The organism is Mesorhizobium sp. M8A.F.Ca.ET.207.01.1.1 (assembly GCF_004794715.1).
GTDB lineage: Bacteria > Pseudomonadota > Alphaproteobacteria > Rhizobiales > Rhizobiaceae > Mesorhizobium.
The window spans coordinates 1-113939 of the sequence record NZ_SRUS01000006.1 but is presented as its reverse complement, the minus strand read 5'-3'; the positions used below and the strand labels follow the sequence as shown (position 1 = coordinate 113939).

105 protein-coding genes, 4 tRNA genes and 2 pseudogenes (1 of these 111 running past the window's edge) are annotated in these 113939 nt (G+C 63.3%); 50 read left to right on the top strand and 61 right to left on the bottom strand.

Features of this window, described 5'->3' with window-relative positions; all coding sequences use genetic code 11:
- Positions 1-203, top strand: partial view of an ATP-binding protein gene (locus EN850_RS18900; RefSeq protein ID WP_127872652.1) — the 3' end only. The gene continues 688 nt to the left of window position 1, outside the view; only the last 203 of its 891 coding nucleotides appear in the window; the start codon falls outside the window, past its left edge; the stop codon is at positions 201-203.
- A 28-nt stretch (positions 204-231) separates the two neighbouring features.
- On the opposite strand, the gene EN850_RS18895 is transcribed toward EN850_RS18900, so the two are convergent.
- The gene (locus EN850_RS18895; protein ID WP_136092012.1) at positions 232-1053 is read right to left on the bottom strand and encodes an AraC family transcriptional regulator; all 822 of its coding nucleotides are present in this window, start codon (positions 1051-1053) and stop codon (positions 232-234) included.
- Between the two features lie 113 nt (positions 1054-1166).
- On the opposite strand from EN850_RS18895, the gene EN850_RS18890 reads away from it, so the two are divergent.
- Positions 1167-2057 (top strand): NAD-dependent epimerase/dehydratase family protein, encoded by an 891-nt coding sequence (locus tag EN850_RS18890; RefSeq protein ID WP_136092179.1) that lies wholly within the window; start codon positions 1167-1169, stop codon positions 2055-2057.
- Between the two features lie 112 nt (positions 2058-2169).
- On the opposite strand, the gene EN850_RS18885 is transcribed toward EN850_RS18890, so the two are convergent.
- From EN850_RS18885 to EN850_RS18825, 13 genes are all read right to left on the bottom strand, one after another.
- A complete protein-coding gene (locus EN850_RS18885) occupies positions 2170-3702 on the bottom strand; it encodes a peptidoglycan DD-metalloendopeptidase family protein (protein WP_136092011.1) in 1533 nt (510 codons plus the stop codon).
- Between the two features lie 166 nt (positions 3703-3868).
- Positions 3869-4528, bottom strand: coding sequence for a protein-L-isoaspartate(D-aspartate) O-methyltransferase (locus EN850_RS18880; protein WP_127872656.1), 660 nt, complete (start codon positions 4526-4528; stop codon positions 3869-3871).
- Positions 4525-5283, bottom strand: a complete 759-nt coding sequence (surE, locus tag EN850_RS18875) for a 5'/3'-nucleotidase SurE (RefSeq protein WP_127281111.1) — start codon at positions 5281-5283, stop codon at positions 4525-4527. The genes EN850_RS18880 and surE overlap by 4 nt, the downstream gene beginning before the upstream one ends.
- A complete protein-coding gene (gene serS, locus EN850_RS18870; protein ID WP_135915770.1) occupies positions 5283-6587 on the bottom strand; it encodes a serine--tRNA ligase in 1305 nt (434 codons plus the stop codon). Before serS ends, surE begins: the two co-directional genes overlap by 1 nt.
- A gap of 99 nt (positions 6588-6686) precedes the next feature.
- Positions 6687-7562, bottom strand: a complete 876-nt coding sequence (gene tatC, locus EN850_RS18865) for a twin-arginine translocase subunit TatC (RefSeq protein ID WP_136092010.1) — start codon at positions 7560-7562, stop codon at positions 6687-6689.
- Positions 7559-8269 carry a Sec-independent protein translocase protein TatB gene (tatB, locus tag EN850_RS18860; RefSeq protein ID WP_127872659.1) on the bottom strand — a complete coding sequence of 237 codons (711 nt, stop codon included), beginning with the start codon at positions 8267-8269 and terminating at the stop codon, positions 7559-7561. Before tatB ends, tatC begins: the two co-directional genes overlap by 4 nt.
- A gap of 30 nt (positions 8270-8299) precedes the next feature.
- On the bottom strand, positions 8300-8521 hold the full coding sequence (locus tag EN850_RS18855; protein WP_015317533.1) for a twin-arginine translocase TatA/TatE family subunit: 222 nt from the start codon (positions 8519-8521) through the stop codon (positions 8300-8302).
- A gap of 179 nt (positions 8522-8700) precedes the next feature.
- Positions 8701-9468, bottom strand: a complete 768-nt coding sequence (gene scpB / locus EN850_RS18850) for an SMC-Scp complex subunit ScpB (RefSeq protein ID WP_127280243.1) — start codon at positions 9466-9468, stop codon at positions 8701-8703.
- Positions 9465-10268 (bottom strand): ScpA family protein, encoded by an 804-nt coding sequence (locus EN850_RS18845; protein ID WP_127872728.1) that lies wholly within the window; start codon positions 10266-10268, stop codon positions 9465-9467. The genes scpB and EN850_RS18845 overlap by 4 nt, the downstream gene beginning before the upstream one ends.
- A 62-nt stretch (positions 10269-10330) precedes the next feature.
- Positions 10331-11350 (bottom strand): beta-N-acetylhexosaminidase, encoded by a 1020-nt coding sequence (nagZ, locus tag EN850_RS18840; RefSeq protein ID WP_136092009.1) that lies wholly within the window; start codon positions 11348-11350, stop codon positions 10331-10333.
- A gap of 163 nt (positions 11351-11513) precedes the next feature.
- A complete protein-coding gene (locus EN850_RS18835) occupies positions 11514-15011 on the bottom strand; it encodes an SPOR domain-containing protein (RefSeq protein ID WP_136092008.1) in 3498 nt (1165 codons plus the stop codon).
- A 103-nt stretch (positions 15012-15114) separates the two neighbouring features.
- Positions 15115-16872: an arginine--tRNA ligase gene (argS, locus tag EN850_RS18830; protein WP_135866828.1), complete on the bottom strand. Its 1758-nt coding sequence runs from the start codon at positions 16870-16872 to the stop codon at positions 15115-15117.
- Positions 16873-16933: 61 nt separating this feature from the next.
- A complete protein-coding gene (locus tag EN850_RS18825; RefSeq protein WP_135866826.1) occupies positions 16934-18148 on the bottom strand; it encodes a deoxyguanosinetriphosphate triphosphohydrolase in 1215 nt (404 codons plus the stop codon).
- A 76-nt stretch (positions 18149-18224) separates the two neighbouring features.
- On the opposite strand from EN850_RS18825, the gene erpA reads away from it, so the two are divergent.
- The 4 genes from erpA (at position 18225) to EN850_RS18805 (ending at position 20162) form a co-directional block, all read left to right on the top strand.
- A complete protein-coding gene (gene erpA, locus EN850_RS18820) occupies positions 18225-18572 on the top strand; it encodes an iron-sulfur cluster insertion protein ErpA (RefSeq protein WP_127279920.1) in 348 nt (115 codons plus the stop codon).
- Positions 18573-18579: 7 nt separating this feature from the next.
- Positions 18580-18972, top strand: coding sequence for a VOC family protein (locus EN850_RS18815; RefSeq protein WP_127872664.1), 393 nt, complete (start codon positions 18580-18582; stop codon positions 18970-18972).
- 7 nt (positions 18973-18979) lie between these two features.
- The gene (xth, locus tag EN850_RS18810) at positions 18980-19774 is read left to right on the top strand and encodes an exodeoxyribonuclease III (RefSeq protein ID WP_127872665.1); all 795 of its coding nucleotides are present in this window, start codon (positions 18980-18982) and stop codon (positions 19772-19774) included.
- A gap of 88 nt (positions 19775-19862) precedes the next feature.
- On the top strand, positions 19863-20162 hold the full coding sequence (locus tag EN850_RS18805; protein WP_136092007.1) for a hypothetical protein: 300 nt from the start codon (positions 19863-19865) through the stop codon (positions 20160-20162).
- Between the two features lie 164 nt (positions 20163-20326).
- Here EN850_RS18805 and EN850_RS18800 read toward each other — a convergent pair whose 3' ends face one another.
- The 8 genes from EN850_RS18800 to EN850_RS18765 form a co-directional block, all read right to left on the bottom strand.
- Positions 20327-21175: a tetratricopeptide repeat protein gene (locus EN850_RS18800; protein ID WP_127279924.1), complete on the bottom strand. Its 849-nt coding sequence runs from the start codon at positions 21173-21175 to the stop codon at positions 20327-20329.
- Entirely contained in the window at positions 21162-22886 is a 1725-nt protein-coding gene (gene ilvD / locus EN850_RS18795; RefSeq protein ID WP_127872667.1) for a dihydroxy-acid dehydratase, read from the bottom strand. The genes EN850_RS18800 and ilvD overlap by 14 nt, the downstream gene beginning before the upstream one ends.
- A gap of 289 nt (positions 22887-23175) precedes the next feature.
- Positions 23176-24414, bottom strand: coding sequence for an OmpP1/FadL family transporter (locus EN850_RS18790; RefSeq protein WP_127278526.1), 1239 nt, complete (start codon positions 24412-24414; stop codon positions 23176-23178).
- Between the two features lie 357 nt (positions 24415-24771).
- Entirely contained in the window at positions 24772-27555 is a 2784-nt protein-coding gene (locus EN850_RS18785) for a valine--tRNA ligase (protein ID WP_136092006.1), read from the bottom strand.
- 322 nt (positions 27556-27877) lie between these two features.
- A complete protein-coding gene (locus EN850_RS18780; protein ID WP_135880544.1) occupies positions 27878-28714 on the bottom strand; it encodes a PopZ family protein in 837 nt (278 codons plus the stop codon).
- A gap of 255 nt (positions 28715-28969) precedes the next feature.
- The gene (locus EN850_RS18775; protein ID WP_136092005.1) at positions 28970-30355 is read right to left on the bottom strand and encodes a TolC family outer membrane protein; all 1386 of its coding nucleotides are present in this window, start codon (positions 30353-30355) and stop codon (positions 28970-28972) included.
- Between the two features lie 181 nt (positions 30356-30536).
- The gene (locus EN850_RS18770; RefSeq protein WP_135915762.1) at positions 30537-31205 is read right to left on the bottom strand and encodes a protein-L-isoaspartate O-methyltransferase; all 669 of its coding nucleotides are present in this window, start codon (positions 31203-31205) and stop codon (positions 30537-30539) included.
- A gap of 90 nt (positions 31206-31295) precedes the next feature.
- Positions 31296-31369 (bottom strand) — tRNA-Cys (locus EN850_RS18765).
- A gap of 216 nt (positions 31370-31585) precedes the next feature.
- On the opposite strand from EN850_RS18765, the gene EN850_RS18760 reads away from it, so the two are divergent.
- On the top strand, positions 31586-31831 hold the full coding sequence (locus tag EN850_RS18760; protein WP_136092004.1) for a hypothetical protein: 246 nt from the start codon (positions 31586-31588) through the stop codon (positions 31829-31831).
- 41 nt (positions 31832-31872) lie between these two features.
- Here the strand turns inward: EN850_RS18760 and EN850_RS18755 are convergent, their stop codons facing one another.
- On the bottom strand, positions 31873-32133 hold the full coding sequence (locus EN850_RS18755; RefSeq protein ID WP_127872671.1) for a hypothetical protein: 261 nt from the start codon (positions 32131-32133) through the stop codon (positions 31873-31875).
- A 222-nt stretch (positions 32134-32355) separates the two neighbouring features.
- Between EN850_RS18755 and EN850_RS18750 the strand changes: the two genes are divergently transcribed.
- Positions 32356-32430, top strand: a tRNA-Asn gene (locus tag EN850_RS18750).
- 308 nt (positions 32431-32738) lie between these two features.
- Here EN850_RS18750 and EN850_RS18740 read toward each other — a convergent pair.
- From EN850_RS18740 to EN850_RS18730, 3 genes and pseudogenes are all read right to left on the bottom strand, one after another.
- Complete coding sequence (locus EN850_RS18740; protein ID WP_127872729.1) at positions 32739-33038, bottom strand: DUF982 domain-containing protein; 300 nt, start codon at positions 33036-33038, stop codon at positions 32739-32741.
- Positions 33039-33084: 46 nt separating this feature from the next.
- On the bottom strand, positions 33085-33537 hold the full coding sequence (locus tag EN850_RS18735; RefSeq protein WP_136092003.1) for a hypothetical protein: 453 nt from the start codon (positions 33535-33537) through the stop codon (positions 33085-33087).
- 68 nt (positions 33538-33605) lie between these two features.
- A pseudogene (locus EN850_RS18730) lies at positions 33606-34087 on the bottom strand (Hsp20 family protein).
- A 323-nt stretch (positions 34088-34410) separates the two neighbouring features.
- Between EN850_RS18730 and EN850_RS18725 the strand changes: the two are divergent.
- Positions 34411-34842 carry a cupin domain-containing protein gene (locus tag EN850_RS18725; RefSeq protein WP_136092002.1) on the top strand — a complete coding sequence of 144 codons (432 nt, stop codon included), beginning with the start codon at positions 34411-34413 and terminating at the stop codon, positions 34840-34842.
- Positions 34843-34917: 75 nt separating this feature from the next.
- Here EN850_RS18725 and EN850_RS18720 read toward each other — a convergent pair whose 3' ends face one another.
- Positions 34918-35373, bottom strand: coding sequence for a carboxymuconolactone decarboxylase family protein (locus tag EN850_RS18720; RefSeq protein WP_127872673.1), 456 nt, complete (start codon positions 35371-35373; stop codon positions 34918-34920).
- Between the two features lie 105 nt (positions 35374-35478).
- Positions 35479-35907, bottom strand: a complete 429-nt coding sequence (locus tag EN850_RS18715) for an SRPBCC domain-containing protein (protein ID WP_127279182.1) — start codon at positions 35905-35907, stop codon at positions 35479-35481.
- 202 nt (positions 35908-36109) lie between these two features.
- Between EN850_RS18715 and EN850_RS18710 the strand changes: the two genes are divergently transcribed.
- A complete protein-coding gene (locus tag EN850_RS18710; protein WP_189521750.1) occupies positions 36110-36868 on the top strand; it encodes a copper homeostasis protein CutC in 759 nt (252 codons plus the stop codon).
- Positions 36865-37353: a GNAT family N-acetyltransferase gene (locus EN850_RS18705; RefSeq protein WP_135880552.1), complete on the top strand. Its 489-nt coding sequence runs from the start codon at positions 36865-36867 to the stop codon at positions 37351-37353. Before EN850_RS18710 ends, EN850_RS18705 begins: the two co-directional genes overlap by 4 nt.
- 31 nt (positions 37354-37384) lie before the next feature.
- Here the strand turns inward: EN850_RS18705 and EN850_RS18700 are convergent, their stop codons facing one another.
- From EN850_RS18700 to EN850_RS18685, 4 genes are all read right to left on the bottom strand, one after another.
- Complete coding sequence (locus EN850_RS18700) at positions 37385-38410, bottom strand: acyltransferase (RefSeq protein WP_136092001.1); 1026 nt, start codon at positions 38408-38410, stop codon at positions 37385-37387.
- A gap of 263 nt (positions 38411-38673) precedes the next feature.
- The gene (locus tag EN850_RS18695; protein WP_136092000.1) at positions 38674-39471 is read right to left on the bottom strand and encodes a xanthine dehydrogenase family protein subunit M; all 798 of its coding nucleotides are present in this window, start codon (positions 39469-39471) and stop codon (positions 38674-38676) included.
- Positions 39472-39580: 109 nt separating this feature from the next.
- The gene (locus tag EN850_RS18690) at positions 39581-41926 is read right to left on the bottom strand and encodes a xanthine dehydrogenase family protein molybdopterin-binding subunit (protein ID WP_136091999.1); all 2346 of its coding nucleotides are present in this window, start codon (positions 41924-41926) and stop codon (positions 39581-39583) included.
- A 109-nt stretch (positions 41927-42035) separates the two neighbouring features.
- Positions 42036-42536 (bottom strand): (2Fe-2S)-binding protein, encoded by a 501-nt coding sequence (locus tag EN850_RS18685; RefSeq protein WP_127279187.1) that lies wholly within the window; start codon positions 42534-42536, stop codon positions 42036-42038.
- A 62-nt stretch (positions 42537-42598) separates the two neighbouring features.
- Between EN850_RS18685 and EN850_RS18680 the strand changes: the two genes are divergently transcribed.
- The 3 genes from EN850_RS18680 to EN850_RS18670 are packed head-to-tail and all read left to right on the top strand — an operon-like array spanning position 42599 to position 45338.
- Positions 42599-42817, top strand: coding sequence for a hypothetical protein (locus EN850_RS18680; protein ID WP_136091998.1), 219 nt, complete (start codon positions 42599-42601; stop codon positions 42815-42817).
- A gap of 29 nt (positions 42818-42846) precedes the next feature.
- Positions 42847-43983, top strand: coding sequence for an FIST signal transduction protein (locus EN850_RS18675; RefSeq protein WP_135866799.1), 1137 nt, complete (start codon positions 42847-42849; stop codon positions 43981-43983).
- A 14-nt stretch (positions 43984-43997) separates the two neighbouring features.
- Positions 43998-45338, top strand: coding sequence for a hybrid sensor histidine kinase/response regulator (locus EN850_RS18670; protein WP_127872681.1), 1341 nt, complete (start codon positions 43998-44000; stop codon positions 45336-45338).
- Positions 45339-45353: 15 nt separating this feature from the next.
- On the opposite strand, the gene EN850_RS18665 is transcribed toward EN850_RS18670, so the two are convergent.
- Positions 45354-46037, bottom strand: coding sequence for a response regulator transcription factor (locus tag EN850_RS18665; RefSeq protein ID WP_127872682.1), 684 nt, complete (start codon positions 46035-46037; stop codon positions 45354-45356).
- Between the two features lie 221 nt (positions 46038-46258).
- Here EN850_RS18665 and EN850_RS18660 point away from each other — a divergent pair, with 221 nt between their 5' ends.
- Both EN850_RS18660 and maiA read left to right on the top strand, forming a co-directional pair.
- The gene (locus EN850_RS18660) at positions 46259-46957 is read left to right on the top strand and encodes a fumarylacetoacetate hydrolase family protein (RefSeq protein WP_127280440.1); all 699 of its coding nucleotides are present in this window, start codon (positions 46259-46261) and stop codon (positions 46955-46957) included.
- A 10-nt stretch (positions 46958-46967) separates the two neighbouring features.
- The gene (gene maiA, locus EN850_RS18655; protein WP_127872683.1) at positions 46968-47618 is read left to right on the top strand and encodes a maleylacetoacetate isomerase; all 651 of its coding nucleotides are present in this window, start codon (positions 46968-46970) and stop codon (positions 47616-47618) included.
- A gap of 2 nt (positions 47619-47620) precedes the next feature.
- Here the strand turns inward: maiA and EN850_RS18650 are convergent, their stop codons facing one another.
- On the bottom strand, positions 47621-48865 hold the full coding sequence (locus EN850_RS18650; protein ID WP_136091997.1) for an MFS transporter: 1245 nt from the start codon (positions 48863-48865) through the stop codon (positions 47621-47623).
- A gap of 99 nt (positions 48866-48964) precedes the next feature.
- On the opposite strand from EN850_RS18650, the gene EN850_RS18645 reads away from it, so the two are divergent.
- Together EN850_RS18645 and EN850_RS18640 are read left to right on the top strand one after the other, a co-directional pair.
- Positions 48965-49426 (top strand): helix-turn-helix domain-containing protein, encoded by a 462-nt coding sequence (locus tag EN850_RS18645; protein WP_135866789.1) that lies wholly within the window; start codon positions 48965-48967, stop codon positions 49424-49426.
- A 116-nt stretch (positions 49427-49542) separates the two neighbouring features.
- Positions 49543-50583, top strand: coding sequence for a zinc-dependent alcohol dehydrogenase family protein (locus tag EN850_RS18640; RefSeq protein ID WP_136091996.1), 1041 nt, complete (start codon positions 49543-49545; stop codon positions 50581-50583).
- 18 nt (positions 50584-50601) lie between these two features.
- Here the strand turns inward: EN850_RS18640 and EN850_RS18635 are convergent, their stop codons facing one another.
- Positions 50602-51492, bottom strand: coding sequence for a DMT family transporter (locus EN850_RS18635; protein WP_127280262.1), 891 nt, complete (start codon positions 51490-51492; stop codon positions 50602-50604).
- 106 nt (positions 51493-51598) lie between these two features.
- Between EN850_RS18635 and EN850_RS18630 the strand changes: the two genes are divergently transcribed.
- Positions 51599-53002 (top strand): PLP-dependent aminotransferase family protein, encoded by a 1404-nt coding sequence (locus EN850_RS18630; protein WP_136091995.1) that lies wholly within the window; start codon positions 51599-51601, stop codon positions 53000-53002.
- A 4-nt stretch (positions 53003-53006) separates the two neighbouring features.
- Here the strand turns inward: EN850_RS18630 and EN850_RS18625 are convergent, their stop codons facing one another.
- Positions 53007-53897, bottom strand: a complete 891-nt coding sequence (locus EN850_RS18625) for a LysR family transcriptional regulator (RefSeq protein ID WP_136091994.1) — start codon at positions 53895-53897, stop codon at positions 53007-53009.
- A gap of 131 nt (positions 53898-54028) precedes the next feature.
- On the opposite strand from EN850_RS18625, the gene EN850_RS18620 reads away from it, so the two are divergent.
- Entirely contained in the window at positions 54029-55486 is a 1458-nt protein-coding gene (locus tag EN850_RS18620) for an MFS transporter (protein ID WP_136091993.1), read from the top strand.
- A 142-nt stretch (positions 55487-55628) separates the two neighbouring features.
- Here the strand turns inward: EN850_RS18620 and EN850_RS18615 are convergent, their stop codons facing one another.
- From EN850_RS18615 to EN850_RS18605, 3 genes are all read right to left on the bottom strand, one after another.
- Positions 55629-56126: a MaoC family dehydratase gene (locus EN850_RS18615; RefSeq protein ID WP_136091992.1), complete on the bottom strand. Its 498-nt coding sequence runs from the start codon at positions 56124-56126 to the stop codon at positions 55629-55631.
- A 257-nt stretch (positions 56127-56383) separates the two neighbouring features.
- Positions 56384-56812 (bottom strand): phasin family protein, encoded by a 429-nt coding sequence (locus EN850_RS18610; protein WP_127280147.1) that lies wholly within the window; start codon positions 56810-56812, stop codon positions 56384-56386.
- A gap of 104 nt (positions 56813-56916) precedes the next feature.
- Positions 56917-58212, bottom strand: a complete 1296-nt coding sequence (locus EN850_RS18605; protein ID WP_136091991.1) for a DUF445 domain-containing protein — start codon at positions 58210-58212, stop codon at positions 56917-56919.
- A gap of 271 nt (positions 58213-58483) precedes the next feature.
- Between EN850_RS18605 and rirA the strand changes: the two genes are divergently transcribed.
- A complete protein-coding gene (gene rirA, locus EN850_RS18600) occupies positions 58484-58948 on the top strand; it encodes an iron-responsive transcriptional regulator RirA (protein ID WP_127278767.1) in 465 nt (154 codons plus the stop codon).
- A 31-nt stretch (positions 58949-58979) separates the two neighbouring features.
- Here rirA and EN850_RS18595 read toward each other — a convergent pair whose 3' ends face one another.
- The 5 genes from EN850_RS18595 to hemP are packed head-to-tail and all read right to left on the bottom strand — an operon-like array spanning position 58980 to position 63111.
- Positions 58980-59768, bottom strand: coding sequence for a heme ABC transporter ATP-binding protein (locus EN850_RS18595; protein ID WP_135866777.1), 789 nt, complete (start codon positions 59766-59768; stop codon positions 58980-58982).
- Between the two features lie 26 nt (positions 59769-59794).
- Positions 59795-60895, bottom strand: a complete 1101-nt coding sequence (locus EN850_RS18590) for an iron ABC transporter permease (protein ID WP_135866775.1) — start codon at positions 60893-60895, stop codon at positions 59795-59797.
- 5 nt (positions 60896-60900) lie between these two features.
- The gene (locus EN850_RS18585; protein WP_136091990.1) at positions 60901-61809 is read right to left on the bottom strand and encodes a hemin ABC transporter substrate-binding protein; all 909 of its coding nucleotides are present in this window, start codon (positions 61807-61809) and stop codon (positions 60901-60903) included.
- 10 nt (positions 61810-61819) lie between these two features.
- Complete coding sequence (locus tag EN850_RS18580) at positions 61820-62881, bottom strand: hemin-degrading factor (RefSeq protein ID WP_136091989.1); 1062 nt, start codon at positions 62879-62881, stop codon at positions 61820-61822.
- A 23-nt stretch (positions 62882-62904) separates the two neighbouring features.
- Positions 62905-63111 carry a hemin uptake protein HemP gene (gene hemP, locus EN850_RS18575; protein ID WP_027051401.1) on the bottom strand — a complete coding sequence of 69 codons (207 nt, stop codon included), beginning with the start codon at positions 63109-63111 and terminating at the stop codon, positions 62905-62907.
- A 200-nt stretch (positions 63112-63311) separates the two neighbouring features.
- On the opposite strand from hemP, the gene EN850_RS18570 reads away from it, so the two are divergent.
- The 4 genes from EN850_RS18570 to EN850_RS18555 all read left to right on the top strand — a co-directional run bounded on the left by EN850_RS18570 (position 63312) and on the right by EN850_RS18555 (position 67467).
- Entirely contained in the window at positions 63312-65501 is a 2190-nt protein-coding gene (locus EN850_RS18570; RefSeq protein ID WP_136091988.1) for a TonB-dependent hemoglobin/transferrin/lactoferrin family receptor, read from the top strand.
- Between the two features lie 6 nt (positions 65502-65507).
- Entirely contained in the window at positions 65508-65945 is a 438-nt protein-coding gene (locus EN850_RS18565) for a hypothetical protein (RefSeq protein ID WP_136091987.1), read from the top strand.
- A 98-nt stretch (positions 65946-66043) separates the two neighbouring features.
- A complete protein-coding gene (locus EN850_RS18560; RefSeq protein ID WP_246689249.1) occupies positions 66044-67093 on the top strand; it encodes a TonB family protein in 1050 nt (349 codons plus the stop codon).
- A gap of 59 nt (positions 67094-67152) precedes the next feature.
- Entirely contained in the window at positions 67153-67467 is a 315-nt protein-coding gene (locus EN850_RS18555) for an antibiotic biosynthesis monooxygenase (RefSeq protein ID WP_127872698.1), read from the top strand.
- A 12-nt stretch (positions 67468-67479) separates the two neighbouring features.
- Here EN850_RS18555 and putA read toward each other — a convergent pair whose 3' ends face one another.
- Positions 67480-71088 carry a bifunctional proline dehydrogenase/L-glutamate gamma-semialdehyde dehydrogenase PutA gene (gene putA / locus EN850_RS18550; protein ID WP_136091986.1) on the bottom strand — a complete coding sequence of 1203 codons (3609 nt, stop codon included), beginning with the start codon at positions 71086-71088 and terminating at the stop codon, positions 67480-67482.
- A 162-nt stretch (positions 71089-71250) separates the two neighbouring features.
- Between putA and EN850_RS18545 the strand changes: the two genes are divergently transcribed.
- On the top strand, positions 71251-71703 hold the full coding sequence (locus EN850_RS18545; protein WP_135880573.1) for an Lrp/AsnC ligand binding domain-containing protein: 453 nt from the start codon (positions 71251-71253) through the stop codon (positions 71701-71703).
- Between the two features lie 58 nt (positions 71704-71761).
- On the opposite strand, the gene EN850_RS18540 is transcribed toward EN850_RS18545, so the two are convergent.
- Positions 71762-72961 (bottom strand): cytochrome-c peroxidase, encoded by a 1200-nt coding sequence (locus tag EN850_RS18540; protein WP_136091985.1) that lies wholly within the window; start codon positions 72959-72961, stop codon positions 71762-71764.
- A gap of 7 nt (positions 72962-72968) precedes the next feature.
- Complete coding sequence (locus tag EN850_RS18535) at positions 72969-73418, bottom strand: FixH family protein (protein WP_136092177.1); 450 nt, start codon at positions 73416-73418, stop codon at positions 72969-72971.
- Positions 73419-73569: 151 nt separating this feature from the next.
- On the opposite strand from EN850_RS18535, the gene EN850_RS18530 reads away from it, so the two are divergent.
- Positions 73570-74493 (top strand): sugar kinase, encoded by a 924-nt coding sequence (locus EN850_RS18530; RefSeq protein ID WP_136091984.1) that lies wholly within the window; start codon positions 73570-73572, stop codon positions 74491-74493.
- Positions 74494-74498: 5 nt separating this feature from the next.
- Here the strand turns inward: EN850_RS18530 and EN850_RS18525 are convergent, their stop codons facing one another.
- The 3 genes from EN850_RS18525 to EN850_RS18515 form a co-directional block, all read right to left on the bottom strand.
- Positions 74499-75521 (bottom strand): aldose epimerase family protein, encoded by a 1023-nt coding sequence (locus tag EN850_RS18525; protein ID WP_127872702.1) that lies wholly within the window; start codon positions 75519-75521, stop codon positions 74499-74501.
- Between the two features lie 86 nt (positions 75522-75607).
- Positions 75608-77065, bottom strand: a complete 1458-nt coding sequence (locus EN850_RS18520; protein WP_127280496.1) for an NAD-dependent succinate-semialdehyde dehydrogenase — start codon at positions 77063-77065, stop codon at positions 75608-75610.
- A 182-nt stretch (positions 77066-77247) separates the two neighbouring features.
- Entirely contained in the window at positions 77248-78198 is a 951-nt protein-coding gene (locus EN850_RS18515; protein ID WP_127280495.1) for an AEC family transporter, read from the bottom strand.
- A gap of 106 nt (positions 78199-78304) precedes the next feature.
- Between EN850_RS18515 and EN850_RS18510 the strand changes: the two genes are divergently transcribed.
- The 10 genes from EN850_RS18510 (at position 78305) to EN850_RS18465 (ending at position 89010) form a co-directional block, all read left to right on the top strand.
- Complete coding sequence (locus EN850_RS18510) at positions 78305-81325, top strand: caspase family protein (protein WP_136091983.1); 3021 nt, start codon at positions 78305-78307, stop codon at positions 81323-81325.
- Positions 81326-81425: 100 nt separating this feature from the next.
- A complete protein-coding gene (locus tag EN850_RS18505; RefSeq protein ID WP_127872704.1) occupies positions 81426-81974 on the top strand; it encodes a histidine phosphatase family protein in 549 nt (182 codons plus the stop codon).
- A 230-nt stretch (positions 81975-82204) separates the two neighbouring features.
- Positions 82205-82278: transfer RNA gene (locus tag EN850_RS18500), tRNA-OTHER, on the top strand.
- Positions 82279-82280: 2 nt separating this feature from the next.
- A tRNA-Leu gene (locus EN850_RS18495) sits at positions 82281-82349 on the top strand.
- A gap of 358 nt (positions 82350-82707) precedes the next feature.
- Positions 82708-83850, top strand: a complete 1143-nt coding sequence (locus EN850_RS18490) for a slipin family protein (RefSeq protein ID WP_189591167.1) — start codon at positions 82708-82710, stop codon at positions 83848-83850.
- 230 nt (positions 83851-84080) lie between these two features.
- Positions 84081-84374, top strand: coding sequence for an acyl carrier protein (locus EN850_RS18485; RefSeq protein WP_135931944.1), 294 nt, complete (start codon positions 84081-84083; stop codon positions 84372-84374).
- A 55-nt stretch (positions 84375-84429) separates the two neighbouring features.
- Positions 84430-85620 (top strand): beta-ketoacyl-ACP synthase, encoded by a 1191-nt coding sequence (locus EN850_RS18480; RefSeq protein ID WP_135931943.1) that lies wholly within the window; start codon positions 84430-84432, stop codon positions 85618-85620.
- 50 nt (positions 85621-85670) lie between these two features.
- Entirely contained in the window at positions 85671-86948 is a 1278-nt protein-coding gene (locus EN850_RS18475) for a beta-ketoacyl-ACP synthase (protein WP_127279729.1), read from the top strand.
- Between the two features lie 36 nt (positions 86949-86984).
- Positions 86985-88013: a zinc-binding dehydrogenase gene (locus EN850_RS18470; protein ID WP_127279730.1), complete on the top strand. Its 1029-nt coding sequence runs from the start codon at positions 86985-86987 to the stop codon at positions 88011-88013.
- 13 nt (positions 88014-88026) lie between these two features.
- Positions 88027-89010 (top strand): lipid A biosynthesis lauroyl acyltransferase, encoded by a 984-nt coding sequence (locus EN850_RS18465; RefSeq protein ID WP_189343747.1) that lies wholly within the window; start codon positions 88027-88029, stop codon positions 89008-89010.
- Between the two features lie 70 nt (positions 89011-89080).
- Here the strand turns inward: EN850_RS18465 and EN850_RS18460 are convergent, their stop codons facing one another.
- Complete coding sequence (locus EN850_RS18460; protein WP_127278311.1) at positions 89081-89509, bottom strand: L,D-transpeptidase; 429 nt, start codon at positions 89507-89509, stop codon at positions 89081-89083.
- Between the two features lie 217 nt (positions 89510-89726).
- Between EN850_RS18460 and EN850_RS18455 the strand changes: the two genes are divergently transcribed.
- The 5 genes from EN850_RS18455 (at position 89727) to EN850_RS18435 (ending at position 96114) form a co-directional block, all read left to right on the top strand.
- Entirely contained in the window at positions 89727-91007 is a 1281-nt protein-coding gene (locus EN850_RS18455) for an acetylornithine deacetylase/succinyl-diaminopimelate desuccinylase family protein (protein ID WP_135915727.1), read from the top strand.
- A gap of 161 nt (positions 91008-91168) precedes the next feature.
- Positions 91169-92647, top strand: coding sequence for an ABC transporter substrate-binding protein (locus EN850_RS18450; protein ID WP_127872707.1), 1479 nt, complete (start codon positions 91169-91171; stop codon positions 92645-92647).
- A gap of 34 nt (positions 92648-92681) precedes the next feature.
- Entirely contained in the window at positions 92682-93629 is a 948-nt protein-coding gene (locus tag EN850_RS18445) for an ABC transporter permease (protein WP_135880582.1), read from the top strand.
- On the top strand, positions 93626-94495 hold the full coding sequence (locus EN850_RS18440) for an ABC transporter permease (RefSeq protein ID WP_136091982.1): 870 nt from the start codon (positions 93626-93628) through the stop codon (positions 94493-94495). The genes EN850_RS18445 and EN850_RS18440 overlap by 4 nt, the downstream gene beginning before the upstream one ends.
- Positions 94492-96114 carry a dipeptide ABC transporter ATP-binding protein gene (locus EN850_RS18435; RefSeq protein ID WP_136091981.1) on the top strand — a complete coding sequence of 541 codons (1623 nt, stop codon included), beginning with the start codon at positions 94492-94494 and terminating at the stop codon, positions 96112-96114. Before EN850_RS18440 ends, EN850_RS18435 begins: the two co-directional genes overlap by 4 nt.
- A gap of 97 nt (positions 96115-96211) precedes the next feature.
- Here EN850_RS18435 and EN850_RS18430 read toward each other — a convergent pair whose 3' ends face one another.
- Positions 96212-96643 (bottom strand): TerB family tellurite resistance protein, encoded by a 432-nt coding sequence (locus EN850_RS18430; protein WP_127278305.1) that lies wholly within the window; start codon positions 96641-96643, stop codon positions 96212-96214.
- 119 nt (positions 96644-96762) lie between these two features.
- Between EN850_RS18430 and EN850_RS18425 the strand changes: the two genes are divergently transcribed.
- From EN850_RS18425 to EN850_RS18410, 4 genes are all read left to right on the top strand, one after another.
- The gene (locus EN850_RS18425; protein WP_127278304.1) at positions 96763-97548 is read left to right on the top strand and encodes a TSUP family transporter; all 786 of its coding nucleotides are present in this window, start codon (positions 96763-96765) and stop codon (positions 97546-97548) included.
- 51 nt (positions 97549-97599) lie between these two features.
- Positions 97600-97770, top strand: coding sequence for a hypothetical protein (locus EN850_RS18420; RefSeq protein ID WP_127872711.1), 171 nt, complete (start codon positions 97600-97602; stop codon positions 97768-97770).
- Between the two features lie 103 nt (positions 97771-97873).
- The gene (locus EN850_RS18415) at positions 97874-98704 is read left to right on the top strand and encodes an AraC family transcriptional regulator (protein WP_127872712.1); all 831 of its coding nucleotides are present in this window, start codon (positions 97874-97876) and stop codon (positions 98702-98704) included.
- A gap of 72 nt (positions 98705-98776) precedes the next feature.
- Entirely contained in the window at positions 98777-99196 is a 420-nt protein-coding gene (locus tag EN850_RS18410; RefSeq protein WP_136091980.1) for a VOC family protein, read from the top strand.
- A gap of 3 nt (positions 99197-99199) precedes the next feature.
- Here EN850_RS18410 and EN850_RS18405 read toward each other — a convergent pair whose 3' ends face one another.
- Together EN850_RS18405 and EN850_RS18400 are read right to left on the bottom strand one after the other, a co-directional pair.
- Entirely contained in the window at positions 99200-100675 is a 1476-nt protein-coding gene (locus EN850_RS18405) for a cobyric acid synthase (RefSeq protein WP_135866744.1), read from the bottom strand.
- Positions 100675-101289, bottom strand: coding sequence for a dimethylsulfonioproprionate lyase family protein (locus tag EN850_RS18400; RefSeq protein WP_136091979.1), 615 nt, complete (start codon positions 101287-101289; stop codon positions 100675-100677). The genes EN850_RS18405 and EN850_RS18400 overlap by 1 nt, the downstream gene beginning before the upstream one ends.
- A 136-nt stretch (positions 101290-101425) precedes the next feature.
- Here EN850_RS18400 and EN850_RS18395 point away from each other — a divergent pair, with 136 nt between their 5' ends.
- Positions 101426-102592 (top strand): isobutyryl-CoA dehydrogenase, encoded by a 1167-nt coding sequence (locus EN850_RS18395; RefSeq protein WP_127279364.1) that lies wholly within the window; start codon positions 101426-101428, stop codon positions 102590-102592.
- Positions 102593-102619: 27 nt separating this feature from the next.
- A complete protein-coding gene (gene mmsB, locus EN850_RS18390; RefSeq protein WP_136091978.1) occupies positions 102620-103504 on the top strand; it encodes a 3-hydroxyisobutyrate dehydrogenase in 885 nt (294 codons plus the stop codon).
- Between the two features lie 281 nt (positions 103505-103785).
- Here the strand turns inward: mmsB and EN850_RS18385 are convergent, their stop codons facing one another.
- From EN850_RS18385 to EN850_RS18365, 4 genes are all read right to left on the bottom strand, one after another.
- Positions 103786-104430 (bottom strand): cytochrome c oxidase assembly factor Coa1 family protein, encoded by a 645-nt coding sequence (locus EN850_RS18385; RefSeq protein WP_127279362.1) that lies wholly within the window; start codon positions 104428-104430, stop codon positions 103786-103788.
- 105 nt (positions 104431-104535) lie between these two features.
- Positions 104536-104901 (bottom strand): hypothetical protein, encoded by a 366-nt coding sequence (locus tag EN850_RS18380; protein ID WP_127279367.1) that lies wholly within the window; start codon positions 104899-104901, stop codon positions 104536-104538.
- A gap of 123 nt (positions 104902-105024) precedes the next feature.
- Positions 105025-106404, bottom strand: coding sequence for an aspartate aminotransferase family protein (locus tag EN850_RS18375; RefSeq protein ID WP_136091977.1), 1380 nt, complete (start codon positions 106402-106404; stop codon positions 105025-105027).
- A 245-nt stretch (positions 106405-106649) separates the two neighbouring features.
- Positions 106650-108725 carry a prolyl oligopeptidase family protein gene (locus EN850_RS18365; RefSeq protein ID WP_136091976.1) on the bottom strand — a complete coding sequence of 692 codons (2076 nt, stop codon included), beginning with the start codon at positions 108723-108725 and terminating at the stop codon, positions 106650-106652.
- A gap of 122 nt (positions 108726-108847) precedes the next feature.
- On the opposite strand from EN850_RS18365, the gene EN850_RS18360 reads away from it, so the two are divergent.
- On the top strand, positions 108848-109399 hold the full coding sequence (locus EN850_RS18360) for a hypothetical protein (RefSeq protein WP_136091975.1): 552 nt from the start codon (positions 108848-108850) through the stop codon (positions 109397-109399).
- Between the two features lie 19 nt (positions 109400-109418).
- Here the strand turns inward: EN850_RS18360 and EN850_RS18355 are convergent, their stop codons facing one another.
- Positions 109419-110579 (bottom strand): MFS transporter, encoded by a 1161-nt coding sequence (locus EN850_RS18355; protein ID WP_127278735.1) that lies wholly within the window; start codon positions 110577-110579, stop codon positions 109419-109421.
- Between the two features lie 96 nt (positions 110580-110675).
- On the bottom strand, positions 110676-111851 hold the full coding sequence (locus EN850_RS18350) for an MFS transporter (RefSeq protein ID WP_136091974.1): 1176 nt from the start codon (positions 111849-111851) through the stop codon (positions 110676-110678).
- Between the two features lie 256 nt (positions 111852-112107).
- Here EN850_RS18350 and EN850_RS18345 point away from each other — a divergent pair, with 256 nt between their 5' ends.
- Positions 112108-113685, top strand: a complete 1578-nt coding sequence (locus EN850_RS18345; protein WP_136091973.1) for a trimethylamine methyltransferase family protein — start codon at positions 112108-112110, stop codon at positions 113683-113685.
- A gap of 150 nt (positions 113686-113835) precedes the next feature.
- Here EN850_RS18345 and EN850_RS37855 read toward each other — a convergent pair.
- A pseudogene (locus tag EN850_RS37855) lies at positions 113836-113939 on the bottom strand (IS110 family transposase); the annotation flags it as partial.

Below are 113939 nucleotides of genomic sequence, written 5' to 3'. Positions count from 1 at the left end.
TCGGCTTCCACAAATGTTCGCAGGACGAATATCTCGACATGGTCAACGGCTATGCCAGCCATCATGGCCTCGACATCGATCCCGAGCAGCTGCGCGCCGAAGCGCTGGAATGGGCAACGACGCGCGGCAGCCGCTCCGGCCGCGTCGCCTGGCAGTTCACGCAGGATCTGGCCGGCCGGCTTGGCAAGCCGTTGAAGGATTGATGGGTTTGCTCGCGTCGCGGGTCCAACGTCATCCGGGCGGTTGAGCCCGTCGCAGATCGCCCGGCGTTTGGCCGATCTCGCGGCGCATCCAGTGCGCCAGGTGTGACTGGTGCGCGAAGCCGGTCAATTCCGCCACTTCACTTGTGCTGAGATCGCCTCGCAACAGCAGAACGCGTGCGCGTTCGACGCGACGTCGCAACACGTAGCGGTGCAGTGTGACGCCCGTCGCCACCTTGAACCATGTCCGCAAATGCGAACTGCTCGCCCCGGCAACCCGGCTTAGTCGATGGGTCGAAAGCGGTTCGTGGAGAGCCGCCTCGATGTACTCCAGCACGCGTTTCAGCTGGGTATCCGACAAACGGTTCGTTCGACCGATATCAGGTTCGCCGAGGCCAAGCAACCTCACCGCCAGTGCGGCGCCAATGCTGTCGGCAAACAAAGGGTCACTCGGCGAGTTCGACTTCAATTCGCTCTCGAGCGCCCGGGCGAGATGTCCGATGCGCTGGTCACGAAGCAGGTGACGCGTGTCGAACCGCACTGCTTGTGCCTTGCCGCCAAGTTCCGCCGCCACCCTTTCCATCAGCGCCGGCTGCAACGCAATCTCTATCGTGTCGAACGGGGTTTCGGCCTCGAAGCCGCCTTCCTGGCCGGCCGGCACCAGGTCGATATCACCGGCGCGCCTGACGAAATACCGTCCGACCTGATTGCAGTAGGAACGCGTCGCCGCGCTGGCATGCACCATGATGCGATGGTGTGGCGCCCGGGACAGACGATGGACGCCAGCTTCGACATGCCGGGAGGCCATTGTTACGTCGGACGCGGCTTGGGCCGAAGCGTATTGCGAACGCATGCTCTCTCGATTCATGGCAAAACCTGTTCAAGATTTGGCAATTCCCGCGCGATTTTCAATGCCGTGGACCTGTACTCACGCCTCTCCATCAAACCTGGAAGAGAGGCTATGCCATGAGTTTCTATGTTGTTGTCGGAGCCGGCCCGGTCGGTCGCGAAACCGCTCGCCTTCTTGGCGAGGAAGGACATGACGTCGTTCTCACCAGCCGAAGCGTCGGTTCGAACGGATTGCGGAATGTGCGGGCCGTACAAGCCGACGCCACCGATGCCTCGGACCTCGCGCGTGTCTGCCAAGGCGCCGATGCCATCTTCATGTGTGCCATGGCCACCTATCACAGGTGGCCGACCGACTTCTTCCCCATCATCGACGGTACCGTGCGCGCGGCCGAAACGGTGCGCGCCAAGCTCATCGTACTGGGAAACCTGTATGGCTATGGGGAAAATGCCGACAGCCCGCTTCGCTCCGACCTTTCCCTGGACCCGACTTCGAAGAAAGGAACCGCCAGGACGATCATGTGGCAGCGGGCGGTTCGGGCCGATGTACCGGCGATCGAAGTGCGGTCGAGCGACTATCTCGGACATGGCGCCATCAGCTACTTCTCGCTTGTTGCGCTGCCTTCCATCATCGAGGGGAAACCCACCGCTTTCATTGGAAACCTCGATGCGACGCATGCCTGGGCCTTCACCAAGGACGTCGCCAGGGCGCTTGTCGCGGCCTCCCGCTACACGGGCGAATGGGGGCGCGCGTTTCACGTTCCCTCGCAATACGCCTCACCCAGGGAGCTCATCCAGAAAACCGCTGCGATGCTTCGGCGAGAGATTTCAGAAACGCGTTCCTATTCCATCGCCGAGATGGAGGCATTGGGCATGCATGAGCTGATCGAGATGAGTTATCTTTTTGAGAACCCCTTATTGGTGGATTCTTCCGACGCGGAGGTCCTTCTCGGCATCAAGGCCAGCAGCCTCGAGGCCATGATCGCCGACACCCTGCGCGATCACCTTTGAGCCTTGAGCAACAGGCATCCGACAAAACTGAAAAAGCCCGCTCCTTTCGGGGCGGGCCTGAGCCGGCGGGCTGGACTGGAGGTCAGGCGGCCCGCAAATCGCTTTTTTTATTCTATTCGAGATAACCTGACGGGTCGACCGGAGCCGAGTTCTTGCGCACTTCGAAGTGCAGCTTCGGCGAGTCCGTCGTGCCGCTCATGCCGGACAGGGCAATTTCCTGGCCGCGCTTGACCTTCTGGCCGCGCTGCACCTCGATCGAGCTGGCGTGGCCATAGACGGTGACCAGACCATTCTCGTGGCGCACCAGCACCGTGTTGCCGAATTCCTTGAGCCCATCGCCGGCATAGATGACGACGCCGTTCTCGGCCGCCTTGACCGGCGTGCCTGACGGCACGGCGATGTCGACGCCGTCCTTGCCGGATCCGAAACCGGAAATCACCCGGCCGCGAACCGGCCAGCGCATCTTGCCGATCCCCGTGGCACCCGGCGCCACCGCGTCGTCGTCCTCAGCCTGCTGGATGACCTTCGCGTCCTTCTTCGGCGGCGTGTAGGAAGCCAGCGTTTCCGACGGCGTGGCCTTTGCCGCGGGCTGCGTGGTGGCCGTGGTCACCGGATCGATCTTGGCCGGCTTGGCGCTGGCGACTGTCGCCGTTCCGCCGGCCGGCACCTTCAGCGTCTGGCCAATCTTCAACAAGCCATCCTTCATGCCATTGGCCTGCTTCAGCGCGACGACGCCGACACCGGTCTTCCTGGCGATCGAGGACATCGTGTCGCCCGACTGAACCGTGTAGGTACCGGCGGCGCCGGTTGCCTTGGCCGCCTGCGCCGGCTTGGGCTCCTTGGGCAGGCTCGCGGCGGCCGACGCATCGACCTGAGCGGCGGACTTGCCTTCCTTCAGCTTCGGTTGCTGCGGCAGCACGGCCACCTTGTCCGGCGCGGAAGCCGGGAGATCGTGCTTGCCGTCCTTCACTGGCTTTGCGTCGGCAACCTTCGGCTCGCTTTTGCTTGAATAGGCATAGGCCGGGATGACGATCTTCTGACCGGACTTCAGCCCCTTGGTCGGGCTCAGGCCATTCACCTTCATGATGACATCGGCCGGCACCTTGTAATGCGTCGCCAGGCCGGAAATGGTCTCGCCGTCCCTGACGACGATTTCGGTGGCGTGCGGCGTGCCTGCCTGGGCCATCTTCGGCTCGTCGGGCTGGGCATTCTTGAAAGGCTTCGCGGCCGGCGCGACGGTGCCGGTCGTCGTCCTGTCGACGTGAGGAGCGGGCCGAACCAGGGCCGGCGCCGATGCGACACGCACCGGATTGGCGGCAGGCGCGAGCGCTGGAGCCGGCTGCGCCTGCGCGGAAGCCGGCGGCGGCAATGGCCGGCTCGAAACCGGTTCGAGACTGGAGCGGCTCACCGACTGCGTGTGGGTGCCGTCGAGCGGAGCAGCCGAGACATCGCCCGGATAGGGCTGCGCCGCATCCTGTTTGTTGATGATGGCGCGCTGGTTGTTCGTCGAGGAGGTAAAGACGTCATCGACACTGTTGAACCGCGAAGCCTGGGAACTGCATCCGGCCGCCGCGCCCGCAATCATCAGAACAGCGCAGCCCCGCGCCAGATTGCGACTATTTGCCTTCAAAACACTGAGTTGCATCGCACTAACCCGCACAAAACGCTGCACCAACTGGACAGGATTAAAGCGCGTTAATGTTACTGGGCGGTTAACCCATTAGAATCCGACGAAAATTTTCTTAAAACATTTGAGGATGGTCAGCGATACGGATAGCTGGGCCGAAATGAGATCCGCAGCCTGTCCGAAACTAGATAACCGCTGCCATGCTGCGCAGGATTGGTTGCAGCCGCACCATGCCGATATCCTCGCGTTCGAAACGGCTGCCGACCTTGGTGAGCTTGGCCAGCACCTGCTCGCCCTCTTCCGGCCCGATCGGCGCGATGACGATGCCGCCGCTCGACAACTGGTCGAGCAGGAAGCGCGGCAGGCTGTCGAACGCCGCCCAGGCCACGATGCGGTCGAACGGCCCTTCATTGGGCAATCCGTTGGAGCCATCGGCCTGGCGCACGATGGCATTGCCGATGCCGAGCGCCTCGAAACGCTGCCGGGCTTGCTCGACCAGCGTCTTGTAGCGATCGACGGTCACAATGCGCGCCGCCAGCCGCGACATGACAGCCGATGTGTAGCCGGAACCGGTGCCGATCTCGAGCACACGGTTTCCCGTTTCGATGGCGAGTGCGGCGATCACCGCCGCCTGCATGTCGGCGCCTTCGATCGCTTCGCCGCATTCGATCGGCAGCATGCGATCCGACCAGGCGATCTGGTGGAACTGCGCCGCCAGGAAACCGCGCCGCGGTGTCGCTTCGAAAGCCGCGATCAGTGCCTTCGGCACCGTTCCCCTGCCGCGCAGGCGCAGCAGGAAAGCGGCAAATCCTTCGCGATCATCGATTGGAAAGCCTTGGTTCATGCAAGCGCCTTGCTCAGCTGGTCACGGATCTCATGCGCGGTAAGGTCAAGCTGCAACGGCGTTACCGACACCAGCCGGTTGCGCAAGGCAAAGAGGTCGGTGCCTTGTTTGCCTTCGACCGGCTCGCGGCCGAAGCGAAGCCAATAGTAAGGCAGGCCGCGCCCGTCTCGGCGCTCGTCGACCCACAGGCTGTGCACCAGCTTGCCCTGCGTGGTGACCACTGTGCCGGCCACCTCCTCGGGAAGGCAGTTGGGGAAATTGACGTTGAGCAGGACGCCGTCGGGCAATGGCGTCGCCACGAGCTTCTTCAGCAGCGCCGGCGCCAGCGCCTCGGTGGTCTCGTAAGGGACGACGCGGTCCTCGCCGACATAGCTGTAGCCCTGGCTGAGCGCGATCGACCTGATGCCGAGCAGCGCGCCCTCCATGGCGCCGGCGACGGTGCCGGAATAGGTCACGTCGTCGGCGATGTTGGCGCCCGAATTGATGCCGGACAGGATCAGGTCGGGTGCACCGGGCAGGATCTTCTTGACGCCCATGATGACGCAATCGGTCGGGGTGCCGCGCACGGCAAAATGCTTCTCGCCGATTTTTCGCAACCGCAGCGGCTCCGAAATCGACAGCGAATGCGCGTAGCCCGATTGGTCCTGTTCGGGCGCCACCACCCAGACATCGTCGGACAGTGTGCGGGCGACGCGCTCGAGCGACGCCAGGCCCTCGGCATGAATGCCGTCGTCATTGGTCAGAAGAATGCGCATTATTTCGATTCGATCTTTTCCAGACCGCCCATGTAAGGCCGCAGCACTTCAGGAATGGTTACGCTGCCATCCTCATTCTGGTAGTTTTCGATGACAGCAATAAGTGCGCGGCCGACAGCGGTGCCCGAACCGTTGAGCGTATGGACGAAACGGTTGCCCTTGCCATCCTTGTCCTTGTAGCGGGCGTCCATGCGGCGCGCCTGGAAATCGCCGCAGACCGAGCAGGACGAGATTTCGCGATAGGCGTTCTGGCCGGGCAGCCAGACCTCGATGTCATAGGTCTTGCGGGCGCCAAAACCCATGTCGCCGGTGCACAGCACCATGGTACGGAACGGCAGCTCGAGCCGCTTCAGGACCTCCTCGGCGCATTGCGTCATCCGCTCGTGTTCGGCGAGCGAGGAGTCCTGGTCGGTGATCGACACCAGCTCGACCTTGTAGAACTGGTGCTGGCGCAGCATGCCGCGCGTGTCGCGTCCCGCCGAGCCTGCCTCCGAACGGAAGCAGGGCGTCAGCGCGGTGTAGCGCAGCGGCAGCTTTTCATGCGCGGTGATTTCCTCGCGCACGAGATTGGTGAGTGGCACTTCGGCGGTTGGGATCAGGCCAAGCCTGCCCTCCCCGTGTGGCGTGAAGAACAGATCCTCCTCGAACTTCGGCAACTGGTTGGTGCCGAACAGAACGTCGTCCTTCACCATCAACGGCGGGATGATCTCCTCATAGCCGTGTTCGGTCGTGTGCAGGTCGAGCATGAACTGGCCGATCGCGCGTTCCATCCGCGCCAGGCCGCCCTTCAGCACGGTGAAGCGCGAGCCCGACAGCTTTGCCGCGCGTTCGAAATCCATCATGCCGAGCGCTTCGCCGATCTCGAAATGCTCCTTCACCCAGTTCGGCCGCGTCGGCGCCTTGCCGACAATATGCCTGACGACATTGTCGTGCTCGTCCTTGCCGACCGGAACATCGTCGAGCGGCACATTGGGCAGCACCGCCAGCGCGTCGTTCAGCGCCTTGTCGAGCTCTCGCTCGCGCGCCTCGCCATTCTGGATAAAGGTCTTGATCTCGCCGACTTCGGCCTTGAGCTTTTCGGCAAGGGCAGCATCGCCCGAACGCATGGCATTGCCGATCTCCTTCGAGGCGGCGTTGCGGCGCTCCTGCTTGGTCTGCAGTTCGGTGACGTGCTCGCGCCGCGCCTCGTCCTTGGCGATCAGCCCGTCGACCGTGGATTGCGCCTCAGCCGACGGCCACGAGCGCTTGGTGAGCGCCTCGACGAGAGCCTTCGGGTTGTCGCGAATCCATTTGATGTCAAGCATGGTTATCCGTCCTCAAGCTAGGCAGGAGGGCGTAAACCGCATCCTCGATCGATGCAAGATGAGGCGGGGCGGCGGTTGTCGTTTTCCGCCGCTGGCGTCTTACGAGGCAGCCGGCGCCGGAGGCTCGTCCGGCGCCTTGTCCGCCACGGTCTCGCCGGCTTCCTGCTTCTCGCGCGCCAGCCGCTGTTTTTCCTGATCCCGCTCGATCCATCGCGCGGCCCAGATGGAGACCTCGTAGAGAAGGATGGTCGGAATGGCCAGGCCGATCTGGCTCATCGGATCCGGAGGTGTCAGCACCGCGGCCACGATGAAGGCGATGACGATCGCCCATTTACGTTTTTCCGCCAGCGCCTTGGACGACAGCATGCCGACACGCGTCATCAGGCTGGTCACCACCGGCAACTGGAACACCAGGCCGAAGGAGAAGATCAGCGTCATGATCAGGCTGAGATATTCCGACACTTTCGGCAGCAGGGAAATCTGTACCTGGTCGTCCGTGCCTACCTGCTGCATGGCGAGGAAGAACCACATCACCATCGGCGTGAAGAAGAAATAGACCAGCGAGGCGCCCATCAGGAACAGGATGGGCGATGCGATCAGGAACGGCAGGAAGGCATTGCGCTCGTTCTTGTAGAGGCCAGGCGCGATGAATTTGTAGATCTGCGTGGCGATCAGCGGAAAGGCGATGACCATGCCGCCGAACATGGCGAGCTTGACCTGCGTGAAGAAGAATTCCTGCGGCGCGGTGTAGATCAACTCGACCTTGTGCGGATCGAGCCCCGCCCATTTCGTCGCCCATTTGAACGGGACGACCAGAAGGTTGAACAGCCGCTTGGCGAAGAAGAAACAGACCAGGAAAGCGACGAAGAATCCGCCGAGCGACCAGATCAGCCGTCGGCGCAACTCGATGAGATGCTCGATCAGCGGCGCGGACGATTTCTCGATCTCGTCCTTTTCCTTGTCCGAAACGCTCACTTGGCGGCTCCAGCCGTCTTTTTGGTTGCCGGCTTCCTCGCCGGAACAGGCTTCGGTTCGGCTTTTGCTGACGCTTTGGCAGCAGTCGCCTTGGGTGTCGCTTTCGCCTTCACCGCGGGTGCGGCTTTTGCCGTCACGGCCTTCGCAGATGTCGAGGCCTTGGACGGCGCTTTCGCGGCCGGGGCCGTCTTGGCGGTTTTCTTGGCCGCAGCTGCCTTCGGCGCAACGGCAGGATCCGTGGATGCCGCCACAACCGATTCATCGGTCATCGCCGGGAAAATCGGGACTGGTGTCGTGGCTTCAGGCCCGTTGACACCAGGCATTTCAGTCGCGCCATTCTTCAACGGCTCGGCCGCCTGTGGCGTCGAAGCGGCAGGGGCCGACGGATCAGCGGCCGGCTTCGGCTTCATCGCGGCGTCGACACCGGCGCGCACATCGGCAGCCGCCTGCTCGAACGGATTGAGCTGCTTTCGGATTTCGGCAACCGGGCTCAGGCCCCTGAGCTCGTCGACCGACTTCTTCACGTCGTCGAGCTCGGCTTCCTTCAATGCCTCGTTGAACTGTTTCTGGAAGTCGGCGGCCATGGCGCGCAGCTTCGCCGTCGTGCGGCCGAAGGTGCGCAGCATGTTGGGCAAATCCTTCGGCCCGACGACCACGATCATGACGATCGCGATCACCAGCATTTCGGTCCAGCCGACTTCAAACATGGCAATCCGTTCCGACTAGAACTTCTTGGCTCAGCTCTTGCTGGCCTTTTCCTTCGCGGCCGAAACGGTCTCATCGGCACGGTGTTCGACGGTGCGCTTGTCGTCGGCAACGTCGTCGTCGGCCATGCCCTTCTTGAAGCTCTTGATGCCCTTGGCCATGTCGCCCATCAGCTCGGGAATCTTGCCGCGACCGAACACCAGAAGCACGATGACCAACACGATCATCCAGTGCCAAATCGAAAATGAACCCATAGCAAATCTCTCTCGAATGTTTTCCCTGGCGATGATCTATGCGTTTTCGCGTTGGGATTCAAACACAACCGCGACAGAGTTTATGAAAGGGTGTCGGATGTCACGCATTTTCAGCGATGCGGCCCGCTACCAAACGGCACATGTAAAGGTGCAAGACGGCTTTTGATAGGCGCTCGTGGTCAATCTTCCGTGACGCGCGGCGTCAGCAGACCGAGCTCCTCGAGATCGATGTCGGTCAGCGGATCCTCGTCCTCGGTCAGCGCGTCGGGATCGGCCGGCGGCTGCGGGATGGAGAAGTTCGACGGCATGCGGCCTGACAGCAGGCCGGCGCCCTTCAGTTCCTCCATACCCGGAAGATCGCGGATCTCTTCGAGCGCGAAATGATCGAGGAAGGTTTCGGTGGTGCCATAGGTGACGGGACGGCCGGGCGTTTTGCGCCGGCCGCGCATGCGCACCCATTCCGTCTCGAGCAGCGTATCCAGCGTCCCCTTCGAGGTCTCGACGCCTCTGATGTCCTCGATCTCGGCGCGCGTCACCGGCTGGTGATAGGCAATGATCGCCAGCACCTCGAGCGCCGCCCGCGACAGCTTGCGCTGCTGCACCGTATCGCGGCTCATCAGAAAGGCGAGGTCGCCAGCGGTGCGGAACGCCCAGGCGTCGCCGACCCGGACCAGATTGACGCCGCGCCGGGCGTAGATCTGCTGCAGCTCTGTCATGGCGAGGGTAAGATTGATGCCATCGGGAAGGCGTGCGGCAAGCTGCTTTTCGCTGACGGGTTCGGCGCTGGCGAACACGATCGCCTCGGCCATGCGCACGGCTTCCGCCAGATACAGCCGCTCGGCCGGGTTCTGTACCGGATTCCCGGCCGAGGCCTGGTCGATCTCGCCGTCTTCCGACTCATCATCCATCTTGAATGGGATAACCGAAGCGTTGGCGCGTTCGCTCATGATGCCACCTCGACTGCCTTGATTGTCTGTGCGCGGTGGTCGCGCAGATAGATCGGTGCGAACACCTCGTCCTGCCGCATATCCATCTTGCGCTCGCGCACCAGTTCCAGTGTGGCCGCGAACGAACTGGCGATCGCGGTGCGCCGCTCTTGCGGGCTGGTCAGATATTGGATGAGGAAGCTGTCGAGCGTCGTCCAGTCGCGCAGCGAGCCGATCAGCCGGGTAAGGATGTCGCGAGCGTCCTTGAGTGACCAGACGCCGCGCCTGGCGATCGTCACGTTGGTGATCGCCTGCTTCTGCCGCTGCTGCGCATACGCGGTCAGGAGATCGTAAAGCGACGCCGAATAGGTGTTGCGCTTCTCGATGATGACCATTTCCGGCATGCCGCGTGCGAACACGTCGCGGCCGAGCCGGTTGCGGTTGACCAGACGCGCCGACGCATCGCGCATGGCTTCGAGCCGCTTCAGCCGGAATTGCAGCACCGCCGCCAGTTCCTCGCCGCTTTCGCCCTCTTCGCCCGGCTGCTTGGGGATCAGGAGCTTCGATTTGAGGAAGGCCAGCCACGCCGCCATCACCAGATAGTCGGCGGCAAGTTCGAGCCGCAGCGCCCGCGCCGTCTCGACAAAGGTCAAATATTGCTCGACCAGCGCCAGGATGGAAATGCGCGCCAGATCGACCTTCTGGGTGCGGGCAAGGTGCAAGAGAAGATCGAGCGGGCCTTCGAAGCCGGCCACGTCGACGACCAGCGACGGGTCGCCCGTCAGCCGTGACTCATCGTTTTCGGCCCACAGGCGGTCCATCGGTGCAGCCTTCGCGGCCTTGCTTTCCAATGCTTCCGCCACTACCTGTCACTTCCTTTTTGCTAGGCCACCGCGTCGAAATAGGTGGCGAATTCGGCACGGATTTCGGTTTCTTCGGCCGCGTCGCGTTTGCTTATATAGGTCATCGCCCGCTTGGCACGCTCCAGCGACTTGCCTTCAAGCCCCGTGGTGCGCGATGCGATACCCGCCATCTCCTCAAAAACACCGTTGCAGTGAAGGACCAGATCGCAGCCCGCCGCAAGGATCGAGGCCGCCTTTGTCGGGAAATCCCCAGAAAGTGCCTTCATCGAGGTGTCGTCGCTCATCAGCAGTCCATCGAAGCCGATCTCGCGTCGAATGATCTCGTCGATGACCTTGCCGGAAGTCGTCGCCGGGTTCTTGGGATCGATCGCGCTGTAGACGACATGCGCGGTCATCGCCATCGGCAGATGGTTGAGCTCACGGAACGGAGCAAAATCGTGCCGCTGCAGATCGCTGAGCGAGGCGTCGACGACAGGCAGTTCGAAATGCGTATCGGCAAAGGCCCGGCCGTGCCCCGGAATATGCTTCATCACGGGCAGCACACCGCCCGACATCAGGCCCTCGGCCGCGGCGCGGCCAAGTTCGATGACCGGACGCGGATCCTTGCCATAGGCGCGCGCGCCGATGACATCGCTGGCCCCTTCGATCGGCACGTCGAGCACCGGCAGGCAATCCGCTGATATGCCGTAGCGCAGCAGGTCGAAGGCATGCAGCCGCGCCATCAGCCAGGCGGCGCGTTCGCCGGCGTCGTGATCGTCGCGCCACAGCGCCCCAAGCGCGCCGCCGGCCGGATAATTCGGCGCCAGTGGCGGCCGCAGGCGCTGTACCCTGCCACCTTCCTGGTCGATGAACACCAGCGCGTCCGGGCGCCCGATACAGTCACGCATTTCGGCGACCAGGTCGCGGATCTGCTCGGCCTCGCCAATGTTGCGGGCAAACAGGATGAAGGCCCACGGGCATTCATTGCGATAGAAATTGATTTCTTCGCGGGTGAGCGATTTCCCGGCACAGCCGAGGATCATGGATTTTGATTCGGTCATTTCAGGAGTCTAGGGCTTCGCGCGGTCAAAGGGAATCATCCCTGACCGCATGCGGCGGGCTGCAGGACATGTTCCACATGAAAAAGTCAGACATATGAATATCGCCATATAAAAAGCCGGCGCGGCCCAGGGCCGCGCCGGCTTTGAAGGATTGGATCGACGTCTAGCGCGATACGAAGCAGTTGCCGCCCGCGGCCTTGTAGCTGGTGCACAGATTGATGGCATCGTTGCGCGACTGAGCCGGAACGCGGACGCGGTAGAACGTTCCCTTGCCGGCAATCTCGGCCTTGACGATGTTGGCCGTGCGGCCGGAAAGCACGCTACCATAACGGCGCTGCAGATCCTGGTAGGTCGACTGGGCGCTGTCCACCGTCGGCTGCGAAGCGATTTGTATCGACCACGCACCGCTGCCAGTCGCGGTCGAGGCCGGGTCGATGGAAGCGACCTGATCGGGCTTGACCTCGCCGACCACGTCGACCGGCTGGTCGGACGGACGTTGCGGCGCGATCGCAACCTTGGCTGGCGTGTTGGCCGACTGCGCCTTGGCTTCAGCCTTGGCAGGCTTGGCGGCAGGCTTCAGAGCCGGCTCATCGTCAGCCTGCGCGGCGGCGGGCGCCACGGTGCCAGTCTGGTCGGTGCCAGTCTCGTTGGCGCCAGTCTGGTCGGCGCCAGTCTGGTCGGCGCCAGTCTGGTCGGCTCCGGCAGGCGCCACATGCTGTGGCGCCGGATCCGTCGGCTCGGCCGCGGCCACCTGCGGTGCCGCCGGTGCCGGATCCTCGCGCGCCACCAGTGAGCCGTCGGACTTGACCACCATGGTCCTGACCTTGCGCGGCGCAACGGCAACGACGTCGTTGTTGGTGCCCTTGTCGGCGTCCTGCAGGACCTGCGCGATGCGATCCTCCGACTTCGGCGCGGGCGCCGCATTGTTGGCCGGGGCCGCGCCAGCGGTCGAAACCTCGCCACCGCCATCCGTGCCGGCGGCGGCGTTCTGATCGGGAGAAAGATCGACGGCGCGGGCCGGGTCTTTCGCCTGCACGTCCACTGGTTCCTCAGTGTTGGTGACAAGCTTCTGCTGGACCGGCTCGGCGGGCTTCGCGCCCTTGACCACCGCGTCATAGACCTTGTTGTCCTGGTTCGGCACCACGGTGCCGCCCGGATTTTCCGGCTTGACCTTGATCGGCGAATTGTCCGCCTTGACGATCACCGGAGCTTCGCTGCCGCCCTTGCCGCCCAAAGACAGCGCGAAGGCGCCAAGGCCGCCCGCGACCGCAACGGCACCGACAATCGCGGCAATGAACAGGCCGCGCCGGCCCGACGGCCTGGCGGCTTCCCGCTCGCCGAGGCCCGGAACCGACATCGCTTCGTCCAGCTCGGGATCGTAGTCGAGTTCATCGACGGCAAAATCGTCCGCCTGAGAGACCGGCTGGCTGCCGGGCAGATTGTCGAGATCGAAGCCTTCGGCAGCATCGGCATAGCCTGAGGCCGACGCGCGGGCGGGCATTTCCGCCGGCCGTGCCGCATAGGTCCGCGCTTCCGGCTGATAGGCTTGCCTCGGCTCTTCATATCCCGGATTGACCCCGTCATATCCCGGATTGACCCCGTCATATCCCGGATTGACCCCGTCATATCCCGGATTGGCCTCGCCATATCCCGGATTGGCAGCGCCATATCCCGGATTGGCCGCGCCATATCCCTTATTGAACCCGGTATTGTAGGATTCGTCGGCATAGGCGGCGTTGCCGGCAGTAGCAGGCGCGACCTCGACCGAATTCATCTCGGTCAGAAGGCTGGCGAATTCGGCGTCGAGATCATCATAACCGGCCGCTGCCGGCTCATCTTCCTCGAAATGCAACTCCGGAATGTCGAGATCGTCAGCCAGCGCAACGACGCGCTCCGGCACATCGACCGTCTCGACATCGGGCATCTCTTCATAGTGCGAGGACTGCCCGGCCTGCGGCGCCGATACCGGAGCCATATAGGGAGCAGCCGCAACCGGCTCGGCCGAACGGTAGGACGGCACGGTGGCCACTTCCGGGGCCGCCATCCTGGCCGCCATGGAGGGAGCAGGCTGCGCGGCAAACGCCGGCTGTTGGGGAACTGGTGTCACGCGGCTCCAGGAACGGGCCGACTCCGACGCTCCGGAACGTTCCGCCAGCCAATCGAGTGAATCGGCCTGATCCGGCCGGGACGCCGTTTCGTCACGCGAACCGATGCTTTTGGCCAGGGCGGCGTCGAAGGCATCATTGTCGAGATCGACATCACCCTGTTCAGCGGCATCCGGGCCGAAATCCTGGTCCTGAAGTTCATCGAGCAACAGGTCGTCGAGGTTGGCGTCGGCGGCCTGGGCGGAGCCGGATTGATGCGCATCCTCGGACGCTGTTTCATCGAGATCCCAGTCGAGGTCACCAACAAGATCGACGGGTTCCTCCGCGATCTTTGTAGTCGCGGCGAGAGGCCGCTGAACGGGCGCTGCGGTTGGCTGGGTCGCGGCTGGCTGGGTCACGGCGGGCTGAACCATGGCCGGTTCCTTGGCCGACGGCAGCGTGCGCGCGGTCATGGCACCGAGAAGCGCGTTCAACTCGTCTTCGAGGCTTCGTTCGTCCGCGATGGGCGCTTGCACCGGCGGCACAATGGCTGCCGCGGGAGCTGCCGATTGCGAGGAAGCCGCGGCGATTTCGGCGACGGGCTCTTCGGCAGGCTCGGCAAACGCCTCGTCCAGATTCAGGTCGAAGGCGTCATCCGAAACAGCTTCAGCGCCTGGAACTTCATCCTGCGTCTCGACGGCATCGGCGCGCAGTTCGTGCGCCGGCTTGTCATCAAAAGCCTCCGGCTCGTCCGCCTGAACGTCAAAATCCACATCGACATCGGGCATGGCATCGTCGAAGTGACCCGCGAAATCCTCGTCGGAGATCACCTGGGTTTCATCCGCGGCGGCCAGTACAGGTTCTGGATAGTCGACAGCAGCCGCTTGGCGCTGATCCGCCGGATGGTCGTCGAGCATCAGCTCGTCTTCGAGCGAGATCGCGACCGCATCGTCGAATTCATGATTGGAGGGCGGCTCGACGGCCACCGGCACTTCGGCCACCGGCGATTCAACGGCATACCGGGCCTCGGCAGCCTCGTCCTCGATATGGAAATCCTGGTCGAGGGAGGCGGCAAGCTCATCCTCCATCGGCAGATCATCGTCGAAGGGCGAGATGTCTTCGAGCGAACTGGCGACGGCATTGTCGAAATCGGCGTCGAAGGCAGGTTCAACGGACGGCACGGCTTGCGCGGCGCCAGCGGTCGCATGGCTGGCGGCGACCGCCTGGTCATCGGCATCCGACATGTCCAGGTGGAAATCGTCGTCGAGTGACAATGCGAGATCGTCGTCCGCAACATCGACGGCCACCGGCTCGACTGCCGGCTCATGAACTGCGACAACTGGAGCGGCAACGCTGTCGGCAGCGTCGAACTCGCCCATCAGCTCCTTTTCGAGGTCGATGTCGAAATCGCCCTCTCCCGCGGACGGATCGGCCACAGCGGTTTTCGGCTCGGCCGGCGCCTGCGGCTTGACCGGCTGGCGCGGGTCGAATCCCATGATCCTGGTCAGTTCCGCGAACGGATCATCGTCGGCGATGTCGTTGTTGTCGGCTGCTCTCAGTTGGGTTCTGTCTGCCATTATTGTTCCCGAACTCGCACTCATTCGGACGCCTTGGACGTCGCGCAGGGTTGGCCCTTACCAGCGCAATGTGGGCAAAAGGTGACAGGTTTTTTAGTCAAACCTAACGCATTTCGGTGGGCGCAGCCGCTCCGATCAACGTCAGGCCGGACGTCAGAACATCCGAAACAGCCTGCACCAGCCCTAGTCTGGCATGCGTCAATTGTCGGTCGTTAACCTTAACAAAACGTAAGTCCGGATTATCCGTGCCCCGGTTCCAGTGTCCGTGGAAACTGGAAGCCAGATCATAGAGATAAAATGCCAGCCGATGCGGCTCGAGCGCAAGAGCGGCGGACTCGATCAGGCGTGGATATTCGGCAAGCTTCCGGATCAGCCCGATTTCACCTTCGTCGGCCAGCGACGTTGCCGCGGCCGCCAGGTTGTTGCGATCGAAATTCGCCTCCCCCAACTGTTCGCTCGCCTGCCGGAACACCGAATGGCAGCGCGCCGAGGCGTACTGCACGTAGAACACCGGATTGTCCTTCGACTGCTCGGTGACCTTGGCGAAGTCGAAATCGAGCGGCGCATCGTTCTTGCGATAGAGCATCATGAAGCGGATCGGATCGCGTCCGACTTCTTCCACCACCTCGCGCAACGTCACGAAATCGCCGGACCGCTTCGACATGCGCACCGGCTCGCCATCGCGAAACAGCTTGACCAGATTGCACAAGAGGACGGTGAGCTTGACGTCGTCGCCGGCAATCGCCCGCGCCAAGGCTTCCAGGCGCTTGACGTAGCCGCCATGGTCGGCGCCGAGAACATAGATCAGGTCGACGAAGCCGCGATCGACCTTGTCCTTCAGATACGCCACATCGGCGGCGAAATAGGTGAACGAGCCGTCGGACTTGACCAGCGCCCGGTCCATGTCGTCGCCGACGGCGGTCGAGCGGAACAGCGTCTGTTCGCGGTCTTCCCAGTCGTCCGGCTTCTCGCCCTTGGGCGGCGGCAGCTTGCCCTTGTAGATATGGCCCTTCAGCGTCAGGTCGTTGATCGCCGAGCGGATCTTCCTGGCATTGTCGGCATGCAGCGTGCGTTCGGAGAAGAACACGTCGTGGTGCACGTTGAGCAGCGCAAGGTCCTCGCGGATCATCGCCATCATCGCATCGATGGTCCGGTCCTTGACGATGGCCAGCGCCTCGTCGTCCGGCATCTGCAGCAAGGAACGGCCGAACTCCCTGACCAGGGCCTCGCCGACGGAGACAAGATAGTCACCGGGATAAAGCCCCGGCGGAATCTCGCCGATATCTTCTCCAAGCGCCTCGCGGTAGCGCAGCATCGCCGAGCGCCCAAGCACGTCGATCTGGGAGCCGGCGTCGTTGATGACATATTCCTTGGTCACGTCGTAACCGGCGAACGCCATCAGATTGGCGAGTGCGTCACCGACGACGGCACCCCGGCAATGGCCGACATGCATCGGCCCGGTCGGGTTGGCCGAGACATATTCGACGTTGGTTTTGCGGCCGGCGCCGATCGTCGAGCGGCCATAGTTGCGCCCCTCGCCTAGGAGCGCCGACAGATGCGCCTGCCAGAAACCGTCCTTGAGCCGCAGATTGACGAAGCCTGGACCGGCGACCTCGGCAGCGGCGACGTCATTGTCCGCCCGCAGCGCTTCCGCCAGTTTCTCGGCCAGTGCGCGCGGGTTCTGGCCGGTGGGCTTGGCCAGCACCATTGCCGCATTGGTCGCGAGATCGCCATGGCTGGCGTCGCGGGGCGGCTCGACGGCGATGCGCGACAGATCAGGCGAAACGCCATTGCTGTCTTTCAGGTCAAGCGCTTCGACAGCCTTTACGACTCGCGCGGTGAAATCGGCGAAGATGTTCATGGTGTATGCTCTGGCGGCTTTACGACGAATCCGGCCCTTTGGCCGGCAAATCGAGCCCGCCCTAGCTCAAATCCGGGGTGCGGTCAAACAAACGCCTGTGTTCCTTGAGCGCGTAGGTGTCGGTCATGCCGGCCAGGAAATCGGCGACGCTGCGTGCCTTGATGCGATCCTCGGCGCGGTCCAGCCCTTCGCGCCAGCCATCGGGCATGGCGCGCGGGTCGGCGAAATAGACGTCGAACAGGTCCCTGACGATCTGCTCGGCGTCCGCACGCACCCGCATGACCTCTTCGTGCCGATAGAGGTGCTTGTAGAGGAAGGCCTTCAGTTCCTTCTCGGCTTCCGCCATTTCGGCCGAAAATGTCACCATCGTCTCGCCCGCCGCCCTCACCGCCTCGACGCTCAGCGGCCTGATCCGCTCCAAATTGGCGGTCGTTGACTTGATCACATCCTCGACCATGGCCGTGATCTGCCGCCGCATCAATTCGTGGCCGGTGCGCACGTCGTCGAGCCTGGGATAGCGCTCGCGCACGCTCTTCAGGATCGTTCCAGGCAGCGAAACGGCCTTCAGCATGTCCAGCGTCAGCAGCCCTGACCGCAGCCCATCGTCGATATCATGCGTGTTGTAGGCGATATCGTCGGCAATCGCCGCGCACTGCGCTTCGATGCCGGCGAACCGGTCGAGTTCGAGATCCTGCAATTGCGAGTAGTCGCGGATCGCCTGCGGGACCGGCCCTTTCAGGCCCTTGCCGCTGCCGTCGGTGAGCGGACCATTGTGCTTGACCAGGCCTTCAAGCGTCTCCCAACTCAGATTGAGCCCGTCGAACTCGGCGTAGCGCGCCTCCAGCCTCGTCACGATGCGCAGGGATTGTGCGTTGTGGTCGAAGCCGCCCCACGCCGCCATCTTCTCGTTCAGCGCGTCCTCACCTGTGTGGCCAAAGGGCGTGTGGCCGAAATCATGCACCAGTGCCACCGCTTCGGCGAGATCCTCGTCGCCGCGCAACGCCCGCGCCAGCGCACGCGCGATCTGTGCCACTTCGATCGAATGGGTGAGCCTTGTGCGGTAGTGATCGCCTTCATGGGCGATGAAGACCTGCGTCTTGTGCTTCAGCCGCCGAAACGCCGTCGAATGGATGATCCGGTCGCGGTCACGCTGGAAAGGCGTGCGGGTCGGACTTTCCACCTCGTCGAACAGCCGGCCGCGCGAGCTCGCCGGATCCGTGGCATAGGCCGCGCGCGGCCGATAGCCGAATCCGATGTCGCCAAGCTCATTTGTCATGGCTGATGCTGCCGCAGTTGACTTGCCCCGTCGCGCTTCATACCTATCATGTGAAACCGAAAGCAAGGTGACGCCTATGGGCGCGGATGCCAAGACCGCGATGAAAGTCGAGATGACCGAGGCCGCCGCCAAGCGGATCGCCAAAATTGTCTCTGGCGAGGCCGGCAAGACGGCGCTGCGCGTTTCCGTCGAGGGCGGCGGCTGCTCGGGCTTTTCCTACAAGTTCGATCTGGTCGGTGCGCGCAATGACGACGACGTTGCCATCGAGAAGGACGGCGCCACGGTGTTGATCGATGATCTGTCCCTGGTCTATATGGGTGGCTCGGTGATCGACTTCGTCGACGATTTGATGGGGCAGTCGTTCCAGATCCGCAACCCGAATGCGGTCGCCTCCTGCGGCTGCGGCACCAGCTTCTCCATCTAGTACCGAGATGCCCGCAACCGGCGCGGTTCGTCAGGTTGCGCTCTCCGCCGGTCGCGACCTCGACGCGACATTGGCCTTTTGGCGCGATGTTCTCGGCATGAGGGTGCATGCGCGGTTCGATCCGCCCGGCATTGCCTTCATCATGGCCGGCGATGTCAGGCTGTTGTTCACCGACGGCATCCCGGCCGGCACCATCTATCTCGACATATCAGGCCTCGAAGCCTTCCACGCCGAGGCAAAGGCAGCCGGCATCCCCTTCACCGCGCCGCCGACGCTGGTCCATCGCGACACCGAAGGGCAGTTTGGTCCGGCGGGGGAAAGCGAATGGATGGCCTTTCTAAAGGACCCGGCAGGCAATACGATCGGTTTAGTCGAACGCCTTCCGCCGCAGGAACAATGAGACCGTCATGAAAATCGTCACCTGGAACATCAACGGCGTGCGCGCCCGCATCGGCAACCTGACCCATTGGCTGACCGAGAGCGCGCCCGACATCGTCTGCCTGCAGGAGATCAAGACGGTCGACGAGCAGTTCCCGCGCGCCGAAATCGAGGCGCTTGGCTACAATGTCGAAACCCATGGCCAGAAGGGCTTCAACGGTGTCGCGCTGCTGTCGAAGTTGCGCTTCGATGAAGTCACCAGAGGCCTGCCGGGTGACGATGCCGACGAACAGGCACGCTTCATCGAAGGCGTGTTCTCGACCGACAAGGGCGCGCTTCGCGTCGCCTCGCTCTATCTGCCGAACGGCAACCCGATCGATGACGAGAAGAAGTTTCCCTATAAGCTCTCCTGGATGGCGCGGCTGGAGCGCTGGGCGCAGGAGCGCCTGAGGCTGGAAGAGGCGCTGGTGCTGGCCGGCGACTACAACGTCATTCCCGAGCCGATCGACGCGCGGTTCCCGGAGAACTGGCTGGGCGACGCGCTGTTCCAGCCACAGACAAGGCAGGCCTTCCGCCGGCTGCTCAATCTCGGTTTCACCGAAGCGGTGCGCGCGGTCACCGATGCCCCGGACACCTACACCTTCTGGGACTATCAGGCCGGCGCCTGGCAGAAGAACAATGGCATCCGCATCGACCATCTGCTGCTGTCGCCTGAAGCCGCGAACCGGTTCTCATCGGCGTCGATCGAAAAACATGTGCGCGCCTGGGAAAAACCATCCGATCACGTCCCGGTGGCGATCGACCTCGCGCTGCAGCCGGCCTGACGCAGACCCTTCTGCCGCCGAGTAGTCCGGACCTCGTGTCGCCACAATCGCGCGCATGATGGGAAATCATCATGGTGGCCGGGTTTCCATGACCGTTCGATTTGCTCATTATCCGATCGGCTTGGCATTCGCCACGACCGCGATCGTGCCGGCCTTCGCCGCCCCGGAATGTCTCGCCAATGGAAAATCCTATCCGGTCGGACAGGTCGCCTGCCTGACGGTTGCCGACCAGAGTCATTTGGCTCGCTGCGACATGGTGCTCAACAACACATCCTGGACCAAGGTTGGCGATAGCTGCCCGGCAAACACCATGGCGCCGCACCTGCACGTCACACCGATCTCGACACCCGCGCCAAGCATGGTCCCGACGGAGCCAACCGAAAACTAATTTTCTCCTGGATTGCCTCGTCCTCGGATCGAGACGAGCCTCGATAGGCCGGCGTTGTCCGTCATTACCATGCCGACGTTCTTCGCTAGAGAAGCCAAGCAGTTGGCTTTTCGTCCGCTACACGGATCGCTCCTCGGCTCGCCGCATGGTGACGGGGAAAGAGCCTACTGATCGGCGTTGCTGCCCTTGGTCAGGATGTCGTCCGCCAGCGAGATCGCGGTGCGGCGGTCGGCTTCGCCGGCCGCGGCGAACGCCTCTTCCTGCATGCCGCGGATCCAGGGCTGATCGGTCGGCGACGCACGCTCCAGGGCCGCGGTCATCATCGCCAGGCCGCGCACGATCTTGCCGCTCTGGAACAACAGGTGGCCAAGCGTCGCTTGCGCACCGGCATGGCCCTTCTCGGCGGCGAGCTGGAACCAGCGCCCGGCCTGCTTGACGCTGGCCTTCACACCGCCCTCGCCCTTCAGGAACATCTGGCCCATCTCGAACTGAGCGTTCGGATTGCGGTAGTTGGCGGCGGCGCGCATGTAATATTCCTGCGCCGCCACCTCGTTCTCGGTGACCGGGCTGCCGGGAATGCCAGTGCGCAGATAGTCGCCGAGCGCCACCAGCGCGTCGGAGACATAGCTTTCTTCCGGCGAGCCGGGCTCGACGTCCTGGTCGACGATCTCCGAGAAGAACTTGAAAGCCTCATAGTCGTCGCGGGCCACGCCGTCGCCCTCGGCATACATGCGGGCAAGCTTCCAGGTGGCGCCGATCTGGCCGTTTTCGGCGGCATATTTGTAGGCCTCGGCGGCCTGCTCCTTGTGGCCGCTCTTGTAGGCGGAGAACCCGAACTGAAACACTGCCCAGGGGCTCGACTGCGGCTTCACGCCGGTCTTGTCGTCGAACACCTTGTCGTCGAAGGCCATGGCCTGGCCCACGGCGCCAAAGATCGCAACCGCGACCAGTGCCGGAAGGACAGATGACCTCAACAACTCTGGTGTTGACTTCAACAACTCAGATATCCGCATAGCAGTGTGTTTCTTTCGCACCGCCCGGATGGGTGACCGCGCCATCCCTGGCGGACCCTACCGTCTGTGCGTATTTCCATATCGCGCCCGACTGATAGTCGGTCGTGCGCGCCTTCCATGTCTTCGCTCGTGCCGCCAGTTCGGCCTCGGACAGCGCTACGTCGATCGTTCCGTTCACCGCGTCGATCGAGATCACGTCGCCATCCCTGATGAGGCCGATCGGGCCGCCAACCGCCGCTTCCGGGCCGACATGGCCGATGCAGAAACCGCGCGTCGCGCCCGAGAAACGGCCGTCGGTGATCAGCGCCACCTTGCCGCCCATGCCCTGGCCGTAGAGTGCCGCCGTCGTCGACAGCATCTCGCGCATGCCAGGACCGCCGCGCGGTCCTTCATAGCGGATGACCAGAACCTCGCCTTCGCGATAGGCGCGGTTCGTCACCGCCTCAAAACATTCCTCTTCCGAATCGAAACAGCGCGCCGGGCCGGAGAATTTCAACTCCGCCATGCCCGCGACCTTCACGATCGCGCCTTCAGGGGCAAGATTTCCCTTCAAACCCACGACACCGCCGGTTTGGGTAATTGGTCTGTTGGCCGGGCGGACCACATCCTGATGTTCATTCCAGGCAACGTGCTCCATATTTTCGGCCAAAGTACGGCCAGTGACCGTCAGGCAATCGCCATGCAGATAGCCGTGGTCGAGCAGCGTCTTCATCAGCAGCGGAATGCCGCCGGCCTCGAACATGTCCTTGGCGACATATTTGCCGCCCGGCTTGAGATCGGCGATGTAAGGCGTCTTCTCGAAGATTTTCGCCACGTCGAACAGGTCGAACTTGATCCCCGCCTCATGCGCGATCGCCGGCAGATGCAGCGCGGCATTGGTCGAGCCGCCGGTGGCCGAAACAACGGTCGCCGCGTTTTCCAGTGCCTTAAGGGTGACGATGTCGCGCGGGCGGATGTTTTTGGCAATCAGTTCCATGACCTTTTCGCCCGAGGCGAAATTGAAGCGGTCGCGCATTTCGTAGGGCGCCGGCGCGCCGCAGGAATAGGGCAGCGCAAGACCGATTGCCTCGGCGACGGTGGCCATGGTGTTGGCGGTGAACTGGGCGCCGCAGGAACCGGCCGAAGGACAGGCGGTCTGCTCGATTTCAAGCAGCTCGGCGTCATCGATCGTGCCGACCGAGTGCTGGCCGACCGCCTCGAACACATCCTGCACGGTGATCTGGCGGCCGCGATAGCTGCCGGGCAGGATCGAGCCGCCATAGATGAAGATCGACGGCACGTTGAGCCGCACCATGGCCATCATCATGCCGGGCAGCGACTTGTCGCAGCCGGCTAGGCCGACCAGCGCATCGTAGCAATGGCCGCGCATGGTGAGTTCGACCGAATCGGCGATGACTTCGCGCGACACCAGCGACGACTTCATGCCCTGGTGGCCCATGGCGATGCCGTCGGTGACGGTGATGGTGCAGAATTCGCGGGGCGTGCCGTTGGCGGCTGCCACGCCCTTCTTGACCACTTGCGCCTGGCGCATCAGCGAGATGTTACAGGGTGCTGCCTCGTTCCAGCAGGAGGCGACGCCGACCAGCGGCTGCGCGATTTCGGCCGCCGACAGGCCCATGGCATAGAGATAGGACCGGTGCGGCGCACGCGCCGGACCGACAGTCACATGGCGGCTAGGGAGCTTAGCCTTTGAAATGACCTTGGCGTCCATTCTCTTCCTTGCCGCGGGCGGTGCGGCCTGCCCCATCGCCGAGCCTTTTGGCACGTGTCCCGAGACGAGTTCGAGGTGCGCCGGGTTTATGGCGGGAAATGGGCAATTTCCTCGGCCTGACCTTTAGCGCAGGGGTTGTTCAGAAAGTGTTGCCAAAACGTCACAATCGCACGAGGCGGCCCAAGTGCGGCTTATATGCAACGCAGCTTGTATGATGGGGCCAGCGACGACGTCGGCACAAACGAAAAGGCCGGGCAATGCCCGGCCTTTTACTAAAACTTTCAAACGCTTAGAACTTTATCTTGACGCCGCCGGATATTGCCGTGACCAGATCATTGCCGAAGTCGTAACTCGCGTCGTCACCTGCAACATAGCCATTGTCCCCGGCCACTATACCTGAGTGACCGCTGGTCAAGACGCCTATTGCGCCAGCTACGCGAAATTCAATGTTGGGCTTAGGCGTGTAGGCAACACCGCCGCCAAGTGTCCACGTATCGGTCTGCGCTCCATAGCCGTGCGAAGTGCCACGATCCCATGAAAGCTGACCAGCAGCGCTCCACTGATCGTTAAACTTGTGGCCAACGCCGCCTGAGATCGTCCAGCCATCACGATACATCAGATCGAGTGAGGTTAACTGTGCAGAGTGCAGTTTGTCGCCCGTGACACAGAGCGCGTCGGGAGTACCCACCGCACAAATTGGAACGCTCTGCAGGACACTCCAATTGACCCACTTGACGGAGCCAAAAGCCAACCACCCAGGAGCGATGCCAGATTGCAATTTGAATTCAACAACATCCGGCATATATTGCGTGGAGCCGTAGATCGGAATTATGCCCTGGCCAACACTGGTCAAATCGAGCGTACCCTCGATGTTATCGAGCTTAACCTTCGAGTTATAGACGAGGCTCGCGCGCAGTGCGATGTCTGGGATTTCATAAGCGAGGCCAGCGCGCCAGCCCCAGCCAGTGGTCGACAGATCGACACGGCCCGTCGGTGACGGCCCAAATGGGTTGAAAGCCACAAGACTTTCCTTAAAGCCGTAGACCTTTTGATAGAACACACCGCCGATAAAGCGAAGCTGACCTTTGCCCGCATCCATCTTGTACGAGCAGGTGCCCGCGTAGTTATCGCTCTTGATGTCGGTCTCTATGTTTGAAACTGCGCCGTTCCACATGCCTGGCGCGGAATGTGCTCCCCAAGGTTGGGAATAGTCGACCATGCAATCGACGCCCGGAACGACCTGCGCCTTAACACCGATGCGCGGCACCCAATAGCCCTCCGCTCCATCAGCCGAGGTGCCCAAGCCGAGATTGAATCCGCCCGGCCCCTTGGCATTCTCGTATTTGCGATCGGGCATCACATAGGTTGCTTCGGCCTCCGTCGCGACCTGGGCCGGATCGAACAGTAGGTCGATATCGTAGCCGCCGCGCTCCAGACCGCCAGCATGCGCCGGGTGGATAAGCGAGCCCATCAAGGCCAACGAAAAGCACCCTGCCCCCAGCAGTGCTTTCAGACGCAAATTGCTCATGGATGTCCTCCCGAATAACTAGTGGATCAAGCTAGAACCAATTCAAGTTAACGGCGCAACAACGAATTCCCGGGCGTACATGTACATGTCCGCCAAACGCTTTTTCGACAAAATGCAAAGGAATGTCCCAAGGCCAAAAACGGCCCTGAGCACATCCAAAACGCCGAAAAGATGCACGAAAATGGCCCCAAAAAGCTCGAAAACAGCTAATTTTGAGGGGATCTGGCCCCATTGTTACATTATGGCAACAATGGGGCTAAAAGTTTCCGTTTACGTCAACATTTACGCAACGGAATGCCCATTTTTGAGGCGGTGACGCATGGGAATTCGCTCCGGGGTCATGGACGAATCTGCCCTTCAGCCGGCGTCGCGAACCCTGGTCAGCGCTACCGAAAGCTTGTCCTGCGCGGCGCGATATTCGGCCAGCTTTTCCCGCTCGCCTTCCACGATCTCGGCCGGCGCGCTGGCAACGAATTTCTCATTCGACAGCTTCTTGTGCAGGCGCGCGATTTCCTCGGTCACCTTGACCAGTTCCTTCTGCAGCCGCGCGGCCTCCGCCGTGAGGTCGATCAGGCTGCCAAGCGGCAGGCAGATCGTCGCCTCGTTGAGCACGATCTGTGCCGACCCCTTGGGTGCCGCATCGGCGAGCGAGATGTCACCAACACGCGCCAGCCGCTTGATCGCTGAGTCCTCGCGAACCAGCCGTTCGCGCGTCACGTCGTTGGCGCCGACCACCACGAGCGGCGCTATTGCCGCTGGCGGCACGTTCATCTCCGAGCGCACCGAGCGGATACCGGAGACGAGATCGACCAGCCAGTTGATGTCGGCGGCCGCTTCAGCATCCTCGAAATCCGGCGACGGCCATGCGGCATGGCACAGCAGCGAGGCGCGTTCCCTGCCCTCACCCGCCGTCTGCGCCCACAGCTCTTCGGTCATGAACGGCATCATCGGATGCAGGAGCTTGTAGATCTCGTCGAGCACGAAGGCGACGCAGGCGCGGCTCTCGGCCTTGGCGGCCTCGTCCGTGCCCATGAATACCGGCTTCAGCAGTTCCAGATACCAGTCGCAGAACAGGTTCCAGACGAAGCGGTACGCGGCTCCCGCCGCCTCGTTGAAGCGGTATGAGGTGATGCCGTCGGTGACCTCGCGTGCGGCGCGTGTCAGCTCGGTCAGGATCCAGCGGTTGACCGCCAGCTTAGCGTCGTTCAGCCAGAAATCGTCATTGCGCGCGACTTCGTTCATCTCGGCAAAGCGCGTGGCGTTCCACAGCTTGGTGCCGAAATTGCGATAGCCGGCGATGCGCGCCGGGTCGAGTTTCACGTCGCGCCCCTGCGCCGCCATCACCGTCAGGGTGAAGCGCAGCGCGTCGGCGCCATATTCGTCGATCAGATCGAGCGGGTCGATGACGTTGCCCTTCGACTTCGACATCTTGGCGCCGTTCTTGTCGCGCACCAGCGCATGCACATAAACGGTGTGGAACGGCTCCTCGTCCATGAAGTGCAGGCCCATCATCATCATGCGGGCGACCCAGAAGAAGATGATGTCGAAGCCGGTCACCAGCACATCGGTCTGGTAGTAGGTCTTCAGTTCCGGCGTCTGGTCCGGCCAGCCGAGCGTCGAGAAAGGCCACAGCGCCGACGAGAACCAGGTGTCGAGCACGTCTTCGTCGCGCGTCAGGATCTCGCCCGGCTTGAAGTTCTCCAGCTTATCCTCGACCCAGGCCTTCCAGGGGCCTTCGAGCGCCAGATAATATTCGATCGCCGCGCCCAGCGCCTCTTCCTCGGACTTCTCGACAAAGACGCGCCCATCCGGTCCGTACCAGGCCGGGATCTGATGTCCCCACCACAGCTGGCGCGAAATGCACCAGGGCTGGATGTTCTCCATCCAGTCGAAATAGGTCTTCTCCCAGTTCTTAGGCACGAAATTGGTGCGCCCCTCGCGCACCGAGGCGATCGCCGGCTTGGCCAGTTCCGCCGCGTTGGCGTACCACTGCTCGGTCAGGTACGGCTCGATCGGCACACCGCCGCGGTCGCCATGCGGCACGGCGTGGCGATGCGGCTCGACCTTGTCGAGGAAGCCGCCGGCCTCCATCAGTTCGACGATCTTCTTGCGGGCGACGAAACGGTCGAGACCGTCGAGCTCGTCCCAGACAGCTTGCCGTTCCGGCGTCGCCTCGAGGCCCGCCAGGAAGTCCTCGTTGTCCTTCAACTTGACCGCCGCCTCGACCGTCAGGATGTTGATCGCCGGCAATTGGTGGCGTTTGCCGACCTCGAAGTCGTTGAAGTCATGCGCCGGCGTGATCTTGACCGCGCCCGACCCCTTTTCAGGATCGGAATACTCGTCCGCCACCACAGGTATCTTGCGGCCAACGATCGGCAGGACGACATTCTTGCCGATGAGATGTTGGAACCGCTCGTCGTCGGGATGCACGGCGACAGCCGTGTCGCCCAGCATGGTCTCGGGGCGCGTCGTCGCCACGGTGATGAAGGTCTGTGGGTTTTCCGGATCGAAGGTCGCGCCTTCGACCGGATAGCGGAAATGCCAGAGATTGCCGTTGACCTCCTGCTGCTCGACCTCGAGGTCGGAGATGGCGGTCAACAACTTGGGGTCCCAGTTCACAAGGCGCTTGTCCTTGTAGATCAGCCCTTCCTTGTAGAGGCTGACGAAGACTTCGAGCACCGCCTTGGACAGGCCTTCGTCCATGGTGAAGCGTTCGCGCGACCAGTCGGCGGAGGCGCCCAGACGTTTCAGCTGGTTGAAGATCAACCCACCCGATTCGGCCTTCCACTCCCACACTTTCTCGATGAATTCTTCGCGCGTCAGATCGCGGCGATGGATCTGCTTTTCCATCAGCCGCCGCTCGACCACCATCTGCGTGGCGATGCCGGCATGGTCCATGCCGGGCTGCCACAGGACGTTCTTGCCGCGCATGCGCTCGAAACGAACCAGAATGTCCTGCAGCGTGTTGTTGAGCGCATGGCCCATATGCAGCGACCCGGTGACGTTGGGCGGCGGAATGACGATGGTGAAGGCCTCGGCCCCCTCTTCCGCTCCGGCGCCGGCGCGGAACGCGTCGGCTTCCTCCCACATCTTGGCGATCTTCGGCTCGACGGTCTTGGCGTCGTAGGTCTTTTCAAGCATGGGAAAACGGTCCGCGCTGTCGGGAATTTTGCTGGTTCGGTGTAAATCGGAAGGTCTTGGCCAAGTCAACCACGAGGGCAGCCTGGGATCGTCACAAGCAGATAGGCGCGGACCTATTCATTTCAACAGAAGGCCGCGCGGCGATCGCATCTTCGCCGCGAGGCATCGCTGCGAACGAGCCCGGGGCTCCCGCGCCTTCATTGTCAGCGACCCCGATGGCAATTTGATCGCCTTCGCCAGTTCGGCAACCAACGGCCGACCTCGTCACAACGAAAAACGCCGCCTCAATGGCGGCGTTTCTTCTGGAACTTAGGCCTGGACGCTATTGCGCCCCGCGTGCCACGCGCTCGATCTCTTCGCGCACCAGCCTTTCGACCAGCGTCGGCAGATTGTTGTCCAGCCAATCCTGCAGCATCGGCCGCAGCATTTCCTCGGCCATCTCGTCGAATGTCTTCTTGCTGCGGCTTGCAAAGGCGTCGGACAGTTCGCCGAAGGCAGCCGCAACCTGCCGTCCAGTGTGTTCGGAAAGAATTGCGGGACGCACCGCATGCGCTTCGTTCGCCGCCGCGCGCGCCTGAGCCGTGCCCGTTGGAGCATCGTTTGACGAAGACCGCTCGATCGCAGGTTCCGCCGCCGACTCGCTCGCCGACACATCCGGCTGGGGCGATGGGCGGATGCTCCGCTCCGGCATCGCCTTGGCTTGCTCGCCAACCGCCGCGATCTCGCGACGCCAATCGGCGACGATGGCTTCACTTGTCGCAACCTCGACGGGAGCCGCCGGCGCGTCGCGGCTGGCGGCAGGCGCCGGCTCGGCGGCAACCCGGGCGCTGACCTCAGCCAATGTCGTCGGCGTCCTGCCCGCAGCCGGATCGGCACGTGGCGGCGTTTCGGTGCGTGCTGTCGCCGGCAGTATGGCTGGCGTCTGGATTTCCGCCATCGCGACGGGCTTCCTGACCTCGGGGACGGCATGCAGTTCGGCGCGGAACGCATCGATATCCGCAGATGGAACAGCACTCGGCGCGGGCTCCAGGTCCTGTTGCAACTCATCGGCGTCGCCGGGCTGCTTGCGGCCGTTGTCGCTGTCTTCGATGATCCTCCTGATGGAAGCGAGTATCTCTTCCATGGAGGGTTCGCGCTGTGCGCTGCTTGCCGTTGCCATCGTCACATCCGCCGCCCTTGTGACCCGTTGCAGGTTTCCGCTCCGGCAAAAGCCGGATTCGAATCATGGCGACAGCGTAACCGACGGATCGCCGCACGAGAATCCCCAATCTGGGGACATGTGGGATTTCAACAGATTAGAGCGATTCCGCCAAAGCCGTGTGACGGTTCCCGTTAGCAACCACCAGAAGGACAACGACAATCCTGTGTTCCCGTACGAACCACTCAGCCCGGAAACGCCGTTCGAACGAAGGGCCTAGCGGCCATCCGGCGTGCGCAGGCCGATCCACTTGTCCTTGACGGCGTTGTAGTGTTCCTCCGGCTTGTACTTCGTCACCGCCAAGCCAAGCCGGTCGACCGACAGGCGGCCCATCGCCGACAGGATGGCATAGCTTGCCACCACCACATCGCGTTCGTAACCAGCGTGGTTGATCTTGGCGGTGATGACGGCGGCTTGCGCATTGAGCACGTCGAGCGTCGTGCGCTGGCCGACATTGCGCTCCTCGATGACGCCGTTCAGGGCCAGTTGGGCGGCGTCGATCACCTGCTTGTTGGCGGACGCGCTTTGTTGCGCGGCGGTGTATTGGGACCATGCCGTGGCGACGGCCTGGCGCACCTGGTCGCGGCTGACGTCGACCTGGATACGCGCCTGCCCCAGCGATTCCTTGTTCTGCCGCACGACCGCCGAGGTTCGGCCGCCCGAATAGATCGGAATGGTCAGCGTCGCGCCGATATTGGCCGACGTCGAATTGCCGTTGGAACCTGACAAGTCGGGGATGGCGTTGCGGTAGTTTTCCGAAACGCCAGCCGAAGCCGACAACTGCGGCAACAGCGCGCCCTCGGACGATTTCACCGAAAATGCAGCGGCATCGACCAGATGCTGGGTGGCAAGGATGGCCGGGTGTTCGGCCGATCCGATGGCGATCGCGGCGTCGAGGCTCGACGGCAACAACCTGCCCAATGGCGAAGCGGCCTTGAGCTTGCCGGGCTCGTCACCGACCACCTGGTGATAGGTCGCGGCGCTGGCCAGCGCCTGCGCGCGCGCAGCGCTCAGCGCTGCCACCGCGGAAGCGCGCGAGGCATCGGCCTGCGCAACGTCGGTGCGCGTGCCTTCGCCGACCTCGAAGCGCGAGCGTGCGGCGCGCGCCTGCTCGGTCAGGAACTGCAGGTTCTGCTCGGTCAGCACCGCGATCTGCCGGTCGCGAATCACGTCCATATAGGCCATGGCCGCATTGAACAGCGTGTTCTCCTCGGTATTGCGCAGGCTTTCAACGGACGCCTTGACCTGGGATTCGGCCGCCGCGACATTGTTCCTTGTCTGAAAGCCGTCGAACAGCGACTGGTTGATCTGGATGCCGTAGCTGCCGCTTGTCAGCTTCGAATTGCCGCCGCCATTTGCCCGGCGCGTGTTCGTATAGTCGATGTTGGCCGAGCCGGTGATCGTCGGGCGCCAGCCTGACTTGGCTATGGCCACGCTCTCGTCGGTCACGCGCACGCCGGCACGCGATGAATTTAGTGTGGAATTGTACTGATAGGCTTTTGCAAGGGCACCGGTGATGGTTTCGGCCGATGCAGCCAGTGGGGACAGCGCGGTCGCCGACACAAGGACGGCGGTGAAAAGTGACTTGCGTACTGACGGCACGGTTTAACCCTCATTCGTTTTCCATGGGAACCGCGCCGCACCAGCTTCTCTTCCTGAGCAGCCCGAACGGCGTGTTTCATGTTCCCTGTTGCTCAGCCCAAAGTGCCCCCAGTCTGGGATCAGCAACGATCGTTCAAATGCAAGCGACCATGACAAAGCCTTTGCTGCAAGGCCAAATCATTCAGAATTCGAAAGCATGCTCACGTTCGAATCCGGGTAGTGGCTTAATTGCCGCATTAAATGCCCTTCTCCCGGTTACAACCCCCCCCGCCTTGAAAAAAAGCCGCGCCACGCCCGAATTGCCCTGACCCTCGACCGCAACCAGGCGGCCGCCTTCGGCGAGCTGGTCGAGCAGCGACGCCGGCACTTTGGCGACACTGCCGCCGATGAAGATGACATTGTACGGCGCCTTCGCCGCATGGCCTTGCGCCAGAGCGCCCTGGACCACGGTCACATTGCCGCAGCCCAGGCTGGACAGGGTCGACGCGGCGGTTTGCGCCAATGCCGAATCGCTTTCGAGCGCCACGACGGACCTCGCCAGGCGCGACAGGATCGCCGAAGCGTAGCCGGTGCCGCAGCCGACATCGAGCGCCGAATCGGTCACACTGATCTCGGCCAGTTGCATCAGCTTGGCCAGCGGCGAAGCCTCCATCAGGTAGCGCGAGCCATCGGCGCTGTCTGCGATGCGGATGTCCTCGTCGATATAGGCGAGATCGCGCTGGCGATCGCCGACGAAAACCTCGCGCGGCACGGAAAGCAACGCGTCGAGCAGCGGCGCGCTGGTCACGTCGGTGGTGCGGACCTGACCATCGACCATCTTGACGCGAAGTTCGGAGAAATCAGCGCTCATGTCCCAACCAATCTGCTTGCCGCGTCAGAATCGCGGTTCATGTCGACCGGAACTTCAGGCTCCGGCGCTGACGCGCGGGAGCCCGGGTATTGGAGGCCTCGCCCGGAATCGAACCGGGGTGCAAGGATTTGCAGTCCTCTGCGTAACCACTCCGCCACGAGGCCTCGTTGCTCCCGGCGTTCCACCCGGTTCCAATAGGTTGCGGCGAAAAAGCCGTCAAGCGGCCACGACGTATTCCGAACGGTTTCGTCTGCGCCGGCTGCAGCCCTGTCAGTTCGCCGTCATAGCCACCCGCTCACATTCGCAATCCGTTAAGCATGGCGGATGATCGAGCGAAACTCCGCGCTCCGGCTTGCGTTGTGAAACGGGAGGACTGCGCCATGACCCTGGCCAAACCGAACGACGAAACGAACGAAATGGAAAACGTACCGCTGCTGGGGTGCGAGGACTTAGTGCGCTACGCCATCGACTGCCTGAGAATAGAAGGCACAGGCAGGCTTTCACCGCGTGACCGCGCGCGTCTGGCCTCGGCTTCCGCGGTCCTGAAGCAGATCAGCGAGGATTTGAAGGCAGGCACGCAACCGGATTTGGAGGAACCTGGCACGGAGGAACAGCGCCAGAATTGATTCTCTTCGGAGACCACCGCCATGCCAGATGTATCGGCCGCTCAATCCGGCCGGCGTCGCCGCTCCCACCAGACGACCAAGCGGCGCCGGTGGCGGCGCACCATGGCAAATTCGTAGGAGAGCACCAGCAGTCCGAGCGGCACCATCCAGAACCCAAGGATCGGCAAGAAACCGAGAATGCCGCCAATGGTCAAAAGCACACCGATCGTGATTCTGAGACCGCGCGACTGCGGCATGGTGAATTCGCGGCCGAAAACCGAGATCTTTCGTGCTGCTATCCGGTTTTCGTCCGCTGCCGTCATCGCGAAGAACTGCCTGTCTGGGGGCTCGATAATGTCATTTTACGAAAAGCCGCGACCGCCCTTTCGGTTCCGTGCCGTCGCCAAGACGGCTAATATGAGGGCGGCCAAGGCCGATTGCGAGAAACCGCTGCGCGAAAAAGTCTCGGAAAAATGCGAAATGCTTCTTTGCAAAGCCGAAACGGGTTTGCTATAGGCTGCGCCACTTGCTCAAAGAGCCTCCGTTCCCCGGTAGCTCAGTGGTAGAGCAACCGGCTGTTAACCGGTTGGTCGCTGGTTCGAATCCGGCCCGGGGAGCCAACATTTCCAAGGTCCGTTCCGGACACATAGGTTACGGTTTATACCAGAGACATGGGTAACACTTTTGGCCCGACGGGGTTTTGGAGTGGTTCGAGCCTGCATGTCTCATCATCGAAGTATCCCAAATCGTAGGCCATGAAGCTCGCCAGCCAGATATGGTCTTCGACCTGTTTGCCAACGGTCTGGCCGGCGAAGACGAGGCTGAGATTGATCTTCTTGCAGTCGGAGCCCCGGAAAGGCCGATTGCCTAAGAGGAGCGCCTTGACGGGCTGTGACAGCGACACCTCTGGCCGCTGCCGTTGCCCCAACTAGGCGGCTACCCCACCGCGGCCTGATTTGGTGCCGCTCATCCAGGGGAGCGGAGCAAGCGGCTCCTGCAGGATCTTGACGGATCTCGCGAACCCAGCGACGGCATCGCGCGCGACCGACAGGGGTATCTGACCGTCGTAAGCACGCTGGCAAGCCCGGAAGGCCGTCTCGAAAATCGGGCCCCGACGTTCCCGCGGCCACTCGTCCAGGAAATCGAATGCGTGATCAAGACTTCCTATTTCTTGAATGAACTGACCATTCCTAACCAACACTGGTCGATCGAACGTCCTGTCGCCCATATGGTCCTCCATTCGGTTGAGCGATTTGGTTTGCTGGTTCAGCTTTTCACGCAACGGCATGCTCAGGCTCCGCGAACATGCCGCCATCTCCACATCCGGGCGGGACACCGGCATAGGCCGGAACCGGCGGCGGATCATCGTCATCGTCATCCCGCCAGGGGTATCGCAGCCAGCTACGCCTCGTTTTGTTTCGACGCCGGCCTGAAGACGGACTGCGGTCAAACGGTGCCCTGGCCGGCGGCTTGCGGCCAATCTCGTCCAGGGTGTGGAGCGCAAGAAGAATCTCGCTGACTTGCGCAACGGCACCGCTGTCCAATTGGCGTAGGGTGGGATTGTCAGGAACCGCATTGGCGTCTGAAGCCCAGAAGGCGAGCAAAGCCCTCTTCTCGCCGACCGTCATGTCCTCGTTCAGGACGTCCTCGGGCGTACGCAAGGCAGCGAATTCCTCTGCGTGATCTGTCAGTCTGAATTCATGAACACAGTCAGATTCGTATCTCATCTCCATTCTCCGCGATCTGTGCCTCCCGGCCAGGCCGGGAGGCGGACCACAGACTGAGGTTGCCAGTATCAGGCGACCTTGCGTTGCAGCTCTGCATCCATGGACTGCTTGCTGCCGCTCTCCTGAAGCGGAACCGCTCTGGCTTCGGAGCGGATCTCGATGCGCCGAGGCTTGAGTTCCTCGGGCACTTCGCGGACCAAGTCCACCGACAGCAGGCCATTATGGATATTGGCCGCCTTGACCTTGACGTGGTCTGCAAGTTTGAACACCTGCTTGAAGTTGCCTATCGCGAGGCCGCGGTGGAGGATTTCCAGATTTTGCTGATCAGGCTTCCTCTGTCCGATTACGGACAATTCAGGGCCGTTCTGCACAAGGTCCACTTCGTCAGGACCGAAGCCGGCGACGGCCATGGTGATGCGATAGTCGTTGTCGCCATTCTTCTCGATGTTGTAGGGAGGCCAGTCGGAGCGGACGTGTTTTCGAGCATGTCGAACAGCCGGTCGAAGCCGACGGTGGTGCGGTAAAGAGGGGAATAATCAAAGCTTCTCATAGCCATATCCTCCGTGAAGCAACATGGTTTACGGGTCGCCGCAGCGCTGCTGCGGCGCGGTATGTCGAGCCGAAGCCTCGACGGAAAACGATCTGGGAATCACGGTTTTTTTGTTCAAGAGGTCGCCCAAAAAAATTTTCGGAGCGGCACCACGGCCATTCAAGATCGGGCATGCGCCAGACTTTTGCGGTGAAAGCATTCCGGTTGGAAGCGGGTGAGGAATATGGCTCGGCAAGTGCGCGCCAGGTTCCGCCTCTGGTCACGAGCGGCCTTGCACGCTGCCGCCGCCGCGCGATAGATGCGTTCGGTCAAGGGAGGACATCATGCGGAAAATCCTGGTATCGGCATTGCTGCTCACGGCAGCGTCGTTCGCGACCGGCGCTCATGCATTGGACAGCGGCGGAACCCCGGTCGTCGTGACGCCGCTCGCATCACGCACCACCACGGCATCCGGCCAGCCGATCACGCTGCCGCAGGAGAACGTGCAGGTGCTGGTCTCGACCTATGACATCGCGCCCGGCGCGACCTTGCCGGTCCATCGCCATCCCTTCCCGCGCTACGCCTATGTCCAGGCTGGAACGCTGAAGGTCACCAATGTCGAGACCGGCAACAGCAACACCTACAAGACCGGCGATTTCATCGTCGAAATGATCGGGCAGTGGCACCAGGCCACCAACATTGGCGACGGGCCGGTCAAGCTCCTGGTGATCGATCAGGTCGAGGAAGGCGCCAAGAATACGGAATTGCGCCAGTAGCCGCCAGGCTGCAGGTGCCCCGAGGACGGGAAGGCAATGCGCCGCCCGCCCCTCGCCTCGCGGCAGCCCCAGCGCTTAGCCCCAGGCGCCAACCGGCTGCCGGGTCGCTGCGTTCAGCCTGTTGAAGGCGTTGATCAGCGCGATCTGGATGACCAGCGCGGCAAGGGCCTTTTCATCATAATGGCGGGCCGCTTCGTCCCAGACATCGTCCGGCACCGCGTCCGGCCGGTCGGCCAGTCTGGTGCCGGCTTCGGCCAGCGCCAATGCCGCACGTTCGGCGTCAGTGAAATACGGCGTCTCGCGCCATGCCGCCAGCGCAAAGATGCGCTCGTCCTTTTCTCCGGCCTTCTTCAGTTCGCGCGCATGCATGTCGACGCACACGCTGCAGTTGTTGATCTGGCTGGCGCGCAGATGAATGAGCTTGCGCGTCACATAGGGCACGTCGGCCGCCTCGGTCGACTTGTCCAGCGCCAGCAGCGCCTGCACCGAACCGGGGATGAGCATCACCGGGTTCTTGATCCTTGCTTGCATGGTCGTTCTCCTTTTGAATTGTTTCTCCGGGCGTGTTTTCCCGGCCCGGACGACTCGCATCCAGGGTTTCGAACTTGATGAAAACTGTTGGCTGCCCGCCGCGTATCAGGCCTGTTTTGCGGTAACCTGTTCGAGCCGTTCGAGAATGCGCGGCCAGCCACTTCCCATGCCGATATAGCCACGCTCGTCGGCCGGCCGGAATCCCGACTGCTCCATTCGCACCCGGGTCGCCACTCCCTCGGGCGTCAGTGACCATGTCACCACGGTTTTCAACCCACTGTCCGATTCCGTCCCATCGCCCCAACTGTAGGCCAGCAGCCGCGGCACCTCGACTTTCAGCACCACGCAGTTCGTCACGCCAGACCATCCGGGAACTGGCGTCGCGCGGAATGTGAAGCGATGCCCTTCTTGCGCCGCGAAGTCATTCTGCATGAGCCATTCGCCGACGAGTGCGGGCACGGTCAGTGCGCGCCATATCTTTTCCGCCGAATATGGGATCAGCCTTTCGACGACGATCGATTTGGTTTCCGTCATGCCTTGCTCCTCTCGTTGTTGTCGTCGCGCCACGCACGCGCAATCAATAACCTGCCAGCTATACATTACTCATAACCATGCAGTTATGCAACAGTCAAGAATGGAATCTGCCATCTGGTCCAAATGGCGGCGTAGGTTCACGCTTTCGCGTCAGCCGTCGTGGTGCTAGGGCTCTCCACAACATGATGAACTGGATCGCCCCTTGACCACGCAAACTCGCCCGCCGCTGATCGAAATCTGTGTCGAAGGCATCGATGGCCTGCTCGCCGCGCAGGCCGCCGGCGCCGACCGGGTCGAACTCTGCGCCAGCCTGGTCGAGGGCGGCATTACGCCCAGCCTCGGCACGGTGCGCGCAGCGCTCGACCAGGCGACCGTGCCGTTCCACGTCATGGTGCGGCCGCGCGGCGGCGATTTTCTCTACAGCGAGACCGAATACCGATCGATGCTCGCCGATGTCGCCGCGCTCAGCGAACTCGGCGTGCCCGGCGTGGTGTTCGGCTGCCTGAACGCCGACGGCACCATCGACGAGAAGCGCATGGGCGAATTGACCGAGGCCGCAGGCGCCTTGAACGTCACCTGCCACCGCGCCTTCGACATGACGCGCGATCCGGCCGAGGCGCTGGAAGCGCTGATCCGCTGCAAGGTTGGCCGTGTGCTGACCAGCGGCCAGCGCGACACCGCGATCGAGGGCTTGCCACTGCTGGCGGATCTGGTGCGTCAGGCCGACGGGCGCATCATCATCCTCGGCTGTGGCGGGCTCGATCTCGGCAACATCGCCGAGGTGCGCGCAAGGACCGGCCTGGCCGAAATGCACTTCGCCGCCCTCAAGGACGTGCCGAGCGCCATGCGCTACCGCAATCCCAAGGTCGGCATGGGCGGCTCCGATCTCGACCGCGAGTATCGCAACACACTGACCGATACACCGCTGGTGGCGGCGACGATCACGGCGGCCAAGGCATGACCCCTCCGATAGACCGCATAGCGCAGGACGACGAAGCCGCCATTCTGGCGCTCAACAACGAGCACGCCGCCGAATTGTCGTGGCTCGAAGCCGAACGGCTGTCCTTCCTGCTCGGCGAGGCATTTTATGCGCGCCGCATCGGTGATCTCGAAGCCTTCATCATGACCTTCGACCAGGATGCGAACTACGACAGCCCGAACTTCGTCTGGTTCCGCGAGCGCTACGAACACTTCATCTATGTCGACCGCGTCGTCGTGGCGGCGCATGCAAGAGGCCGCGGCCATGCTCGCCTGCTCTATCGGGACCTGTTCGACCATGCGCAGAGCGCCGGCCACACGCTGGTCACCTGCGAGGTCAACACCGACCCGCCCAACCCCGCCTCGGACGCCTTCCACGCCGCCCTCGGCTTCGCCGAAGTCGGCGACGCGGTGATCCACGGCGGCAAGAAAGCGGTGCGTTATTACGTCAGGCGGATCGCCGCCTGATCCGGTGGCGCTCGCCATCGGCGGCGCTCACTCACCAATTGCGGTTGAGCCATTCACGCGCCGGGCGCTCGATGAGGTAGTAGCTGCTGAGCGCGCAGGCAAAGACGCCGGCCAGCATCGGCCATGGGTTGGTGCCCTGATCGTAGACGAATTTGTAGAAGGGCTGCTGCCACAGATAGAGCGAATACGACCACAGGCCCAGTGTCGTCATCGGCAAGGATGACAGCCATCCCGACAAGAACCTCGTGCTGAAATCCAGCGCGTTGACGGCAATCGCCAGCAACGGCACCGCGACCAGGTAGTGGATCGGTGTCGGCACGGCGTCCATGAACAGGAAGACCGCGCCGGCAGCCGCCGCAACGGCGACATAAGGCCCCTTCAGCAAGGACGGCAGCTTGCCGTCGGCCTTGAGCAGGCAGATCGCGGCCGACAGCAGGATCGAGGCGATGTGCACGTCGGTGCGCCAGTATGTGGTTTCATAGTCCATGTGCAGGAACCAGTAGGAAGCCGCGCCATTGGCCATGGCCAGCGCAGCCAAGACCAGCAGCAGCGGCACGACACGGCTTCGGCTGGCAACGATTGCGCTGATCGCCGCCAGGATGATGTAGGCATGCTCTTCGATGCAGAGCGACCAGATGTGGTCGAGCGCGCCGGCCCGGTTCAGGAGAATTCCGGCATAGTTGTAGGTGAATGTCAGCGCCGTCACGGCCGCCTTCCATTTGAAGCCGATGAACGTGCCGGAGAGCGCGACCATGGCGAGGACGACAAAGACCAGAAGCGCCGGATAGATGCGCGAGAAGCGGCGTTTGAAAAATTTCTTCAGTGGATAGCGTTCGATGAACAGGATTTCGGCCATCAGCCGGCCGCTGAGCACGAAAAAGAATTCGACACCCAGCACGCCCAGATTGATGCCGGGAACGGGGAAAAAATGCCCGATCAGCACCAGGGCGATCGACAGGCCGCGCCAGCCATCGAGATAGGCCAGTCTTGTCCTGGCCGCCGATCGGTCGGCGATCGCTCGGGACGGAACCAAATGGGTCGCGGAAATTTCGGACATGCCGATCCCTCGCATTGGCATGCGAAAGGGCACGGCGGTAAGGATTCCGAACCCGGCTCGCATTCCCGCCCCAACCCATACTGCAGTGCAATATGAATTTGTGCAAGTGCGAGATTGTCGCCAATGCGATTCCCTAGCAAGCATGGGCCGCAATTGCTTCAAGCAGAGGATGGGACGCAGCGCCGGGGGTCTGGGCAGCTACACGGCGCAAGGAAAGAAAAAGGGGCCGCGACAGCCCCTTTTTGTCCGCAATCGATCTTGCGTCAGGCGTTGGCTGCCGCCACCGCGCGCTTGGCCATGACCGCGATCAGATTGGCGCGGTAGTCTGATGAAGCGTGGATGTCGCTCATCAGGGTCTTGGCCGGCACTTTCACGCCATTGAGCGAAGCGGCATCGAAGCTCTTGGCGAGTGCCGCCTCGATCTCCTTCGAGCGGAAAACGCCGTCGTCGCCGGCGCCGGTGACGGCAACACTGACGCCGTCCTTGCCCTTGGCCACGAACACGCCGACGATCGCGTAGCGCGAGGCCGGGTTGCGGAATTTTTCGTACGCGGCCTTTGCCGGAGCGGTGAAGGAGACCGCCGTGACGATCTCGCCATCCTTCAAGGCGGTTTCGAACAACCCCTTGAAGAACTTGTCGGCTGATATCTCGCGCTTGTTGGTGATGATGGTGGCGCCCAGCGCCAGCAGCGCCGCCGGATAATCCGCCGCCGGATCGTTATTGGCGATCGAGCCGCCGATCGTGCCCTTGTGGCGAACCGCCGGGTCGCCGATCAGCGACGCCATATGAGCAAGCGCCGGGCAGGCCTTGCGCAGCTTTTCGTCATTGGCGACGTCGAAATGCGTGGTGGCAGCGCCGATCGTGACCGTCTTGCCGGACACCTTGACGCCCTGCAACTCCTTGATGCGTGACAGGTCGACCAGATCGGAAGGGGCCGCCAGCCGCGTCTTCATGGCGGGGATCAACGTCATGCCGCCCGATAGCAGCTTGGCGTCCCCATTTTTCACGAGCTTGGCGGCTTCAGCGACCGAGGCGGCACGGTGATAGTTGACTGCGTACATGGGATCCTCCCCTAAGTGGTCAGGCAGTAGTGAGCAGTCAGTAGGGAGCAGGGAATGGCCGCCGGAGGTGACACGGTGCCCTATTCGCTACTCACTACTCCCTACTCACTCATTTCGCGGCCCGGATCGCGGCCCACACAGTCGACGGTGTGGCCGGCATGGCGATGTCGGGGATGCCGATGGCATCGGTGATGGCATTGATCACCGCCGGCGGCGAGCCGATGGCACCGGCCTCGCCGCAGCCCTTGATGCCGAGCGGGTTGCTCGGACACGGCGTGTTCGACGTCGAGACCTTGAACGACGGCAGGTCGCCGGCACGCGGCATGGTGTAATCCATGTAGCTTGCCGTCAGCAGCTGGCCGCTGGCGTCGTAGTGAGCCCCCTCCAGAAGCGCCTGCCCCACGCCCTGGGCGATGCCGCCATGCACCTGGCCTTCGACGATCATCGGATTGATGATGTTGCCGAAATCGTCCGCCGCCACGAACTGGACGATCTCGGTCGCTCCGGTGTCCGGATCGATCTCGACTTCGCAGATGTAGCAGCCCGCCGGGAAGGTGAAGTTCGCCGGGTCGTAGAACGCCGTTTCCTTCAATCCCGGTTCCATGCCGGCCGGCAGATTGTGCGCGGTATAGGCAGCCAAAGCGACCTGGAACCACGGCAGGCTCTTGTCGGTACCGGCCACCTTGACCTCGCCATTCTCGATGACGATGTCGCCCTCGTCGGCTTCGAGCAGATGGGCCGCGATCTTCTTGGCCTTGGCCTCCACCTTGTCGAGCGCCTTGGCAATTGCCGACATGCCGACCGCGCCCGAACGCGAACCGTAGGTGCCCATGCCCATCTGCACCTTGTCGGTGTCGCCATGGACGATCGAAACCGAGTCGATCGGCACCCCAAAGCGCTGATTGACCAGTTGCGCGAATGTCGTCTCATGGCCCTGGCCATGACTGTGCGAGCCCGTCAGCACCTCGATCGTGCCGACGGCGTTCACACGCACTTCAGCCGATTCCCACAGGCCGACACCGGCGCCAAGCGAGCCGACCGCCGCCGACGGCGCGATGCCGCAGGCCTCGATATAGCAGCTCATGCCAATGCCGCGCAGCTTGCCCTTCCCAGCCGCATCCGCCTTGCGCGCGGCAAAGCCGGCATAGTCGGCGGTCTTCATCGCCGCGTCGAGCGAGGTCGCATAGTCGCCGGTGTCGTAGTTCATGATCACCGGTGTCTGGTGCGGAAACGTCGTGATGAAGTTCTTGCGCCTGAGGTCCGCGGGAGACACGCCGAGTTCGCGTGCCGCGGCCTCCATGGTGCGTTCCAGCAGATAGGTGGCTTCCGGCCGCCCTGCCCCGCGATAGGCATCGACGGGTGCCGTGTTGGTGTAGACAGTGCGCACATTGGCGTGGATGGCCGGGATGTCATACTGGCCCGACAAGAGCGTGGCGTAGAGATAGGTCGGCACGCAGGACGAGAACAGCGACATGTAGGCGCCGAGATTGGCGATCGTATCGACCTTCAGCCCGGTGATCCTGTTGTTCTTGTCGAAAGCCATCTCCACCATCGAGACGTGGTCGCGGCCATGGGCGTCAGTGAGGAAGCTCTCCGTGCGATCGGCGACCCATTTGACCGGCACGCCGGTCTTCTTCGAGGCCCACAGGCAGACGATCTCTTCCGGGTAGATATAGATCTTGGAGCCGAAGCCGCCGCCGACATCCGGCGCGATCACGCGCAGCTTGTTTTCGGGTGCGACATTGTAGAAGGCACTCATCACCAGCCGCGCGACATGGGGATTCTGCGATGTCGTCCAGCAGGTGTAATGATCCTCGGCCTTGTCGTAATGGCCAAGTGCGGCGCGTGGCTCCATGGCGTTGGGCACCAGCCGGTTGTTGACGATCTTCATGCGGGTGACGTGCGCTGCCGCCTTGATGGCGGCATCGGTCGCCTTGCCGTCGCCGATCTCCCAGTCGAAGATCAGGTTGTTCTCGGCTTCGGCATGAACCTGGGGCGCGCCCTTTTCGAGTGCCTTTGTGGCATCGACGACCGCCTTAAGTTCCTTGTAGGTGATTTCGACCGCCTCGGCGGCATCGCGTGCCTGGCCCTTGGTCTCGGCCACGACGATGACGACGGCATCGCCGACATAACGGACCTTGTCGACGGCCAGCGGCGACCATGCGCCCATCTTCATCGGCGAGCCGTCCTTGGAATGGATCATCCAGCCGCAGATGAGGTTGCCTATACCGTCGGCCTTGAGTTCCTTGCCGGTCAGGACGCCGATGACGCCCGGCATGCCTTGAGCCGTTTTCACGTCGATCTTCTTGATCTGCGCATGTGCGTGCGGGCTGCGCACGAAGGCCGCATGCTTCATGCCGGGAACCACCATGTCGTCGACATAGCGGCCGGCGCCGGTGATGAACCTTTTGTCTTCCTTGCGCGCGACCCGAGCGCCAACGCCTTCGATGCCCATGGAAATTCCTCCCGAATTTAGGGGATAGGCAGTAGCGGTTAGGCAGTAGTGGGAGAACTCGCGGTCATATCGATGCTTGCCCTACTCACTATTGCCTGCTGCCTGCTGCCTAAGCTGCCTGTTTCGCCTTGCCCTTGGCCCCCTTCGACATCGTCTTCGATGCGGCGAGGATCGCCTTCACGATGTTGTGGTAGCCGGTGCAGCGGCAGATGTTGCCTTCGAGTTCCGCCCGCACCGTCGCCTCGTCGAGGCCTTCGGGATGGCGGTTGATCATGTCGGTTGCAGCCATGATCATGCCTGGCGTGCAAAAGCCGCATTGCAGACCGTGATATTCCTTGAAGGCCGCTTGGACGGGATGCAGGTCGGCGCTGTTGGCGAGACCTTCGATCGTAACCACTGTCGACCCGGACGCCTGGACCGCCAGCATCGTGCAGGACTTGACCGCCTTGCCGTCGACATGGACGACGCAGGCCCCGCACTGCGAGGTGTCGCAACCGACATGGGTGCCGGTCAGGCCGAGATTCTCCCGCAGGAAATGGACGAGCAGCGTTCGATCCTCGACGGCACCGTCAACCCGCTTGCCGTTCACCATCAACGAAACGTCCGACATAGCCCCTCCCTGGGTGTCAACCTTGGTCATCACGCTGCCGACGAGCCGTTGGCACTTCGGCCATGCGTTATTCGTACACCGCACAATGCACAAAAAACAGCACGACGGAAAAGGCGGATCATTGTACTTTCGGTCATGGCCAGGGCACCGAAGCGCATTCCTGTGGCCCCATTGCCAAAACGCCTCGTGGCGGCAACAATGCCTTCGACGCCGCGCACAAGAAGCACTCGAAAAGCAGCGCACAAGAAGGCGTCGGAGGAAATGCGGGAGAACGCCGCTGACAGGTTCACGGACGCGCTATGCATGCGGCTTGTCGGCGCTGACCACGGACGAGCCCGACCCGGATGATTTCGCACGCGCGGTAGCCGCCGAGGCCGCCGCCATCGATGCCGGCTTCGCCCTCGTGTTCTTTTCCCAGAGCCTTGTCGAGGCCGGGGCCCTGTCGCGGGCACTCTCGGTCCACGCGCCGGGGCTCCACCACGCCGGTTGTTCGACCGCCGGCGAGATTACGCCGCAGGGGCTCGAGGAAGGCCATATGCTGGCGATGCTGCTGCCCTCGGCATCCTTCACGGCGGTCAGCACCATGGTCGACAATTTGTCGACTTCGGGCATGGACAGGATCACCGAAGAGGTCGAGGCCCTGAGGCGCACGCTGCGCGCCCGGCTCGGCGGCGAGCAGACCAGGAACACCTTCGCGCTCTGCTTCATCGACGGGCTGTCCTATGCCGAGGAAGCGGTGAGTTCGGCCATCCACTGGGGTCTTGACGACATACCGCTGCTCGGCGGCTCGGCCGGCGACGATTTGAAATTCGAGACGACGCGTCTGATCTCGAACGGCAGGGTCGCTTCGGACAGCGCCATCATCGTGCTGGTCGCCACGGAAATTCCGTTCCACGTCTTCAAGACCGACAACTTCGTTCCCACCGACGAAAAGCTGGTGGTGACCGCGTCCGACCCGGATCACCGCATCGTGCGGGAGTTCAACGCCACCAATGCGGCCGAGGAATATGCCGCTTCGGTCGGCATCCTGCCGCAGACCCTGACACCGCTGAGCTTCGCCTCGCATCCGGTGGTGGTGAAGGTGGGCGGCGAATATTACTGCCGCTCGATCCAGAGGATGCACGCGGATGGCTCGCTGTCGTTCTTCTGCGCCATCGACGACGGTGTGGTGCTGTCGATCGCCCAGCCCAAGGACATGGTCGAATCGACACGAGCGGCATTGCGCGAGGTCGAGCAAAGGCTGGGCGGCATCGATATGATCCTTGGCTTCGACTGCGTGCTGCGCCGGCTGGACGCACGCAACCGGCAGGTCTTTCGCGATATTTCGGAGCTCTACCGGGTCAACAATGTCGTCGGCTTCGGCACCTATGGCGAACAGTACCGGTCGATGCACCTGAACCAGACTTTCACCGGCATCGCTTTCGGCGACCGGCAAGCGGCTGAATAGGGCGGCGCAACAAAATGCCGCTCAGGGACATCAACGATCTCGACAGGCTGAAGAGGATCAACGCCGCCCTGGTCAGCCGCGTCGAGCGCTCGATGGACCAGCAAGGCAACGCCTTTTCGCTGTTCCAGACCGCGATCTCGCTGGAAAACCGGGTGCGTACGCGCACCGAGGAACTGCATTCGACCTTGCGCAGGCTGGAGCAGTCGAACATCGACCTCAGCGCCGCCAAGGAAAACGCCGAACTGGCGAACCTGTCCAAGACGAGATTTCTCGCCGCCGCCAGCCACGACGTGCTGCAGCCGCTGAACGCCGCCCACCTCTCCGTCTCGGCGCTTGCCGAGGTGCAGACCAGCGAGGAGGGAAAAAAGCTCGTGCGGCAGGTCGAGCGCTCGCTGGAAACCATGGAAGACCTGCTGCGCACCTTGCTCGACATTTCCAAGCTCGACGCGGGCGTGGTCCAGCCCGACATTGGCGACGTCAGCCTGGAAGCGTTGTTCTCGTCGCTGCGTTCGGATTTCGAGCCTGTGGCGCAGTTGAAGGGGCTGTCGCTGAAATTCCGACCGGTCAATGCGGTTGCTCGCTCGGACAGGACGCTGCTGCGCCGTATCCTGCAGAACATTCTCTCCAACGCGCTGGGTTATACACGCTCGGGCGGCGTCCTTGTCGGCACACGCCATCGCGGCGACACCATCCGCATCGATGTCGCCGACACCGGCTGCGGCATTCCGGAGGATCAGCGCGAAGCGGTGTTCGAGGAATTCCATCGCGGCACCTCGCCGGCCAGTGCCGAACTCGACGGCGGCGGTCTTGGCCTCGGGCTGGCCATCGTGCGCCGCATGGCAGGCGCGCTCGGCCACCCCGTGACGTTTTCATCCAGGGTCGGCCGCGGCACCATCTTCCACATCGATGTCCCCGTCGGCATCGGCGCCCCCGCCGACGCCATCGCCAGTGCCGCCAGCCTGGAGCGGCCGCGCGGCTACGGCCTGTTCGGCACCAAGGTGCTGCTGGTCGAAAACGATGCCGAGGTGCTGGAAGCCATGACCTTCCTGCTTGAGCGCTGGCAGTGCCTGGTACGCGCCGCGACCTCGACCGACGATGCGCTTGACCTGCTTGGCGATACCGACTGGGTGCCTGATATCGTCATCGCCGACCAGCATCTCGACGGCGGCGATCTCGGCACCGCGACAATATCGGAGGTCCGCGACTATCTCAGCCGCGCCGTGCCGGCGTTGATCGTCACCGCCGACAGTTCGGAAGCTGTCGCCAAGGCCGCCCGCGCCGGCGGCATCGAGTTGATGCGCAAGCCAGTGAAGCCCGCGCAACTGCGCGCGCTGCTGGCGCATTTGCTGGCTTAGGGGACAGTTAATGGCTCAAAATCCGGCCTGATCCCGAAACAGCTCCGCATTGTCCAGTTTCGACACCTCGATCACCGCTTGCGTGCGGCTATAGACGTTTAGCTTGCGCAATATCTCCGACACATGCGCCTTCACCGTCGTCTCGCCGACCTGCAGCTCGTAGGCGATCTGCTTGTTGAGCAGGCCCTGGCGCAGCATCTGCAGCACGCGCAATTGCTGCGGCGTCAGCTTGGAAAGCCGCTGCACCATGTCGGCGCGGTCGGTGCTGTCGGGATCCGGCGGCTGGCCTTCGTAATTCTCCGGTACATAGACGGCGCCGTCCATCACCGAGCGGATGGCGGCGGCGAGATCGCTCTTGCGCGCCGATTTCGGGATGAAGCCGGCGGCACCATAGGACAAGGCCTCTGAAATGATCCTCGGCTCCTCATGACCCGATACGATCACCACAGGCAGGCGCGGATAGCGGGTCCTGAGCTGCAGGAGCCCCTCGAAGCCGTGCACGTCGGGCATGCTGAGGTCGAGAAGCGCAAGGTCGAAAGGCTTGGCGTCGGCCAACAGATCCAGCGCCTCGGCAATCGACCGTGCCTCGACAGTATCGACCTCGGGATAAGCCATCTGCACGGCACTGTGCAGCGCCTCGCGAAACAGCGGATGGTCGTCGATGATGAGGAACCGGGCACGATCGGTAGGGGCTGTCATAGGGCTCGTTCCGGTTTACCGGGCACACCATAGTCTCCTGACTGTGGCCGGATTATTGGCAAATAGTCTATCGCCTGTTGACGGGATTCATCGCTGCAAAAAATGATGGGAAGCCTGAATTCTTTGTCCAGCCGCGGCAAAGCCCGTGCTTTATGAAAAGCGACGCCTTGCCCGACCCCCGAAATCGGCCGAATGTGCCGCCATCAAACGCAGAGATCGCCATGACCGCCTTTGTCCTTGCCGTGCCGCCAACGCCTTCCGTCGCCATTGCCGGCTCCAGCGAACGCTTTGCCGTGCGGCGTATTTTCTGCGTTGGCCGCAACTACGCGGCGCATGCGCGCGAATTCGGCAATGACGAGCGTGATCCGCCCTTCTTCTTCACCAAACCGGCCGACGCGGTGGTCGATTCCGGCACTGAAATCCCCTACCCGCCGCTGACGCAAAACCTCCACTTCGAGATCGAACTGGTGGCGGCGATCGGTACATCGGGTTTTCGCATATCCCGCGACAAGGCACTGGATCATGTCTGGGGTTATGCCGTCGGCATCGACCTCACCCGCCGCGACCTGCAGGATGTCGCCAAGAAGGCGGCCCGGCCCTGGGACTGGTCGAAGGCCTTCGACCGTTCCGCGCCTTGCGGCCCACTGGTCCCGGCACAAAAAGCCGGGCACCCGGCGAAGGGGCGTATCTGGCTCGCCGTCGACGGCGCGGTGAAACAGGATGCCGACCTTGCCGAACTGATCTGGCCGATATCGGACATCGTTTCGATCTGCAGCGAAGGCGTGGAATTGCAGGCGGGCGACCTTATCTTCACCGGTACGCCCGCCGGGGTCGGCGCGGTCAAGCCGGGCGAGACGATATCAGGCGGGGTCGAGGGCATCGGCACGATCGACGTGACCATCGGCCAGCCGCGGTCATGAGTGAAAAGTCATGAGCAATATCGTCCTGCACAATTACTATCGCTCTTCCACCTCCTATCGGGTGCGGATCGCGCTGGAGATGAAGGGGCTGAGCTATGACTATGTGCCGCATCACCTGCGCCATGGCGAGCATCTGGAAGCGGCCTATCTCGCGGTCAACCCTCAAGGGTTGGTCCCCGCGCTGATCTGCAACGACGGCACGCTGCTGACGCAGTCGCTGGCGATCATCGAATTCCTCGACGAGACCACGCCGGAACCACCGCTGCTGCCAAAAGACCCGCTTGGCCGGGCGCGGGTCAGGATGCTGGCGCAGATGATCGCCTGCGACATCCATCCGGTGAACAATCTGCGCGTGCTGACTTCGCTGCGCACCCTGTTCGGCGCCGGCGACCAGGATGTCGCCAACTGGTTCCGGCATTGGGTCAATGAAGGTTTTGGCCCACTCGAGACATTGCTGACGGCTTCGCCCGAAACCGGCACATTCTGTCATGGCGACACGCCGGGGCTGGCAGACATCTGCCTTGTCGCCCAGGTCACCAGCAACGCCCGTTTTGGCGTCGATATGACGCCCTACCCGACGATTTCGCGCATCAACGCCGCCTGCATGGCGCTACCCGCCTTCCAGAAAGCCGCGCCCCAGAACCAGATCGACGCCGAGTAAATTCACCGGCCGACGCGCAGCGTCAGCGCCCAGAACAGCAGCGCTAGCAAGCCGATGCCAACGCCGAGCAGCGAGACACCGCTCCAGCCGGCCACGCCATAGGCCATGGTCGAGACGATCGAGCCCAGCGCGCTGCCGAGCGAATAGAAGATCATGTAGCCACCGACCAGCCGGCTGCGGGCATCCGGTCGACGCGCGAAGATCAGGCTCTGGTTGGTGACGTGTGTGGCCTGGATCGCCAGATCCAGCATGACGATGCCGGCGACCAGTAGCCACAGCGACATGCCCATGAAGGCGATCGGCAACCAAGCCGCTGTCATCAGCAGCAGGCTGAGCCCGGTGACCAGTTGCCCGCGTCCCCGATCCACCAGACCGCCGGTCCATCGCGCCCCCAGCGCGCCGGCGACGCCGGCGAGCCCGAAAAGTCCGATTGCGGTGTGCGACAGCGAGAACGGTGGCGCGCTGAGTGGCAGCACCAGCGGCGCCCACAGCACGTTGAAGCTGGCGAAGATCAGCAGGGCGAGAACCGCGCGCACACGCAGCAGTGGCTCCTTCACGAACAAGAGCACCACCGAGGCCAGCAGGCGCGGATAGGATGTGCTTGGCCTCTCCGCCTCATGGCGCGGCAGGATGAGGTAGAGAAGCACCGCCATGAATAGGGTGAGCGCGGCCGAGACGACATAGACCCAGCGCCAGCCGGCGAAATTGGCGACGACGCCGGCGACGAAGCGGGCAAGCAGGATCCCTGTTATGACGCCGCTGGTGACGGTGCCGACCGCCCGCCCCCGTTGCGATGGCGCGGCGAGATCGGCCGCGTAGGCCACCAGCACCTGCACCACCACAGCAAGCAGTCCGACAACGGCGAGACTCGCCAGCAGCATCGCCGCGTTCGGCGCGACCCCGACGGCTATCAGCGCCACCGCCGAAAGCACCGCCTGCCCCGCAATCAGCTTGCGGCGATCGAACAGGTCGCCAAGCGGCACGATGAACAACAGGCCGAGCGCATAGCCGATCTGGGTGACCATCACCACGATGCCGATCGAGGCCGGCGCAATGGCGAAATCATGGGCCATGGCGTCGAGCAGCGGATGGGCGAAATAGACATTAGCGACGCTCAGGCCGCAGGCAACGGCGAAAATCAGCGTGGTCATCCCGGACAATCCCGGCGATGACGCCGGCGTCACCTGCTCGCGCTCCTCGGTTCGCTCCGCCTTCGTCGCGGCGCCGTTCATCACCTCTATATTCATGTCGCTCTCCGCACAAGGTTTCAAATTGAAACCGCTTGCTGGATAGACAGAACAGTTTTATGTTGCAACCAAAATGACCGATCTGGACCAACCATTGCCATGGTGAAACGAACGAGCCACCAGAGTGCGGACTGCCTGATCGCACGACCGCTCGACGCGATTGGCGACTGGTGGTCGCTGCTCATCGTGCGCGACGCGTTCGACGGGTTGCGGCGCTTCGGTGAGTTCCAGAAAAGTCTCGGCGTTGCCAAGAACATCCTGTCGGCGCGCCTGCGCAATCTGGTTACGCACGGCATCCTCGAAACCGTCCCAGCGCCCAACGGCGGCGCGCATCATGAATATGTGCTGACGCAAAAAGGACGCGGCCTGTTCTACGTGCTGGTCGCCTTGCGCCAATGGGGCGAGACCTATTTCTCCGGCCCCGGCGAGCCCTACACATTCATGGTGGATACCGAGAGCGGCAGGCCGATAAAGCGCCTTGAAGTGCATGCCGAAGACGGTCGTCTGCTAGCCCCCGGCGACACCAGGCTTGCCGATTTCCGCAACCAGGAAAACAGGTAAACGTCGTTCCTTGGTTCGGCGGAGCGGCCATCCTGGTGGAATCGATTTCCGCTTGACCGGACAAGGAATCGGCTATCTTTCCGGTGACAAATGCCGTTTCAAGGGTGGAGTGACCGATGAAAGCCGTCGTCTTCGAAAAATTCGGCGAAGCGCCGACGATCCAGACTGTTCCCGATCCCAAGCCGGCTGCCGACGGCGTCGTCATCAAGGTCGAGGCGACCGGGCTGTGCCGCAGCGATTGGCATGGCTGGATGGGCCATGATGACGGCATCACCCTACCGCACGTGCCGGGACATGAACTGGCCGGCGTGGTTGTGGCGGCCGGCAAACAGGTCACCCGCTGGAAGGCGGGCGAGCGCGTCACCGTGCCGTTCGCCGTCGGTTGCGGCCGCTGCTTTGAATGCACCTCCGGCAACCACCAGGTCTGCGAGCATCAGACGCAACCCGGCTTCACCGGCTGGGGCTCGTTCGCCGAATATGTCGCTATCGAGCACGCCGACACCAATCTGGTGCGCCTTCCCGACGAAATGGAATTCGCCACCGCCGCCAGCCTCGGCTGCCGCTTCGTCACCTCGTTCCGCGCCATCGTCGACCAGGGCCGGGTGACGCCGGGCGAGTGGGTGGCGGTGCATGGCTGCGGCGGCGTCGGCCTGTCGGCGATCATGATTGCCAGCTCGATGGGCGCCAATGTCATCGCCATCGACCTCACCGACGAGAAACTGGACTTCGCCAAAAAGATCGGCGCCGTGGCGACCATCAACGCGTCCACGACGCCGAACGTCGTCAAGGCCGTCAAGCAGATCACCAATGGCGGCGCCCACATGTCGATGGACGCGCTCGGTCACCCCACGACGTCCTTCAACTCGATAGCCAACCTGCGCCGGCGTGGACGTCACGTGCAGGTCGGCCTGATGCTGGGCGAGCACGCCCGCCCCCAGGTGCCGATGGACAAGGTGATCGCCTTCGAGCTCGAAATCCTCGGCAGCCACGGCATGCAGGCCTATCGCTACCCCGCGATGATGGAGATGATCCGCCACGGCAAGCTGAAGCCCGAACTGCTGGTCGGCAAGAAGATCAGCCTCGACGAGGCGCCCGCGGCCTTGATGGCGATGGGCGGTTTCGAGGGCATCGGCATTGGCGTGGTGACGAAGTTCTAGCGAGGGTCGGCATCATCACTATGCAGCCGCACGCCGCGGCAAATCCTGCTTGGCGAATTTCTTCGCGCCGAACACACATGTCACCACGCCAAGCGTGACGACGATCATCATCGGACTGACCTGTTCACGCAGCAGTGTCGCCGCTAATGCGAGCCCGAAAAACGGCTGCAGCAGCTGCAACTGCCCCACTGCTGCAATGCCGCCTTGCGCCAGGCCGCGATACCAGAAGACGAAGCCGATCAGCATGCTGAACAGCGAGACATAGCCAAGACCGATCCAGGCATTGGAGCCAACGCTGGCGAAGGACGACGGCAGGGTAGCAACCGTCAGCACCAGCATGACCGGCAGGGACAGCACCAGCGCCCAGCAGATCACTTGCCAGCCGCCCAACCTGCGCGACAGCGCGGCGCCTTCCGCGTAGCCAAGGCCGCAGACGATGATGGCCGCAAGCATCAGCCCATCGCCGACCGGCGAAGCCGTCACGCCTTGCGCAAGCGCGAAGCCCGCCACCAGCGCACTGCCGAGGCATGAGAACAGCCAGAAGGCCGGCCTTGGCCGTTCACCGCCACGCAACACGCCGAAGATCGCGGTCGCCAGCGGCAGCAAGCCGACGAAGATGATGGAATGGGCCGACGTGACATGCTTCAGCGCGAGCGCCGTCAGCAAGGGGAAGCCGACGACCACGCCAAGCGCAACGATGATGAGCGACAGCAAGTCATGACGCCCGGGGCGCTTCTCGCGGAACACAAGCAGAAGGGCGAGACCAAGCAGGCCGGCTATGACCGCGCGGGCCGATGTCAGGAATATCGGATCGAGATCCATCACCGCCACGCGCGTCGCTGGCAACGAGCCGCTGAAGATCAGCACGCCGATAAATCCGTTCACCCAGCCGCTCGCCGTCTTGTCCATTGCAGGCTCCATTGCTTTCGCCCTCTATGGTGCGAACAACCGTGGCGCGGCCAGAGACAATGGGGTACAATTCGACGAAACTGTAATGACGAATTGAGCAGTACGGATGACAGACCTTGCTTTGGAACCCGACGGCGCACGCACCCTTGTGGAGAGTGTGATGGCGACCATCCGTCAGCGGATCGCCGCGCGCAGCCTGACACCGGGAACCCGGTTACCGTCTATCCGTGCCTTCGCGAAGTCCATGCAGGTATCCAAATCCACCGTCGTCGAAGCCTATGAGCGGCTCGCCGCCGAAGGCGCGATCCGCTCCCGGCCGGGTTCCGGTTTTTATGCCGCCGGCTCGCTGGCGCCGCTGTCTTTGGCCGAGATCGGCCCCCGGCTCGATCGTGCCGTCGATCCGCTCTGGGTTTCGCGCCAGTCGCTGGAGGCTGGCGAGGAAGTCCTGAAACCCGGCTGCGGCTGGCTACCGGCTTCATGGATGCCACAGGCCGGGCTCCGCAGGGCATTGCGCACGGTCGCGCGTGCCGACGATGTCGCGCTTGCCGACTACGGCACGCCGCTCGGGCTGCCGCCGCTGCGGCAATTGCTGGCGCGGCGCCTGGCCGGGCATGGCATCGAAGCTTCGCCCGAACAGATCATGCTGACGGAATCGGGCACCCAGGCCATCGACCTGCTCTGCCGGTTCCTGATCGAGCCCGGCGACACCGTGCTGGTCGACGATCCCTGCTATTTCAATTTCCACGCTTTGCTGCGTGCCCATCGCGCCAAGGTCGTCAGCGTCCCCTACACGCAATCGGGGCCTGATATCGAGCTGTTCGCCCAGGCGCTCGCCGAACACCGGCCGCGCCTCTACATCACCAACTCCGCCATTCACAATCCGACGGGGGCGATCCTGTCTCCGGTGACGGCCCATCGTCTGCTCAAACTGGCCGACCAGTCGGGCCTGACCATCGTCGAGGACGACATCTTCGCCGATTTCGAACATGCCCCTGCCCCCAGGCTGGCGGCGTTCGACGGCCTTAGCCGCGTTGTCCAGATCGGCAGTTTCTCCAAGACGCTTTCGGCGTCGGTCCGCTGCGGCTTCATCGCCGCCCCCCGCGACTGGATCGAGGGCCTGGCCGACCTCAAGATCGCCACGACTTTCGGCGGCGGACGGCTGGCGGCCGAACTTGTGCTGACGTTGCTGAAGGACGGCAGCTACCGCAAGCACATGGATTTGCTGCGCGCGCGCCTCTCGCGTGCCATGGGCGAGACCAGCGCCCGGCTGAAGGCGATCGGCATCACGCCCTGGATCGACCAACCGGCCGGGCTGTTCCTGTGGTGCGGCCTGCCGGACCGGGTAGACGCGGCCGACGTCGCCCGCCGCGCGCTCGCCGACAACATCGTTCTGGCACCCGGCAATGCGTTCAGCCTGTCGCAGTCAGCCAGCCGCTTCCTGCGCTTCAACGTTGCCCAATGCGCGGACGAGCGGATTTTCAAAGTGCTCGAAACGGCGATGGCGCGCTGATCGGTCAGCGACCCGCACAGACTTCCCGCACGCAGTCCCGCAGCCAGCGTTGCGCCGGGTCGGCATCGAGACGCGGATGCCAGAGCATGGAGATAGTGACGTCCACGGTAGCGACCGGCAGCGCAAAACTATGCATGCCGGCGCGCGCTCCTGCCGTATGCCGCTCGGGCACGCTGGCAATCAGATCCGAGGCCCGGGCCATGGCAAGTGCCGCCGAAAAACCTGAGACCATGCACACGACCCTCCGCTGCAAGCCAATCATGCCCAGGGCCTCGTCGATCGGTCCCTTCTCGCGGCCGCGTCGCGAGACGCTGATGTGCCGGCCAGCCGCATAGCGCTCGGGCGTCACCTTGCCCTCGGCCAGGGGATGGCCGGCTCGCACGGCACCGATAAAGCGGTCGCGAAACAGGGCCTGGATGCGAACCTCGGGTCCGGTCTCGCCGGCAACGCCGATTTCCAGGTCGATCGCCGCTTCGCGCAGCGACATCGCATCCTTGTCGGACTTCGGTGCGAAACGCAGCCGCACCCCTGGCGCATCGGCCTCGGTGCGGGCGACGAGGCGAGGCCCGAACTCCTCGACGAAGCTTTCGTTGGTGCGCAATGTGAAGATCCGGTCCAGGCTCCGGGGATCAAGCAACTCGGTCGGGCGCAGGAGCACCTCCGCGTCTTGGACGACACGGCCGACCTGTCGCCGCAATTCCTCCGCACGCGGCGTCGCCACCAGGCCGCGCCCGGCGCGCACCAGCAGAGGATCGCCCGTTGCCTCGCGCAGCCGCGCCAGCGTCCGGCTCATCGCCGAGGGGCTGAGCCGCAGCCGGCGCGCCGCGCGCGCCACGCTGCCTTCGGCCAGCAGGACGTCGAGGGCAAAGAGGAGATTGAGATCGGGCGATGTCATGGATCGATCATAGCATATGATATGGCGTCCGATGCACGAATACGATGCAAATGCTGTGCCTTCCGCCGCATCGTACACAAGACTAGATCTCCGACAGCTCCGGTTCCGGAGCAGACAGAAAGGAGATCGCCTTGGCAGTCGTTGAGCAAAATCGGGAACTGATATCGGTGCCGCGACAGGCCCAGTCCGCTGGCCTGGCGCTGGTGAGCCTGTCGCTCGCCACGCTGCTATCGTCACTGGGAACCAGCATTGCCAGCGTCGGCCTGCCTTCGCTGATGCAAGCCTTCGATGCATCGTTCCAGGCCGTGCAATGGGTGGTTCTCGCCTATCTGCTCGCCATCACGACGCTGATCGTCGGCGCCGGACGGCTGGCCGACATGTTCGGGCGTCGGCCTTTGCTGCTTTGTGGCATCGCGCTGTTCACGCTGGCATCGGTGCTCTGCGGCCTGGCACCAACACTCTGGCTGCTGATCGCGGCGCGCGCCATGCAGGGACTTGGCGCCGCGCTGATGATGGCGCTGACACTGGCCTTCGTCGCGGAAACCGTAAGCAAGGAGCGAACCGGCAGCGCCATGGGCCTGCTCGGCGCCATGTCCGCGATCGGCACGACCCTCGGGCCTTCGCTTGGCGGCTTGTTGATCGCCAGCCTCGGCTGGCAGGCAATCTTTCTTGTCAATGGGCCGCTGGGCCTTCTGACCTTCGCTCTCTCCTGGCGTGCCTTGCCGGCGCGCGGCGGAACAATGGAGACCGGTCGAGGCACGTTTGACGTCACGGGCACCGCCCTGCTGGCCCTTACCTTGGGCGCCTATGCCCTGGCATTGACTCTTGGCCGAGGCAATTTCGGTGTGCTCAATCTGGGCCTGCTGGTCGCGGCCGGTATCGGCGTCATCGTGTTCGCCATCGCTCAGGCGAAAGCGAAGGCGCCCCTCGTCCAACTCGACCGCTTCCGCGACCCGCGGCTGAGCGCCGGCCTCGCCATGAGCCTGATCGTCGCCACGGTGATGATGGCAACCCTAGTGGTTGCTCCGTTCTACCTGTCGCGCGGGCTGGGATTGGATGCCGCGATGGTTGGAATGGCGCTTTCGACCGGGCCGCTTGTCTCGACCCTGTCGGCGCTGCTGGCCGGCCGGCTGACCGATCGCTTCGGTGCCCATCGGATGATGGTCGCCGGCCTGCTCTGCCTCGCCACGGGAACGTGCCTCCTGTCGCTCGCCCTGACCAAGCTCGGCATCGCCAGCTACGTCGCTCCAATCACCGTCACCTGCTTCGGCTATGCCCTGTTCCAGACCGCCAACAATGCAGCCGTCATGGGCGGTGTAAGCGCAAACGAACGTGGCGTCGTTTCCGGTCTGCTCAACCTGTCGCGCAATCTTGGTCTCATCACTGGCGCATCGCTAATGGGTGCCATATTCGCGATCGCATCGAGTAATGCACAGCAAGGGATCGGGCAGCAGCTCTTGAGTTCCGCGGCGGCGGCCCAAGGCATGCAGATCACCTTCCGGGCAGCCACGGCCCTGGCCCTGGCCGCGCTGGTCCTTGCGATGCTCTCCGCCCGCGCCGACCGCCGAGCGGAACCCAACCGGCGTTGAACCGCAATCGTTTGACTGCTCGCCTTCGCCGCCCCTCCTTCACGACCTTCATCCTGCCCATGTGGGTGATGGCCATAGGCATCGTCTTTGCCGGAACTGTTACGGCCAATGAAATGACGCGAGGGGCCTGGCGGACCGCCGTTCAGGCCCCTGCCCGTTTGCGGCGTTCGTAAAGCATGACGAGCGTTTCAGCCATCAGCGCCGGCTTTTCCTCGCCTTCGATCTCGACCGTGTTGGCTGCCTTCATAAGATACTGGCCTGGGCCACGGTCTTCCATGGAAAGCAGCGTCGTGCGCAGGCGGATGCGTGCGCCGACCTTGACCGGCGCCAGGAAACGCACCTTGTCGAAACCATAGTTGAAGGCGGCCTGCGTATTCTCGGGCACGATGCCCATTTCGAGGGCCAGCGCGCCGATGATCGACAACGTCAGATAGCCATGCGCGATCGTGGTGCGGAACGGGCTTTGCCGACGCGCCCGTTCAGGATCCACGTGGATCCATTGATGGTCGCCGGTGCATTCGGCGAACTGGTTGATGCGGTTCTGATCGACCGTGGTCCATTCCGAGACGCCGAGTTCCTGTCCGGACATCGTTCTCAGCTGTTCGTAGGTTGGCGGCGTTTTAGGCCGTACTTCCGTCATTCCTGCTTTCCCGATCGCTTCCAGAGCTTCCGGACCACGAACTGGCGGCCTCTGTCAATTCGTTCCGCGCAAATCCGTTCCGCCGGATTCGAACACACTCGTGCCATGCCTTGCCACGCAATGGCAGGCCCGAATCGGACTTTTCGACCGTCCAGCTTGCCGGGAGCTTATGCCGTGGCGCTAATGCAACTATGTGCGATATTGCGGAATCGCCAACCGGCGTGCCGGATAGTGGGCGAAACGACAGCCGATGGGATTCACTTCTGCCCGTAGCCGGCGCGGACCTCCTCCATCGCCTCCTTGATGCGCGCGCGCAGGATGTCGATCGATTCGGTGCCAGATTTCCTGGCCAGTTCAGCCACTTCACCAGCGTTCTTGAGCGCGGCCTCGAAGGATTTTCTGGCAAACTCCGTCTGCTTGGCCATCAGTTCCTGCGGATTGCCCGGTGCGCGGTAGCTCTGCGCCATGTCGGCGACCTCCCGCAACGTGTCCTGCAGCATTTCGCGCTGCCTTGACATCAGCGAGGTTGCCCCGGCCGCACTGGTCCGTGCCGCCTTCTCCAGTGCCTCGAGGTTCTTGCGATGATGGGCAAGGATCGCCTCGACATCGACGTTGGGCACCTTCAGGTCACGGCCGAATCTGCCGAACATCTCCATGAAGGAATCGGATTCTGCTTGTCTGGCCATGACTGTCTTCTCCCCTTTGCCGCGGTTGCGGACGCCCTCGACGGGAGAATAGCACTCGAACGCCGTGTGTCCATTTCGAACGCACGCCTGGCGATCGATACGGATCAATTGACCGGGAGCAGCAACTCGATCGTATAGAGCACGATGCCAGCCAGCCCGCCGATGATCATGCCGTTGAAGCGGATATATTGCAGGTCCCTGCCGATGTTCATCTCGATCAGGCGTGTCAGTTGCGCCAGGTCCCAGCGCTTGACCTGGTCGGCGATGAATTTCGACACGCCGCTCTTCTGGCTTTCCACGAATGAGGCCAGCGCCACCACGAATCCTTGGTTCATGTCGGCCCGGATCTGGGCATCGCCGGCAAGATGGCGGCCGACTTCGACGAACATGTTGGCGAGATGCTCCCGGACCAGCGAATTCGGCGCCTTGGCATCCTGCTCGATGAACAGGCTGAGGCTCTCCCACATGTCGCCGGCCAGCGCCCTGACTTCGGGTCTGGCGAGAAAATCGCGCTTCATTTTCTCCGCTCGCTTGGCATATTGCTTGGACGTGCGCAGCCGCTCGACGAAACTTTGCGCGAAACGGTCGAATTCGGCGCGCATCGGGTGGTCGGGATCGGCACGCACTTCGTCCAGCAGGGAGCCCGCCGAGGCGACGATCTTCTTCAGGAGGTAGGCATCGGCGCGAAACAGGTTGAACAGCGACGGCAGTTCCTCGCGGATCTTGTCGCGCATCGTCGCCAGCGCCTGTTCGTCGTTGAGGAACCGGCCGATGACCTTGATGAACTCGTCGAACAATTTCTGGTGGCGGCGATCGTCGGTGAGCGCCGACAAGAGTTCGGCGGCCAGCGGCGCCAGCGGCACCTTTTCGATCTGCTCCAGCATGCGGCTGGTGACGAAACCGCGCAGGCCCGATTGTTCGACGGCCGCAAGCGTGCGCGGCACCAGCCGCACGACGAAGCGCGACAGGCCGGCTGCGCGTTCGGCATCGGCGAGCCAATCGGCGACGAGCGCCGAAAAATCGACCTCGGCGAGTTTTTCACACACAGGTTCCGGCGCCAGGAAATTAACCTCGATGAAACGGCCAAGATTGTCGGCTATCCGATCCTTGTTTTCCGGGATGATGGCGGTGTGCGGGATGGGTAGCCCGAGCGGCCGTTTGAACAGCGCCACCACCGCGTACCAGTCGGCAAGGCCGCCGATGGTTGCCGCCTCGGCGAAGGCGGCGACGAAGCCGAGCCACGGGTAGCTGGCCTGGAAGGACTTGGCCAAGACAAAGACCAGCACGCAGAGTGCCAGCGCCGCCGTGGCGACGAACTTTGTCCGCCGCAGCGCCGAAAGCTTGGCGCCCGCGTCGGTGTCGAAACGGACGGGCGCCAGCGACTGGGCCGATTGAGACATATGAGCCGCTCCTCGTCGATCCCAGGCTATTTAGTGCGTCGGTCGTCAAAATGCCCGCGACAGCCGATTTTCTCAGCGTTTCGCCTGGCCACGCACATAAAGTTGACGAGAATATTCAGCTATGATGCGAAGCCAGTCTGGAATTATTCCAAGGTATAGGCCATATTCGACCGAGGCCAGCGCGGCGACTCCGAAAATCCGGGTGAAGCCGCGCCGGCAAAGTTCCAGACTCTGGCATGGTTGCACCGCGCCAGCGCTTTGTGAGGATGAAATGCGGCTTACCCGCCAGACCAACTATGCCATGCGCATCCTGATGTATTGTGCCGCCAACAATGAACGGTTGAGCCGCATCCCGGAAATCGCGACCGCCTATTCGGTGTCGGAACTGTTCCTGTTCAAGATCCTGCAGCCTTTGGTCGAGAACGGCCTGGTCGAGACTGTCCGCGGCCGGAACGGAGGGGTACGGCTGGGCCGCGCCGCCGAAGCGATAAGCCTGTTCGATGTTGTGCGCGTGACCGAGGAAAGCTTTGCCATGGCGGAGTGCTTCGAGAATGACGCGGCAGAATGCCCGCTGGTCGACAGCTGCGCATTGAACTCGGCGCTGCGCGAAGCGCTCAACGCCTTCTTCGCCGTGCTTGCCCGCTACACGATCGCCGATCTGGTGGCGGCGCGGCCGAATGTGCGCAACCTGCTCGGTATCGACATGCTGATGGAGCGCCGCGCCCCGGCAGCTTGATCCTGCGCGGGCCGGGCCGAAGACCGCAGATCTAGGCTGCGGATTGCGGCAGCACGAATGGCATGTTGCCGGCCGGCAGCACGCCGACCTTGAGCCGGCAGTCGAACACATTCTCGATCAGATCGTCACTCAGCACGTCGCGCGGCGATCCGGTCGCGGCCAGCCGGCCGCGATGCATCACGAAGATGCGGTCGGCGAACATCGCCGTCAGATTGAGGTCGTGCAGGATCGCGACCACGCCGCCGCCTCTTCTGGCGAAGTCGCGGGCGATGTTCATGATGATCAGCTGATGCTTGATGTCGAGGCTGGAAACCGGTTCGTCGAGGAAGAGATAGCGCGGGCCGCCGTCAAGCACCGGCGCCCAGACCTGGCACAGCACGCGGGCAAGCTGGACACGCTGCTGCTCACCACCGGAAAGCTCCTGGTAGAAACGACCGGCAAAACCGTCGAGATCGACCCGCGCCAGCGCCCGCTCCGGCAGGCGTTCGTCCTCGCCGGGCAGCACGCCCGAGCGTCCACCGACGAGGCCAAGCCTGACGATCTCGCGCACGGTGAAGGGAAAGGACAGGGTCGTTGCCTGAGGCAGCACCGCTCGCACTGTCGCCGCCTCGACCGGCTTCATCTTCGACAGCTCGCGACCGTTGATAAGGATCCGTCCGGTATGGACGAGATCCCCCGACATCGCCTTGAGAAAGGTCGTCTTGCCCGATCCGTTGGGGCCGACGATGGCCGAGATTTCACCTGGCCTGACTTCGAAATCGACGTTGGCGACAATGCGCTTCTTGCCGATCGCCACAGAAACGTCGCGGGCTTCGATCATGAAACACTCCTACAGGGTCTCAAATCTCACAAATCGATCACGCCACGCTTGCGCAGCAGGATCCACAGGAAGAACGGTGCGCCAGCGACGGCGGTGACGATGCCGATCGGCAACTCTGCCGGCGCCACGATGGTGCGGGCCACGGCATCGGCGAGCAGCAACAGCGAGGCGCCGAGCAGCGCCGAGGCCGGCAGCAGGTAACGATTGTCCGGGCCAATCAGCAGGCGCAGCAGGTGCGGCACGACGATGCCGACGAAACCGATGCCGCCGCTGACGGCGACGGACGCCCCGACCGCCGCCGAGACACCAATGATGGCTGTGTATTTCAGCCGCTGCACCGGAATGCCGAGATGGCCGGCGGCGGCCTCGCCGAGCGCCAGCGCGTTGAGACCCCGGGCAAGGAACGGCATCGCCGCGAGTGCCAAGACGATGATGGGCCCGACGGAAGCGATCTTGGCCCATGTCGCACCACCGAGCGATCCCAGTGACCAGAAGGTCAGATCGCGCAACTGGCGATCGTCGGCCATGAAGATGAGGATTCCGGTCAGCGCCATGGCAAGTGCAGCCAGGGCGATACCCGCGAGCAGCATGGTGGCAACAGAGGTTTGCCCGCGTCGCGTGGCGACCTGATAAAGCACCAATGTGGTGGCGAGGGCGCCGAAGAATGCCGCAAGCGGCAGCGCGAGCGTTCCGAGCAATGCGGTCACCGGTGCCAGCATGGTCCCGCCCAGCACGATGATGGCCACCGCGCCGAGGCTGGAGCCGGCTGAAACGCCGATCAGTCCGGGATCGGCGAGCGGATTGCGGAACAGTCCCTGCATGACGGCGCCACAGACAGCGAGAGCCGCACCCACCAGCATGCCGAGGATAACGCGCGGCAGGCGGATGTCATGGACGATCAGGCTGTCACGGGCGTTGAGTGCCGCATCGCCGGGGATGGTGCCAAAGAGCCAATCCCTGATGACGTTCACGGCGGATGCATCCGACGCCCCGGATGTGAGCGAAAGCAAGACGGCGCCCGCCAGGCCCAGGCACAGCATAAGAATGACGGCACGGGCGCGGCCGGAACGATCCCCTTCGGATGCACCCATCGCCTTCACCGGACCGGCGATCGACTGGTCGGCCATGATGCTCAGTCCGTGACCTGTGCGCCATAGAGCGACACGGCGAGATCGTGGATCGCGTCGGCCGTGCGCGGTCCGAAGCCCAGTAGATAGGCGCCGTCGATGCGGAGCAGCTTGCGCGCCGTTCCGGCCGGCGTCGAGGCGATGGATGGATTGCCGAACAATTCGTCGTCCGAGACCGGCGGCCCGGCATTGGTCATCATCAAGATCACGTCCGGCCTGGCGGTGATGATCGCTTCGTCGGACATTTGCTTGTAGCCGGAAAAGCCTTCCACCGCATTGACCCCGCCCGCCAGCTTGACCATGCCATCGGCCGCGGTTTCGCTGCCGGCCGCCAGGATCTTGCCACTCTGTATCGAGAGAACGAACAGGACGCGCTTGCGCTCCTTGATCGAGGCTGTCTGCTTTTCGGCGGCCGTGAGTTTGGCATCGAGCGCCTTGGCCAGCACCTCGGCCTTGGCCTCGACCCCGAGCGCCTTGCCGACAATGCGGACCTTCTGGAGGATGCCTTCGCGGCTGTACAGTTCGGGCACTTCGATGAATGGAATGCTCGTCTTCTTTAGCACGTCGACGGCTTCCTTGGGGCCGCTGCCGTACAATGCCAGTATGCCTGTCGGATTGACCGACAAGACGCCTTCCGGCGACAGCTGGCGCATGTAACCGACATCAGGCAGGTCGAGCGCGGCTTTTGGATAATTGCTGGTGGAATCGCGAGCCACCAGACGCTTTTCCTCTCCAAGCGCATAGACGATCTCGGTGATGGACCCGCCGATGGCGGCGATCCTCGAAGGATCGACGAAGACCGAAACGCCTTCGTCGGCGCCGGCCGGCTGCATTGCGGCGAAAGCCAGGGAAAGGCCGATCGCGGAACCGATCATCGATCCGCGCAGGGCGGACAGTCTCGACACAAAACTCATTACACTGTCCTCAGGCTGCCGTCGGGCTTGGAATGCGCGGCAGGTGCTCGGCCAGGAAGCGCCAGTCGTCGCGCTCGCTTTCGCCTTCGTGGCGCTTGCCGAAGAACTGGATGATCATGTCGCCATTGGCGGCATAGACCTCGAGCGAGGTGACGTGGCCGTCCCTGGTCGGCTTGCGCACCGCCCATACCTCATGGATGTGGTCGGTTCGCAGATGCAGATGAAAGGTCTCGTCCAGCACGTTGATCCACGGCCCCATCGGCTTGATCGACTTGACCGGGCCGGAATGGATCTGGATGCAGCCGCGGTTGCCCACGAAGCACATGATCGGCATCTCGCTTTCGGCGGCGTGATGGAACATGGCGCGCACCGCGTCATTGTCGAGCAGCCAGGCGTAATCCTGGCCGACCATGCGCACCGCCTGGCGGCGGCTGAGCTTCAACGTCTTCAGCATGCCGAAGAACTGGTGCACGTCCGTCAGCCGGCTCCAGCGGTCACGCAGATCGTCCAGGCTCGCGGTCGATGTCCCGGCCTCGTTTTCCTCGTCGAGAACGGTTCCTGAAATCTCGATCGTCGGCCCCTGGTTCGGCGATTCCAGAGAGGCGACCAGCTTCTGGTAGGCATAGAGGCTGGAGGCGGGGCGCAGATGCACCTTGTGCACCGCCTCGCCGGAAGCATCGAAGAATTGCAGGCTGCGGCGGATGTCGTCGCCGTCCCGCTTTTCCAGGGCGAAGCCATGCGCCCAGATTTTCGGGAAGATGCGCAGGTCGATGTTCTCGCCAAGCACCATCGCATTGTGATTGCCGGTGACGACCTTGTCGTAAACGCCGATCTTTTCGTGCACGGCGCTTTCGTTGCGGGTCAGCGCCATCACCTCGCCAACGGCCTCTAGACCGGTCAGAAGGTCATTGACGCGCGGCTCGATGCGAATGACGCCATCACCGCAATGCGCGGCCACCAGCTCGGCCTCCGAAATGCCGAGCTGGCCGGCCAGATCACGCTCGCGCGCTTTCGGATTCTCGGTCCGTGCCCGCCGGATTTCATGCGGAGCGGGTTTTACGCGCTGGTCCATGTCTTTACCCCTGATGCCTTGCCTTACTTGTTGAGAATGAGCTTGCCCTGGCGGGTGATCTTCAGCCGGTAGAGCGCCCCATGATGTTCGATGCCGATCTCGTGCTCCCCCTGGAACAGCGTGTTGCTGGACAGCGTTCGCACCGCCAGCGGAATCCGATCGAAACGGGCGGAGGCATCGTCGGAACGGCGGACGCGATAGCGAAAATCGTTGGGATTATGCGTGTTCATCTGGGTCGATCCCTTTCCTGTGCCGGGCATCTGGCTAGGCGTTGCGAAATTGCCGATTCATTTCTTGACTCGAATAATCATGTTTACTAGTCAGTGCAATACCGGACTAAATGAGTCAACATTTAAGATGCCGGATACGATCAAAAATGCCAGCAAGCCCCAGGCCAGCCAGCATGGAACCTGGGATTTGGAGTTGGGGCATGGGGTCGATGAATTGGGAACGGCGCGGCCGGGCGACGGCGAACGGCGCGGCGGCTTTACTCGCAGGCGTGGCGGCGATCGCCTTGTCCGCGCTATCGGCGCACGCCCAGCAGGCAACGCAGCCGGCGGGCAAGCAACCGGATCAATCGAAGAAGACTGACCAGGAAAAAGCAACTCCCGCGGGCGCGACGCTGCTCGACAAGATCCTGGTGCTCAGCCGCACCGGCGAAACGGCGATCGAATCGCTGGCCTCGGCCAGCCATGTCGACCAGGAACAGCTCGACCGCCGCATGGCGACGACGCCAAACGAGATGCTTTTCGGTGTGCCCGGCGTCGCCGCACAGGCGGACGCCAGGCGCGTCAGCACCAGCATCAACATCCGAGGCCTGCAGGATTTCGGCCGCGTCGCTGTCATCGTCGATGGCGCGCGCCAGAATTTCCAGCGTTCCGACCACGGCACGCAGTCGACCTTCTACATCGATCCCGAGCTCGTCAAATCCGTCGACGTGATCCGTGGCCCGGTCGCCAACACCTATGGTTCGGGCGCCATTGGCGGTGTCGTCTTCTTCGACACCAAGGATGCACAGGATTTCCTCAAGCCTGACGAGACCTGGGCCGGTTCCGTCACCGGACGCTACGAGAGCAACGGCAAGGGCTGGACGTCAAGCGCATCCGGCGCTTATCGCCTCAGTGAGAACTGGGATGTGCTGGGCAACATCGTCTACCGCGACTACGGCAACTACAAGGACGGCGACGGCGACACCGTCAACGGCACTGGTTTCGACGTCCTGAGCGGCCTGCTCAAGACCACCATCCGGCCGACCGAGAACAGTGAGCTGAAGCTTGGCTGGGTCGGATCGAGCGACGGCTGGGACGAGACCAGCGGCGGCGTGCCTGTGAATGATATCGACCTGAAGTCGAACACGTTCACGGCCCGCTACAACATCACGGACGAAGACAAGAGCTGGCTCGATCTCCACATCAACACCTCCTACAACAAGACCCATCTCGGCCTGACCAGTCTTGTCCCGCAGAACCGCTTCGATCCGGTGACCGGTCTTCCCGTGGTGCTGCCGGCAGGGTCACAGTCGACTTTCGATGTCGGCACGACCGGCATCGATATCTGGAACACCTCACGGTTCGAGACGAGCGGCATCGCGCATGAACTGAGCTATGGCGGCGACTGGGTCGGCGACGATGTCAAGACGGGCGGCGCGGCCGGCGGCGACAGCTTCTACACGCCTTCGGGCAAGCGCAATGTGTCGGGCGCCTACGTCCAGGACAAACTCACCTGGGACTGGCTCGAAGTCATCGCCGGACTGCGCTACGACAGCTACAGCCTGAAGGACGCCACGCATGATATCTCCGGCGACAGGCTGTCGCCGCGCGTCACGGTCGGTGTCTCGCCGTTCGAGAGCGCCGGCCTTGCCGGCCTGCAATTCTACGGCACCTATGCGGAAGGCTATCGCTCGCCCTCGATCACGGAGACTCTGATCAGCGGCAACCATCCGGCAGGCGTCAGCTTCCCGTTCCTGCCCAATCCAAATCTGCGGCCTGAAACCGGCAAGACGACCGAATTCGGCGTCAACTACAAGCAGAACGACATCTTCGAGGCTGGCGACGCCTTGCGCCTGAAGGCAGCCTATTTCAACAACGATGTCGACGACTATATCGACGGCGTGACGCTGTCCCCGTTCGCCCCAGGCAGCGGCTGCCCCTTCGGCCCCGGCATCCCGATCTGCTTCCAGTATCAGAATTTCGCCAAGGCCAGGATCAACGGTGTCGAGCTGGAAGGTGTCTACGACGCGGCGTGGGGCTATGCCGGCCTCTCGGCTTCGATCACAAATGGCCACACAGTTTCCTACAAGGGCGTGGAGGCCGACCTCGCCACCATTCCCTCCTCTCAGGTCACCGCTCAGCTCGGTTTGCGTTTCCTCGAGGACAAGCTGACCGTCGGGGGCGAAGTGCAGTACAACGGCAAGCCCAAGGGCAATGCGGTGGCCACCGACTATACGCTGGTCAACGCCTTTGCCAGCTATCAAGCGACCGACGATCTGAAGGTCGATTTCCGCGCCGACAACCTGTTCGACGTCAAATACGCCAACCCGCTGAATGGCGGCACGACGGTCGCCGTCTATGAACCCGGCATCACGCTGAAACTGGCGGCAACCATGCGATTTGGAGGCTGATCCATCATGACGAGCTTGACGACATCGCTTCGTCTGCTGACCTCGGCGCTGGCGATGTCGCTTGCGATGGTTCCGGCGTGGGCTGAGCAGTCCGCGCCGGTCCTGACCCTCGAACTCAATGCAGCGCAGCCTTCCGACAAGGGCTGCCGCCTGACCTTCCTGGTCAGCAACAATCTCGGCGCCGACCTCATCAAGGCGGCGTTCGAGATCGCCCTGTTCAACGAGGCCGGTATCGTCGACCGGCTGACCGTGCTCGACTTCAAGGACCTGCCGGCCGGCAAGGCCAAGGTGACGCGCTTTGACCTGGCCGGCACTGACTGCACCAAGGTCAGCCGCGTGCTGATCAACAGCGCCACGGAATGCGCCGGCACGGGCGTCGAGCCGGCCGCCTGCATGCGCAAGCTGAAGACGGACACCAGAACCGGCATCGCTTTCGGAGTCTGAGGGCGGCGGTGGGACTGGAACTCGACTTGGCACGACATATGGTGGCCCGGCCCCTGGCCGGCCTTCCGCTGTTTGAGCCAGTCCATCTTGATTTGACAATGACGCCTGGGCCGCTGCATTTTCCGCCGCGCGACATGCAGGAAATCAGTCCCCTCCGCGACGCCGGCGACGAGTTGGCCATCGTGCCGGCCGAGCCGCTTGCCCAGACACGGCCGCCGGCCGGCAACGGCAAGTGGGCAACGGCGATCGCCATCTCCGGCCTGCTCCATGCCGCGGTAGCGGCGGCTTTTCTGGTCTCACCTGCCGGCACGCTTGTTTCCAGGGAGACGGAGCAATCGGAAGGCGGCGATCACACAGGCGACAAGGTAGCCGGCAGTGCGCTGGACAAGGACCCGACGGCAATGAATGTCACGTTGGTGCCGAGCCAGCCGCCGGCCACCCCCCCTCAGGCAAAGGCAGCCAGGCCGGCGCCGCCGACGGAACCTTCGCGGCCCGCGCCGGAAGCTGTGACACAGGATCGCGAGCCCGCCCGGGACGCCGCGAAGCAGGCTTCGGAGCCCTCGCAGGAACCGGCCAAACAGCCAATGGTGACACCCGACATACTGGTGACGGCAAAACCCCGCCCGGACGACCAGAGCGTGGCCGCCAGGAACGAAACGCAGGCGCAGCCGAGCGCCCAGGCCGAAACCGTCGAGATGCCTGTCGCCGCTCCCGATCACCCGCCGACCCCCTATGCAAGGCCGACTCCGGCGGCCGCGCCTGCGACAGCTGCAGCGGCGGATGAACGGAGCGGTACGGCCGACGGCCAGGATCGGCCGGCGCAAGCGGCCAGCATGGGCAAGAGGCAGAAAGAGGCCGGCAGCGCCGCGGAAGACAGCTACCGCGGCGACGTCTTTCGAAAGCTCGGCAGAGTCAATCGAACTCTCCCGCCTTCGCTGCAACTGGCCGCGCGAAACAATGCGGTTGTGGCATTCGCCATAGGCAAGAAGGGCAACATAGATCAGTTGCGTATTCTGGAAAGCTCGGGATCGAAGACTTTCGATGAGGCCGCGCTTGGCATCGTGCGCAAGGCTGCTCCCTTCCCTCCAATTCCGCCACAGGCCGCGAATCCGGGTTTGGAATTCGAGGTCGGGATCGGCCCGTTTTAAGATGTGAGCAGCACAAGCGTTGCGGCGCCAACCATCAACATCCGCAGGAAAGGGACCCCATGTATATCGCCATGAACCGCTTCAAGGTGCAGACCGGCTCCGAGGCCGATTTCGAAGCCGTGTGGAAGAACCGCGATTCCAGCCTTGCCGAGATGAAAGGCTTCCGCGAATTCCATCTGTTGCGCGGCCCGGCCAACGAGACCGAAGGCTACACGTTGTTTGCCTCGCATACGGTCTGGGCGAGCCACGCCGACTTCGTCGCCTGGACCAAATCGGAGAACTTTCGCGCCGCCCACCGCAATGTCGGCACGACAAAGGTCCATTATCTCGGCCACCCGCAATTCGAGGGTTTTTCCGTCGTCGAAGGCGCGTAAGTACCGACTAATCTATGCGGCGGCCAACAGGCTGGCATTGCCGCCGGCCGCCGTGGTGTCGACGCAGACGGCCCGCTCATGCGCATAGGCCGCGGGATTGAGAACCTCGCTGACCAGCGGCACGATCGGCCCGCTGCGCTCGGCGATGACCTTGCGCACGATGCGCGCCGCCTCGGGCGTGCCTGAAAAAGCAACGACATCGACGCGCAGCGAGCGCGCCTCGACCGGATCGGGGCGGCCATCGATGGCCGCCAACGGCAGGCCTTTGCCGGTCAGCGCCGACAGTGCCGCCGGGGCACCTGGCGCCACGGCCAGCACTGCATTGCCGGCGGCGAGCGCCTGGATGGTCTGCGCCAGCAGCGTGTCGGCGTCCGGCCCCAGGCACAGCACCCGGCCGCGCGGCGACAGTGACAGCGTGTTGGCCTCGCCGGTCGGGCCGGGCAAATCGACCTGACCGAAATCGATTGCAGCGGCGGCACCGATCGCCGCCGCGCCCTTGCCGCGCAGATGTTTCCTCAGGATGGCGATCCGGTCCGGCCGCGTCGACCAGCCGCCCAGCGACGGATCGGGCAGATTGTCGGCCAGTTCGGTGGCGGTGACCTTGTGCCCGTCGGCCAGGTGCGTGCCAGCTTCCGGCCCCTTGCGGAAGCGCCTGAGATAATGCGGGCCGCCGGCCTTCGGCCCGGTGCCGGAGAGGCCCTCGCCGCCGAACGGTTGCGAACCGACCACGGCGCCGATCTGGTTGCGGTTGACATAGATGTTGCCGGCATGAATGCCGTCGACGAAATGCTGGACGCGGCCCTCGATGCGGGTGTGCAGGCCGAAGGTTAGGCCATAGCCCTTGCGGTTGATGGCGGCGATGACGCTGTCGATCTGGTCGGCGTCGAAACTGGCAACATGCAGCACAGGCCCGAACACCTCGCGCTCCATGTCCTCGATACCCTTGACCCGCAAGACATGCGGCGCGACGAAACGCCCATCCTTGGGGGCCTCGAGCTTGGCGATCAGCCGGCCCTCAAGACCCTTCTTCGTGCAATAGTCGCGGATCGAGGCCTGCGCCTCGTCATCGATGACCGGGCCGACATCGGTCGAGATCAGCCAGGGATCGCCGATATTGAGCGCCTCCATGGCGCCTTTCAGCATCTCCAGCATCTTCTTCTCGACGTCCTTCTGCACATAGAGCACGCGCAGCGCCGAGCAGCGCTGGCCCGCACTCTGGAAGGCCGACGCCAGGATATCGCGCACCGCCTGTTCGGGCAGCGCTGTGGAATCGACGATCATGGCGTTGAGACCACCGGTCTCGGCGATCAGCATGGCGTCCGGCACGGCGGTCTCGGCCAGTTGTTTCTCGATCAGCTTGGCGACTTCGGTCGAGCCGGTGAAGCAGACGCCGGCAATGCGCGGATCCGCTGTCAACGGGCCGCCCACCGATGGGCCGTCGCCGGGCAGGAGTTGGATGACGTCTTCCGGCACGCCAGCCTCGCGGAGCATCTCGACAGCGCGGAATGCGATCAGCGGCGTCTGCTCGGCCGGCTTGGCGATCACCGAGTTGCCGGTGACGAGTGCCGCCGCGATCTGGCCGGTGAAGATGGCGAGCGGGAAATTCCATGGCGAGATGCAGACAATGGCGCCGCGCGCTTGCGTGCCCGCCTCGGCGTTTGCCGCCTCGGCGGCGTAGTAGCGTAGGAAGTCGACGGCCTCGCGCACCTCGGCGACGCCGTCGGCCAACGACTTGCCAGCTTCGCGGGTGGCGAGCGCGAAGAACTCGACCGCATTGGCCTCGTAAAGGTCGGCCGCCCGGTTGAGGATCGCGGCACGCTCGGCAACCGGCCGTTTTGCCCAGGCCGGCTGCGCCTCGACAGCGATGCGCACCGCGGTCGCAACCTGCTTGGCGGCGGCCTCGTGAACCGTGCCGACGACCTCGGAAGGCTTTGCCGGATTGACGATCGGACGCTGCTTGCCGTAGCCGGCGGCGCGCGTGATCGGCTTGGCGTGCCAGCGATCCGGCCCGGCAAAAGCCGCTTTGGCCTTGTCGATATCAGCCAGCGTCACCGTATCCGTAATGTCGAATCCTTTCGAGTTGCGGCGCCCGATCCCAAAGATCTGGGATGGCCTGGCAATCGCCGGATTGGCGGCGGGACCCTGGCTTTCGACCGTTTCCAGCGGATCACGCGCGATGTCTTCCGGCTCGACGTCCTCGTCGGTCAATTGGTGCACGAAGGAGGAATTGGCGCCGTTCTCAAGCAGTCGACGGACCAGATAGGCAAGCAGGTCCGAATGCGCGCCGACGGGAGCGTAAATGCGGCAACGCGTGCCCTCCGACCGGCGCACGGTTTCGTGCAAGGCCTCGCCCATCCCATGCAGGCGCTGGAATTCGAAGGTGTCGCGGTTATCAGCCATCGACAAAATGGCGGCGACGGTGTGGGCATTGTGGGTGGCGAATTGCGGATAGATCCGGTCGGTCATGCCAAGCAGTTTTCTCGCGCACGCGATGTAGGAAACGTCGGTGTTGGCCTTGCGCGTGAACACGGGATAGCCTGACAGTCCGAGCGTCTGCGCCCGCTTGATCTCGGTGTCCCAATAGGCGCCCTTGACCAGCCGAACCATGATGTTGCGATTGTACTTTTTCGCCAGTGCATAGAGCCAGTCGATGGTGAAAGCCGCGCGCTGACCGTAGGCCTGCACGACGACGCCGAACCCGTTCCAGCCGGCGAGCTCCGGCTCGGCCAGCACCCGTTCGATGACGTCAAGCGACAGGTCGAGACGATCGGCCTCCTCGGCATCGATGTTGAGGCCCATGCGCGAATGCCTGGCCGCGAGTGCCAGCGACAGCAGCCGCTCAGCCATCACAGGCAGCATTTCCTCCTTCTGCGCCACCTCGTAGCGCGGATGCAACGCTGAGAGCTTGACCGAGATTCCATGGTTGAAGCGGATATCGGGACCGTTGGAGCCGGCATCGAGCGAGGAAATGGCGTCGGCATAGGCCTTGTGATAGCGCAACGCATCCGCCTCGGTGCGGGCCGCCTCGCCAAGCATGTCGAAGGAATAGAGATAACCCTTCTGCGTCATCGGCCGGCCGCGCTTGACGGCCTCGGCGATGGTGCGACCCAGCACGAACTGTTCGCCCATCTCGCGCATGGCGGCGGCCACCGCCTTGCGGATGACCGGCTCGCCCAGCCTGCGCACCATCGAACGCAGCGTACCTTCGATGCCGCCCTCGCCTTCATCGAGCACGCGGCCGGTCAGCATCAGCGCCCAGGTCGAGGCGTTGACGAAGATCGAACTCGAACCGCCCGAATGCGCCGACCAGTCGTGCGGCGCGATCTTGTCGGCGATGAGGTCGTCCATCGTCTCGGTGTCGGGCACGCGCAGCAGCGCCTCGGCCAGGCACATCAGCGCTACGCCTTCCTTGGTGGACAGACCGTAGGCGGAGAGGAAGACTTCCATCAGCCGGGGATCGGTGGAGCCCCGCACCGCCCGCACCAGGTCGGCCGCGCGGGCCGAGATCGCCTTGCGGTCTCCGGCCGAAAGCCCGGTCGCCTCGGCCAGTCGCTTTACGGCCTCGTCTTCGTCGGGCAAATAGTTGGCGCGGATCTGCTGGCGGATGGCGTCGAGCGGCATGGCGGTCCTATGAGCAAGCACAAGGGAGCGGACCGGCGGTCACCGGACCGAATGGCGCAAGCTAGCACAAGTCACAGATCTCAGGCGGTCTGAAAAAATCGACAGGCCAGTGCAATTGACCTATCATGCCGCCGAAAATTGCTCATTCAGGCTTCGGTTTCGATGACAGAAGACCAATTGGACCGCATCGACAGGAACATCCTGTCGGCACTCGCCGGCAATGGCCGGCTTTCCATGTCGGAACTGGCGGCCAAGGTCGGCCTGTCGAAGACACCGGTGCAGGCGCGGGTGAAGCGGCTGGAGAGGGATGGCTACATCAGGGGCTACCAGGCGATCATCGACCGCGAGCGCATGGGTGAAGGCCATGTCGCCTTCGTCCAGGTGAAACTGTCGGACACTCGATCCGCGGCGCTCGATGCCTTCAACCGGTCCGTACAGGCCGTGCCGGAGATCGAGCAGTGCCACATGATGGCGTCGAGCTTCGATTATCTCCTGAAGGTCCGCACCCGCGACATCGCCGCCTACCGGCGCGTGCTCGGCGAGCGCATCTCGGCCCTGCCCCACGTCGCCCAGACCTCGACCTTCGTGGCGATGGAGACGGTGAAGGACCGATGACCATGATCCCGAAAAGTGGAAGCTGGTTTTCGGACAAGGTCATGGTCAAACAGAAGGGCTATTCCGACAGCGTCTTCAGGAACGCCACCAGTGCGGCGCGCTCGCGGTCCGACAACTCCAGCGGGTGGACTTCGGATACCCCTTCGACGCTCGGCGCAGCCTTGGCATAGTGAGCCACCACCTCGTCGAGCGATGAAAACTGCCCGGCATGCATGTAGGGCGGCCGTGTCGCAGCACCGCGCAGCGACGGCGTCTTGTAGGCGCGCACCAGTTCCGGCGCATCCTTGACCATGAAGCGCAGCTCGCCGCAGGCATTGGCCTCGCCATCGCGATAAGCGCCGAAGCAGTTGAACGGGTCGGCCTCGACCTGCGCCACCGCCTCGACCCGCCCGCGATCCGCCGGCAGGCCGGCAACTGGCGGCACGCCCGTATTGTGAAAACCGTTGTCGGTGAAACGCGGGCCATTGTGGCAGGTCACGCAATTGGCCTTGCCGATGAACAGTTTCAGCCCAAGGATTTCTTCCCGCGAAAAGGCCACATCGCCTTTCGGCTCGGCGCCTGTGGCAAGGTCCAGCGCAAAGCGGTCGAATCGCGTCGACGGCGGCTCGATCGAGCGTTCGAAAGCGGCAATCGCCTTGCCTATATTGGCATAGACGCTGTTGATGGCGTCACGCTGCGCGCCGCTCATCGCGTTCCAGGCGGCTTTTTCGGTATCGCTTCCAAGCGGGCTGGCATTCAACGGAACGCCGGAAAAATCGGGCAATGGCCCGAAGATGCGCTCATAGCGTTCGCCAAAGCGCGCCTTCATGTAATGCGCGTAGGCGGTGCGGTTTCCCGCCTGTTCCAGCGGGTTTTCGAGCGGCGTCAGCGCCTGCGCCCACAGGCTGTCGCGACGTCCGTCCCAGAAGAACCAGGGGTCACGCGCCACACCGGCCAGCGGCATGGTGCGCCGGTTGGTGCGGCCGACACCCACCGCCTGCGGCAGGTCGTCCTGGAATTGGCGGTCGATCTTGTGGCAGGTCGAGCAGGACACGGTGCCGTCGCGGCTCATCCCAACATCGAAGAACAGCGTCGAGCCGAGCGCCGCGGCGGCCGGCACATCGGCGAAGCGGTTGGTGGTGTCAGGCTTCAGCGCCGGCAGCGTATTCAGCGCGAGCGAAGCAATCGTCTTCTTCTCGGCATCGGAAAAATCCGGCTTGCCGCAACCGCCAAGGAGCACGGCCACCGTCAGCGCCAAAAAGCAGAAAAGGCGCCTCATCGACCGCTCACAGCACCACGTTGAACAGCACAGTGTCGGAGCCCGCGCCGGACGATATGGCGAAACGCAGCTGCCACCAGCCGCTCATGGTGAATTTGAGCCCCTCGATGCGGTAGCGGCCCTCGCCGAGATAGTCGGTCGCCTGCGGACTGGTCGGCAGACCGTGTTTGTGCTGCGGCATCCCGCCAGAGATGGCGATCGCGGCTCGCTCCACCGAAGCCCCTGTCTTTGTCTTCAGCGTCAGCACCCAGGATTCCAGCTCGCCCTGCCGCACCACGCCGCGTTCCGGCACGAAACTCGCTACGTACAATCCGTTGTCGGTTTTCTTCGTCCTCGAGACATCCGGACCGACAGGCTGTGCCGAATGCGGCGCGGTCAGATAGACGACCGCGAGAACGCCGACCAGCAAAGCAGCCAGACCAAGACCTGCCAGGAGATAACGCCATAACGATGCCAAACCGGTTCCTCTTCTGCGGATAACGTTCTGCCGGACGGATCGCATCCCGCCAGCCTGTGGGAAAACGCTGTGGCGGAAAAAAGCCTGCTTGCCAAGCATGGCGCTGCGTCCGGCAAAAAGCTACAGCACGCAAATCACTGGAGGATCCCAGATGGTGGGAAACGGCGTCGCCTCGATTGGCGAATGCATGCTGGAACTGTCGGGCCAGACGGGCCCAAACTGGCGCATGGGTTTTGCCGGCGACACGTTCAACACGCTGTGGGCGTTGCATGCGCTGAGCGCTGACCTGCCGGCAACCTATGTCTCGGCCTTCGGCGACGACCCCTTCTCCCAAGGCCAGATCGCTTTCTTCGCTGAAAACGGCATCGGCATCGGCTCCAGTCCGGTCATACCGGGCGCGCGCCCCGGCCTCTATGCGATCACGCTGACCGGTGCCGAGCGCTCCTTCACCTACTGGCGTGGCGACGCCGCCGCGCGGCAGCTAGCTTCGGATCCGGCGGCACTATCGAAAAGCATGCAAAATCAATCGCTTGTGTACTTTTCCGGAATCACTTTGGCAATTCTCGACGATGCCTCGCGCAAGACGCTGCTGGAGGCCGTGGGCAAGGCGCGCGCGGCGGGCTCGACGATCGCCTTCGATCCCAACTACCGGCCACGACTGTGGCGCGGCCGCGACGAAGCGCAGGCAGCGATCGTCGAAGCGCTTGCCGTCACCGACATCGCGCTGCCGACCTTCCCTGACGAGCAGATGCTGTTCGGCGATGACACCCCGCGGGCGACCGCCGAGCGGCTCAGGCAATGGGTTGGCGAAGTTGTCGTCAAGAATGGCGAGCAGCCGGCACTGATTGCCGAAAACGGATCATTGCAGGACGTGCCTGCGATCCATGTCGCGGCCCCCGCCGACACCACCGGCGCCGGCGATTCCTTCAATGGCGGCTATCTCGCCGCCCGTCTTGCCGGCCACAACCCGCAGGAGGCCGCCCGCAGAGCCCATCGCGTTGCCGCTGCCGTCGTGCAGGTCCGCGGCGCGCTGGCACCGTTCGAGACGCTGAGGGCGGCGTTCGGCAAGCCCTGAAAAAGCTAACCTTGCCGGAACCGGTATTCGGTCACGTGGTGATAGATCGCGCCAGGCCATAGCGTCGCCTGCGGGAAATAGGGCCGGTTCGGCGCGTCAGGCCATATTTGCGGCTCCAGGCAGAAGCCGCTGAAGGCCTTGTAATTCCGCCCTTCCAGGCCGGTGCGTGGCGTCACATATTGCCCGGTGTAGAGCTGGACACCGGGCTCCGTTGTCCAGACTTCCATCTCGACGCCGGAATTCGCCCCTTGCACCCACGCGGCCTGCTTGAGCGGCCCGCGCGCCGCGGCCAGGCAGAAATTCTGGTCGTAGGGCAGTTGTTCGCCCTCGGTCTCCATGCGCAATGGCCGCGCCTGGCGAAAATCGAAAGGCGTGCCGTCGACCGGCTTCACCACGCCGGTCGGGATCATGTCGCCGTCGACAGGCAGATAGGCACCGGCGTTCAGCATCATCCTGTGGTCGAGAATGTCGCCCGTGCCGCCATCATCGAGGTTGAAATAGGAATGCTGGGTGAGATTGCACGGCGTCGGCTCCTCGCAGGTCGCCGTCAGTTCGACGCTCAGCGTGCCGGGAATTTTCAGCCGGTAGGTGCAAGTAACGTCGAGCGCGCCGGGAAAGCCCATCGCACCGTCGGGATCATGCAGCGTCAGAGTGACGAAATCCCTGCCGTGCAGCGAAACTGTCCATGGTCGGTGGGAGTAGCCTTGCGAGCCGCCATGCAGCGTATGCTTGTCGAGGAAGTTGCGCTCGGTCTGGTAGCGGTTGCCGCCAATTGTGAAGCGGCCTTCGCCGATGCGGTTGGCGTAGCGCCCGACCACGGCCCCGAAGAAGCCAGTGTCGGTCTCATAGGCCTCCAGATTGTTGTAGCCGAGGACCAGCGGCGCGTCGTGCCCGGTCAGGCGCAGGTCCTGGACGATGGCGCCAAGCCCGATGATGTTGGCGGTGAGGCCGCCGCCCCTGATCGTAAAGCGGCGGATCGGTTCGCCTGCCTGTGTCGTGCCGAAAACCTCGCCGTCCTTCATCGTCATGCCCGCAAATGCCAGTGGATCCAAAGGACTTCGGCTGGTTGTTCAGCCTGGGGCAGGTTTACCAGCCTGCCCCACGCACTAGCCTATCAGAGCCCGAGGCCGCCGATGCACACATATTTGGTATCGAGGTAATCCTCGATGCCCTGATGTCCGCCTTCTTTGCCGAGGCCCGATTCCTTGACGCCGCCAAACGGTGCTTCAGGTGTGGTGATCAGCCCTTCATTGACGCCGACCATGCCGTATTTCAGGCCTTCCATGACCCGGAAGGCGCGGCCGAGATCGCCGGTGTAGAAATAGCAGGCAAGGCCGAATTCGGTGTCGTTGGCGAGCGCGATGGCTTCTTCCTCGGTTTCGAACTTGAACACCGGTGCGACCGGGCCAAAGATCTCTTCCTTCATGAAGCGCATTTTCGGCGTCGCATTGGCGATGACCGTCGGCTGGAAGAACGAACCGCCCAGTGCATGGCGATGACCGCCGGCGACGACCTTGCCGCCCTTTGAGGTGGCATCGGCGATCAGTTCCTCGACCTTCTCGACCGCCTTCTCGTCGATCAGCGGCCCCTGCTGGACGCCCTCTTCGAGGCCGGAACCGACCTTCAGTCCGTTGCTGGCCGCGGCGAGCTTTTCGACGAACTTGTCGTACACACCAGCCTGGACGAGGAAGCGGTTGGTGCAGACGCAGGTCTGGCCTGAATTGCGATATTTGGCGGTGATCGCGCCGGCAACGGCACGCTCGATATCGGCGTCGTCGAAGACGATGAACGGCGCGTTGCCGCCGAGTTCCATCGACACCTTCTTGACCGTGACCGACGACTTCTGGATGAGAAGCTTGCCGACCTCCGTCGAGCCGGTGAAGGTGATTTTCGACACCAGCGGATTGGCGCAGATCTCGTCGCCGATCTCGCTCGCCGAACCGGTCAGGATGTTGACGACGCCCTTGGGGAAGCCGACTTCCTCGGCCAGCGCACCCCAGGCAAGGCCGGAATACGGCGTCTGCGAGGCCGGCTTGACGACGGCGGTGCAGCCGGCTGCAAGTGCGGGACCAAGTTTGCGGGCCAGCATCGAGGACGGGAAATTCCACGGCGTGATGGCGGCAATGACACCGACCGGTTCCTTGGTCACCAGGATGCGGCGGTCCGCCCATGGCGACGGCACGACGTCGCCATAGGTGCGGCGACCTTCTTCGGCGAACCAGAGGATGTAGGCGGCAGCCGAACCGATCTCGCCCTTGGATTCGAACAGCGACTTGCCCTGCTCAATGGTGAGCAGTTCGGCCAGCACGTCCTGATTGTCCATCATCGCGTCATGCAGCTTGCGCAGCAGCTTGGAGCGCTCGAGCGCGGTGGTCTTGCGCCATGACTTGAAGGCGGCGTCGGCAGCCTCGATGGCACGGCGTGTCTCGGCCTTGCCCGACTTCGGCACGGTGCCGATCTTGAGGCCGGTAGCTGGATTGTTCACATCGACCGTCTGGCCGCTGTCGGCCTGGACCCATTCGCCGTTGATGAGATTGGCCTGGCGCATGAAATGGCTGGTTTTCTGAAGCATGGTCTAGCCTCCGTTCGGCGCTCACGGGCCGCTATCTGGATGTCTTAGGTAAAGCGCAGGCAGGGCCGCACGCTGGAGCCATTGCTCTTAACCTAGGGAAAGCCCCGCAAGCAATCGCAAGATGGCATATAGGGGTTGGACCAGCGCAAGACGAGAGCGGGTTGGCGCAGCTGTCGCCAACCTCACCCGAAAACATGCAGGACAACCGTCAGCCAGAAAGCAGTAGTGATGACCGCGCAAGCAGTGGCGATGGTCATCTGGTTCGATGCTAGCGCCTGGCCGGTGTTGAACTGGACGGCGATGAGATAGGAATTGATGCCCGACGGCAGCGCCGCCACCACGACCGCCACCTTGGCCGTCAACGGCGGCAGGCCGAGCAGCCAGACGAAGGCAAGAACCAGCGCCGGCATCAGGAACAGCTTCAGCACCGAAAGTACCAGCGCTGGCCGGACATTGCCTGATATGCCGAAGCGGCGCAGGCTGAGCCCCATGGCAAACAGCGCCACCGGCCCGGCCGTGTTGGCCAGCGCATCGACCAGTCGCATGACGAGGGCCGGCAGCGGCACGCCGCTGATGCGCCATGCCAGCCCCAGCAGGATGCCGATGATCAGCGGATTGATGAACAGCCGTCTCAGGAAGCTGCGCAGGACCCGTAGCGGATGCACATGTTCGCCGCTGCCTCGGCCGAACATCTCGAACAGCACGATCGAGGCCATCATCATGATCGGCAGATGCACCGAGACCAGCAGCGACAGAACTTCGAAGCCGCTCGGACCGAATATGCCAAGGATGAAGGGAGCGCCGAGCAGCACGACATTGGAGTAGGCGGACGATACGCCGCCGACGACCCCGGCGCGCGCGTCGCGTCCGAATATCCGCGTGGTGACGAGATGGCCCGCCGCCCAGGTGATCGCCGCGGCGGTGAAATAGGCGCCCCATAGTGGCCATGGCGCGACGCCATGGAAATCAGCGTTGACCATGGTCTGGAACAGGAGCAGCGGCATGGCCACCGAGACCGCGAAGTCGGATATCCCCTCGCCGCTCGCCGGTCTCAAATAGCCTGTGAACCCAGCGAGATAGCCGAGCGCGACAAGACTGAAGACGAATAGGACGGTTTCGGTGAGTGGAGACATTTTTCAGGGATAGGCGAGCCACGGCCGCGGCGCAATCGCGCCCGAATTTGATCATCGTTGGCTGGCAGGGTTATAGAGGGTTTGGATCATCAGGGCGGAACGACAAATGACCTTTGTCGACACCTCGAAACTGCGTCTTTTCCGGCGTGCGCGGGTGACGTTGTTTGTCGCCATGCTTGTCTCCGTTGCCGCGTCGATGCTTCAGGCTGCCGAGGCAAAAGACCTCAAGGGCGTGGCGCTGATCATCGGCCAGTCGCAATACGAGCACATCGCCGCCCTCCCCAATCCAGCCAACGACGCCCGCGACATGGCCAAGATGCTGACCGACCTCGGCTTCGACGCCCGCAACGTCAGCGATCGCGATGCCGCCAAGCTCAAGCGCGACCTCGAGCGTTTCACGGAAGATGCCGAGGGTGCCGACGTCGCCCTCATCTATTATTCCGGTCACGGCATCGAGGCCGGTGGCGAGAATTATCTGGTTCCGGTCGACGCCGACGTCTCGTCACTCAAGGATGCCGATCAGGAACTGGTGCCGATTTCCGCCGTCATGGACGAACTGAAGAAGACCGTGCCGGTGACGATCATGCTGCTCGACGCCTGCCGCACCAATCCGTTTCCATCGGACGCCGTGGTGCGGCGCGCACCCACCGCCTCCGCCGAGCCTATCGGCGCCGGGGGACTGGAGCCGGTGCGCGGCGCAAAGGCCCTCGGCAACGCGCCGGCGGCCGACGCGAGCCTCGGCACGGTGATCGGCTTCGCCGCGGAACCCGGCCGTCCGGCGCTCGATGGCGCCGCTGGCGAAAACAGCCCCTATGCGGCGGCCCTGCTGCGCCACCTCGCGGCGATGAAAGGCACCGAGTTCGGCTCGGTCATGCGCATGGTAACGGAAGAGGTCTATCTCGACACCAAGGCGAAGCAGCGCCCCTGGGTCAACGAAAGCCTGCGCCGGCTGCTCTATTTCGGTGTCGCACCGCCCGAACCGACCGGCGACGACGGGCTGATCACCGGCGAGCGGCGGCAGTTGCTGCTGACCATTTCCGACCTGCCCGACCCCAAGCGGGCACAGGTGGAGCTGGCATCGCTGCAGGAAGGCGTCCCGCTCGACGCGCTTTACGGCGTGCTGAGGGCGCTCGGCACGGAGAAAATCCCTGAAGATCCGGCCGACCTGCGAAAAGTGCTCGATGCCCAGGCCGAGCGTCTGAAGAAGATGATGTCCGAGCGCGCGGCGTTGCGCACCGACGATCCGGAGATCAAACGCCTGGTCGCTTCCGCCGACAAGGCCATCGGCCAAGGCGCGATCGCCACGGCGCGAAAATTCCTCGATGATGCCGTGGGGCGGGTCGAAGCGACCAACGACGCGGTCGACCAGGCTGAGGAATTGATCAAGCAGAAGCGCATCGCGGATGCCGCGATCTACGCCAAGCGGGCCGACGCCTCGGCGCTGGTCTTCGACTACAAGTCGGCCGCCAACGACTATGCCAAGGCGTTCTCGCTGGCCGAGAAATGGGACGACAAGCTGCGCTGGAACTACAAGAACCAGGAGGCGGAAGCACTTAATTCCTATGGCTACGCCACCGGCGACCTGGATGCGCTGCGGCACGCGATCGAAGCTTATCGCGCCATCTTGAACTTCATTCCCAATGGCGAACAGAATCGCGACTGGGCCATCACCCGCAACAACATGGCGGTGGTGCTGCAGAACATCGGCGAGCGCGAGACCGAGACCGCGCATCTCGAAGAGGCCGCGCAGATCTTTCGCGATTCGCTTGCCGTGTTCGAACATGTGAAGGACGACCTCAACTGGGCCGCCGCCCAGAACAATCTCGGCAATGTGTTGTTGAAGATCGGCGAACGCGAGAGCGACCCGAAGCGCTTGAACGAGGCGGTGGCGGCGATGCGCGCCACGTTGGAGAAGCGCCCGCGCGACAAGGTGCCCCTCGACTGGGCGTCCTCGCAGAACAATCTTGGCCTCGCGCTCTATGCGCTCTCCGAACGCGAACCCGGCGGCGAACATCTGGCCCAGGCGGAAGCGGCCTACCGGCTGGCGCTCGAGGAATATACGCGCCAGAAAACGCCGGTCGAATGGGCGATGGTCGAGAACAATCTCGGCAACACGCTTGTGACCCTCGGCATCCAGCTCAACGACAAGGCCAGGATCAACGAGGCCGCCGACGCCTTTCGCGCCGCGCTCGAAGTGCGAACCCGCGACACATTCCCCGTCTCATGGGCCACCAGCCGGCTCAACCTCGGCAATGCGCTGAGTGGTGTTGCCCGTTTCGACATGGGCACCGGCACGCTCGAAGAAGCGGCGGCAGCCTATGACGATGCGCTGACTGTGTTCACCAGGCAACGCTTCCCGATGGATTGGGCGTCGGCGCAGAACAATCTCGGCTCGATCTACCAGACGCTTGGCCAGCGCACCCGCGACGCATCCAGGCTGGAGCAGTCGGTTGCCGCATTCCAGGCGGCCCGCCAGGTCTATGTCAGGCGGAAATTCCCGCTTGATTGGGCGATGAGCTACTACAATCTCGGCAACACGCTGCAGCTTCTCGGCGGCGTGACGGACAAGCCCGAATACTATGACGAGGCGGTCGACGCCTACCGCAACGCCTTGCGCGAATACAAGCGCGAGACCAACCCACGGCAATGGGCGCTGACCCAGGCCGGCCTCGGCTCGACGCTGCACTGGTTGAGCATGAGCAATGCCGGCCCCGCGACCTTGCGGGATTCGATCGCCGCGCGCCGTGCGGCGCTCGAAGTGCTGACCATCGAGACCGCGCCGGTCGACTGGGCGAACGCGCAGAACGGCATCGGCATGAGCCTGCTCAACCTCGGCAACATCGAACGGACCGGCAAATATCTCGACGAGGCCGAGGCGGCTTTCACGGCGACGCTGAAAGTGTTCACCAGGGAAAGTCAGCCCATGCAGTGGGCCTTCGAACAGAACAACCTTGGCGACATCCACTGGAACCGCGCCAGCTATGGCGGCGGCAAGCCGGAATATCTCAAGGCGATCGCGTTCTTCGAGAACGCCAAACAGGGCTTTACCGAAGCCGGCTACACAATCCCGATCCCGCTGACCGACCAGAAGATCGATTTGGTGAAGCAGCAGCTCGCCAAAAAGTGAGGCTTGAGACGCGACCGGCGCCCGGCTTGTCTTTGTGCCCGGTTTCCAATCCCTATATGCGAATGGTTGGAGCCCGATACGGACTCATGGAAGGGTGGCGATGATCCGGTTAGCCTTGGCGTTGTTCCTGCTTGTCGTCCCCGCCGCCGCGCACGCGACCGACGCCGGCTGGGCGCTGCTGCGCGATGGCGGCCATGTCGTGCTGCTGCGCCACGCCATGGTCACCGGCACCACCGACCCGGCCAATTTCGACATCGGCAATTGCGCCACCCAGGTCAATCTGTCGGCGCGCGGCAAGCAGCAGGCAAGCAAGATCGGCGCCCTGTTTGCCGCCCGCGCGGCTCCCATCGAGCGCATTCTGTCCAGCCGCTACTGTCGCTGCCTCGACACGGCGCGCACCGCCTTCGAGGCCGAGCCGGAACTGTTCGCACCGCTCGACCTCCTGAAGGGCGACGATGCACAGAAAGCAGCGCAGATCGCTGCCATCATGAAGGAAATCCGCGCTTATTCCGGCTCCGACAATCTGATCATGGTCACCCATCTGGAAGACATCGTGGCGCTGACCGGCATCTCGCCGCGCGAAGGCGAAGCCGTGGTGGTCGAACCGCAGGGCGACGGCCTTCGCGTCCTTGGCCGCGTCACCTTCTGAGGTCGCTGCGCCCGATCGCGGGGCGCGGCGACCAGTGTTGCCGAAATGCCACCGCTGAAAGAAGCCGCAAATTCGCCGCCACAATGTCGCTTGCGACAACCCGTCGCAGGGGCTATAGGCGCGCTCCCGGTCACGAGAACCGAAGTGAGCACAGCGGTTGGAGCTTTCGTCTCCGCCCGTGCAGGCGGCCTTGCCGCCCTGTATACGGCGCCGCTTTGGGGATTGGGATCGCGGATGTAGCTCAGAGGTAGAGCACCGGATTTGGGTCCGGAGGTCGCAGGTTCGAATCCTGCTGTCTGCACCACGGATAGCTCAGTTTGGTAGAGCATCAGATTTAGGTTCTGATTGTCGAAGGTTCGAATCCTTCTCCATTGGCCTGATAAGCCAGCACCCTGCCACGGTGTTATCTGAAAAACGGTCCGGGGACTGGAATGCTGAAGACTTGACGGACGGCCGAAGCCTTCGGGCCAAGGCCGGATCGAAAGGTCCGATGCCATCGGCTCGCGGCCAGGCTCGCGGTGATGGTCAAGGCGCAGCGTCGCCGGCAAAGGAGGCCAAGGCCTCCGGCGCCCGCTTCGCTGCCTCGCGATCCGCTCCCGAGGGCCCGCCACGGATTGATGCCACCGGTCTCCGGATCATTCGTGCCGGAATTGGAAGTGAAACGAGAAACGAAGGGAAGATCGACGCATGACGTGACGCCTCGCATGGGGCCATGCCCGACAGGAGTAAGACAATGACTATTCTCGATCAGGTTCTTGGGCGCGATCGCGTCCTCGTAAAGGAAAATGAGCGTGCCCTCACTCTCTACAAGGGAGAGATCAAGGCTGTCCTGCTGCCGGGTGAGCACTGGCTCGCCAACCGGCGCGGCAGCCTTGAAGTCTCGCGGCACGATCTGAGGAACCCGGAATTCGTTTCGGCGTACGAGAAGGCGTTGTTCGACAAGCTCCCGGACGTGGCCGCGCGTCATTTCACCGTCGTCCGCACCGGGCGCACGGAGGTCGCCGTCATCGAGCGCGACGGCAATTTGCACAGCGTGCTGGCGCCGGACCGCAAGCTGGTGCTGTGGACCGATGCCGGACCGTGGAAGGTGACGATGGTCGACACCTCGGCCGATCTTGCCATCGATTCGGCGGTCATGCGCCGGCTCGGCCAGGCTCGGAAGGCGGAATTGATGTCCGTCCATCCGGTTCTGGATGGTCAGGCCGGGCTGCTGTTCGTCGACGGTGTCCTCATTCGGACGCTTGCCGCCGGCGTGCACGGCTTCTGGAACGTCGGACGGATGGTGCAGATCAAGGTCGTCGACCTCAAGCGCCAGTCGCTCGACGTCGCCGGGCAGGAAGTGCTGACCAGGGATCGCGTCACGATCCGCGTCAACATCGCGGCCGAATACCGGGTCGTCGATCCGGTCAAGGCGGTGAGCGCGGTGAAGGACTTCTGCGAGGCCCTCTACCGAGCCCTGCAGTACGCCTTCCGCAAGACGCTGGGCGCACTGACGCTTGACCAGATCCTTGAAAAGAAGGTGACGGTCGATGAGGAAGCCGCGGCCAAGGTCCGGGCCGACATGGCCGAGATCGGGGTCGAGGTCAGCGATATCGCGCTCAAGGATGTCATCCTGCCGGGCGAGATGCGCGAAATCCTCAACCAGGTGGTTTCGGCCGAAAAGCAGGCCGAGGCCAACGTCATCCGCCGCCGTGAGGAGACGAACGCCACGCGTTCCCTGCTCAACACGGCCAAGGTGATGGCAGAGAACCCGGTGATGCTGCGGCTGAAGGAGCTCGAGGCCCTGGAAGCCATCGCCGGCAAGGTCGAGCGGCTGACCGTCCACAACGGGACGGGCGGGCTGTTGAACGACCTGGTCAAGCTTCGCGAGAGCTGATGCATGTCCCCAAGTGGTTCCGGTTTTGGGATGACGACATGCATCGAACCAAGCATTGACCTTACGTCAATGGGAAGGGCCGCCGGGTTGACCGGCGGCCCTTCTTGCCTTTTCAACGCGCCCTCCCCATCTGCGCCCGGCTTATCAGGCCTTTTCCTGCCGGGAAAAACCGATTAGACAGCGCCCAAACAAGCTGCGGACAGATTCCGCCCGCAAAGAAGGAAAAGCCCTTGTCCACCACGAACTCCACCACGTTCGACAAAGTCGCCAAGATCATTGCCGACACCAGCGAGATCGATATCGACACCATCACGCCCGAGAGCCACACGATCGACGATCTCGGCATCGACAGCCTCGACTTCCTCGATATCGTCTTCGCCATCGACAAGGAATTCGGCATCAAGGTGCCGCTGGAAAAGTGGACCCAGGAAGTCAATGACGGCAGGGCCTCGACCGATGACTACTTCGTCATGAAGAACCTGTGCGCCAAGATCGACGCGCTGGTTGCCGCCAAGACTGCCTGACATCGGCCGGCGCGTGGCCTTGACGGGCCGCGCCGCCTGACCCACAAAGCCGCTCATGAGCAGCCCCCACGACGTCGTCATCACTGGTATCGGCATTGTCTCCTCCTTGGGAGAAGGCCCTGACGCACACTGGCAGAAGCTCGCGCAGCCGGGCTTGCAGCCGGTGCTCGAAGCCGCGCGGTTCGCGCCCTATACCGTCCATCCGCTGCCGGAGATCGACTGGAACCTGCAGATCGCCAAGCGCGGCGATCAGCGGCAGATGGAAACATGGCAGCGGCTCGGCACCTATGCCGCAGGCCTGGCGTTGGACGATGCCGGCATCAAGGGCAATGACGAGCTCTGCACGACCATGGACATGGTTGTGGCTGCCGGCGGCGGCGAGCGCGACGAGGCGGTCGATGCCGCCATCCTCGCCGCTTCGGAAAGCCGCAACGACCGCGACGTGCTTCTCAACGAGAAGCTGACCACCGAGTTGCGGCCGACCTTGTTTCTGGCCCAGCTCTCCAACCTGCTCGCCGGCAACATCTCCATTGTCCACAAGGTGACCGGCTCGTCGCGCACCTTCATGGGCGAGGAAGGCGCCGGCGTCGCCGCCGTCGAAACGGCCGCCGCGCGAATCCGCTCCGGCCAGTCGACGCACATCCTGGTCGGCGGCGCCTTCCAGACCGAACATTCCGACATGCTGCTAGGTTACGAGCTTGCCGGCTATTTGCATCGCGGCCCCTGGAAACCTGTGTGGCAAAGACAGGGTGCCGAGGGCGGCGGCATCGTCACTGGATCCGGCGGTGCCTTCCTGGTGCTGGAGCAGCGCGAACACGCCGTGAGCCGCGGGCGCAAGATCTATGCGGAGCTCGGACCGGTGGTTTCCGGCCGCGCCAGGCGCTCACGCGGTGAGCTCGGCGCCGAGATCGCAGCACTACTCAGCCAGGCTGCGCTGCCGGACGGCAAGCTGCTTGCCCTGTCGGGTGCCTCGGGCGCGCATGCCGCAACCACCGCCGAGAAAACGGCGCTCGATGCCAATCCTGCGATTGCCACGCGCGGCTTCTCGACGCTGACCGGGCATATGAAGGAAGCGCAGTTTCCGTTCGCCGTGGCGCTGGCGGCACTCGCCGTCGACCGCAAGGCCGCCTACCCTGTTTTCGATGCCGCAGCCGAGAAGCCGTTCGAAGGCGTTCCCGCGACCGTCCTTGCAACGGCGATCGGCTATCACCAATTCGAGGGCATGGCGCTGGTCAACGCCGCGTAACGCGGCGCTGCGCGATCCATGCTGCAACGATAAACGCTCGAGGGCTCCAGATGGCCAATCTGAACGATCACATGGGCAGGCCAATTGTCGCCGTCACCGGCATCGGCGTGGTCACCTCGCTTGGTGTCGGCAAATCAGACAATTGGGCGGCGTTGACATCAGGCAAGTCGGGTATTCACCCGATCACCCGCTTTCCCATCGATCAACTGAACACCCGCATCTCCGGCATGGTCGATTTCCTGCCGTCGAGTTCGAAAGGTGCCAGCCCGCTCACCTATGAGCTAGCCGAGCTTGCCGGCCTCGAAGCGGTGACTGAAGCCGGTCTTAATTCCAGCGATTTCGGCGGACCGCTCTTCCTCGCATCGCCGCCGGTCGAACTCGACTGGGCCGAGCGCTTCTCGCTCTACAATTCCGACAAGGACAAGGACGACACCGCCGCCGAAAGACTGCTTCGGGTGGCGCGTAGCTTGAAAGAGCTGGATATTTTCGAGACCACCCAGTTCGGCTCGATCGCCGACCGCCTTGCCGACCGCCTTGGCACACGCGGTCTGCCGATCACCCTGTCGACGGCTTGCGCTTCGGGAGCGACCGCGATCCAGCTCGGTGTCGAGGCGATCCGGCGCGGCGAATGCGACCGTGCGCTATCGATCGGCGCTGACGGTTCTGCCACCGCCGAGGCTTTGATCCGTTTCTCATTGCTCTCGGCGCTCTCCACGCACAACGACATTCCCGAAAAGGCATCGAAGCCCTTCTCCAGGGATCGCGACGGCTTCGTGTTGGCCGAGGGATCCGGGGCGCTGGTGTTGGAATCGCTTGAAGCGGCATTGGCTCGCGGCGCGACTATTCTCGGAGTCCTGGGCGGTTGCGGCGAGAAGGCCGACGACTTTCACCGCACCCGCTCGAAGCCGGACGCTTCGCCGGCCATTGCCGCGGTTCGCGCCGCCCTCGCCGATGCGGGCCTGAGTGAAGACGAGATCGACTATGTCAACGCTCACGGCACGTCGACCCCCGAGAACGACAAGATGGAGCATCTGGCGCTGTCGACCGTGTTCGGAGAGCGGATTGGCTCGATGCCGGTCTCGTCGAACAAGTCGATGATCGGTCACACGCTGTCGGCTGCGGGCGCGGTCGAAGCGGCGTTTTCGCTGATGACGATGCGCGAAAGCGTCATCCCGCCGACCATCAACTATGACAATCCCGACCCTGCGATCGCGCTCGACGTCGTGCCGAACAAGAAGCGCGATGCGCAGGTTCGCACCGTTCTGTCGAACTCCTTCGGCTTCGGCGGCCAGAACACTTGCCTTGTCATGGCGCGGGAACCGGTCTAAGCGAGCCCTTTCCGCTTAACAGAACCGACAGGCTCCATGCGCGCACTGCAACTTATCGAGGACCGCCGCCTTGAAACGGTGGACCTGCCGCCACCACCGCCACCCGCGCTCGGCGAAGTCACGCTGCGCATCAGGGCAGTGGCGCTGAACCACATCGACGTCTGGGGCTGGCGCGGCATGGCCTTCGCCAAGCGCAAGCTGCCGCTGGTCGTCGGCGCCGAGGCTTCCGGCGAGGTCGAGGCGGTCGGCCCCGGCGTTTCCAGCCTGCTGCCCGGGCAATTGGTATCGATCTACGGCGCACGCACCTGCGGCCTGTGCCGGGCCTGCCGCGAAGGCCGCGACAATCTTTGCGAGCATGTTTCGGGCGTTCACGGCTTCCATCTCGACGGCTTCGCGCAGGAGAAGATCAACCTGCCGGCGCGCCTGCTGGTCCCCGCCCCGCCCGGCGTGACCGACATTGGCGCGGCGGTAGCGCCCGTCACCTTTGGTACGGTCGAGCACATGCTGTTCGACAACGCCAGGCTGCAGCCCGGCGAGACGATCCTTGTCCATGCCGGCGGATCCGGCATCGGCTCGGCGGCGATCCAGTTGGCCAAGCGGATGGGCTGCACGATCATCACCACGGTCGGTTCGAATGACAAGATCGACAGGGCCAAGGCGCTCGGCGCCGACCATGTCATCAACTACCGCGACGACCGCTTCGAGGGCGTCGTGCGCAAGCTGACCAGGAAGAAAGGCGTCGATGTCGTGTTCGAACATGTCGGCGCCGACACCTTTGCCGGCTCGATGCTGTGCCTGAAACGCGGCGGCCGCCTGGTGACCTGCGGCTCGACCTCGGGCGTGTCGACGCAGATCAACCTGATGCAGCTTTTCCAGCAGCAGTTGAAACTGCTCGGATCCTTCGGTTGCCGCATGGAGAACATGGCCAACGCCATGCAGAAGATGGCGGCGGGACAGGTCGCGCCGGTCATCGACACCGAGGTCGGCTTCGACGATATCGATGCCGCGCTGAAGCGCATGGAAGGCCGCGACGTCTTCGGCAAGATCATCCTGCGCGTCGCCTAGAGCCTCGATTTCCGTGCTCAAGAAGCTTCGCCGGGATCTGAAATTTCGCTATGGCAGGCAACTGCGCCAGGTGAATTACTGGCTTGTCGCGCGGGCCGCGATGATCATCATGTCGCTGCTGCGCCTGCTGCCGGTGGACAGCGCGCTGAATTTTGCCGACCGCGTCGCTCGCCTCATCGGTCCGAGGGTCGGACGCCACCAGGTCGCCCTCGACAATCTGCGCAAGGCCTATCCGGAAAAGAGTGATGGCGAAATCCAGGCCATCGCCTCCGACATGTGGGGCAACATGGCCCGCCTTGCCGCCGAATACATCTTCCTCGACGCCCTGTTCGACTATGATCCCGCCGCCGGCAAGCCCGGCCGCGTCGAGGTCAAGGGAACGGAGCATTTCGTCGAGATCGCGGCCGAGAAGCAGCCGCACATCGTCTTCACCGGCCATCTCGGCAATTTCGAGCTGCTGCCGGTGGCGGCCGCGACCTTCGGCATGAACATCACGGCGCTGTTTCGCCCGCCCAACAACCCCTACCTCGCCGACTACATCCTTTCGACAAGGCGCTCGACCATGGGCGGCTTGCTGCCGTCGATGGCCGGAGCCTCGTTCGCGCTGGCCGGGGTGTTGGAGAATGGCGGCAATATCGGCGTTCTCGTCGACCAGAAATTCTCCAACGGCCTGGACACGACCTTCTTCGGCCGTCCCTGCCAGAGCAACCGCGTGCTCGGCACCCTTGCCCGTCACTATGACTGCGATGTCTACCCGGCGCGCTGCGTCAGGTTGCCGGGCAACCGCTTCCGGCTCGAGATCGAGGACAAGCTGGTCTTGCCGCGCACCGCCGACGGCAGCGTCGACGTCCACGCCACCACCCAGATGTTGAACGACGTCGTCGAGCGCTGGGTCCGCGAGGACCCCGGCCAGTGGATGTGGTTCCACAAAAGGTGGGAGATCAGCAACTGGCGGCGAAAAAAGCGCACCAAGGTGGCTCCCGTCGCAAACGCCTGAGCGAGCCGCCGGCGGGAACGTGAGTTCCTCCGCCGACAGACAAAGCCAATATCAGCGAATCGCCAACCGCCTAGTTCGTGACGACAATGCGCGTATTGCCGAATCCGACTTCGCGCACCATCGAATAGAAGGCCGCGGCATTGGCCGTATGCAGCCTTACGCAGCCATGCGAAGCTGGGCGGCCGAGTTGCCTGACGGCGCCTGTTCCATGGATGGCATAACCACCATGGAAGAACACGGAATAAGGCATCGGCGACATTTCGTACTTGCGCGAATACCACATCCGCGCCGTGCGCTGCGGCCGGTAGGTGCCGCGTGGCGTGAAATAGCCCGGACGGGCGGTCGACACGGCCCACCGATAGACCGAATCACCATAGCGGACCGTCATTGTCTGCGACGACACGTCGATATTCGCCACCAACGTGGCCGCCTCGCTCGCGACCGATGCGCCAAACAGCGCGACGGCCAGCACCGTTGCCTTAAGGAACGACATTTTCATGCGATCAAACCCCTTTGATTGCCCCTTGCCTGCCCGCCATCACGTTATTTTTCACCTTTTTAATGGCAGTGAACAGATAGCACACACTCCTTGACCAATTCGCCAATCCAATGCAGCGAATTTGAACGATTTCCCGCGATAGTTGCCGCCAGGACACGTTGCACCGATTTGGTCGACGGGCTTGCAAAACCGTGGGGTTCGCTGCTCAACTCGTGGCATGAACGAGAGACTCCTCAAGGCAATCGACAGCAAGCGCGACGAGTTGGTGGCGCTGACCGCCGACCTGATCCGCTTTCCGACCATCAATCCACCCGGCGAAGCCTACAGGCCATGCGCCGACTATATTGGTGCGCGGCTAAGGAAACGCGGCTTCGAAACCGAGTTCATCCGCGCCGAAGGCACGCCCGGCGACACCGATCGCTATCCGCGCGTCAATGTCGTTGCTCGTTTCGATGGCCGGTCACCGGGCGCCTGCGTCCACTTCAATTCGCATATCGACGTGGTCGAGGCCGGCGAAGGCTGGACGGTGGATCCCTTTGCCGGCGTCATCAAGGACGGCAAGGTCTATGGCCGAGGCGCCTGCGACATGAAGGGCGGCCTGGCTGCCTCCATCATCGCCGTCGAGGCTTTCATGGAAGTCTTCCCCGACTTTCCCGGTGCCATCGAGATCTCGGGCACGGTCGACGAGGAGTCCGGCGGCTTTGGTGGCGTCGCCCATCTCGCCGGGCTCGGCTATTTCTCGAAGCCCAGGGTCGACCACGTCATCATCCCCGAGCCCTTGAACAAGGACCGCATCTGCCTTGGCCATCGCGGCGTCTGGTGGGCGGAGATCGAGACCAAGGGCGAGATCGCGCACGGCTCGATGCCGTTTCTCGGCGACAATGCGGTGCGCCATATGGGCGCCGTCCTCAGGGCATTCGAGGACGAATTGTTCCCCGCACTCGACCGCAAGATCACGCGCATGCCGGTAGTACCGGAGGGCGCCAGGCGCTCGACCATGAACATCAACTCCATCCATGGCGGCCAGACCGAGGATTTCCGGCCCGGCCTGCCCTCGCCCAACGTGCCCGATTCCTGTCGTTTGACCATCGACCGCCGCTTCCTGCTCGAGGAGGATCTCGCCACGGTCAAAAGCGAAGTGACCGGCATTCTCGACCGGCTGAAGCGGGAGCGCAAAAAATTCGACTACGAGATACGCGACCTGATGGAAGTGCTGCCGCTGATGACCGAGCGCGACGCGCCCGTGGTCAAGGCGGTGGCGCAAGGCATTCATGCCATCTTCGACCGCGAGCCCGACTATGTCATATCCCCCGGCACCTACGATCAGAAGCATATTGCCCGCATCGGCCACATCTATGACTGCATCGCCTACGGACCCGGCATTCTCGACCTCGCCCACCGGCCGGACGAATGGGTCGGCATATCGGACATGGTGGAATCGGCCAAGGTGATGGCGATCGGACTCAACGTGCTGCTGCGTGGCACCGCCACGGGATAACCCTCCATCGCGACAAGCTTCGACCTTCCTACACGGCTGGCACGGCAAAAACATTCTCGGCCATCCTGCCTGACAGCACGAAACGCAATTTACTCCCGCGCGAAATCACGCTTCTATCGCCCGGTTTGAGCACGTGTCCTGAACGCATGGGGAGTTGCACGATGAGACTGTGGAAAACCATTCTGGCCGCGGCGGTCCTTGCGCTAGCCGCTGGAAGCCAGGCCTTTGCGGCCCGGACCGACCTGGTCATCGGCATTCCGCTCGAACCTCCGCACCTCGATCCGACCGCGGGCGCCGCGGCGGCGATCAAGGAAGTGCTCTACGCCAATGTCTTCGAGGGCCTGACCCGGATTGGGCCCAATGGCGAGGTGCTGCCGGATCTGGCCGAGAACTGGACCATTTCCGATGACGGCAAGGTCTACACCTTCAAGCTGCACACCGGAGTCAAATTCCATGACGGCGCCGATTTCAGCGCCGACGACGTGAAATTCTCGCTCGACCGGGCCCGCGCCGACAATTCGGTGAATGCGCAGAAGGGCCTGTTCGCGGCCATCGACAAGGTTGACGTCATCGATCCGGCAACGGTCAAGGTCACGCTGAAGAACCCGCAAGGATCCTTCCTCTACAATATGGGCTGGGGTGACGCGGTGATGGTGTCGCCAAAGTCAGCCGACACCAACAAGGAAAAGCCGATCGGCACCGGCCCGTTCAAATTCCAGAACTGGGCCAAGGGATCGTCGATCACCCTGGTAAAGGCGGACGGCTACTGGGGCGCTCCGGTGTTCCTCGACAAGGTCGAGTTCCGCATCGTGCCGGATGCCGCGGCCTATGTGCCGGCCCTGCTGTCCGGCGACATCCAGGCCTTCCCCTTCTTCGACCCCGACAGTCTCGCACAGGTCAAGGACGATCCGCGTTTCAAGGTGGTGATCGGCTCGACCGAAGGCGAGACCATCCTGTCCATCAATAACAAGAAGCCGCCTTTCGACAAGCTGCAGGTCAGGCAGGCGATCTCCTACGCGCTCGACCGCAAGGCGATCATCGACGGCGCCTCGGCCGGTCTTGGCCTGCCGATCGGCTCGCACATGTCGCCGGCCAACAAGGACTATGTCGACCTCACCGGCCTCTATCCGCACAATGTCGACAAGGCCAAGGAACTGTTGAAGGAGGCCGGGTTGGAGAACGGCTTCAAGGCGACGCTGAAACTGCCGCCGCCCAGCTATGCCAGGCTCGGCGGCGAGATCATCGCCTCGCAACTTCGCGACGTCGGCATCAATCTCGAGATCATCCCTGTCGAATGGGCGCAGTGGCTGGACCAGGTGTTCACCAAGAAGGATTACGACCTGACCATCGTCTCGCACACCGAGCCCAACGACATCGATATCTATTCGCGCAAGGACTACTACTTCAACTACGACAATCCGACCTTCGACAAGGTGATCGCCGACCTCAACCTCACCTCCGACGAGGCCAAGCGCAAGGAACTGCTTGGCGAGGCACAGAAGATCCTGGCCGACGACGCCGTGGTCGGTTTCCTCTATGAATTGCCCAAGGTCGGTGTCTGGGACGCCAAATTGCACGGCCTGTGGGAAAACGCGCCGATCCAGGCCAATGATCTCACCAAGGTGAAGTGGAGCGAATGAGGTCTGTGGTGCGAGCGCCGCTCCTTCGCCTCCCATGACCGCCTACCTCCTCAAGCGCCTCGCCATCGCCCTTGCCACGCTGGTGCTTGCCTCGATGGTGGTCTTCGCCGTGCTGGAAATCCTCCCCGGCGACCCTGCGCGGCTGATGCTGGGCATGAACGCCAGCGCCGACCAGGTGGAACTGCTGCGCAACCAGATGGGCCTCAACGCGCCGCTCGTCCTGCGCTATTTGCACTGGGCCGGCGGCCTGCTCAGCCTCGATTTCGGCCGCTCCTATACCTATTCGGTGCCGGTCATCGATCTTGTGCGTGAGCGGCTCGCCGTCTCGTTGCCGCTGGCGCTGATCGCGCTTGCGCTCTCCACCATCATCGCCGTTCCGGTCGGGCTTTATTCCGCCAGCCGGCGCGGACGGGCCGGCGACACGATTTCAATGGGCGTGGCGCAGCTTGGCGTCGCCGTGCCCAATTTCTGGTTCGCGCTGATGCTGATCTATGTCTTTGCCGTCTGGCTGCGGCTGGTCCCGGCCGGTGGTTTTCCGGGCTGGTCTGCCGGCGCCTGGCCGGCGCTGAAATCGCTGCTGTTGCCGGCGGTGGCGCTTGCCCTACCGCAGGCCGCTATCCTGGCGCGCGTCACCCGCTCGGCGCTGATCGAGGTGCTGAACGAGGACTATATCCGCACCGCCCGCGCCAAGGGTCTGCCCTATCGGGCCGTGCTGTGGCGGCACGCACTGCGCAACGCGATGATCCCGGTGCTGACCATCCTTGGCCTGCAATTCGCCTTCCTGCTCGCCGGCACCATCATCATCGAGAATGTCTTCTACTTGCCCGGGCTCGGCCGGCTGGTGTTCCAGGCGATCACCCAGCGCGACCTGATCGTCGTCGAAAGCGTCGTCATGCTGCTGGTCGCAGCCGTCATTGCCGTCAACCTCGTCGTCGACCTTTCCTATGCGGTGGTAGACCCGCGCCTGAGAAGCCGGCAATGACGCTGCGCATCGACATCCCCGAGGAGACGTTCCGCAGCATCCTGGCCAAGGCGTTTGGAAATACCGCCTTCGTCACCGGCTTCGCCATCACCGTGCTGATCCTAGCGATGGCTTTGATCTCTTACGTCTGGACACCCTACGATGTGACCAAGCTGGTCATAGCCGACAAGACGCAAGGCCCCTCGCTGACCCATTGGTTCGGCACCGACCATTTCGGCCGCGACATCCTGTCGATGATCATGGTCGGCGCCCGCAACTCGATTGCCGTGGCGCTGGTCGCGGTCGGCATCGGCATGGGTGTCGGCGTGCCGCTCGGCACCTTTGCCGCCGCGCGCGGCGGCCTCGTCGACGAGGCGCTGATGCGCGTCAACGACCTCGTCTTCGCCTTCCCGGCGCTGCTCTCGGCGATCATGATCACCGCCATTTTCGGGCCCGGCGCCGTCAACGCCATCATCGCCATCGGCATCTTCAACATCCCGGTCTTTGCCCGCGTCGCCCGCGCCGGCGCGCTTTCCGTCTGGCCGCGCGAATTCATCCTGGCCGCGCGCGCCGCCGGCAAGAGCAGCACGCAGATATCGATCGAACATGTGCTGCCCAACATTGCCACGCTGCTGCTGGTGCAAGGCACCATCCAGTTCGCGCTGGGCATCCTGGCCGAAGCGGGGCTTTCCTATCTCGGCCTCGGCGCGCAGCCGCCAATGCCGAGCTGGGGCCGCATGCTGTTCGACGCCCAGACGCGCATGGTGGTGGCACCGTGGATGGCGATCTTCCCCGGCATGGCGATCGTCGTCACCGTGCTCGGCCTGAACCTTTTGGGCGACGGCATCGCCGATATTCTCGACCCGAATTCGCGGCGGCAGCGATGAGCCTGCTGGAGATCGAAAACCTATCGTTGACCATCGGCGACACGCCGATCCTGAAGGAGATCGAGCTCTCCGTCGCGCCCGGTGAGATCATGGGATTGGTCGGCGAATCCGGCTCCGGCAAATCGATGACCGCGCTGACGGTGATGCGGCTCCTGCCCCATGCCGCTCGCGCCACCGGGCGCGTCACATTCGACGGCATCGATATCCTCGCGGCAACCGAGGACCAGATGTGCGCCCTGCGCGGCGACGACATCGGCATGGTGTTCCAGGAGCCGATGACGGCGCTCAATCCGGTCAAGACGATCGGCGAACAGGTCGTCGAAGGCATACGCTGGCACACCAGCGCAAGCCGTGCCGACGCCGAGGAGCGGGCGCGAAAAATGCTCGACCGCGTCGGGCTGCCCTCGGCAAAGTTCCCGCTGTCGCGCTATCCGCACGAATTGTCCGGCGGCCAGCGCCAGCGCGTCGTCATCGCCATTGCCTGCGCGCTGAAGCCGAAGCTCTTGATAGCCGACGAGCCGACGACAGCGCTCGACGTAGTGCTGCAGGCACAGATCCTCGACCTGCTGCGCGACCTCGTTGCGGAAAGCCGCATGGGCTTGCTGCTGATCTCCCATGATCTCGCTGTCGTGACCGAGATGGCCGACCGCATCACCATCCTGCGCCATGGCGAGGTGATGGAGGCCGGCGACACGGCGCGCACGCTCTCCGGTCAGCTTCATCCCTATACGCGCCAACTGGCGCAGGCCTCGATGCATGTTCCGGCGCGCGCCAAACCTCATCTCGTCGGGACGGACCAACCTCTGCTGCAGGTCGAAGGCATCACCCGCGACTATCCCGGCCGCCGGACTTCGCTGTTCAGGCGCGCGCCTGCCATCCGCGCGGTCGACGACGTCTCCCTGTCGATGGCGCCGGGCCAGTCGGTGGCGCTGGTCGGCCGCTCCGGCTGCGGCAAGTCGACCCTTGCCCGCATGATCCTGGCGCTGGACCGGCCGAGTTCGGGCGCGATCCGCTTTCGCGGCGAAGCCATCACCGGCAAGAGCGAAGCCGAGTTGAAGCCCGCCAGGCGCGATATGCAGGTCGTCTTCCAGGACCCCTACGGCTCCTTCGATCCGCGCCAGAAGGTCGAAAAACTGGTCGCCGAGCCCCTGCATGTCCTGGAGAAAAAACCGACGCGCGCCGAAAGCCGGGAGATGGTGGCGCATGCGCTGCACGAGGTCGGCCTCGACCAGCGTGACATGGATAAATACCCGCACGAATTTTCGGGCGGCCAACGCCAGCGCCTGTCGATCGCCCGCGCCATCATCACCCGCCCAAAACTGGTGGTCGCCGACGAGCCGGTCTCGGCACTCGATGTCTCGATCCGCGCGCAGATCCTGGACCTTTTCGCCGGACTCAACCAGAAACTCGGCATCGCCTATCTCTTCATCACCCATGATTTGACCGTCGCCCGCGCCATCACGGACGAAGTGCTGGTCATGCATGAGGGCAAGATCGTCGAGCGGGGCAAGACGAACGACGTGCTCGACCATCCGCAATCCGAGGCCGCCAGGGCGCTGGTAGCGGCGGCGCCGGATCTGCACCGCGCAATCGCCAAGCGGATGCAGGAACAGGGGTGAGCGACCGGTTCTCGATGCAAATCCATCGTGCCAGTGGCACGATGGAAGGCCGCGAACGCTGGGGAGATGCAGCAGGCCCGGCCGGGACCTCCGCCCCCTACTCTTCCGGCTTCACCACGTCGACCGGGCTGATGTCGAGCAAATCGAGCGTGCGGCGCAGCAGCCGCACCTCGCTCTCGGCCAGTTGCGAATCCGCCTTGGCGATCTCCGCCATGTGCTGCGCCAATTGCTTGCGGCGTTCGACGTCGAGGTCGCGGAACAGCGCGATCGCTTGCGAGCCGTTGGTCTCGTAGCCGAATTCGTTGAGATATTCGATGACGCTGTCGATGCTGGTTTCCGGAATGCCGAAAGCCCCCTTGCAGATGCGCCGGAAGGCAACCATCTCGCTCTCGCTCACCGTGCCGTCGGCCAGGATCATGCGGAACAGCATCAGCAGTTCCGCCGACAGGACGGGATCGTCCGCGACCTTGCGCACGCCCGGGTCGCCGTCGAAGATCGAGCGTATCTGGTCCAGCAACGCGAATGCCATGAACGGCCCCCTTTCCGATTCCTCTTTGATAGAATTAGCGCGGAATCGGCCTTGCGCAAACGGGGTGGTCGTGGTCGAACGCGCGCTATCTCAGCCGACCGGACATCTCGACACATCAGATGATCGACCTCACCGCCCAGTCCATCGCCATCCTCGCCTTCGCGGCTTTCGCCGCGGGCTTTGTCGATTCGATTGCCGGCGGCGGCGGATTGATCACCATCCCCGCACTGCTGCTTGCCGGTTTTTCACCGGTCGAGGCGCTTGGAACCAACAAGCTGCAAGGCATGTTCGGCTCGGGGTCGGCGACCATCCACTATGCCTCGAAAGGTCATGTCGACCTGCGCCGGCAATTGCCATCGGCGCTGCTGGCACTTGCCGGCGGCGCCATCGGCGCATTACTGGCCACGATCGTGCCCGGGGACCTGTTGCGCGCGGCCTTGCCGCTGGTGCTGATTGCCATCGCGCTATACTTCGCCCTCAAGCCCAACATGAACGATGTCGACCGGGCCGAGCGCCTGTCGCCCTTCCTGTTCGGCGTGACCCTGGTGCCGGCCATCGGCTTCTATGACGGCGTGTTCGGGCCGGGCGCCGGTTCCTTCTACATGCTGGCCTTCGTCGCCCTTGCCGGCTACGGCGTGCTCAAGGCGACAGCGCACACCAAACTGCTCAATTTCGCTTCCAACATTGGCGGCTTCATCGTCTTTGCCGCTGTCGGCGTCATCTCCTGGAAGATCGGCCTGATGATGGGCGTTGCCCAGTTCCTCGGCGCCCGGCTTGGTGCCAGCCTTGCCATGCGCATCGGCGCCAGGTTGATCAAGCCGCTGCTGGTGGTCGTCTGCGTGGCTCTGGCGGTGAAGCTGCTGGCCGATCCGGCCAACCCGCTGCGTGTCATGATTGGTGTGTGATCACGCGCCTGTTACAGTATCGCTGTTCGAATCATGTTGCGGGAGCCAGACATGAATCTCAGCGCGCCTACCCAGATTGTTTTCATCATTTCCCTGGTCATCGCCATCATCGGCATTCTCGCCGCGCTTGGCGTTCTTGCGTTCATACCTCTTGCATCGGTGTGGATCGTGCTTGTCGCCTACATCGTGCTCGCTGTCGGCTGCCTGATGCGCGGCGCCTGACAAGTTTCCCTCGACAAGTGGGGACCGAGAGCGCCCGGCCAAAGCCGGGCGTTTTTGATTCTGATGCGGCCTCTGCTAAATTCGCTTGGCGGAAGGATGGCCGATGCCAATCGAGATGCAGCGCCCGAAAGAACAGGATCGCTCCATATCGGGGCTGTTCGAAATGCGCCGGCGGCTTCCCGCCGCCGCGCTTGACGGCGTTGTCACCGACATCTGCGGCTATCGCGAAACAGCTGCCGGCCATTTCCGCAATGTCGAATACGCGTCGCTGACGGTGCCGCTGGTGATCAGCTTCGCCGAGCCGTTCGCCATCGGCCTCGGCAAGGCGCCTGATGACAATGACCGCTTCGCCAGTTTCGCCGCCGGCCTTTTCGCCGGTCCGGTGATGATCGAATCCTTCGGCGGCGCCTGCTGCATCCAGGTGAATTTCACCCCTCTTGGCGCACGCCGCTTCTTCCGCCTGCCGATGAGCGAATTGACTGACAACATGGTCGTACTCGACGACGTGCTTGGCGCGGAGGGCGCGGCCCTGCGCGAACGGCTGGGCAACACGCCTGACTGGACGGCACGTTTCGATCTTGCCGAGGCCTTCGTCGCCGCACGTCTCGAGAGCGCCGCCGAAACACCGCTCGAAATCGCCTGGGCCTATGACCGCATCATCACATCAGGCGGCCGGACCCGGATCGCATCGCTTGCCGAACAGTTGGGCTGGAGCCGCAAACATCTCGCCGACAAATTCTCCGACGCGACCGGCATCGGCCCCAAGACGCTGTCGCGCATCGTCCGCTTCAACCGGGCGCTCCGCCTGTCGAGCGAGCCGACCGCCGACTGGGCGGATGTCGCCGCCGATTGCGGCTATGCCGACCAGGCGCATCTGGTGCGCGAATTCCGCGAGCTCGCCGGTGAGACACCAACGGCACTTTCGGTCAGGTAACATTTCTTCAAGACGCAGGAACGGCCCTTGGCCAGAGTGAGGCATAGACCGATCCAGATGAAGGAGGTTCCGATGCCCACCACCACTGAAGCACCCCGGCTCTACCCTGCCCTGCGCTACAAGAATGCGGCGGGGATGATCGACTGGCTGGGCGAAGCCTTCGGTTTCAGTGTCCGTGCCCGCTATGGCGAAGGCGATGTCGTGCACCATGCCGAACTGGTCTTCGGCTCCTCGATGATCATGCTGGGCACGGTGCGCGACGACGACTACGGCAAGATGGTCGGCGAACCCGGTTCAGGCGGCGGCAAGTCGATCTATATCGCCGTCGACGATGCCGACGCCGCCTACGCCAAAGCCAGGAAGGTCGGCGCGACGATCATCCAGGAACTGACGAACCGCGATTATGGCAGCCGCGAATTCATCTGCCGCGACCCTGAAGGCAATGTCTGGTCGTTCGGCACCTACTGGCCGAAGGCCGGTGAGAAGGCCTGACCTTCAACGTGCCAATGAAAAAATCGCATCACAGTCGAGATGGGTTTCCAGCTCGGCGGCGACCTCGTCCAGCGCGCGCTCGACCTCGGCTCGGTAATCTATGCCACCGCTCCTGACACCCAGGCTTTCGAGGAATTTCCCGCGAAAGCCGTCGGCGCCGAACAGGCCATGCATATACGTGCCGATCACCTTGCCATCGGCCGAGATCGCGCCGTCCTCGGCGCCATTGATGATCGCCGACGGCCGCCTGGTGTCCGGGCCCGTCGTGCGGCCGAGATGGATTTCGTAACCCTCGAGCGGCAGGTCGAACGGCACCGAGCGGGCGCTGACATTGCGCACCGTCTTTTCCGGCTCCATCACCGTCTCGACATCGAGCAGGCCGAGGCCCACGGCTTCGGTGACGTTGCCTTCGATACCGTCGGGATCGCGCACCATGCGGCCGAGCATCTGGAAACCGCCGCAAATGCCGACGACATGACCGCCGCGCTTGCGGTGCGCCGCGAGATCCCGGTCCCAGCCGTTCTCGCGAAATTTCAGGAGGTCGCCGATCGTCGACTTGGAGCCGGGAATGACCACCAGCCCGGCATCGACCGGCAGCTTCTTTCCCGGCGGCACGAACACCACTTCGACCTGCGGTTCGGCCTTGAGCGGGTCGAGATCGTCGAAATTGGCGATGCGGCCAAGCATCGGCACCGCCACTTTCAACGCGCGCGCCTCGCCGGACGCCAGCCGCTCCAGCACCACGGAATCCTCCGAGGGCAGCCGCGCCGCCGCCTTGAGCCACGGCACGACGCCAAAACAGCGCCATCCGGTGAATTTCCCGATCGCCTTCAAGCCATCATCGAACAGCGAGACGTCTCCCCGGAACTTGTTGATGAGATAACCGGCGATCATGCGCCGGTCCTCTTCCGGCAGGATCAGATGCGTGCCGGCGATCGAGGCGATGACGCCGCCGCGATCAATGTCCCCGACCAGCACCACCGGTACATCGGCCCGTGTGGCAAAACCCATATTGGCGATGTCGCGGCTTCTGAGGTTGATTTCGGCTGGCGAACCGGCACCCTCGACAATGACCAGATCGGCGCCCGCGCCGACCTTTCCCCAGGACTCCAGCACGGCATCCATCAGCCGGCCCTTCAGCGCCTGATAGTCGCGAGCCCTCGCCTCGCCGAACACCTTGCCCTGGACGATGACCTGGGCGCCGACATCGGTCTGCGGCTTGAGCAGCACCGGGTTCATATGGACCGACGGCGCAACCCCGCAAGCGATCGCCTGCAGCCATTGCGCGCGGCCGATCTCGCCGCCGCCATGGTTGTTGTCGCCGGGAATATCGGCGACGGCGGCGTTGTTCGACATGTTCTGCGGCTTGAACGGCCGCACTTTCAGGCCGCGATTCCTGGCGGCACGGCATAGCCCTGCGACAAGCACCGTCTTGCCGACATCCGAGCCCGTGCCTTGCAGCATGATTGCCCTGGCCATCAGCTCCTGTCCTGCATCGAGGTTCCGGTGATCGTGGATTTCTGCGCCAGCGGCCCGCCGCGCCAGATATAAAGCGCCAGCAGCGGCTCCTTGCCGGTACGCATGGCGTGGTTGACGTTGGAAACATGGTGGACGACCTCGCCGGCCTCCCGCTTGCGAAAGCCGCCCTCGCCCATGCGCCACTCGGTGCCGCCGGTCAGCGGAATATAGATCTCCTCGGCGACGTGATGATGGTCGGGATAGACGATCCCCGGTCCGAGAATCAGCAGGCCTGCGGCGACCTCGTCGTTGGCGAAATGGCCGCGCGTGCCGAACATTTCCAGCCAGCCGTAATTGTCGATGAAGGCCTTGCCGAAATCAGCCTCGGTATAGGTCTGCCCCCAATGCAATTCGTTGCGCCGCTCGGCCAGCAATCGCACCAGGGGTTTCGCATCCGGCGGTGCCAGTTCGGCGGCGCGGTCGAGATGGCGCAGGCAGCCAAGCGGACGCGGCTCCAAATCGCGGGCCGGCATATCCCAGCCGATACGCGCCACGGCGTCGCGCACCAGGGCATCATCGACGGAAGCAAGATAGGCGTGGAACTGTCCCAACAGCTCATCGAATTTTGTCGTCACATCTTGCTCCGGACATGCATTGGTGCACAGCCGCTCCGCGGCGGCTCGGGTTGCGCGGCGGCATCATTGGTCTAGATTGGTGCGCGCGCAAAGCCAAAAACGACAGGCCAGCAGGTCAGACATCAGGGAACACGCCATGGACGCCGCGGTCGATGCGAGCACCAGCCAGTTCGAACTCACCGAGGAACAGCGCGCCATCCAGGAGATGGCGCAGGCCTTCGCCGCCGATCGCGTCGCGCCGAACGCACTCGACTGGGACCGCAGGAAACACTTCCCCGCCGACGTGATCCGCGAGACAGGGCCGCTCGGCCTCGGCGGCATCTACATCAGGGATGATGTCGGGGGATCGGCTCTCGGACGCCTCGACGCAGTGCTGATCTTCGAGGCGCTGTCGCACGCGGATCCGGCCTTTTCGTCCTTCATCTCTATCCACAACATGGTGGCATCGATGATCGACCGTTTCGGCAATGAGGAGCAGCGACAGCGCTTCCTGCCGAAGCTCACCTCGATGGAATGGCTGGCGAGCTACTGCCTGACCGAGCCGGGTTCCGGTTCCGATGCCGCCGCCCTGAAGACGCGCGCGGTGAAGAGCGGCGGCGACTATGTGCTCAACGGCGCAAAGCAGTTCATCTCCGGCGCCGGCGACAGCGATGTCTATGCCGTCATGGTGCGCACCGGCGCCGATGGCCCGAAAGGCATCTCCACCATCGTCGTGCCCAAGGATGCGCCAGGCCTGTCCTTCGGGGCCAACGAGCACAAGATGGGCTGGCACATGCAGTCGACCCGCCAGGTCATCTTCGAGGACTGCAAGGTGCCGGCCGAGAACCTCCTGTCGGGCGAAGGCGCCGGTTTCGGCATCGCCATGGCCGGGCTCGACGGCGGCCGGCTGAACATCGCCGCCTGTTCGCTGGGCGGCGCGCAGTCGGCGCTCGACAAGGCGCTGGCCTACACGGCTGAGCGCAAGGCCTTCGGCTCGAAGATCAACCAGTTCCAGGCGCTGCAGTTCAGGCTGGCCGACATGGAGACCGAATTGCAGGCAGCGCGCATCTTCCTCTATGCGGCGGCCTCGAAGCTCGACCGCAAGGCGCCGGACGCCGGTAAATGGTCGGCGATGGCAAAGCGCTTCGTCACCGACACCGGCTTCAACGTCGCCAACGATGCGCTGCAACTGCTCGGCGGCTATGGCTATCTGCATGATTACGGCATCGAGAAGCTGGTCCGCGACCTGCGCGTCCACCAGATTCTGGAAGGCACCAACGAGATCATGCGCGTCATCATCGCGCGGGCGCTGATAGGACGCTGAAGCCAGCAAACTCCGGGAGTGAGACAAATGACCACCATCGCCTTCATCGGCCTCGGCAACATGGGCAATCCGATGGCCGCCAATCTCGTCAAGGCGGGGCATGGGGTGCACGGCTTCGACCTGATGACAGAGAACCTGACGATCGCGCGCGAGCATGGCATCACAATCATGGCCAACGCCGTTGCCGCCGTGAAGGATGCCGATGTCGTCATCACCATGCTGCCTGCCGGCAAGCACGTGCTGTCGGTCTATGAGGATATCGCCCCCAAGGCGAAGAAAAATGCCTTGTTCATCGATTCCTCGACCATCGACGTGGAATCGGCGCGCAAGGCGCATGCAATCGCCGCCAAACACGGCCTGCTGTCGATCGATGCGCCGGTCTCCGGTGGCACCGGCGGGGCGACAGCCGGCACGTTGACCTTCATGGCCGGGGGTTCCGACGATGCCTTCGCCGCCGCCGAGCCGATCCTGAAGCCGATGGCCGGGCGCATCGTCCATTGCGGCGGTGACGGCGCCGGCCAGGCCGCCAAGATCTGCAACAACATGATCCTCGGCATTTCGATGATCGGCGTTGCCGAGGCCTTCGTGCTGGCGGAGAAACTCGGCCTGTCGCATCAGGCGCTGTTCGACGTCGCCTCGACCTCGTCGGGCCAATGCTGGTCTCTGACCACCTATTGCCCGGTGCCCGGCCCGGTGCCCACTTCGCCCGCCAACAGGGATTACAAGCCGGGATTTGCCGCGGCTCTCATGCTGAAAGACCTGAAATTGTCCCAGGAAGCAGCGCTTGGCGCGGGCGCCGTGACACCGCTCGGCGCCGAGGCGGCGCAGCTCTATGCGCTGTTCAACGCCCAGGGCCATGGCGGCGCCGATTTTTCCGGCATAATTAATTTTCTGCGCGACAACCCGGCCTAAACAGCGGATTCGATAGACTTTTCCCGGGTCTTTGCGGAGAAAGACCCGCAAATTTAGATTTGCTTAAGCTCTCGATAACTCTGCGGTAACGATGTCCCTATAAAACGGATTGCGAGGCGGACATATCGCATCCGCCCGGCGCTCCGGATCAGGTCTCGCGTACCGGAGCCCGTAAGTTTCGCAAGTGTCTTCGTAGCGAAACGCCATGCGTATCTGGCAAAGCCGCGTTCCCGATGGGGCGCGGTTTTTGCATTTCAGGCCCCTTTGCTATCCACGATCATTTATATTCCGATCGCCGCACCCGGGATCGGCACGTGATCTTCATTGGTCAGCACGATCGGTGCATCGACGCCGTCGACGCGGACCACGAGCAGGCGCGTGCTCCATGTGCCTGCATTGCGAACGAGATGCGAAAACACGGTGCCCTTGCCCTTGGCGCCGTGGACGGGAATACTGAACTGGGCGTCGCCGGCGCCATTCGCATTGACATTGAGATTACCGCCGACCCAGAAATTATCGGCCACATCGTCGCCGATCGTGGCCTTCACCCGGGTGTCGGCACGGACGGCGTCCATGGTCATCCGGTAGGCGTCGCTGCCCTTGAGCACGAAAGGGATGCTGCCGACCATCGTCGCACAGCCGCCGATACTGACCACCCAGACGGCAAGGCCGGCGATCGCCCAGTTGCGCTGCGTCTTGCGGAATTGCTCCGCATCGCGCCAGGCGCGGTTCCGCCAGGCCCAGCGGCTGCCGCGCGCGCCGAGCACGAAGATCATGATGAGGTTGACGACGGGGATCAGCGCCAGCAGCGCGATGAAAGTGCTGTTGCCGATGCCCCAAATCCAGTTGAGGAAGAAGGCGCCCCAGTTCCAGCGATCAAGCTCGGCTGGAATTTCAGCCGGCTGGTTGAGCGGTTGTCCGGCCATTGCTTCCCCCACTGTAACTGCACCGGCTGGTTCTAGCCCATGATCTGGACGATGCGCAAAATCAAAGTTCCGCGCACCCCCATGCGCCTGAGCAGACACTGTGGATCAGGTCTTTGTGGAAAGCCGGCGAAAATTCGCCTTCACCGCTCGGCTGGCGGGCTTCAGCGCGGCGCTGATTGATCGTTCCGCCGCAATGCCATTGAGCAGCGACGGGGTAAGGCCGGAAAGGATTTCGGGCCAGAAACGGGTCGCCGATTGCAGCAGAGACATCTGCGCCGCGAAGACACCTTCAGCCAGTGCAACCGTCTTCTCGTTGACGGCCCGCGCGGTTTCGGTTCCCCACGGCTGGCCGCTTCCGGCGTCCATTGCCATGAGAGGCAGGCGCATCATCGCCACCATCGGCGCCAGCATGAGATCGCTGCCGATCGTGACCGCTTCTCGGCGGCGCCGGCTCCTGCCAGTCCTGCTCATGAACACAATCCCCATAGGGCAGCCGCTGCGCTGCGCCATCAACTACGCGCGGTAGCAATATTCGTTCCGACCGCGACGATATTTTGAGGCAGGCGTCCGATTGGTGGGCGCCTGCCTCGTTTCTTAGCGCTTGCGCAGGTCGGCCTGCGCCAGGTCGAGCGCCTTGCCGATGCGCTCGCAGGCTATGTCGATGGTGTCGCGGGTCCAGATCAGCGGCGGCGACAGGATCATCGTGTCGCCGGTGGCGCGCAGCATCATGCCGTTGGCGATCGCGTGGTCGCGCACAACAACCGCAGCACTTCCCGACGGCAGGAAGCGCTCCTTCGTCGCCTTGTCCTTGACGATCTCGATCGCGCCCATCAGGCCGATGGAACGCACCTCGCCGACCAGATCATGCCCGGCGATGCGCTCCTGCAGCGCCTTGGCGAAATAGGGTCCGGTGTCGTTCCTGACGCGGTCGACCAGGCCTTCCCTCTCGATGATCTCGAGGTTCTTCAGCGCCACGGCGCAGGCCACGGGGTGCCCCGAATAGGTGTAGCCATGGTTGAACTCGCCGCCCTTCTCGACCAGCGCCGAGGCAATGCGATCGCCCACCAGCAGCGCCGAGAGCGGCTGATAGCCCGATGTCAGCGCCTTGGCCGTGGTGATGGTGTCCGGTTCGATGCCGAAGGTCTGGGCCGCGAACCACTCGCCTGTGCGGCCATAGCCGGTGATGACCTCGTCCAGCATCAACAGCACATCGTATTTGCGGCAGATGCGCTGCACTTCGGGCCAGTAGCTTGCCGGCGGGATCTTGACGCCGCCCGCGCCCATCACCGGCTCGCCGATGAACGCCGCGACCTTCTCGGCGCCGGCCTCCAGGATGGCATCCTCGACCGATTTGGCCGCGCGCAGGCCGAAATCATGGTCGCTTTCGCCAGGCAGAGCCAGCTCATAGGCATAGGGCATCATCACATGGACGATGTTGGGCACCGCGCCGTTGAGCTGCTTGTGCATGGCATCCATGCCGCCGAGCGAGGTGCCGGCGATGGTCGAGCCGTGATAGGCCATCTTGCGCGAGATGACGCGGTTCTTCTCCGGCTTGCCTTCCAGCACCCAATAGTGGCGCACAAGCCGCAAGGCGGTGTCGTTGGCCTCTGAACCGGACGAGCCATAAAACACCTGGTTGACGTTTTTCGGTGCGATCTCGGCCAGCTTCTTCGACAACAGCACCGGCGTCGGCGTCGAGCATTTGAAGAAGGAATTGTAGTAAGGCAGTTCCTTCATCTGGGCATAGGCAGCCTCGGCCAGTTCGTCACGGCCGTAGCCGATATTGACGCACCACAGGCCGGCCATCCCATCCAGCAGTTCCGTCCCTTCGGAATCGTAGATGAACGGGCCATTGGCGTGAGTGATGACGCGCGCGCCAGCCTCGCGCAACTCCTTATGGTCGGTGAAGGGATGCAAGTGATGCGCGGCGTCGATCTGCTGAAGCTGCTTCAGCGAATAGTTCTGATAGGTCATTGATTTGATCTTTCCTCTGAAATCATTCCGGCGGCGCCGGGGCGAATTCGTCAGAGGACGGCAGGTGGCGAATAACCGATACGGGCGCACAGCCGCAAAAGCTCGGCGCGCAGCGTGCGCGATGACGGTGTCACCGCGACCCGAAACGCACGAGCTGATAGTCTAGCGAGAGCCATGAAGGTACCTTAGAGCAAAGGGCGGTCGAGGTGAACCACCCTTTGCTCAAGTGGTGCCATGGAATGAGATCAGGCTTCGCCGCTCAGCGCCCGCTGCAGAAACACATACTTCATCGCCGTCTGCGCCGCCTGCGGCCGGCGGTCGCCGCGCCCGCCATGTCCGCCTTCGGTCTCCTCGAAGAACAGCGTTTTGCCATGTCCGGCCTCCAGCAGGCGGGCCGCCATCTTGCGCGCGTGGCCGGGGTGGACCCGGTCGTCGGCGGTCGAGGTGGTCAAGAGTACCGGCGGATAGGCGGCATCCGCCTTGACATGTTGATAGGGCGAATAGGCCGAAAGCCACTGGGCGTCTTCCGGCTTTGACGGATCGCCATATTCGGCCATCCACGAAGCGCCCGGCGGCAATTCGGTGTAGCGCAGCATGTCGAGCAGCGGCACCTCGATGATGACGGCGCCGAAAAGCTCGGGATGCTGTGTCAGGGAAGCGCCGGTCAGCAGGCCGCCGTTGGAGCCGCCCTGAATGCCGAGCGATTGGGCTGTCGCAATACCGCGCCTGACGACATCCTCGGCCACCGCGGCAAAGTCGTCGAAGCCGTTCTGGCGCTTGCCTTTCAGCGCCGCCTGGTGCCAGCCAGGTCCGAATTCGCCACCACCGCGAATGCAGGCCTGCACATAGGCATTGCCTTTCTCCAGCCACAGCCTGCCGCGCACGCCGGCATAGCCAGGCAAGAGCGGCACTTCGAAGCCGCCATAGCCATAGAGCAGCGTCGGCACCGGCCCGTTCTGGTCCCGCCGCCTGACGACGAAGTAAGGGATCATCGTGCCGTCCTTCGATCGTGCCTCGAACTGTTCCGAGATCAGCGGCGAGGCATCGAAGCGGGCCGGCTGCGACTTCACGGTGGCCAGCGTCTCGCCATCGTCATCGGACCAGATGATCGAGCTTGGCGTGAGGAAATCGGTGAAGGAAAAGGACACGGTGGAGCCGAAATGCTCTGCATGGCTGATGCCGACAGTGCCGTTTTCAGGCAGCGCGACAGGCTTCAGCGACCAGGCGCCATCCTTGCGCTCGCAGACGATAACTTTGCCGCGGACATTGTCCATCAGGTTGATGAACAGGCGGTCCTGCGTTCTGGCGAGCCCGGCAATCGAGACGCGATGCGCCGGCGCCAGCAAGGTCTCGATGGCGCCAAAACCGCCAGTTTCGATCCAATACGCGAAGTCGAGCGAATAAAGCCCGTCCGGCTGGCATGCGGTGCCGTCCGGCGCCGTCCACGGAGTGCGCACCCCGAACACCAGCTGATCCCTGAAGAGCGCGGTGTCGGTAACGTCGTCGGGCAGCGGGATGCGGCGGTTCTCGCCCGAAGGGAGGCGCAGGAAACTGTGCGATGCGAAGAAGTTGAGTGTCCGCGCCAGAAACAGATGGCGCTTCTCGCCGTCGAACTCGACGCCGGCGCCAACGGCGAGATCCTCGGTCTTTCCCTCGAAGATCGGGGTTGCCTCTTCCAGCCTGGTGCCGCGCTTCCAGAGCTTGACCACGCGCGGATATCCGGACTCTGTCTTGTCGGCCTCTTCGAACGCGGCCGAGACGATGACCGTGTCCTCATCCAGCCAGCCGAAGCCCGATTTCGAGGCCGGCGCCTGAAAACCGCCTTCGACGAAGGACCTGGCCGCGATGTCGAACTCGCGCATCGCGCTGGCATCACCGCCATCGGGCGACATCGAGACCAGGCAGCGGTTGAAATCGGGGTAGAGCCTGACAGCGCCGCCGAACACCCACTTTATCCCCTCCTTCGCCGCCAGTTGGTCGAAGTCGATGATCGTTTCCCATTCGGGCTTGTCGGTCTTGTAGGAAGCGACCGTCGTGCGCCGCCACAGGCCGAGCGCGTTGGTCTTGTCCTGCCAGAAATTGTAGACATGGCCCGCGATTGCCGCGCCGACCGCGATATTGTCCTCGGCCGTCATCAGGTCGAGCGCCGTCTGGAACGACGCCTGATAGGATGGATCGCCCTGCAATTGCGCCACCGTCACCTCATTCTGCTGGTGAACCCAGTCGAGCGACTGTTTGCTTGTCCTGTCCTCCAGCCAGAGAAAGGGATCTTGTCTCTCGTCAACTGGCCCTGGCTGCCTTTGGGCGATCGAATTGGTCATGTGGGTCTCCGAAAAATTCATCAGGCTCGGTGCCACAAACATCGGCATGACGCTACCGACATTCAACGGGAACAGGTAAAACGGTTCGCGGACGCGACAGCTGTTCAGAGCAGGCAGCCGGCATGCAACGTCTTTACATCGCAACCGAGAAGTTCAGCCCATTCCACGGAAGCGGGTGGAGGGAATACATCGAATGGTCGGGCCTCACCCAGTTGACCGAAGTCGTTACGCTCGACGGGGTGCTTTGCCCAGTTGCGCTCTCGCAGATCAAGAATAGCTACTGGCCTCACATCGTCAACGAAGACAACATGCTCGATTTCTTTGTCGACCTGGACTTCCTGCTCTCGGAATTGGGCGATCCCGCCAACTTCAACATCCTTGGCGTCATCCGAAGGCCTCCGGCAGACGTACGATCGCTTGGTTGGGACGGGTTCACCTTCATGGGCTATGACCTGATGGATCAGGCTGTCGGCGTCAGCGCTTTGACCAATTGCGGTGGCTTCCCAGACGTGTTTGCAAATGCAGAGCTGTCCACGGTCGGGCTGATTGATGACTTCGATCGAGCCGTGGAGATTCGGGATTCGCTGCGCAGGATGCATCCCGAAGAACGCCATGCCGACTGTGACCTCTGGGCCATTTTCAGGCTGGCGAGCAAACCGGGACCAGGGATTTGAGCATCCCGATACCCCGATGCTACACAACCCGTCTTCGAATAAGCGTCGCCAGCGCCAGCGTGGCGCAGATCGCGCCAAGCGTGGCCGGCAGGCCACCCGCGCCAAGCACATCCATCATGCCACCGGTAAGCGGCGGGACCAGAATGCCGCCGACGCCCCACATCAGCGAGAATGCCGCATTGCCGGCAACCAGCGCCGAGCCGGTAAAGCGCTCGCCGAGCTCGATGATCGACATCGTGTAGATGCCATAAGACACCGCGCCCCAGACGAAGACGCAGGGCCATATCAGCGGGGTTTCGATCAGCAGCGGCAGCAGCACACAGCCGCCCAGCGTCAGCAAGACGCAGAGGAAACGTACCAGGCGGGCCGTCAGCCGCTCGGCCAGCAGGCCAAGCGGCACCTGCATGGCAATGTTGCCGGCAATCATGACCGCCAGCAGCGCCGACATGCGCGCCTCCGCGATGCCATGATGCGTGCCATAGACAGGCAGCAGCGCCAGCGCCGCCTGCTCGAAGCCGGCGGCCACGACCACCGCCGACAGAAGCAGCCAGGCAAGCGGCATGAAACCCATCACCGAAACCCGATGCCCGGCCTCGTCCACCCTGGGCAGCTGCGGCAGAACCGACGCCAGGCAAAAGCCGCACAGCACGAAGGCGCCAATCCCGACAAGGAATGGCGGCCAGCCTTCCGTGCCGACGGCAAGCAGGCAAAGCGGCCCGGTCGCGAAGCCGGCGGAAATGATCGTCGAATAGAGACCCATGATGCGGCCGCGCCGGGCCGGCGGTGCCAGCGCGATCACCCAGATTTCACTGAGCACATAGAGCGGGTTGGTCACCACGCCGATCAGGAAGCGCAGCGGAAACCAGAGATAGACGTTCTGCGTCCAGCCGATCAACGCCAGCACGATAGCCGAGAATGCGGCGCAGGTGAGCGCCGTGCGCCCTGCCCCGAACCGGCGCGCCAGGCCAGGTATCAGCGGCGATGACAGGATGAAGCCGACAGGGGTCATTGCCGCCGACAGGCCGATCATCGCTGGCGAGACGCCCTGGCGCTGCAGGATGAAGCTCAAAAGCGGATAGGACAGGCCCTGCGCGATGGCGAACACGGACACGGTCGCGATCACACCGGTGATCGCCGCCCACTGCATGCTCTCGTCGCTTTTGGTGTCCACCAAGTCCATGATCCCCAGTGCCGTCGCGGTTGCAGACTTAGCGGTTCGGTCCGATGGCGGTAACCCCTGCGGCCCGAACCGACGCGCGGCTCCAGCCAAACCTTGTCAGGAGCCTCCGCGGCGGGCCGATCTATAGAGCGCGAAGGCGACCAGCAAAGCGTCGAGGCCAATGATTACGGTCGGCAATCCCAGTGGTCCGATCGCTTGCATCAGCAGGCCCGCGCCCGGGGGACCGACGATGCCGCCGACGCCCCACAGCAAGGCGAAAGCCGCATTGCCGGTGACCAGCAGCGAGCCCCCGAAGCGGCTGCCGAGTTCGACGAGCGCCATCGTATAGACGCCGTAGCCGACCGCGCCCATTACCAGAAGCACGCCCCAGATCAGCGGTGTGGTGATCAGCAGCGGCAGCAGGACAGCGCAAGTGGTCGTCGCCACCGCGCAGGCCAGGATCATCGGCCGGCCGCCGAAGCGTTCGGCGAGCAGGCCAAGCGGTATCTGCAGCAGGATGTTGCCAAGCGACAGCGCCATCACCAAAGCAGCCAGCACGGCCTCGGGCAGGCCGTAGCCTGCGCCGAACACCGGGACCAGCGCATAGGTGCTCTGCTGAACGGCGGCCGAGACCAGCACCGCCAGCAGCAGCGCCGGCGCCAGCCGGGCAAAACCGACAAAACTTCCTGCTGGCTGGCCGTCATCCTCAAAGCCGGCAAGCTTCGAGGAGACAAGGCGCAAAATGACCGCGCAAAGCAAAAAGCCGCCAATGCCGACGCTGAAGGGTGCCCAGCCCTCGATCCCGATAAAGGTCAGGGTAAACGGACCGGCCGCGTAGCCGGCGCCCATCAGTGTGTTGAACACCCCCATCACCCGGCCGCGCCGCGACGGTGGCGCCAGCGACAGCGCCCACACCTCGCCAAGGATGTAGAGCGGATTGATGACCACCCCGATGATGAAGCGGATGACGTACCAGGCTAACCAGTTCTGCAGGTAGCCGATGCCCAGGAAGCACAGCGCTCCGATCAGCGAGCATCCGACTGCCAGGTTTCGCGCACCGACCAGCCGAACCGCCGCCGGCACGAAGGAAGCCGACAGGATCAGCCCGAGCGGCATCATCGCCGCCGACAGGCCGATCAGGCCTGGCGACATGCCTTGCTTCTGCATCAGCAGCGTGAACAGCGGCGAACTCAGCCCTTGCGCCGCTCCGAACATGGCCAGCGCGGCGGTGACGCCGGCGAGCGCTGCCCACTGCGTTCCCGCTTCGCCTTCGCTCGAGCCGGTTGCGACCATGCTGTCATTCCATGTGAGGCGCCGGCTGACCTCCCTGCCGGCAGGCCTCACCAGCTACTGGTTCGATCCGGGGAAAGAAAGGGCCGCCGAGGAAAACCCGTTTGCGCCAAGGGATGAATGATCGGGCGAATGCGGCGGCCGCGCAACTGCCGTTCGGGCATGTCGCTTCCCTCGCCCTAGTGGTCGCCGCCTCCGCAATGGCCGGACGGGCGCCGGTCCATTATGCCGCCCGTTATCGCATCCTACGAGGACCATCATGACCGCCGCCCTACAACCCTCAGAGCCGGCTTTGGCACCCGACCGTGCCCGCCGTGGCGGTCGCGCCGGCAAGCGCGCCGGAGGCTCGGCCGCCTTCGAGCAGCCGGCTTTCCGCCAGCTGAAAAATCCACTGACGCCGACCAAGCTGGTTTCCGAGGACGAACTCGAATCGATCCACCTCGCCTCCCTGCGCGTGCTCAGGGAAATCGGTGTCGATGTCCTGCACGAGGAAGCCCGCCGCATCATGAAGGCGCATGGCGCCGATGTCCGCGAGGGCTCTGAGCGGGTACGCTTCGACAGCGACATGATCCTCGATCTGGTGTCGAACTGCCCGTCCGAGTTCACCATCCATGCCCGCAATCCCGCGCACAATTTGCGCTTCGGCGGCGACAATCTCATCATTTCGATGATGGCCTCGGCACCCAATTGCTCCGACATCGATCGTGGCCGCCGACCGGGCAACCAGCAGGATTATCGCAATTTCCTGCGGCTGGCCCAGATGCACAACATCCTGAACTGCACGGGCGGCTATCCGGTCGAGCCGACCGATATCCACCCGTCGGTCCGCCACCTCGAATGCATCCGCGACCTCGCAACGCTGACCGACAAGGTGTTCCACATCTATTCGCTCGGCAAGGAGCGCAATGTCGACGGCATCGAGATCACCCGCATCGCGCGCGGCATCAGCCACGAGCAACTGCTCGCGGAGCCGTCCGTCTTCACCATCATCAACACCAATTCACCGCTCAAGCTCGACGTGCCGATGATGGAAGGCATCATCCAGATGTCGAGCAAGGGCCAGGTCGTCATCGTCACGCCCTTCACCCTGTCGGGCGCCATGGCGCCCGTCACCATTGCCGGCGCGCTGGTGCAGCAGAACGCCGAGGCGCTGTCGGGCATTGCTTTCGCCCAGATGGTGCGCAAGGGCGCGCCGGTCGGCTATGGCGGCTTCACTTCCAATGTCGACATGAAATCCGGGTCACCGGCATTCGGCACGCCCGAATACATGAAGGCGCAACTCGTCGGTGGCCAGCTTGCCCGCCGCTACAACATTCCCTACCGCACCTCCAACACCTGCGCGGCCAACACGGTCGACGCGCAGGCAGCCTATGAAAGCGTGTTCTCGCTGTGGGGTGCCATCCAGGGCGGCGGCAATCTGATGATGCACGCCGCAGGCTGGCTGGAAGGTGGCCTGCGCTGCTCCTACGAGAAGACCATTCTGGACATCGACCTGTTGCAGATGGTGGCAGAATTCCTGACCCCGCTCGACCTCTCCGAAGAGGCGCTCGGCTTCGACGCCATCCAGTCGGTAGGCCCCGGCGGCCACTTCTTCGGCACCCAGCACACGCAGGATCGTTATAAGACCGCCTTCTATTCGCCCATCCTGTCCGACTGGCGCAATTTCGAGACCTGGGCCGAAGCCGGCTCGCCGACAGCGCTGGAAAAGGCCAACAAGGTCTGGAAGGAGCGGCTGGCGTCCTATGAGGAGCCTTACATGGACCCGGCGATCCGCGAGGAACTCAACGCCTTCGTCCAGAAGCGCACCGCCGAAGGCGGCGCACCGACCGATTTTTGATCTATATTGCTGATGAACGGTCGACCCCCACTCCGTCGAGCTTCGCTCGACACCTCTCCCCCGATCGACGGGGGAGAGGAAAGGCGCGAGCTTATGCCGGCTGGCTCCCTTCCTCTCCCTCCGGAGTGGGGAGAGCGACTATCTGGGGTGTCAAGTTGCATTTGCGAATTCGCTTCTCGCGTCGCGTGCTTTTGCGTTGAGGATGACGAGAAGTTTTCTGGCGAGTGCGATGCGGATGAGCATTTTGGGCTTTC

Bases quoted from the DNA above. Each gene is read 5' to 3' on its own strand.
- EN850_RS18895 (WP_136092012.1), bottom strand. From the start codon at position 1,053: ATGCGTTCGCAATACGCTTCGGCCCAAGCCGCGTCCGACGTAACAATG.
- EN850_RS18890 (WP_136092179.1), top strand. From the start codon at position 1,167: ATGAGTTTCTATGTTGTTGTCGGAGCCGGCCCGGTCGGTCGCGAAACC.
- EN850_RS18885 (WP_136092011.1), bottom strand. From the start codon at position 3,702: ATGCAACTCAGTGTTTTGAAGGCAAATAGTCGCAATCTGGCGCGGGGC.
- EN850_RS18880 (WP_127872656.1), bottom strand. From the start codon at position 4,528: ATGAACCAAGGCTTTCCAATCGATGATCGCGAAGGATTTGCCGCTTTC.
- surE (WP_127281111.1), bottom strand. From the start codon at position 5,283: ATGCGCATTCTTCTGACCAATGACGACGGCATTCATGCCGAGGGCCTG.
- serS (WP_135915770.1), bottom strand. From the start codon at position 6,587: ATGCTTGACATCAAATGGATTCGCGACAACCCGAAGGCTCTCGTCGAG.
- tatB (WP_127872659.1), bottom strand. From the start codon at position 8,269: ATGTTTGAAGTCGGCTGGACCGAAATGCTGGTGATCGCGATCGTCATG.
- EN850_RS18855 (WP_015317533.1), bottom strand. From the start codon at position 8,521: ATGGGTTCATTTTCGATTTGGCACTGGATGATCGTGTTGGTCATCGTG.
- scpB (WP_127280243.1), bottom strand. From the start codon at position 9,468: ATGAGCGAACGCGCCAACGCTTCGGTTATCCCATTCAAGATGGATGAT.
- EN850_RS18845 (WP_127872728.1), bottom strand. From the start codon at position 10,268: ATGGACCGCCTGTGGGCCGAAAACGATGAGTCACGGCTGACGGGCGAC.
- nagZ (WP_136092009.1), bottom strand. From the start codon at position 11,350: ATGACCGAATCAAAATCCATGATCCTCGGCTGTGCCGGGAAATCGCTC.
- EN850_RS18835 (WP_136092008.1), bottom strand. From the start codon at position 15,011: ATGGCAGACAGAACCCAACTGAGAGCAGCCGACAACAACGACATCGCC.
- argS (WP_135866828.1), bottom strand. From the start codon at position 16,872: ATGAACATCTTCGCCGATTTCACCGCGCGAGTCGTAAAGGCTGTCGAA.
- EN850_RS18825 (WP_135866826.1), bottom strand. From the start codon at position 18,148: ATGACAAATGAGCTTGGCGACATCGGATTCGGCTATCGGCCGCGCGCG.
- erpA (WP_127279920.1), top strand. From the start codon at position 18,225: ATGGGCGCGGATGCCAAGACCGCGATGAAAGTCGAGATGACCGAGGCC.
- EN850_RS18815 (WP_127872664.1), top strand. From the start codon at position 18,580: ATGCCCGCAACCGGCGCGGTTCGTCAGGTTGCGCTCTCCGCCGGTCGC.
- xth (WP_127872665.1), top strand. From the start codon at position 18,980: ATGAAAATCGTCACCTGGAACATCAACGGCGTGCGCGCCCGCATCGGC.
- EN850_RS18805 (WP_136092007.1), top strand. From the start codon at position 19,863: ATGACCGTTCGATTTGCTCATTATCCGATCGGCTTGGCATTCGCCACG.
- EN850_RS18800 (WP_127279924.1), bottom strand. From the start codon at position 21,175: ATGCGGATATCTGAGTTGTTGAAGTCAACACCAGAGTTGTTGAGGTCA.
- ilvD (WP_127872667.1), bottom strand. From the start codon at position 22,886: ATGGACGCCAAGGTCATTTCAAAGGCTAAGCTCCCTAGCCGCCATGTG.
- EN850_RS18790 (WP_127278526.1), bottom strand. From the start codon at position 24,414: ATGAGCAATTTGCGTCTGAAAGCACTGCTGGGGGCAGGGTGCTTTTCG.
- EN850_RS18785 (WP_136092006.1), bottom strand. From the start codon at position 27,555: ATGCTTGAAAAGACCTACGACGCCAAGACCGTCGAGCCGAAGATCGCC.
- EN850_RS18780 (WP_135880544.1), bottom strand. From the start codon at position 28,714: ATGGCAACGGCAAGCAGCGCACAGCGCGAACCCTCCATGGAAGAGATA.
- EN850_RS18770 (WP_135915762.1), bottom strand. From the start codon at position 31,205: ATGAGCGCTGATTTCTCCGAACTTCGCGTCAAGATGGTCGATGGTCAG.
- EN850_RS18760 (WP_136092004.1), top strand. From the start codon at position 31,586: ATGACCCTGGCCAAACCGAACGACGAAACGAACGAAATGGAAAACGTA.
- EN850_RS18755 (WP_127872671.1), bottom strand. From the start codon at position 32,133: ATGACGGCAGCGGACGAAAACCGGATAGCAGCACGAAAGATCTCGGTT.
- EN850_RS18740 (WP_127872729.1), bottom strand. From the start codon at position 33,038: ATGGGCGACAGGACGTTCGATCGACCAGTGTTGGTTAGGAATGGTCAG.
- EN850_RS18735 (WP_136092003.1), bottom strand. From the start codon at position 33,537: ATGAGATACGAATCTGACTGTGTTCATGAATTCAGACTGACAGATCAC.
- EN850_RS18725 (WP_136092002.1), top strand. From the start codon at position 34,411: ATGCGGAAAATCCTGGTATCGGCATTGCTGCTCACGGCAGCGTCGTTC.
- EN850_RS18720 (WP_127872673.1), bottom strand. From the start codon at position 35,373: ATGCAAGCAAGGATCAAGAACCCGGTGATGCTCATCCCCGGTTCGGTG.
- EN850_RS18715 (WP_127279182.1), bottom strand. From the start codon at position 35,907: ATGACGGAAACCAAATCGATCGTCGTCGAAAGGCTGATCCCATATTCG.
- EN850_RS18705 (WP_135880552.1), top strand. From the start codon at position 36,865: ATGACCCCTCCGATAGACCGCATAGCGCAGGACGACGAAGCCGCCATT.
- EN850_RS18700 (WP_136092001.1), bottom strand. From the start codon at position 38,410: ATGTCCGAAATTTCCGCGACCCATTTGGTTCCGTCCCGAGCGATCGCC.
- EN850_RS18695 (WP_136092000.1), bottom strand. From the start codon at position 39,471: ATGTACGCAGTCAACTATCACCGTGCCGCCTCGGTCGCTGAAGCCGCC.
- EN850_RS18690 (WP_136091999.1), bottom strand. From the start codon at position 41,926: ATGGGCATCGAAGGCGTTGGCGCTCGGGTCGCGCGCAAGGAAGACAAA.
- EN850_RS18685 (WP_127279187.1), bottom strand. From the start codon at position 42,536: ATGTCGGACGTTTCGTTGATGGTGAACGGCAAGCGGGTTGACGGTGCC.
- EN850_RS18680 (WP_136091998.1), top strand. From the start codon at position 42,599: ATGCGTTATTCGTACACCGCACAATGCACAAAAAACAGCACGACGGAA.
- EN850_RS18670 (WP_127872681.1), top strand. From the start codon at position 43,998: ATGCCGCTCAGGGACATCAACGATCTCGACAGGCTGAAGAGGATCAAC.
- EN850_RS18665 (WP_127872682.1), bottom strand. From the start codon at position 46,037: ATGACAGCCCCTACCGATCGTGCCCGGTTCCTCATCATCGACGACCAT.
- EN850_RS18660 (WP_127280440.1), top strand. From the start codon at position 46,259: ATGACCGCCTTTGTCCTTGCCGTGCCGCCAACGCCTTCCGTCGCCATT.
- maiA (WP_127872683.1), top strand. From the start codon at position 46,968: ATGAGCAATATCGTCCTGCACAATTACTATCGCTCTTCCACCTCCTAT.
- EN850_RS18650 (WP_136091997.1), bottom strand. From the start codon at position 48,865: ATGAATATAGAGGTGATGAACGGCGCCGCGACGAAGGCGGAGCGAACC.
- EN850_RS18645 (WP_135866789.1), top strand. From the start codon at position 48,965: ATGGTGAAACGAACGAGCCACCAGAGTGCGGACTGCCTGATCGCACGA.
- EN850_RS18640 (WP_136091996.1), top strand. From the start codon at position 49,543: ATGAAAGCCGTCGTCTTCGAAAAATTCGGCGAAGCGCCGACGATCCAG.
- EN850_RS18635 (WP_127280262.1), bottom strand. From the start codon at position 51,492: ATGGACAAGACGGCGAGCGGCTGGGTGAACGGATTTATCGGCGTGCTG.
- EN850_RS18630 (WP_136091995.1), top strand. From the start codon at position 51,599: ATGACAGACCTTGCTTTGGAACCCGACGGCGCACGCACCCTTGTGGAG.
- EN850_RS18625 (WP_136091994.1), bottom strand. From the start codon at position 53,897: ATGACATCGCCCGATCTCAATCTCCTCTTTGCCCTCGACGTCCTGCTG.
- EN850_RS18615 (WP_136091992.1), bottom strand. From the start codon at position 56,126: ATGACGGAAGTACGGCCTAAAACGCCGCCAACCTACGAACAGCTGAGA.
- EN850_RS18610 (WP_127280147.1), bottom strand. From the start codon at position 56,812: ATGGCCAGACAAGCAGAATCCGATTCCTTCATGGAGATGTTCGGCAGA.
- EN850_RS18605 (WP_136091991.1), bottom strand. From the start codon at position 58,212: ATGTCTCAATCGGCCCAGTCGCTGGCGCCCGTCCGTTTCGACACCGAC.
- rirA (WP_127278767.1), top strand. From the start codon at position 58,484: ATGCGGCTTACCCGCCAGACCAACTATGCCATGCGCATCCTGATGTAT.
- EN850_RS18595 (WP_135866777.1), bottom strand. From the start codon at position 59,768: ATGATCGAAGCCCGCGACGTTTCTGTGGCGATCGGCAAGAAGCGCATT.
- EN850_RS18590 (WP_135866775.1), bottom strand. From the start codon at position 60,895: ATGGCCGACCAGTCGATCGCCGGTCCGGTGAAGGCGATGGGTGCATCC.
- EN850_RS18585 (WP_136091990.1), bottom strand. From the start codon at position 61,809: ATGAGTTTTGTGTCGAGACTGTCCGCCCTGCGCGGATCGATGATCGGT.
- EN850_RS18580 (WP_136091989.1), bottom strand. From the start codon at position 62,881: ATGGACCAGCGCGTAAAACCCGCTCCGCATGAAATCCGGCGGGCACGG.
- hemP (WP_027051401.1), bottom strand. From the start codon at position 63,111: ATGAACACGCATAATCCCAACGATTTTCGCTATCGCGTCCGCCGTTCC.
- EN850_RS18570 (WP_136091988.1), top strand. From the start codon at position 63,312: ATGGGGTCGATGAATTGGGAACGGCGCGGCCGGGCGACGGCGAACGGC.
- EN850_RS18565 (WP_136091987.1), top strand. From the start codon at position 65,508: ATGACGAGCTTGACGACATCGCTTCGTCTGCTGACCTCGGCGCTGGCG.
- EN850_RS18560 (WP_246689249.1), top strand. From the start codon at position 66,044: ATGACGCCTGGGCCGCTGCATTTTCCGCCGCGCGACATGCAGGAAATC.
- EN850_RS18555 (WP_127872698.1), top strand. From the start codon at position 67,153: ATGTATATCGCCATGAACCGCTTCAAGGTGCAGACCGGCTCCGAGGCC.
- putA (WP_136091986.1), bottom strand. From the start codon at position 71,088: ATGCCGCTCGACGCCATCCGCCAGCAGATCCGCGCCAACTATTTGCCC.
- EN850_RS18545 (WP_135880573.1), top strand. From the start codon at position 71,251: ATGACAGAAGACCAATTGGACCGCATCGACAGGAACATCCTGTCGGCA.
- EN850_RS18540 (WP_136091985.1), bottom strand. From the start codon at position 72,961: ATGAGGCGCCTTTTCTGCTTTTTGGCGCTGACGGTGGCCGTGCTCCTT.
- EN850_RS18530 (WP_136091984.1), top strand. From the start codon at position 73,570: ATGGTGGGAAACGGCGTCGCCTCGATTGGCGAATGCATGCTGGAACTG.
- EN850_RS18525 (WP_127872702.1), bottom strand. From the start codon at position 75,521: ATGACGATGAAGGACGGCGAGGTTTTCGGCACGACACAGGCAGGCGAA.
- EN850_RS18520 (WP_127280496.1), bottom strand. From the start codon at position 77,065: ATGCTTCAGAAAACCAGCCATTTCATGCGCCAGGCCAATCTCATCAAC.
- EN850_RS18515 (WP_127280495.1), bottom strand. From the start codon at position 78,198: ATGTCTCCACTCACCGAAACCGTCCTATTCGTCTTCAGTCTTGTCGCG.
- EN850_RS18510 (WP_136091983.1), top strand. From the start codon at position 78,305: ATGACCTTTGTCGACACCTCGAAACTGCGTCTTTTCCGGCGTGCGCGG.
- EN850_RS18505 (WP_127872704.1), top strand. From the start codon at position 81,426: ATGATCCGGTTAGCCTTGGCGTTGTTCCTGCTTGTCGTCCCCGCCGCC.
- EN850_RS18490 (WP_189591167.1), top strand. From the start codon at position 82,708: ATGACTATTCTCGATCAGGTTCTTGGGCGCGATCGCGTCCTCGTAAAG.
- EN850_RS18480 (WP_135931943.1), top strand. From the start codon at position 84,430: ATGAGCAGCCCCCACGACGTCGTCATCACTGGTATCGGCATTGTCTCC.
- EN850_RS18475 (WP_127279729.1), top strand. From the start codon at position 85,671: ATGGCCAATCTGAACGATCACATGGGCAGGCCAATTGTCGCCGTCACC.
- EN850_RS18470 (WP_127279730.1), top strand. From the start codon at position 86,985: ATGCGCGCACTGCAACTTATCGAGGACCGCCGCCTTGAAACGGTGGAC.
- EN850_RS18460 (WP_127278311.1), bottom strand. From the start codon at position 89,509: ATGAAAATGTCGTTCCTTAAGGCAACGGTGCTGGCCGTCGCGCTGTTT.
- EN850_RS18455 (WP_135915727.1), top strand. From the start codon at position 89,727: ATGAACGAGAGACTCCTCAAGGCAATCGACAGCAAGCGCGACGAGTTG.
- EN850_RS18450 (WP_127872707.1), top strand. From the start codon at position 91,169: ATGAGACTGTGGAAAACCATTCTGGCCGCGGCGGTCCTTGCGCTAGCC.
- EN850_RS18445 (WP_135880582.1), top strand. From the start codon at position 92,682: ATGACCGCCTACCTCCTCAAGCGCCTCGCCATCGCCCTTGCCACGCTG.
- EN850_RS18440 (WP_136091982.1), top strand. From the start codon at position 93,626: ATGACGCTGCGCATCGACATCCCCGAGGAGACGTTCCGCAGCATCCTG.
- EN850_RS18435 (WP_136091981.1), top strand. From the start codon at position 94,492: ATGAGCCTGCTGGAGATCGAAAACCTATCGTTGACCATCGGCGACACG.
- EN850_RS18430 (WP_127278305.1), bottom strand. From the start codon at position 96,643: ATGGCATTCGCGTTGCTGGACCAGATACGCTCGATCTTCGACGGCGAC.
- EN850_RS18425 (WP_127278304.1), top strand. From the start codon at position 96,763: ATGATCGACCTCACCGCCCAGTCCATCGCCATCCTCGCCTTCGCGGCT.
- EN850_RS18420 (WP_127872711.1), top strand. From the start codon at position 97,600: ATGAATCTCAGCGCGCCTACCCAGATTGTTTTCATCATTTCCCTGGTC.
- EN850_RS18415 (WP_127872712.1), top strand. From the start codon at position 97,874: ATGCCAATCGAGATGCAGCGCCCGAAAGAACAGGATCGCTCCATATCG.
- EN850_RS18410 (WP_136091980.1), top strand. From the start codon at position 98,777: ATGCCCACCACCACTGAAGCACCCCGGCTCTACCCTGCCCTGCGCTAC.
- EN850_RS18405 (WP_135866744.1), bottom strand. From the start codon at position 100,675: ATGGCCAGGGCAATCATGCTGCAAGGCACGGGCTCGGATGTCGGCAAG.
- EN850_RS18395 (WP_127279364.1), top strand. From the start codon at position 101,426: ATGGACGCCGCGGTCGATGCGAGCACCAGCCAGTTCGAACTCACCGAG.
- mmsB (WP_136091978.1), top strand. From the start codon at position 102,620: ATGACCACCATCGCCTTCATCGGCCTCGGCAACATGGGCAATCCGATG.
- EN850_RS18385 (WP_127279362.1), bottom strand. From the start codon at position 104,430: ATGGCCGGACAACCGCTCAACCAGCCGGCTGAAATTCCAGCCGAGCTT.
- EN850_RS18380 (WP_127279367.1), bottom strand. From the start codon at position 104,901: ATGAGCAGGACTGGCAGGAGCCGGCGCCGCCGAGAAGCGGTCACGATC.
- EN850_RS18375 (WP_136091977.1), bottom strand. From the start codon at position 106,404: ATGACCTATCAGAACTATTCGCTGAAGCAGCTTCAGCAGATCGACGCC.
- EN850_RS18365 (WP_136091976.1), bottom strand. From the start codon at position 108,725: ATGACCAATTCGATCGCCCAAAGGCAGCCAGGGCCAGTTGACGAGAGA.
- EN850_RS18360 (WP_136091975.1), top strand. From the start codon at position 108,848: ATGCAACGTCTTTACATCGCAACCGAGAAGTTCAGCCCATTCCACGGA.
- EN850_RS18355 (WP_127278735.1), bottom strand. From the start codon at position 110,579: ATGGACTTGGTGGACACCAAAAGCGACGAGAGCATGCAGTGGGCGGCG.
- EN850_RS18350 (WP_136091974.1), bottom strand. From the start codon at position 111,851: ATGGTCGCAACCGGCTCGAGCGAAGGCGAAGCGGGAACGCAGTGGGCA.
- EN850_RS18345 (WP_136091973.1), top strand. From the start codon at position 112,108: ATGACCGCCGCCCTACAACCCTCAGAGCCGGCTTTGGCACCCGACCGT.